The organism is Streptomyces sp. NBC_01198, from assembly GCF_036010485.1.
Lineage (GTDB): Bacteria > Actinomycetota > Actinomycetes > Streptomycetales > Streptomycetaceae > Actinacidiphila.
In genome coordinates this window covers 685,132-799,210 of record NZ_CP108568.1, presented here as the reverse complement: position 1 = coordinate 799,210, position 114,079 = coordinate 685,132, and the positions used below count along the sequence as shown (strand labels likewise).

Sequence of the window (114,079 nt, the reverse complement as noted above, 5' to 3'; positions counted from 1 at the left end):
GCCCGGTGGAGATTCCCGGCGGCCGCGGCCGCCACCGCACGCCCGGTCGAGGTCGAGCCGGTGAACGCGACGGCGTCGACCCCGCTGTGGCCGGCCAGCGCCGCACCGACCTCGCCCCGCTCGCTGGTGACGACGTTCAGGACGCCGGCCGGGAATCCGGCGTCGGCGAGCAGCGACGCGAAGACGACCGTGGAGATCGGGGAGTGCTCCGACGGCTTGACGACCATCGTGCAGCCGGCCGCCAGCGCCGGAGCGAGCTTCCACGTCAGCAGCAGCAGCGGCGAGTTCCACGGCGTGATGGCCGCGACGACGCCGACGGGCTCCCGTGTGGTGTAGACGAGGTAGTCCGGGTTCGGCGTCGGGATCGAGCGGCCCTCGATCTTGTCGGCGAGCCCCGCGTAGTAGTGGTACCAGCCGCCCATCGCCTTCATCTGGCCGACCATCTCGCGGTACAGCTTGCCGGAGTCGTTGACCTCCAGCCGTGCCAGCCGCTCGGCGTCGTCGGCGACAAGGTCGCCCAGCCGCCGCATCAGGGCGGCCCGCTGGAAGCCGGTCAGCGCGCCCCATTTGCCATCGAAGGCCGCCCTGGCCGCCGCGACGGCGGCGTCGACGTCCTCGGGGCCGCCGTCCGCCGCCGTCGCCCAGACGCGGCCGGTGTACGGATTCACCGTCGTGAAGGTCCTCCCCGACAGCGCGTCGACGGGCTTTCCGCCGATGAGCAGCCGGTGGGCCGTTATCTCCTGGTCGCCGGCGGTCGTGCCGCCGTCGTCGCGCTGTCCCGTCATGCCGTCTCTCCGTCTTCTGTGTCGATTGCGTCCAGCCACGCGAGCACGTCACGGGTGTGCTCGCCGAGCGCCGGAACGGATCCCGACGGGGTGGGCCAGTCGGCCGTCACCGCGGGCTTGAGTACCTCGACCGGCCCGGCGGGTGTCTGCGCGACCCGCCAGCGGTCCCGCGCAGCGAGCTGCGGGTGGGCCGCGAACTCCGTCACCGACCGCTGCCGGGCGTAGGCGATCCCGGCGGCTTCGAGGCGGACCACCGCCTCGTCCGGCTCCAGCTCCCGGAACACCGCGTCGACGATCCGGTCGAGGTCGCGGCGATGCTCGACGCGCAGCGCGTTGCTGGCGAACCTGCGGTCCGCCACCAGATCCGGTCGCCGCAGCACCCCGGTGCAGAAGACGGCCCACTCGCGCTCGTTCTGCAGACCGACCATGACGGCCTGCCCGTCGCTGGTGGCGACCGGTCCGTACGGTGCGATCGTGGAATGGCTCGCCCCGGCCCGCGCCGGCGCGGTCCCGCCGTACCTGCCGTAGAGGTACGGGTATCCCATCCACTCGCCCAGCGCTTCGAGCATGGACACCTCCAGCGCGGTGCCCCGGCCGGTGCGGTGACGCTGGTGCAACGCACTCAGGATCCCCGCGTAGGCGTACATCCCCGCCGCGATGTCGGCGATGGAGATTCCGGCCTTCGCGGGGGTCTCGGGCGTGCCGGTGACGGAGACGAGTCCGGTCTCCGCCTGGATCAGCAGGTCGTAGGCCTTCCGCTCCTCGTACGGGCCGCCGCTGCCGTATCCGGAGATGTCGCAGGCGACGAGGCGCGGATACCGCTCGGTCAGCTGCCGCGCGGACACGCCGAGCGAGCGGGCGGCCCGCGGTGACAGGTTCTGGATGAAGACGTCGGCCTGCGCCAGCAGTCGGCCGAGCAGCGTTCTTCCCTCCGCGGTCTTGAGGTCCGCTACGACACTCTCCTTGCCGGCGTTGAGCCACACGAAGTGGCTCGCGAGCCCGTTGACGGTCCTGTCGTACCCGCGGGCGAAGTCTCCGCCGCCGGGCCTTTCGATCTTGATGGCGCGCGCGCCCAGATCCGCGAGCTGACGACTCGCGAACGGGGCGGCGACGGCTTGTTCGAGTGCCACCACGACGAGACCGTCGAGTGGCCCACTGCTGAGGGACATGACCCCGAGTCTCGACCTGCCGTTCAGGAGAGCGCCAATACCGATCACCAGCCCCGCAATGCGGTTCACGCATATGCGCGGACCGTCCCCTGCCCGGGCGCTCCGACTGATGCGGCGCGGCCGGGCCTGCTGTTTCATGGGACGAGACGGAGGAAGGGCGACTCCCTTGACTTCCTCCCCCACCGACGAAGGTTTTCCCGCTCTCCCCGCCGAGGACGTCGCCGCACTGGTGACGGACGTGGCGGGGGAGGTGTTCCGGCCTGGTGACGACGGGTACCAGGCCGAGTGCGCCACCTTCAACCTGTCCATCACGCACCGGCCGGCAGACGTCCAGGACGCGGTCCGCTTCGCGACCGCGCACGGCCTGCCGGTCGCCGTCCTCAGCACCGGGGGATGCTGTCCGAGGTCACCGAGGAGACGTTCGAGGCGATCGTCGAACTGGCCGGACCTGAGGCGGACGTTCCGGTGGAGTTCTTCGAACTGCGCCACCTCGGCGGCGCCTTCGGGCGGCAGGTCGGTCCTGCCGGCGCGGTGGGGAACCGGGACGCCCGGTTCGCGGTCTGGATCCTGTCCATGGGACCGCCCGCCGAAGGGGACCCGGCGACCGCCTACGCGGAAGGTGCGCTGGCCAGGCTCCAGCCGTGGAGTACCGGACACACCTATCTCAACTTCACCTCGTCCGGCAGCACGCCGGTTCGGGTGGAGGAGGGCTACACCTATCAGGCGTACGAGCGGCTGCGCGCCGTGAAGTCCGTCTACGACCCGCAGAACGTGTTCCGGCTCAACGAGAACATCCCGCCGATCGGCACGGCCTGACGCGTCCTGCCGCGCCCGGCCTCACGGGGACGGCGTGCGACGGCGCCAGTGGAAGATGCCTCCGGTGGAGGTGAAGTAGAAGAGCGGCAGAAGGACGAACGCCGCCAGCGCGACACCGGGGTTGAGGGCCCAGCCGAGACCGCCGCCGAGGAGGTAGACGACGATGCCCACGGCGGAGCGGGCGAGCCCGTGGGGGACGAACCCGGGATTGACCGAGGCGTCGAGCAGGCCGCGACCGCGGGCCAGGTGGAAGTAGATCCACGCCCAGCTGCCGCACATCGCGGCGGCGACGAGCGCGTAGAGCACGACGGCGGTACGTACGTCCGAACCGTCGAACTTCTCCTGGAGCGCGTCGGCCGGCACGCCGGTCGGGAAGGGCAGCGAAGCGGTGGTGAAGAGCAGCGCGAGGTTGGCCACGTGCAGTTCCCGGTCCATCACGCGGATGCGGGTGAACGCCTGGTGGTGGTTGAGCCAGATGACGCCGATATAGGCAAAAGAGGTGAAGTAGCCCAGATAAACCGGCCATTGGTGCGGTAGCGCCGAGAGGAGATCACCGCTCCTGTGCGGGGGAGTGTGCATCTCCAGCGCGAGGATGGTGATGGCCACGGCGAAGACGCCGTCGCTGAAGGCCTCCACCCGGTTGGTGTCGGTGGCCTGGAAGGTGCCCGGAGCCGCGGACAGGTCCGGGGCTCCGGGATCGGGGGACTGCGGGGGTTCGGTGGACATGGGCCGCCCTTCAGGGTCTCTTGCCAATGGCGTGGTACGACAGGGGAGCCCCCTTCGACAGGCGGCCGGTCACCCGGCCTGCCGCGGCGGGATGTTGTGGTTCACCCGGAACCGGTTGTCCGGGTCGTAGGCCGCCTTGACCGAGCGCAGCCGCTCGTGGACACCCGGCTCGTACGCCTGGCGCGCCCCCCGCTCGGTGGCGTCTACGCCTCCAGAACGGCGTGCGCGTCGGCGCCGGAGTAGAAGAGGGCCCCCGCGTGGAGGTGCGTCACCGGGAAGAGGGACATCTCCATCGCCGTGACGACGCCGAAGTTGCTCTTGCCTCCGAGCAGGGCGCCGAACAGCGCCGATTCTGCCTCCGGGGAGACGTGGCGCGGAACGCCGTCCGCCGTCACGACGTCGATCGCGGTGACGTGGTCCGCGGCCCAGCCGATGTGGGGTTCGCATGTCCGAGTCGTCGCATGTCACTTTCTCGGCTGGTGAGGTGTCCTGGACCGGGTCCGGTCCGCCGTGGCGCGAAGGGAGATGTCCGGCGGCGGCTGCGACGGGTGTACGCGGCGGGCCGCGCCGACACCGCACCGCGTCGGGCTACCGCGGATCGACGCCGAGCGCCGCCCGGAGCTGCGACAGCAGGACGCTGCGGAAGCCCGCCTCGGAGGGGGCGCGGTGGCGCAGGACCCGGGGGATGACGAAGCCGGCCAGTGCCGCGAGCAGGAAGTCGACGATGTCCTCGGGCGGATGGACCGGCCGGAAGACACCCTGGTCGACGCCTTCGACGACCGCCTTCAGGAAAGGCGCGCCGTACCGCTTCCATTCTTCCTCGCTGTGGACACGAAGCTCCTCGTCGCGGATGCCGCTGCGCCAGAGCTCGATCAGCACCTGCCGGTCCTGCTCGGAACTGCCCAGGCTCCGGTCGATCAGCGCGACGAGGCGACGCCAGGGGTCGCTCTCGCTCTCCGCGACGGCTTCGAGCGCTGCTGACTCCTGGTCGGTGGCATACCGCATCGCCTCGATGAGCATGTCCACCCGCGAGCCGAAGCAGTTCTGCAGGGTGCTCACCGCCGTGCCACTGGCCGCCGACACGTCGGCGAAGCGGGTGTTCTCGTACCCGCGCTCCGCGAGCACCCTGATGACCGCGTCGAAGACCGTGGTCCGTCGGGCACCGCCGGCACGGCGGGCTCGCGGAACAGGCATGCTCATAACGTACGGCGATACCGATTTCCGTCTCAAACAGGACGAACCGTGTCAATGGCGGATGCTGCGGCGCAGTGTAGGCCGGTCCAGCCGGTGACCGGGTCGCCGAGGAGAGCGCAGCCCTTTACGGGCGCTTATGTACTTTGAGAGTCATAGGACAAAAACCCGGATTCGGCGGCGAGAAACGTGACTCCCGCGGCGCCGTGGGCAAAACATCACAGCGGCCGACAGATCGGCCCATCACGGTTGGTGATTTATCTCACGACTCACTCCGACCACCCTTGCAGCATCCCTTTTTTGCGGGATCTGGCGACGTTTGTCAGCGCTGACCCGCAACCCGGCTCTCCTCTATGGTTCACGCGTCGAATCCGCCTGTTTCCCGGGCGCACGGAAAAGGAGAACCATGAAATTGCTCCGCCTTCTGGCGACAAGCGCGGTCGCCCTCGGCCTGCTGGCGGTGGCGGCCCCCGCCATGGCCGACAACTCGCCGTCCATCGTGGGCGGCACGCCGGCCACCCAGGCGTACCCCTTCGCCGGCTCGCTGCAGCTCGACAACCACGGCGACCCCAACTGGGGCACCTGCGGTGTCACGCTGATCAACCCGAGCTTCGTGGAGACCAACGCGCACTGCGTGACCAACGAGCCGAGCTTCGCCCCGGCCGCCAGGACGGCGCAGCGCCTCTACGGGAACTGGCTGTCGGCCAACGCCGATCCGGCCATCGACCGCACCGACCCCGGCATCTACCACATACGGCTCGGCTCCAACGACCGGCTGAACGGCGGCATCGTCCGGCACGTGAAGGCCATCACCGTGCACCCCGGTTGGGACTGGGGGACCCCGGACGCCGCCGGCGAGGTGGCCGACATCGCGCTGCTGGAGCTCGACAAGCCGGTGACCTCGGTGAAGCCCGCGGTCATCCACCCGGTGAACTCCACGCTGATCGCCAGGGAGATCGGCTGGGGACTCACCACGGAGGTCCCGCCGTCGTCGCCCACGAACTCCGAGCAGTTCCTCCGCCAGATCGACGTTCCTGTCGTGGACAGCTCGGCGTGCGCGGACGCCGGCATCAGCGCCGGTGAGCTGTGCCTGGGCGGACAGGGCGGCGGCACCTGCAACGGCGACTCAGGCTCGCCCGCCCTCCAGTTGCAGGGCACAGGACCGGCGTGGTCGGTGATCGTCGGTTCGACCAGCCGGGCCGCGCTCGACACCTGCGGGTCGGTCGGCGAGCCCGACGTCTACACCGACCTGTCGTACTTCCAGACCTGGCTGATCGGCGTCATCTACGGCGAGTACACGGGGGCCGGCAGCCACGTGGCACCGGGGAAGGCCCTCGCGAGCGCGGAATAGAGCCGGCGAGCGGGAAGAACCCGGGGTGCGGCACCGACCACGGTGCCGCACCCCTTGTGTCACAGCGCGGCGATGACCTCGGCGGAGGTCAGCGGGAGGGAGAACATCGGGTAGTCGTACGTGATCGCGTTGTCGTGCTCCTCCTGGGAGGTGGCCGCGAGGCAGTCCCGCACGGTGATCACCCGGAAGCCGTGCTCGTAGCCGGTGCGCATGGTGGATTCCACGCAGCAGTTGGTGAGGAATCCGCCCAGGACGATCGTGTCGATCCCCTTGCTCCGCAGGATGAAGTCGAGATTCGTGCTGGCGAACGTGTCCAGGCCGCGCTTGCCCTCGATGAGGATGTCGCCCTCGGCGGGAGCCAGTTCGTCGACGATCGCGGCGCCCCAGGTGCCCTTGACGAAGGCGGAGCCGTCCACGACCCCCTTGAGGATGCCGTAGGGGTGGCGCGAGAGCTCGCCGTAGCCGGGGGCGAAGGTGATGGGCGCGTGCATCACCGTGACGCCGATCCGCCGGGCGGCCTCGGCCAGGGCGACGGTGTTGGCCAGCATCCCGGTCTTCGCCATCACGTCGGCCACTGCGTCGTGGAGCACCCCGCCGGGGCTGGTGAACTCGTTCTGATACTCGATCAGGACCAGCGCGGTCCTTGCCGGGTCGAGGCGGAGGGTCTCGGACATGGCGGCTCCTCGGGTGTGCTGGGAGACATCGGCTGCTTGTCCCAGCTTGCCCCACGAAGGCTCCGCCCGGACAGCGTGCCGGGCGTGTGCGCGGGAGGTTCCGCGGCGCCGCGCGTAGGGGGACCCCGGCCGCAGGATGCGGCCGGGGTCCTGGGGGAGCGGGGGAAAGGGGGAACGGGTCAGCGGGAGCGGGCTGCCTGCTGCTGGAGGAGGCCGAGGATCCTGGCCTGGACGTCGATGATGTCCAGGGCGCCCTGGAGGTCGGGCGCGGAGGCGCCGTTCACCGTGAGGTAGACGGTCCACAGCTTCCCGTGGCCCGCGTCGAGATAGCCGCCCAGGGCCTGGCCGGCCACCGCAAGCCGGTTGTTGACCGCGTCGAGCGCGACGTTGGTGCCGGGCTTGGCCCACACCCTGCCCCTGCCGGGACAGGTCTGCTGCCCCTCGCAGACACCGGCCAGCGAACCGTCCACGCCGAGGATCGGCAGCGCGTTCCTGAAAAGGGTCGCGTCGGGGGTGCGCTCCCAGTAGCGCAGGATCTCGTTCTCCACCCGTGGCGTGACCCGGTCGACCGGGTTGCCGCCGCGGCCGTCGAGCAGTTGCACCTGCGTGGGGTCGATACCGGCCTGCTGCAGGAAGTCGTGCAGCACGGGGAAGCCGTCCTGGCAGCTGTGGCTGCCGGCCGCCACCGCCATCAGGCAGATCGACAGGTTCGCCCCCAGGTTGTGGCTCACCTTGAGGATCAGCTTGCTGTACTGCGAGAACACCGGGGAGACGTAGGCGGCGACGCGCTGCGTACCGGCGTAGCTCCCCGGCACCAGCGAGGCCGGGTTCGGGCCGGTCGGCCGCGCCCTGACCGTGACACCGGCGCGTGCGAGCGCCTCGATCAGCGCGGTACGCCCGAAGGCTGCCGGGTCCTGCACGTCGGAGACCCGCAGTACCGGCTTCGCGTCCGCGGCGATCGTGCCCGACAGCCTGATCCGGGTGCCGTCCGGCGAGGCGTCCACCTGGATGTCGGTGGTTCCGCCCGCCGCGACCGTCCGCACGGCCGACGTCACCTGATACGGCGCCACCTGCGGGCGCCAGCTGAGCCGCGCCGCGCGGCCCGGGGCGGTCGGCGTGGTCAGCAGGTCGATGACGTTGTCGTTGATGATCAACGGCGTCGGTGTCGGGTCGAGCTCGGGGAAGGAGGTGAACAGCCGGGTGTCGACCGCCAGATTCCCCCGGACCTGGGTGATGCCCGAGCGGCGTACCTGACGGGCGATCCGGTCGAGCCCGGCGAGCGGGTCCTCCGGCGTGAGGGTCGCCCCGGGCACGTCGTCGGCGTACGTGTGGTCGATCGGCGTGTACGACACCGTGCCGTCGGGCGCGGTCCTGCCGCCCATGGTGAGGTCGCCCTGACCGACCAGCACGAGGTTGCCGTCCAGCACCGGGCCATGGCGGCGGCCGACCGCCTGGACGGGTGTGGTGAACCGGTGGTCGCTGCCGAGGGTGTGCCAGACGCCGGAGACGCTGAGGAGTTTGGCCGTCGATCCGGGGATGAAGAACTGGTCCGGGTACTGGGAGTGGACGACCCGGCCCTTGTCGTCGAGTTCCAGCAGGCCCCACTGGGCGTGCTGGTAGTCCGGGCCGGTCATCAGCGCGGTGATGTCGGGGCTGAGCCCGCTCCCGCGCGGTCCCTGCGGAGCGGCGGCCCCCATGGTCAGGGCGCCGGCGACCACCGCGGCGACCGCACCGGCGCAGGCCCTTCGCCGTCCGCCCGTGCGCGCGAACCTGCCGGCGCCGGGCTGCTGATACTGCTGCTGTTTGCGGAACACGGCCGCACTCTTACCGCGCCCGCCACCGCCGCACGCCTGCCGTCACCTGCCCGGGCGATTCCGCTGCCCGCCCGTCATGGCGCGGGCCTGCGGGGATCCTTGTCGTTGCGTAAGCCGACCCGGCGGGGTACGGTCGCTAGTGGCATAAACGTTAGCGCCATTAACATTTATGTGGCGAACGCTGAGGCGTGCCCGCCCGGCACCCCGACCGCCTGACGACGCGCCCCGCCGCACCCTGTCCACCCCGTGATCACCGGAGACACCCATGCCCGCCGACACCCCGGCACCGCCGTCCCTGCCGCTCGCCACCGGACAAGGCAGGCTCGTCCTCGCCCTGCTGTGCTTCGTGGGCTTCCTGGACTTCGTCGACGCCTCGATCGTCAACGTCGCCCTGCCGTCCATCCAGCACGCCCTCGACCTGTCGGTGCAGGACCTCCAGTGGGTCCCGAGCGGATACCTGCTGACCTACGGCGGCCTGATGCTGCTCGGCGGTCGGGCCGGCGACCTGCTCGGGCGCCGCCGCGTCCTGCTCGCCGGGACGGCGATCGTCGGCCTGTCCTCGCTCACCGGCGGCTTCGCCGGCACCTCCGGCGTGCTCATCGGCTCCCGCCTCGCCCAGGGTGCCGGAGCCGCCCTGATGCTGCCTGCCGCGCTCTCCCTGCTCACCACGACGTTCAGCAGCGGCCCCGACCGGCACAAGGCGCTCGGCGCATGGGGCGCCGCCGGGGGCCTGGCCTCCGCCGCCGGTGTCTTCCTCGGCGGGGTCCTGTCCCAGGGGCCGGGCTGGCGCTGGGTGTTCTTCGTCAACCCTCCGGCCTGCCTGATCATCCTGCTGCTCGTCCCGCGGCTGATCCCCGACGACACCCGTCGCCCCGAGCGCGGCAAGGGATTCGACCTGCCAGGGACCGCGCTGGTCACCGGGGGGATGCTTCTCCTCGTCTACGCGCTGGTCAAGGCGCCCGACCAGGGATGGGACTCCACCCGTACGGTCGGTGAACTCGCCGCCGCCGCGGCGCTGCTTGCGGCGTTCCTGGCCAACGAGGCGCGCGCCGCCAATCCGCTGGTCCCGCCGTCCCTCGTCCGTATCCGGGGCCTGGGCGCGGCCAACGCGGCGAACCTGCTGGCCAGCGCCGGATTCCTGTCGATGTTCTTCTTCGCCACGCTCTACATGCAGGAGGTCGGGCACTACTCGCAGATCGAGTCCGGATCGGCCTTCCTGCCGATCACGGTGGGGGCGGGCCTCGCGGCCGGCCTGTCGCCGAAGCTCTTCGCGAAGATCGGAACGCGGCCGGTCATCGTCGCCGGCGCGCTGGTCGCCGCGGGCGGAGTCCTCCTGCTCTCCCGGGTCCCGGTGCACGGCAGCTACCCGGCCGACCTGCTCCCCGGCTTCCTTGTCATGTCCTTCGGCCTGGGCATGGTCTTCGTCGGCGCCGCGACCGCCGCCAACGCCGGCGTGCCGCAGGACCAGGCAGGCCTGGCCGCGGCCCTGCTCAACACCTCCCAGCAGCTCGGCGGCGCGCTCGGCCTGGCGATCCTCAGTGCCGTCTCCACCGCCCGCGTCCACCACCGGCTCGACCAGGGAACGGACCAGGCGACCGCGCTGGCCGGCGGAATCCGCCGCGCCCTGCTGGTCGGCTCGCTCTTCCTCGTGGTCGGCGCCGTCGTCGCCCTGCGCGCCGCCAACACCCGCGGTGAACCCGAGGCGAGCGCGGATCCCGGCACGCCCGACCGCACGGACGGCGCCGCGGCGCCGCACGAGACGGTCGCGCAGTGAGGCGGCGCGTCCGGCCGGTGCGCCGCGGTCAGCGGACGGTGGTCAGCGGACGCCCGCCTCGGCGCGGGCGTAGAACGCGGCGAGCTCATCGGGGTTCTTGACGTAGACGTCGATCTTGTGGACGCTGCCGCCCTCGACCTGGTGGACCTCGACCATGGTCAGGGCGTACTCCTCACCGGTGCTGTGGGCCGTGAGGGTCCCGGTGAGCCTGCCGACGACGCCGGCCGGGCCCTCGAACACCTCGGCGCCGGTGACGGCGACGGCGGCGTAGCCCTTCATCGCGCCCAGCACCGACCGCACGAACACCTCGCGGCCCCGGTGCACACCGCCGTAGGGAAGCCGGCTGGGCTCGTCCACGACCACCCCGGGGGCGAGCCTGGCGAGCACGCCGGGCACGTCGCCGATGCTCAAGGCGTCGTACAGCCCCCGCACGACATCCGCGGGTCGCTCCGTCGCCGTCCCGGTCCGCTAGTTCATGGTGTGTCTCCCTCTGCCTGGTCGGTGTGAGCTCCTGGTGACCATGCAACAGCAGGCGGGGGAGCCGGGGGAGTCCTCGTCGTGAGGGGTAATGGCAGGGTCCCCCACCGGTCGGGCGGCTTGCCTACCCTTGCCTCATGGACAACCGGGACGCCGTCAGCGCCTTCCTCCGCTCCCGGCGGGAGAAGATCACCCCCGAGCAGGCGGGCCTGCCGGTCTACGGCCGGCGCCGGGTGGCCGGGCTGCGCAGGGGCGAGGTCGCGACGCTCGCCGGGGTGAGTGTCGAGTACTACACGCGCCTGGAGCGCGGCAACCTCAAAGGGGTCTCCGCCAGCGTGCTCGACGCCCTCGCCCACGCCCTGCGGCTCGACGACACCGAACGCATGTATCTCCACGACCTCGCCCGCGCCGCCGGGCCGGCGCCGGTGGCCCGGCCCCGGACACGGGCCGTCCGCCCGGCGGTGCGGCCGAGCGTGACGCGGATCGTCGAGGGAATGCCGGAGCTGCCGGCGAGCGTGATGAACAACCGCCTGGACGTGCCGGCCGCCAACCGGCTGTGCCGGGCGCTGTACAGCGAGATGTACGCCGACCCGGCCTGCCGGGAGAACGTCGCCCGTTTCGCCTTCCTGCACCCGGCCGCCCGGCGGTTCTACGTCGACTGGGAGCGGATGGCCCGTTTCGCGGTGGGCGCGCTGCGAATCGAGGCGGGCAGAAACCCCCACGACCGGGAACTGACCCAGCTGGTCGGTGAACTCTCCACTCGCAGCGACGCCTTCCGCGTGATGCGGGGATCCCAGGACGTCCACGTCTTCCGCGAGAGCACGAAGCCCCTCAACCACCCGCTCGTCGGCGACCTGGAACTAGCGGTCCGCCGCCGGCTCCTAGAGTGGCCCGGGAGACAGGGGTCCTCGAAGGGCGCGGCGACCAGAAGGGGTGACGCACGGAGGTGGTGCGGATCGAGCGGTTGGCCGGCCTGACACCGGTCCAGCGGCGCCAGGCCGCTGCTCTGGCCCTGTGGCGCTGGCGTGCGCCGGTGCAGGCGTTCGGATGGGACCCGGAGTGGGGAGTCGACCCCGACGTGCTGGCGTCGCTGTTCCGGCTGGCGGCGGAACCCGCCGGCGAGCAGGCGCATCACGCCTACGGCCGGGCACTCGCCGAGCTGTCCGCGGCGCCGCTGTTCGAGTCCGAGGTCGACCCGGACACGGTTCAGCTCGTCCAGCTGGAGCTCATCGGGGGCCTGCTGGCCTTCGGCGAGCTGCTGGACGCGCCGGCCCCGGACGCTGTCGAGCGCGTGGTCGATCTGTCCTCCGGCCTGGCGAGCCATCTCGACGCTCTCGTCGACGCCTCCTTCTACCCCCACCCCGCACAGGAGGCACACCGCAGGCACCTCGCCGACCAGCCGGACCGGACGAGCGGCGAGGGCTATTTCGCCACGCGCAATGTCGCCGTCGAGTCCGCCTGCCACGGCGGCCTGCGGACCTTCCCCGCTTCCGGCGGACTGCGCGACACGTCGACGGGCCGCCAGCTGCTGGCGCTCTGCGAGGACTTCGGCGACGAGCTCGTCACGACGATGCGGTGGCTCCGCCGCACCGGCTACTAGCGACCACCTGGGCGACAGCCGCCCTCGGCCCCCACAGGAGTGACCGGCTGCCCGGGCGCCGCCCCGTTTCGCTCTCGGTGCGCAAATCGGCACAAAGGGTTATATTACTCTCGTGGCAGACGAGAGCTATGACGTGATGGTCATCGGGACGAGCCAGGGCGGCCGTTTCCTCCCCGTCGATCTGGCGAACGCCGGCCGGAGGGTCGCGCTCGTCGAGCGCGGACCCCTGGGCGGCGTCTGCGTGAACACCGGGTGCACCCCGACCAAGACCATGGTCGCCAGCGCCCGGCTTGCCTACCAGGCAGGCCGCGGGGCGGAGTACGGCGTGCGGACCGGGCCGGTGTCGGTCGACCTCGCCGCTGTGCGGGAGCGCAAGCGGGCGATGGTCGCGGGCGCGCGGGAGAACTACGCGGGCCGCCTGGCGCAGGACGGGCTCGACCTCATCCAGGGCGAGGCCCGCTTCACCGGGCCCAGGACGGTGGAGATCGCCTTGGCGGAAGGCGGGACGCGGGAGGTCAGCGCGGAGACGATCGTTATCGACACCGGCGCCAGGCCCAGGCCGCTGACGATCACCGGGGCGGCGGACGTCCCCGTGCTGGACTCGACGTCGATCATGGAGCTGGGGGAGCTCCCCGAGCATCTGATCCTGCTCGGCGGGGGCTACATCGGGCTGGAGTTCGGGCAGATGTTCCGCCGGTTCGGCAGCGAGGTCACCATCGTCCAGACCGGCCCGCGCCTGCTGATGATGGAGGACGAGGACGTCTCCGACGAGGTCGCCGCGATCCTGCGTGACGAGGGGATCACCATCCTGACGTCGACGACCGCCGACCGGGTGGAGGGAACAGCCGGCGGCGGGGTGCGACTGGCCGTCACCACGCCGGACGGCGACCAGCAGATCGACGGCTCGCACCTGATGGCGGCCATCGGACGCCTCCCCAACACCGACACGCTCGCGCCGGAGGCGGCCGGTATCCGGCTGCGTGCCAACGGCTTCATCGAGGTCGACGAGTATCTGGAGACCTCCGCCCCCGGGATCTACGCCATGGGGGACGTCAAGGGCGGGCCCGCCTTCACCCACCTCTCCCACGACGACTACCGGATCCTGCGCGCCAACCTGCTCGGGCAACGGAAGCGGAGCACGCGGGACCGGGTCACCCCCTACACCGTCTTCATCGATCCGCAGCTCGGCCGGGTCGGCATGACCGAGCGGCAGGCCAGGGAGCAGGGCCGCGAGATCCGGGTCGCGAAGCTGCCGATGAGCGCCGTCATCCGCGCCATCGAGACCGGCGAGACGCGCGGCTTCATGAAGGCCGTCGTCGACGCGCGGACCGAGCAGATCCTCGGCGCCTCGGTGCTCGGGGCGGAGGGCGGCGAGATCATGACGATCATCCAGGTCGCCATGCTGGGCAAGCTTCCCTGCGCTGCGATGGCGGACGCCATCTTCACTCACCCCCTGCTGGCCGAGGGCCTGAACGGCCTCTTCGCGGCGTTCGACGCCTAGTCATCCACAGGGAGCAGGTCACGGCCTAGGGCCGGGGGAGGCAGCGCACCAGCAGCAGCGCGGTGTCGTCCGCCGTCTCCCGGGCGCCTTCGATGATCCCGTCGGCGAGCAGGTCCAGTGACTCCTCCTGGGCCTGCTCGAGCCGGCCGGCCAGCTGGTCGATCGACAGCCCGAGGTCGATACCGGGCCGCTCGACCAGGCCGTCGGTGTAGAGGGCAAGCAGGGTGCCGGGCCGGACCTGCAGCTCGACGCTCTCGAACTGCGCGTCCCCCGTCACCCCCAGCAGCAGCCCCGGTGGCAGGTCGAGCACCTCCGCGTGGCCGTCGGGGTGCCGCAGCACCGGTGGCGGGTGGCCCGCGGAGGCCAGGACGACGCGGTGGCCGGACGCGTCGATATGGGCGTACAGGCAGCTGCAGAACAGGTCGGTGTTCAGGTCCAGGAGCAACTGGTTGGTCCGGGAGAGGACTTCCTCGGGGCGCGTGCCGGTCGTGGCGTAGCTGTGCACGGCGGTGCGGATCTGGCCCATCAGGGCAGCGGCCTGCACGCTGTGTCCCTGCACGTCGCCGATCACGGCCGCGGCGCCGCGGTCGCCGAAGTCGATCAGGTCGTAGAAGTCGCCGCCCACCTCCAGGGCGTGGGTGGCGGGCCGGTAGCGTGCGACGACCTGAAGGCCGGGCACCCGGGGCAGGTGCCGCGGCAGCAGGCCGTCCTGCAGGCCTCGCGCCACCTGCGCGGTGGTGTCGTAGAGCCGGGCGCGATCCAGTGCCTGGGCGATCATCCCCGCCAGCGAGGTGAGTTCCGCGCGCTCGTCCGGCGGGAAGGGCCGCGGCTCGGTGTAGCCGAGCACCACGCAGCCGAAGGTGCCGCCGGAGACCGTCAGCGGCAGATAGGCGAACGCCCGCATGTGTCCGTACACCTGGTGCCGCGGAAAGGAGCGCATCAGCTCGGCGCTGTCGGAATGGAAGCCCGGGACGCCGGTCTCCATGGTCCGGGTGCCCTCGCTCGGCGTCGCCATCGGCAGGCCGTCGAAGTACGCCGGGATCTCCGCCGGGAACCCGCGCGCCCCCACCACCCGCATCCGGCCCTCCTCGGAGACCAGGACGGCCAGTCCCTCGGCGTCCAGGACCGGCTGCATCTGATCCATGATCGACTCGGTCACCTCGCTGACCCCCGTGGCCTCGGTGAGCGCGGCCGCCAGGTGCAGGAGGTGGAAGAGGGCGCCCGCACGGACGGGCGCGCTGGGCGGGAGCTCCACGGCCTCCTCCTGGCCGCCCGCGGGGGCGTCCGCCGGACGCACCCGCACGCTGACGCCGGTGGCCTCCGGGTACAGCAGGAACGACAGCGGTCCGCCGTCCGGGCGGCGGGCGGTGAACGCGGTCGGCCGGCGGCTGAAGAGCGCGGCGACGAAGGCGTTCTCGTAGGCGGGGTCGTGCAGCCAGGGCAGCGCGTCCCACGGCTCGGAGCCGAGCAGTTCGGCGTGCTCGCGGCCGAGCAGGGCCGCGGCGCGCTCGGTGAGGAAGACGATGCGTCCGTTCAGGTCGAGCGCGAAGAAGCCCTCGGTGAAGCGTTCGGCGTCGAGGGCGGGGAGGTCGGCTCCGCGCGGCGGTACCGACGCCAGGATCCGCGGTTCGTCCCGCGGATGCACCGGCCGGCCGCTGGCCGCGGCGTCCCGCAGCACCTCGGCCATCTGCCGCACGCTCTCGGCGAGCCGTGCCCGGTCGCCGGCCGACAGCCCCGGGTGACTGCCCGGCCACAGCAGATTCAGCGCGCCCCAGCAGACTCCGTCCGCCATGAGCGGGGCGGCGTAGTGGGCGACGGCGTAGGGAAAGGCGAGCGAGGCCCGGGGGAAGCGGCGGGCCAGCTCCTGCTGGTCGGCCAGGAAGACGGGCTGTCGGGTGCGCACGGCCTGCTGCACCGGCGCGGGCGCCGCCATCGCCAGCCGGGCCCATGGCCGGGCCAGCCTCATGGGCGCCCCGACCGCGGCGGTCATCTGGAGCACCTGCCGCTCCGGGACGAGCAGGTAGGTGAGCCCGACGTGCGCGCCGACCTGGGGGGTGACGCGCTCCAGCAACTGGTCAAGGTGTGCCGCGGCCTCGCGTGCCACGGCGCCGTCCTCGTTCCTCGGCACGTCCTCGACCCCCCTTATATCCGGCATTGCGGTCTTATTGTGCCGGATTCCCCGGGTCGGGGCATGTGCGGACGCCGGTCGGCCGCGGTCGACGCGGTCCAGGCCGTCGCGTGCGGCGGGGCTTTTCTGGGGGGTGCCGGGCGCGGCCCGTGACGGTGCTCGCGCCCGGCTGTGGGGGTGGGGCTCAGAAGAGCATGTCGTAGGTGTTCCAGCCGCCGCCGACCAGGCTTCGCTGCGAGGGCAGGTGCGGGTCGAGCGAGGAGCGGTAGAGCCAGAGCTTGCCCGCCGAGTCCCGGGCGACGAGGTCGTCGGCCCCGTCGAGGTTGGCGTCCTTGATCCCGGCCAGCGCGGTGAAGTCCTGCCAGCCGCCCCCGACCTGGACCCGCGGGCCGTAGGGGGAGGTGGGGCCGCTGCCGGTCCTCATGTCGTAGGCCCAGAGCCCACCGGAGGAGTCACGGCCGACCAGGCCGTCCGCGTACTGCACCAGCGGGCTGTAGATGTTCCAGCCGTGGCCGGCCTCGACGCGGGGGGCGAAGGGGTGGGTGATGTCGCCGGTCGGCTCGTAGTACCAGATCTTCCCGTCCGCGTCCCGGGCCACCAGGGCCGGCAGGCCCATGGTGTGGGACAGGCCGCCGCCGGCCAGCGCGGTGTAGGTGTTCCAGCCGCTGCCGACCCGGACGCGGGGCTTGAAGGGCTTGGCGTCGTCGTAGGTGGCCTGGTAGTACCAGAGCACGCCGGCGGTGTCGCGGGCGACCAGGTCGCCGTAGCCGCCGGCGCTGAGGCTCCCCAGCGGGGTGATCGCCGTGTAGGCGTCCCAGCCGCCTCCGACCTTCGTGCGGGGGCCGAAGGGGGCCGCCATGTCGCCGGTGCCGTTGTACTTCCACAGCACTCCGGACTCGTCCCGCCCGTACAGCGCCGGGTAGACGCCCGGGTACGTCCGGAACCTGAAGTACAGCGCCGAGGAGTTGGACGCCAGCAGCGAGTTGTCGGCGGCCGACCGCAGCTCGACCGTCCCGTGCAGGTCCAGGTCCGCTGTGATGCCGCCCCCTACGGTCTCGGCGTCGTAGCTGATCTGCGCCGCGGCCGGGACGGTGGGCATGTCGAGGATGACGGAACCCGCGTTGACGTCGTCAGGACCCGCGACCGACCACCTGCAGACGGCCAGGTCGGGCCCGCCCGTCACGAAGCACGTCGAGGACATCGACCGGGCGACCTGCTGGGGGGTCCAGGTGCCGAACTGGCCGCTGGGGAAGACCACCCGGGCCTTGACGTCGCCGGTGACACTCGCCGGCAGGGTGGCTTCGTAGTCCAGGTCCCCGGCATCCGTCTCGATGTCGGGATCGCCCCAGGCCACGGTGGGCACCCCGTCGACCTGGCTGACGGTTCCCGGCAGGCCGGTGCCGTCGGCCACCGCCGTGCCGGCACCTGCCAGCGGGATCGCGGTCACCGCGAGTGCGGCCAGCACCGCCGTCGCGGAGCGTCTCATCAGTGATGTGCGTATGCGCACGAAATTCCCCCCAGATTGTGTGTTCGCCGCGCGGCAGGCCGCCTGCTCCCACCGTCGTTCACCTGGAAGACACGTGATCGTCCCCGAAGGTTGTAGGACCCGTGACGGGCAGTCGGATTTCCGCGCACCCGGCGCGTCAGGTGTGCGGCGGCCCGTCCGCGGCCGGTCGGCGGCCCCCGTAGGAGGCGACCAACGCGTCCGCCACCAGCGCCGCGTCGGCCTCGGCCACGTCCGCCGGATACTCCGGCAGCAGGTCGTCCCAGACGACCATCCACGATCCGTACAGCTGCGCCTGACCCTCGGGGCGGGCGAAGAACCAGATGTGCAGATGCGCCCCGCCGTCGCCGATGCGGTACACGTGGGCCCGCGAGATGTGCGGCAGGGCCTGCACATGGCGGGCGAGGTGTGTGGTGAGCACCCCCAGTTCCGCCGCCAGCTCGTCGGGCAGGTCCGCCAGGTCGAAGTGGTCGCGCGGATGCAGCATCAGCACCAGCGGCACGCCGACCCCGGCGATCCGGGTGAGCCGCCAGCGGTCGTCGAGCCAGATGCCCTCGTCCCGGCTGCGGCACGACGGGCAGTCCGACGGGTCCTCGCCGTGCCGCGCCGGTTCGGGCAGCACCGGTGGCCGCAGCGGCGCGACGCGCAGCCCGTCCGGCTCGAACGGGCTGATCTCCCACCCCGTCATACGGGCCAGCGGGAGCCGCTGTTCGCCGTCCGCGGCACGTCGGGCGTGGGCGTAGAACTCGTCAGGACGCAGGGCCATGGCCGAAGACTACTGTCGTGCCGCGGCCGCTCCCGCCGCGCGGTCCCGGTCGCTCACTCGGGCCAGGACGAGTTCTCGATGACGTCCACGAAGTCGGTGTGCCGGAAGCCCGGCACGAAGTGTTCGAGGACGTCCGCGTTGACGGTGCCGAAGGTGGTGTCGGGGCGGTGGGCGAACCCGTCGGTGAAGGCCTGCAGGATCTGCCGCTTGAAGTCGGGCCGCGGGTGGGCCGCGGTCACCTCGCCGATCTCGTCGGCGGTGAGGTTGTCCAGGCGCAGGCCGAGCACGTCGGTCTCGACCCCGGCCGTCGTCGCCGCGATCTCCGGCGCCATCTGGTACGGCACCTCGGGCGTGGTGTGCAGCGCGATCGCGGTCCACACCGTACGCGCCTCGGCCTCCCCGTAGCCGTGGTCCCGGAGGAACGCGTACGCCTGCCCGGCGCCGTCCAGCTCGAAGCGCTGGTCGTTGCTTCGGTACGCGGGGACGAGACCGGTGTCGTGGAACAGCGCCGCCACGTACAGCAGCTCCGGGTCGGGTGTGAGGCCGAGCCTCCCGGCCTGCAGCGTGCCGAAGAGGAAGACCCGGCGGGAGTGGTGGTAGAGCAGCGGGGTGGACGTCTCCTTGATGAGGTCGGTCGCGTCAGCGATGACCTTCGTGTCGGGAATGACCACTCCCGCGATGGTCTCCGTCATGGTGTCGCTCCCGTCGTGGAAAGTGCTGGCGTCGCCTTCCATGATTCCGTTTCCGCCCGCCACGCGCCCCTCGGGAACGGCCGAGAAGCCCGCAGATCCAGACATCCGCGCCTGGCGGCGGAGGCCCGGGTTCGCCCAGATCAGCCGCGTGGTGATAGGAGAATGAAGCAGGGTCCAGGGGAGGGCCCGTTCGTGCGAAGGGGTGGGAGAACGCCGTGGCCAAGGATGGGTCGTCCATACCGGACGAGGAGTGGGAGCGCTTCCTGCGGGACGCCGAGGCGGGCACGCGGAGCGCGCCCGAGGAGCCCTCGGCGCGGGCCCGGATGGTCGGACGGCGGCTGCAGGAGGAGGCCGGGCCGCCGGCGGGATGGCGGGCTCAGCAACCGCCCCGGCGCAGGCCGGCCAAGGCCTGGTACGCGGTCGGACTCCTGGTCGCGGTCGTGCTGTTGGTGGTCGCGCTGGATCCGGGACGGGTCGTCGGATGGTTCGGGGACGGCCACGCGGACGGCGCGAGCGCGTCACCCGCCACCGGTTCCGCGCTCCGGCCGCCCACGGTGGACGAGCCCTTCCGGGGGTCGCCGGCGGCGCAGTGGAAGGACGGGACGGCCGGGATCAGCGTGCCCGTGGCGCGGGCGACCGGCTGGATGAACGAGGGACAGGTCACGCACGCCCTCGGCCAGAGCCTGGACTTCCTCGCCGCGGCCAGTCTGGATCCCGATGTGCTGCGCGGGGGGCAGCCGAAGAAGGCGATCGCGTTGATCAACCCGCACCAGCGCGACGTCCAGGACTACCTGTCGGCCGCCTTCCGCGATCCCAGCCAGGAGAACGACCCCCTGCTGCTGTTCAGCCGCTTCGCGCAGACGAAGGTGCGGCTGGCGGGGACCACGGTCAAGGCGCAGGGATCGATCTCGTTCCGCGAGGGCAAGCGCGGAGCGGTCGAGGTGACCAGCGATGTCACCTACGTCTACCCGCTCGTCCGTGCCGCGGGCGGCAGCGACGAGGTCGCGCGCACCATCGTGCGCCGCGAGACGGTGATGAGCTGGGACGACCCGGCGAAGGTCATCACCGAGCCGGGGACGTTCTCCCTGGTCTCCTACAAGCTGGACGCCAGCAACGGCGGCTGCAGCAACTTCACCGGCTTCTTCGTCCCCGAGTTCGCCGCCGACCACCAGAGTTCGGGGAAGGGCCCCGAGGTGGATCCGTACGACCGGAGCGTGCCGATGGACACGCGGATGAAGGAGTCCGGCGGCACGCAGTGCGGAACGGCCAGCCGGCTGTGACGGACGGGGCGCCGGTCGCCCGCGGCTGAACCGGGGCACACTCCGGAAAAAGGGTGACGTGAACTGTCACCTTTGGCGTGCACCGTGGTGGCATGGACAAGGACACCCACACCCAGCACCCCACCCCGGACAACCCACTCGGCGGCCGGATCGCCCTCGTCGCCGGGGCCACCCGCGGCGCCGGACGCGCCCTCGCCGTCGAACTGGGACGGGCCGGCGCCACCGTCTACGTCACCGGCCGCACCACCCGGGGGCGTGCCAGCGAGGTCGGCCGGACCACGGAGACCATCGAGGAGACCGCGGAGCTGGTCGCGGCGGCCGGCGGCACCGGCATCGCGGTCCCCACCGACCACCTCGACGAGGACCAGGTGCGCGGCCTCGTCGCGCGGATCGACCGCGAGCAGGGGCGGCTCGACATCCTCGTCAACGACCTGTGGGGCGGCGAGCACCTGCTCGGCTCCGTCTTCGGCAAGAAGAGCTGGGAGACGCCGCTCGCCGACGGCCTGCGCATCCTGGACCTCGGGGTGCGCTCGCACGTGATCACCGCGGCACTCGCCCTCCCCCTGCTGGTCCGCTCGCCGGCGCCGCTGCACGTCGAGGTCACCGACGGCACGGCGGTCTCCAACCGCCGCTACCGCGAGAACCTCTACTACGACCTCGCGAAGAACGCCCCGATCCGGATCGCCTTCGGTCTCGGCGAGGAACTGGCGGAGTACGGGGGCACGTCGGTCGCGGTCACGCCGGGCTTCCTGCGCTCGGAGCAGATGCTCACCCACTTCGGCGTGACCGAGGAGAACTGGCGGGACGCCGTCGCCGGCGAACCGGACTTCGCCGTCGCCGAGTCGCCGCACTACCTCGCGCGCGCGGTCGCCGCGCTCGCCGCCGACCCCGAGCGGTCGGCCCGCTGGAACGGCAGATCCACCTCCAGCGCGGAACTCGCCAGGACGTACGGCGTGCGGGATGTCGACGGCAGCCAGCCGGACGCCTGGGGGTACTTCGAGGAGGTCAGATTCGGCGGGAGGGACGGCTCGGCGGACGACTACCGCTGATCCCGCGGCTGCACGCCGTACAGCTCGGCGACGCCTCGCGCGTGCTCGCGGAAGCGGGCGCGCAGCGAGGCCGGGGCCAGGACCTCCGCGTCGGCGCCCAGGCCGACGAGCTGCGCGAAGGCGACCTCCTCGGACTCCACCGGCAGTTCGAGCGTGACGCGCCCCGCCGCGTCCGGCGCGGTCGCGGAGGCCCGCGCTTCTTCGGCGCCGGCCGGATCCGCCATGGCGGGCAACCGGCGCAGGCCGGACTGCGTCAGGCGTACGGTGACGGTCGTGCGCAGCAGCGCCCGGGCGAAGCGGGCGGCGTGGGCGCGCCAGTGCGCGGCCAGGTCGAAGGACGGGTCGCGGAGGAAGAGTTCGCCGGGGCCCGCGCCGGTGTTCGTGCCGCGCGCGAGGGCTGTGACCCGGTCGACCCGGTAGGTGCGCCAGGCGTCATCCCCGCCTGTGGGTCCCCCCGGGACGCGGCCCACGACGTACCAGACGCCCGCCTTGAGGACGAGCCCGTACGGCTCGAGCAGGCGGGTCACCGTGCCCGGGGCGCCGCCCTCCCGGGCCGGCCGGGTATAGGTGAGCTCGACGGTGCGGTCGGACCAGACGGCGCGGGCCAGTTCCGGCAGCAGCTCCGGCGCGGACGGCTCGCGGAACCAGGCTGGGGCGTCGAGGTGGAAGCGGCGTGCCGACGACTCGGCCGCCGCACGCAGCGACGGCAGCAGGGTGGCCGACAGCTTCAGCCGGGCCGTGCCCGCCGCGTCCGAGAGTCCGAGATCGCGCAGGACCGCGGGCAGGCCGGAGAGATAGAGCGTCTCGGCCTCGGTGGGGTGCAGGGTGGTGAGCCTGGTCCGATGGCCCGGCGCCAGGTGGTAGCCGCCGGCGCGGCCGCGCTCGGCCCGGATCGGGACGCCCGCCTCCTGCAGCGCCTGGGCATCGCGGATCACGGTGCGCTCGCTGACCTCCAGCTCGCGCCCGAGGGCGGCGGCGGTCAGGCCGGGACTGGACTGGACGAGCAGGGCCATACGGATCAGACGGGCGGCGCGCATGGCTCAAGGATCGCGGACCGGGCCGTGCTCGGGCACCGGGCGCGGCACCGGGCCGCCCGTCGAATGACATGATCATATGTGACCGTTATGATGGATTCTGCCCGATTGCAGCTGCTCCGGTCTGTCGTCCGAGTGACGGGATCTCTCTCATGACGTCCGACGATTCGTCCCTGCCGGCGGTCCGGCCGGCGGATGCCGCGGCCCTCGCCGCCTCGACGACGGGTACGGTCCTGCTGCCGGGCGACGCGGGATACGACGAGGAACGCGCCGTCTTCAACCTGAACCACGAGCTGGTGCCAGCTCTGATCGTGGTGGCGCGGGGCGCGGCCGACGTCCAGGCCGCCGTCGGCTTCGCGGCGCGGCAACAGCGGCCGGTCCTGGTGAAGACCACCGGCCACCAGATGGTCGGGCCGGCACGCGGCGCCGTCGTGATCGCGACCCATCTGATGAACGACATCGCCGTCGATCCGGCCGCCCGCACCGCCCGGGTCGGCGCCGGAGTGATCTGGTCCGAGGTCATCGCGGAGACGACCAAGGCGGGGCTGGCCCCGCTGAACGGCTCGAATCCCACGGTGGGAGTCTCCGGTTACACTCTCGGCGGCGGTCTCAGCCCCACCCTCGGCCGCTCTCATGGCTACGCCGCCGACCATGTGCGCTCCCTCGACGTGGTGACCGCGGACGGCGAACTGCGGCATGTCGACGCGCGGTCCGAGCCCGAACTGTTCTGGGCGCTCCGCGGCAACAAGGGCAACTTCGCCGTGGTCGTCGCGCTGGAATTCGACCTCTTCCCGGTGGCCCGGCTCTACGGCGGCGGCATCTACTTCCCCGGCGAGCGGATGGCCGACCTGCTGCGCGCCTGGGCCGCCTGGCACCCGGGCACGCCGGAGACCATGGTCTCCTCCTTCGCCGTGCTGCGGCAGCCCACGCCGGAACTGCCGGAAGAGCTGCGCGGCGCGTTCCTGGTGCACCTGCGGTTCGCCTACGACGGCGCACCCGCGGACGGCGAGCGGCTGATCGCGCCGCTGCGGGCGGTGGCCCCGGCGGTCCTGGACACCGTGCGGGACATGCCGTACGCCGAGGTGGCGTCGATCCACAGCGAGCCGACCGACCCGGTGCCCTACTACGAACGCGGCATCATGCTGCGGGAGTTGCCCGAGCAGGCGCAGGACAAGCTGGTCGAACTCGCCGGCCCCGACTCCGCGAGCGGCCTGGCCGTCGTCGAGCTGCGCGCCCTGGGCGGCGCGTGGGACCGCGAGCCCGCGGTGCCCAACGCCGTGGCCACCAGGGGCCTGCGCTACAGCCTGCTGGCCGTCGCGGCCGGCGAAGTGGCGCGCGAGCGCGAGCTCCGTAAGTCCGTCGCCGACGTCCTCGACGGCATGGAGCCCTGGCAGGGCCCCCGTCGCCTGGTGAACAACCTCGCCCCGGACGAGGCAGCCGACGCGGCGGCGATCTACGGCCCCGAGCGCTACGCGCGCCTGGCAGCCGTCAAGAAGACCTACGACCCGTCCAACATGTTCCGCCTGAACCACAACGTGCTGCCGGCCACCTGACGCCCCGAGCGCCCCCTCGCCGGACGTCGCGGTGACGAACCTTCAAGTTCGTCGTGGCCATGACGAATGATCTCCCCTTACGCTGGCCCCAGCGTCACTATGTAAGGGGAAAATCTATGCGTTCCAAAGTAAATCTCGGCCTCGCGGCGCTGTCCACGGCAGCCCTGCTCAGCATCGGACTCGCCTCGGCGAGTCCGGCCTCGGCAAGCAGCTACCCGACCCTGCAGAACCTCGACCTCGCCACCAAGATGTGTGCCACCCCGCTCGCCGACGGGAAGACGAACGGCACCATCGTGACCCAGTGGCCCTGTGCCGAGGGCGAACGCAGCCAGGAGTGGGAAGTGCACGACAACGACTACGGCGTCCTCTACACCAACGTGGCGAGCGGCAAGTGCCTGGTCCCGAGCGGCAGCAGCACCACCAAGGGCACCAACCTGGTGCTGTGGACGTGTGACCCGCACTCGGAAGCCGAAGCGTGGTCGGGAAGCAACCGCGACATCTGGAACGTGAAGTCGGAGATGGCCATCACCACCAAGGGCGGGAGCGTCGGCAAGGGGGCCTATCTCACCCAGTGGCCGGAGAACGGCTCGGTGTCCCAGAGCTGGGGCTGGGGCATCTGGAACTGACCGGAAGGAAGCGGGCCCGGGTCGGCACCGGTCCGGCAGCCGGGGGTGAGGTACGCCGGCTGCCGGTGGGGGGTCAGTCGGTGGTGGGCCAGTCGATCAGGGGGGAGTGGTAGAAGTCGATGCCGAGGGCGGTCATCCTCGGGCCCTGGGCCGCCAGGCGCAGCTTGTAGGTGTTCCAGTCGTGCGTGGACTCCGGCGACCAGCCGAGTTCCGCGATGCCCGGCAGCCGGGGGAAGGCCATGGCCTCGATGTCGTCATTCGTGACGATCGTCTCCGTCCACAGCGGCGCCTCGACGCCGATCACCGCGCTCGACGGCACCCCCGCGCCGGCCAGGTAGGTCCCCGGGTCCCAGTCGTAGGAGCGGTTCACCTCGACCGTGCCCGCCCAGTCCTGGCCGAGCTCGGTGTTCTCGTCGTACTTCATGTCCAGGTACGAGCGGTCGGCGGGCGCGAGCACGAGCCTGGTGCCGTTCTTCGCCGCCGCGGCGACCTGGGCGCGCTCCGCCGCGCCCGTGTCGTCGTAGCCCCAGTATTCGGCCACCGCGCCCTTGACCGGCGTCGCCGAGGTGATCTGGTGCCAGCCCATCACGGTCTTGCCGTACTTCTGGACGACGGCCTGCGCGCGGTTCATGAACGACACGTAGTCCGCCTGGCTGGTGGACTGCGCCTCGTCGCCGCCGATGTGGAGGTAGCGGCCCGGCGTGATCGCGGCCAGCTCACGGATCACGTCGTCGATGAAGTCGTAGGTCACGTCCTTGGGCACGCACAGCGAGCTGAACCCGACGTCGGTGCCGGTGTAGAGCGGCGGCGCGACACCGTCGCAGTTGAGCTGCGGGTACGTGGCGAGCGCCGCGTTGGTGTGCGACGGCATGTCGATCTCGGGCACGACCTCCAGATGGCGGGACCCGGCGTAGGCGACGATCTGCGCGTACTGCGCCTTGGTGTAGTAGCCGCCCCGGCCGCCGCCGACCTCGGTGGACCCGCCGTAAGGAGCGAGTCGGGGCCAGGAGTTGACGGCGATACGCCAGCCCTGGTCGTCGGACAGGTGCAGATGCAGCTCGTTGATCTTGTAGAGCGCCAGCTGGTCGATGTACTTCTCGACCTGGGGGACGGTGAAGAAGTGCCGTGACACGTCGAGCATCGCACCGCGGTAGGCGTAGCGCGGCACGTCCGTGACGGTGCCGCCGGCGACCTGCCAGGGACCGGGCTGCCTGGTGCGTTTCTCGACCGACGCGGGAAGCAGTTGGCGTAGCGTCTGGACGCCGTGGAAGAGGCCTGCCGAGGTGCCCGCGGTGAGGGTGACGCCGTCCGGGCCGGAGCCGAGGCGGTAGCCCTCGGCGCCGAGGCTGCCGACTCCGGGGCTGAGGGCCAGCCGGATGTCGTGCCTGCTCCCGGCGCTGTGTCCGCCCCGCGCGGGCCCGCTGTCCTCGACGACCGGCAGGGCGTAGCCGGTGGACGGACGCAGCAGCCCGGCCAGGTAGCCGCCGACCTGGCGTGCGTCGGCTGCGTGCCCCTCGACGCGGATGCGTGCGGACGGCGTCAGCGTGAACGGCCGGCCCGCCGGGCGCACCTGGGCGGGCGCGGGCACGATCTGGCCGAGCGGCCGCACCGCCGCACCGTGCGGCGCCGGCTTGGCCTGGGCGGAACCGGCCGTCCCGAGGGCCGAGGCGCCGGCCGCGAGCACCAGCAGCAGGGTTCCGGCCAGCCGGGGGACCGTACCGGAGAGGGCGCGGGGGCAGGGCGGGGCGAGGGGGAGGGCGCGGGGAGGGGGTATGTGCAGTCTCACAAGTGTCCCTTCGACGTGGGGAGTCGGAGCCGGTGGCTCCGAGCGGCCGGACATCGCGTCCCATGGGACCCGGACACCTCACCCGCGTCAAGGTGTAGACCAATTTTCGCCTCGCCGACGGCCGCGCCGCCCGTCGTGGGACGGAGCGACGCGGCCGGTGCCCGTCAGCGTCCGCGGTAGATGTTGATCTCGTTGTGGATGTTGCCGACGCTGAAGTTGATCAGGCCGCCGCAGGCGAGGAGGCAGAACCCGCCCGGCTGCGTCGGGGTGACCGGTGCCGCCGACACCTGCACGGTCGTCTCGGCGTGCGAGGCGCCGCAGTTGTCGTTGCCGTTGTACGCGGCGGTGATGGTGTGCGTCCCGACGGTGCTCAGGCTGGCGGTGTAGGCGGCGGCGCCCGCGGAGCTGACGGGCACGGTGGCCAGGAGATCCCCGCCGTCGAAGAACGTCATGCCCAGGCCGGGGCTGGGATCGCTCGGACAGCTCACCATCGCGGTCAGGCTGACCGGCTGTCCGATGGTGGCGGCCGACGGCGTGGCCTGGACCGTGGTCGACGAGACGTCCGCCGCCGCCGCGGGTGTGGCGAGGACGACGACGGCGGCGCAGGCCGCGGTGGCGGCCAGGATTCCGGCGGCCCGATCTTTCCAACGTGTCACTTTTCGACTCCCTGATCGATCGACGGCGAGGTGGTTGGGCCTCGGGAACGCCACATTAGGGAGTGAATATGTGCATCACACCGCATGACGACCCTGTTCGGTTGATTCAGCCGGAGAGTTCCCCCTGATGGGCGGGGGGTCGTCCCGCGGCCTTGCCCCCGGGGCGACGGGCCCTAGATCTCGGGGGGCGACACGCGCGTGTAGGTGCGGGAGTTGCTGGTGCCGCCGGAGGTGGTGACGGTGACGGCGACGGGCCCGACCGGTCCCGCCGGCGCCTGGGCCACGACGGTGGTGTCGGAGAGCACGGTGAAGGCGGCGGGTACGGCGCCGAAGGAGACGGTGCCGGTGGTGGTCAGGCCGGTGCCGGTGAGGGTGACGCCGGCTCCCGCGTCCGTGGGTCCCTGGGCGGGGGCCAGCCCGGTGAGGACCGGTGCCGCCACGTAGGTGTAGACCACCGTGTTGCTGGTTCCGCCGGTGGTGGTGACGGTGACGGGTACGGCTCCGGTGCCGGCGGGGGCGACGGCGGTGATCTGGGTCGCGGAGTTGACGGTGTAGCTGGTGGCGGCGTGGGTGCCGAAGGTGACGGCGGTGGCGCCGGTCAGGCCGGTGCCGGTCAGGACGACGGTGTTCCCGCCGGTGGCGGGTCCCTGGTTGGGCGAGACGGAGATGAGGGAGGGGGCGCTCAGGTAGAAGTAGTAGACGGGCCCCGTGGTTCCGCCGGTGGTGGTGACGGTGACGGGTACGGCTCCGGTGCCGGCGGGGGCGACGGCGGTGATCTGCGTCGCGGAGTTGACGGTGAAGCCGGTGGCCGGGTTGCTGCCGAAGGTGACCGCGGTGGCCCCGTTCAGGCCGGTGCCGGTCAGGACGACGGTGGTGCCGCCCGCGGCGGGACCCTGGCTGGGCGAGATCGAGATGAGAGAGGGCGTGGCCGCGTAGGTGTAGGTCACCGAGTTGCTCGTGCCGCCGGGCGTCCGCACGGTGACCGCGACGGCGCCGGTCCCGGGCGGCGTCACCGCGGTGATCTTCGCGGAGGTGTCCACCGAGTAGGTGAGGGCGGCGTTGGCGCCGAAGGTGACAGAGATGGCCCCGGTGAAGCTGCTGCCGTTCAGGGTGACCGTGCTGCTGCCTGCGGCGGGACCGGTGTTGGGAACGATCGAACTGAGGACGGGGGCGGCTGCCGCGACGCTGGGCCGTGGTGTCTGCGCCGCGCGATCACTGATGTCCACGGTGTCTCCGTAGGGATGGGGCCTCCACCCCTTGGAGGGCGGGGGATTGCTGATCGGGCGGGTCGGGCCCCCGGCCCGGGACGGATCTCCCGGACCGGGGGCCGGTGAGGCGGGCACGGCGCCCTGTGTGGTCGGCGTGGCCGCTGTGGGTGGGACGACGGTCACCGGCACTGGCCGGCCCCCTGAGGGACGGTCAGATGCCGGGGCCCGCGACGTAGGTGTACGCGCCCACGGCGGTCGCGCTGCCTGCGTCGTTGGTCAGGACGACGTCGACGGCGCCGGCTGCCCCGGGGGGTGTGACCGCCGACACCGCGGTGTCGGAGAGCACGGTGAAGGGCGCCGGGTTCCCGTCGAAGGTGACCTGGTTCGTGCTGGTGAGGCCGGTTCCTGCCACGGTCACCGTGGTGCCGCCGGACGTCGGACCCGCCGCCGGGGTGACTGTCGTCACCGTGGGGGCGGCGATGTACGTGTACGACAGGCCGTTGTTGGTGCCGCCAGCCGTGGTGACGCTGACTCCCACCGCGCCGGCCGCACCCGCGGGTGCGGTCACCGTGATCTGGCCGTCGGACACGACGGTCGGGACCGCGCTGTTGGCACCGAAGGCGACACTGCTCGCGGTGGACAGGCCCGTGCCGTTGATGGTCACGGTCCCGCCGCCCGCAGTCGAGCCGGAGGTCGGGCTGAGCGACTGCTTGAACGGCGCCCCGACGTAGTAGAAGGGGATGGGGTTGCTCGTCCCTCCCGGGGTGGTGACGGTGACGCCGACCGCCCCGTTGCCGGAGGGGGAGACGGCGGTGACCTGGGTGGGGGAGACGTTGGTGACGGAGGTGGCGGAGCGGGTGCCGAAGCGCACCGCGGTGGTACCGGAGAGACCGGTACCGGTGATGGTGACGAGCGTGCCACCGCCGCTGGATCCCTGGTTCGGACTGATGGGCATGACAGATACCTCCTGGCTCGCAATGCGGTACATTGCAAGCAGAGATGGGGTGTTCGAGTTCGCGGGCGCCCCGAGTGATGCGAGTCGGTTCCCGTCTCCACTGGCCAGGTGGTAAGCGGTGACCCTGCTTCGATTCCCGCACGGCGGTGTCGGCCGCCTGCGGGATCCGCAGGGCCATCAGATCGAGAACGCGGTTGACCGGCGCAAGATGACGCCGATGCGCGGTTCGTTCGCATCCGTTCGAAAGTCCGCATATCCGTCGGAACGGACACCCTGAGTAACCCATTCAGGTGGTGTGATCACAAGGTTTCCGACAGACTGCAAGCCATTCGGCCGAGCGCTGGAAAACGGACAGTGGGGCGCGCGCAGGGGGCGCACAAGGAAGCGGAATCAATTGGTCCGCACGCCTCTGTCGCCCCGTTGTGCGACGCGGCCGCGCCGGTCGAGCGCCCCCCGTGCGGATCCGACTCACCGGTGGCCCGTAGGCCGAGCGTGCTTTGCTGAGAGCGCGGGCCCGGCCGCCTCAAACGGTCCGGACGGTACGCAGCACGCTCAGTCGAGACAGAACTCGTTGCCCTCGATGTCCTGCATCGAGATGCACGACTCGTTGTCCTCGTCGGCGGTCAGCAGTTGCACGCGTACCGCGCCGAGCGGGAGCAGCCGTGCGCACTCGGCTTCGAGCGCGGCCAGCCGCTCCTCACCCACGAGCCCGGTGCCGACCCGTACGTCGAGGTGCACCCGGTTCTTGACGACCCTGCCCTCGGGAACGCGCTGGAAGTACAGTCGCGGGCCCACCCCCGAGGGATCGCTGCACGCGAACGACGAACCCCGCTCATCCGGATCCTGGGAGCTGTGGTAGTCGTCCCAGCTGGCGAATCCCTCCGGCGGAGGCGGCACGACGTACCCCAGCACCTCGCACCAGAAGCGGGCGACGCGCTCAGGCTCCGCGCAGTCGAAGGTGACCTGGAACTGCCTGATCGTTGACACGCGCGCACCATAACAGCGGGACTCCGCAGCGGCATGCGTATTTTCGTGCGGGCCCCGGCCCCGGGCTCAGGGCAGCTCGCGCAGCCATGCCGCGATGGCGGCGCCGATCCGGTCGGGGGCGTTCTCCTGGACGAAGTGGACGCCGGGGACGCTGAGTTCGGCCTGGTTGGGCCAGGTGCGGCACAGCTCGCGGGGCCCGCCGGTAAGGAACTGGCCCGGCTCGGCGCAGACGAACAGCTTCGGCACCCGGGTCTCGCCGAGCCAGTCGTGCACCACGAGCACGACGCGCCGGCGGACGTCGAGCCGCTCCAGCAGCCGGTCCAGGAAGGCGGCGTGGTCGGCCAGCCGCATGCCGCCCCCCCGGAGCCCCCTCACCCCGGGCCGCCGCTCAGCCGCGCACCAGGGCGAAGGACTCGGCGCCGTTCACCGCGGCGACCGCCCATCCGATGTTGCAGGTATACGAGTTGGGGTTGGTCGTGAGGTCGCCGACGCAGACCCGGACGTAGTTGGCGGCGGGAAAGTCGGCGTAGTACCAGGCGGTGGAGCTGACGCCGCCGGTGTGGACGTCGCCGATCCTGGTCCAGGTGCTCCCGCGGTTTGTGGTCCGCTGGAACCAGCCCTGGCAGCTGTAGCCGCGGTCGTCCACCGTCGGCACGTCGAAGATCGCCCGCGCGTAGCCACTCTTGGTCGCGGCGTCGACGCCCATGTGGATGTTGGCCTTGCAGCCGTGGAAGTTGAGGTTCGACGGGGAGATCACGCCGTAGTCGGCGATGGTGACCGCGTTCGCGTCCGCCGTCGAGGCGAGGGTGAGGCCGATCGCCGCTGCCGCCAGCGCCAGTGCGCGGACCGCTGCCCTTTTCTTCTTCATGTCCGTCCCGTCCTTTCGTGCCCCCCTCGGGGCAGGAGCCCCGAAGCTACCCAACGGGTGAGCGCGTCCAGCAGGAGGGGTCGGGAAGGTCGACTTCGCCGCCCGCAGGGCGAACGGAGCAGGTCCCTGCCCCGCGGCCCGGCGCGGCGGCCTGGCTCCCGGAGGGGTAATTGCCTTGAGGACCCCGCGGTTGACAGGAGAAGATCACCGGCATGTTCTCGCGCAGGAACCGCCGCCCGAAGTCCGCCGAACTGCTCAAGGCGGGGGATCTCGTCGACGCCGGCGACATCCCCGCCGCCCTGCGGCAGTTGCGAGCCGCAGCGGCGGAGGGTGAGCCGCTGGGCGACGTGGCGCTCGTGCTCGGACGGGCGGCCGCGGCGGTCGGCTTCGACGACCTGCGGGAGGCGGCCGCGGCACTGGCCGCCGCCCCCCAGAAGGCCCAGGCGCTCTACGGCTTCGGGTACGCGTGTGTCGAGCGCGGCCTGCCCGACCTCGCGATACCGGCCCTGCGCGAGGCGTTGCGCCAGCACCCCGGCCGGCTGCCGATCATGCGGGAGCTGGTGACGGCCTACGAGCGCGAAGGCCGGCACCGTGAGGCCGTCGAGACGCTGTCGCGGTACGAGGAGGACTTCGCGGACTGGCCGGACCGCTACCTTCTCGTCTTCAACGCCATCATGGCCGGTGACCTGACGCTGGCCGGCAGCCAGCACGCACTGCTGCCGGCCCCGGAGGACCCCCAGTGGCTGCCCACGCAGGCCCGGCAGAGCCGGATGCTGGCGCGGGCCGCCGTCGCGGCGCCGGTGAGCCCGCTGGACGCCACCGATCTGCGGGGATGGCAGTTCGTGATGGGCGGCACGGTGCTCGGCACGCTCTCCCCGTTCGGTTTCACGGAGGGGATGCACGGCCGCTACGCCTGGGTGCAGGACTCCCACAGCCGGTGCCTCCAGGGTCTGCTGCGGCTGCAGGCGCTGCTGGAGGCGGCCGGCGTACGGCCGCGCTCGGTGTCCCTGCTGCCGGACCGCGGCAGCCAGATCCTCGGCCTTGCCGCCGCGGGCGTTCTGGGCCTGCCGGCGGAGCCCTTCGAGCCCGGACGTGAGGACACCGTCGTCATCGCCTACGACCTGAACGAGCTGGCGGCCGAGGACGACGGCCCCGAACTCCTCGGGCAGCTGCTGCCGCGAACGCGGGGACAGGTGCTGCACGAGCACGCGAGCAGCTGGACCGACCTCCCGGTGATCACCGCCGACAGCGTCGCCCTGCTGCACCAGTCGGTGGTCGCCCCGTGGGAGGGCCAGTTGCGGCTGGGGGACGACGGGGAGGCGTCGCGGTCGTCGGCCGACACCCGCCCCGCCGCGGAGATCGCCGCCGAGATCGTCGGGGCCGACGCCTCGCTGGACGCCGCCGACGACGGGGACGGCGAGGCCCCGCCCGACACGGCCGAGGGCTTCACGCGGTTCGTCACCGCGGTCCGGGAGTCCTGGCTCCAGGGCGACCGCACGCGCCTGAACTCGTCCGGCCCGGTGACCAGCTCGAAATTCGCCTGACGTCAGTTTTCATGGCCGGTGCAGCCTACGGAGCGCTGCCGGTCGAGCGGTCTCTCGGCCAGCCGTCGAGGCGGGTGAACTGCCGCATGAACTGCTCGCATCGCGCGTCGAATCCGCCGACGGCGTCGGTCAGGCGGGCCAGTTCGACGAAACGGGCGGGGTCCCAGGCGACGCCGTCGAGCATCATGATCTCCAGATCGACGAACTCGCCCCCGCTCGCCGCCGCCGCGCTCAACGCCACGGCGGTCGCGAGGACCACGCCCACGCAGGTCCGGGTCGGGCTCACGATGGCTTCGACGCCCGGGCCGGTGTCGTGCTCGCCGGGCCAGTCGACCACCAGCACCGAGGCGCGGTCCCTGCCTCCCAGGAGGCCGACCTCGAAGGTGACCGACCCCGCAACCTCCCCTTCACCCGGGGGAATCCGGCCGCCGATCATGGTGCCGGCCCGGTCCTCCGCCGACAGCGGCCGGCCCGAGGCCACCCGCAGGTGGCTCTCGACCTGCCAGCCGTCGACGATCTCCAGCTCCGGCGGCTCCGCCCCGGGCCCCAGCAGCGCTCGGAGCACGTCACCGGCACCCTTGAGCACGGTGGCCAGGGAGACGGGTGAGGGGAGCTCGGCGACGACGTCTACGGACACGCGCCGACCCTACGGCCACGGCATGCGGCGGACCACTCGAAACCGGCATGCGGCCCATCCGGCGCGGAGTGCGCCGGCGGACCGGGCGGCGCGGAGCGGCGGCCGTGGCGTCACGCGCAACCTAGGCAGGGGAGTTCAGCGGGTTGGCGGCCATCGCGGTGTCGAGGCCGGATCGCACCGACCCGGCCGCTGAGCTGTCGGGCTTGCGTGCGGCCTGGTCCCGGAAGCACGCCAGGAACTCCTCGTTGAGGTCCAGCCGCGGGTAGCCCTGCAGCACTTGGGCCTTGAAGTCGCCCGGATAGCGGTCCGCGTCCAGGCCGATGACCTCGGTGGCGGTCGCGCGGGACAGCAAGTGCCCCTCGGGGTCCGCGGACACGTCCACGTCCCGCCACATATGGCGGACGATCACCTCCGACAGGCGCTCGCGGCGCTCGACCGGCCACCCCGCCCCGGCCGCGAAGACCTGGGCGACGTGGCCGCCGGCCTCCTCGAACACGAGGGTGTGGCTGTCGAAGGCGGGCACCAGGCCCATGTCGTGGAACAGCGCGGCCACGTAGAGGAGTTCCGGGTCGTAGGGGATGCCGTCCGCCCCGGCGCGCGCCGCCGCCCACAGGTAGGAACGCAGCGAGTGGTTGAGCATCGCGGGGGACTGGTAGGCGGTGACCACCTCCAGGGCCGCGGCAGACGCCGCGCTGTCGGGCACCTGGACAGTGTCGAGTGACATACGGGTCATCGGTTTCCACCTTCCGTGGGATCGTCCGGCAGGACGCGGATGATCGTCCTGCCGGGGATGCGCCGGCCGGGCGCGAAGGCCGCGGGCGCCTCGGCGAGCGGGCGCACCTCCCCGACGATCGGCGTGAGCCGGCCGTCCCGCACCCGCTGCACGAGGTCGGCGAGCCGCGCCCGGTCGGGTTCGACGACGAAGAAGACCGCCCGCCCGTCCTCGGGCTTGACCGCGGGCGGCGCGGCGATGGTGACGAGGGTGCCGCCGGCCCGCACCAGCGCCGCCGAGCGGTCGAGGATCTCGCCGCCGACCACGTCGAAGACGACGTCGACCTTCCCGGCGTCCTCCGGCCGGTCCGCCTGGAGGTCCAGGAAAACGTCCGCGCCCAGGCCGAGCGCGGTGTCCCGGTCGGCGCTCCGGCCGGCGGCGATCACCCGCGCCCCCGCCCCGTGGGCGAGCTGGACGGCGATCGACCCGACGCTGCCTGCGGCGCCGTGGATCAGGACCGTCTGCCCCGCCTGGAGCCGGCCGTGGTCGAACAGGCCCTGCCACGCGGTCAGCCCGGAGATGGGCAACGCGGCGGCCACGCTGTGGTCGACGTCGGCGGGCAGCGGGGCGAGGTTGCGGGCCTCCACCGCGGTGTACTCGGCCAGCGATCCGTCACGGGCCCAGTCGGCGAAGCCGAACACCCGCTGGCCGACGGTGAGGCCGGTGGTGCCGTAGCCCAGTTCGGCGACCACCCCCGACAGCTCGTGTCCCGGCACGCTCGGTGTACGGTCCCGGCCGCCGCGGTCGGTCCATGTCGCGGGCCAGGAGAGTTCCCCGCGGGTGAATCCCGCGGCGTGCACCCGCACGATCACGTCGTTCTCGGCGGCGTGCGGGTGGGGCAGTTCCGTCAGGGTGAGTCCGCCGACGCCTGCGTCACGGTCGCGGACGGTGATGGCTTGCATAGGGAGTCCTCTGGAGGGCCGGGAAGGGTGGGCGGGCGCGGGGCGGGCCGAACGGGTGGGACGGCCGGGCGGCGGCGGTCACGCGTACAGATGCCCGCCCGGCCCTGCGGGGCACGCGAGGGGGCCGTGATCTCGACCGTATGCTCCAGCCGGTCCATCCGCGTGGGCCATTTCCGGGCCAATGGGATGAGCCACTTCCCGCATCCACGCCGGTGGGCGGCTCAGTGCTCCTCGGCCCTGCGTAGGCCGGGCCAGTCCAGGCGGAGCTGCTGGGCGCGCGGGAGCTTCGCGACGATCAGGTCGTACGAGTCCTCGATCAGCTCGTGGACGAGGGCGTCGGGCAGCGAGCCGTCGAGGAGCACCGTGTTCCAGTGGCGCTTGTTGAGATGCCAGCCGGGGGTGATCTCCGGGTGGGTCCCGCGCCGCCGCACCGCGATCTCGGGCTCGCACTTCAGGCTCACGCTCAGGGGTTCCGCCTCCAGCGCGGTGATGGCGAAGATCTTCCCGCCGACCTTGAAGACGGAGGTCTCCGCGGTGAAGGGGAAGGTCTCGACCGCCCCGTTCAGTTCCAGGCAGAAGGTCTTGAGCGCGTCGGGTCTCACGGCGGCCAGTCTGCCGTACGGCGCCGGCGACGCACCGGACCGGGGACGGATGGCGGCAGGTGCCGCGGGCCGCGCCCTGTCCGGTCGCCGGCCGGTCGTCCGCTCCCGGTCACCGGGACCCGGGAGGTCCCGCCTGGTCGGATTCCGCGGGGCCGCGGCGGGCACGGTACATCAGGATGGCGGTGTGGACCGCCGTGACGACGAAGAGCACCGCGGAGACTCCCGCGAGCAGGCCGAGCGAGGCGCTGCCGTCCGGGCCGGAATCCGACGCCCACCAGGCCAGCAGGCCGGAGGTGATCAGGAAGAGCGGCGCGAGGACGATGGACACCGGCGGGCGCGGCTTGCGGGCCGGTCCGGCCGGCACGCGCTCGGTGGCCGGGCGGTTCTTGACGGGTGTGGTCACGGGGGCCTCCTTCGCTCCGGACGCGGTTGAACGGCGCGCCTCAGCCGGGCCGTCGGTACGGACGGTTCTGATCCCGACCGAGGCGACGTCCACGGGGCCGCGGGCAGGTCCGCCCTCGCTGTCACGGACCGATTCCGGACGGTCACGCTCGTCGCCGATGTCCCCCAGGGGGGACCCACGGTTCCTCGGGGATCGGCACCGCCTCCCCCGGCGACCCGGGGGCAACCGGCGCTGTCCCACCAGGCTACGCCCGAAGGCGCCGGGCGGCCCGCCGCGGCGCCGCCGCGACCGCGCCGACGACTGTCAGCCCGGCCCGCGGACCGTGCGGGTGCGCCAACTCGGGATCGCGCGGGCGCCGTTCGGGGTACCGGTCCGGCACAACCAATCCCCCCGGCCGGTGGTCGGACGGGGCGGGATGCACGGGGCATCCCGCCCCGTCCGCACAGGAGGAACGTTGTCTCTGCACATCGGCAGGCGCCGTCTCGGCACCGCCACCGCCACTGTTCTGGCCGTCACGCTCGGTGTCGGGTCGCTGCTCGCCCTGCCCGCGGGCGCGACGGCGGCCCCGGCGAAGACGCAGCAGTCGGGCGGCCTGCTCCCGATGGTGCCCGGCGCCAGGCTGCTGGCCGCGGGCACCGAAGGCTTCCTGACCTCCCTCCCGCACGCCGCCGACGAGGGCAAGATCCGCTGGACGCCGTACGACGGCGGAGCCGGCCGCGACGTGCTCTACGACGTCGTCGAGGGGATAGCCGAGACATCCGGGGACACGGTCGTCTCGTCGAGCGACGCGTTCGGCACCAAGGCGGAGGACATGTCCACCGGCACCTCGTTCGGCATGCAGGCGGTTCCCGACATCCTGGACAGCTTCTACGGGGGGCTCGCGGGCTCCGACCTCTTCGTCAGCGGGGAATCGAAGCTGTGGCTGGAGGCCGGGGACACCGGACCCCGGGCCGTCCAGGGCCTGCCGGAGCACGCGACCTTCGCCCGGGTGAAGCCGGGGGACGCCACCCACGGCCTGCTCGGCGTGTCCACCCCGGGCGGCGCGGAGCGCGTCGGCCTCATCGACCTGACCAGCGCCACCATCACCTTCCCCTACCCGCAGCAGGCGCGGAACCCGGTGGTCTCCGGCAACCGCCTGGCCTGGGTCGAGGACGACACCGCCACCGGCACGCTCCGCGTGGTCGTCCGCGACCGGACCACCGGCACCGACACGGTCGTCCCCGTGCCCGGACAGTCCGCGGGCGCCGATCTGAAGTTCGGCCTGCTCGGCGACTGGGTGGTCTACGGGGGAACGGCCCTGCGCATCGGGACCGGCGAGAAGGTCGCGCTGCTCGACCGCGCCGACGCCTCGTTCGCCACCCCCGACGGCACCGCGGAGGTGGTGCAGGGCGCGTCCGCCCAGGGCGACGGCTTCTACCGCGTCTCCCTCGGCACGGACGGCCGTCCCGCCGTGCAGCTCCTCGCGCACGCCGGCACCCCCACCTCCGCCCTGCACGACTTCGACGCCGACGGTCTCGCCGACCTGCTGGGCCGGGACGCCTCCGGGGTGCTGTGGCAGGACAGCGCCGATGACGGGCAGCCTCGGGTGCGGGTCGGCGGCGGCTGGCAGATCTACGACAAGATCGAGACCGTCGGCGACATCGCGGGGGTGGGCAGCCCCGGCCTCACGCCCGAGCTCGTCGCCCGGGACACGGACGGCGTCCTCTGGCTGTATTCGGGCCTGGAGGGCGGCGGCTTCGCCAAGCGCGTGCGGGTCGGTTCCGGCTGGCAGACGTACACACACCTGACAGGCGGCAGCGACCTCACCGGGGACGGCCGACCCGACGTCGTCGCCATCGACACGGCCGGCGTCCTGTGGCTCTACACCAGCACCGGCGACACCGACCGCCCCTTCGAGCCGCGTACCCGCATCGGCACCGGCTGGGGCGTCTACAACCAGCTGTCCGCTGTCGGCGACCTGGCCGGCGGACCCGCCGGCGACCTCGTCGCCCGTGACAGCGACGGCGTGCTGTGGCTCTACCTCGGCAAGGGCGACGGCACCTACGCCCCGCGCACGAGGATCGGCGGCGGCTGGCAGGTCTACTCCCAGCTGGTCGGCGCCGGCGACGTCGACCACGACGGCAGGGCCGACCTCTTCGCCGACGACGCCGCCACGAACAACGTCTACCTGTACTCCGGCACCGGCGACCCCGCACACCCCTTCGCGCCCCGGGTGATCTCCGACGCCCAGACGGGCAACGCGTACGACCGGATGAGCTGAGCCGCGAGGCCGGCCGCCGTGGCGGGTGCCACGGCGGCCGGCCCGGGGCCGCGCCTGCGCGGCGGCGCGCTCAGCGCCAGCCGAGCTCCGGCGCCACGTGGGTGAGGATGCTCTCCAGCACGTGGGCGTTGTAGTCGACGCCCAGCTGGTTGGGGACGGTCAGCAGCAGGGTGTCCGCCGCCTGGATGGCCTCGTCCTGCCGGAGCAGCTTCACCAGCGCGTCCGGCTCGGCCGCGTAGGACCGCCCGAAGATCGCCCTGGTCGACTCGTCGATCATGCCGACCTGGTCGCGCGAGTCGCGGTCGCGGCCGAAGTACGCCCGGTCCACGTCGTCGGTCAGCGCGAAGATGCTGCGGCTGACCGACACCCGCGGCTCGCGCTCATGGCCGGCCGCCCGGTAGGCCTCGCGGTACGCCTCGATCTGCTTGCGCTGCTGTACGTGCAGCGGCTCGCCCGTCTCGTCGTCCTTCAACGTCGAGCTCTGCAGGTTCATCCCCAGGCCCGCGGCCCAGACAGCGGTCGCGTTGGATCCCGAACCCCACCAGATCCGCTCGCGCAGCCCCTCGGAGTACGGCTCGATGCGCAGAAGTCCCGGCGGGTTGGCGAACATCGGCCGCGGGCTGGGCTGCGCGAAGCCCTTGCCCTCGATCACCGTGAGGAACGCCTCGGTGTGCCGGCGGGCCATGTCCGCGCCGGTCTCGCCTTCGGCGGGGGAGTACCCGAAGTGGCGCCAGCCGTCGATCACCTGTTCCGGTGACCCCCGGCTGATGCCGAGCTGCAGCCGGCCGCCGGAGATGAGGTCGGCGGCGCCGGCGTCCTCGGCCATGTACAGCGGGTTCTCGTAGCGCATGTCGATCACGCCGGTGCCGATCTCGATCGACGAGGTCCGTGCCCCGATGGCCGCGAGCAGCGGGAACGGGCTGCCCGCCTGCCGCGCGAAGTGGTGCACGCGGAAGTAGGCGCCGTCCGCGCCGAGCTCCTCGGCGGCGACCGCCAGGTCGATGGACTGGTGCAGGAAGTCGGCGGCGGACCGGGTCTCGGAGTGCGCGTCCGGCGACCAGTGCCCGAACGAGAGGAATCCAATCTTCTTCACGCGAGCTCACAGCGTCCGGCGGCCGGGTTTGATTCCCGCCGTCCCCGACCCTCTCCACCGGACGGTCGGGGCGCCGTCCGGCCGCCGGGCCTGGTCACGGGCCTGTTCCGGCGGCTCAGGCCGCCGAGGCCCACCACTTCTGGTCTTCGCCGCCCGTGCCGGACCACTGGATGACCTGCGCGCCCGCCGCCGTGCTGCCGCCGCCGGAGACAGAGAGGTACTTTCCGTTGCCGTTCGTCCACTCACCCGTGTGGGGGTGGTAGGTCCACTGCTGCTCCGGCTTGCCGTTGCAGGTCCACTGGATGACGTCCGCTCCGTCGGCCGAACTGCCCCCGCCTGACACCGACAGGCACTTGCCGCTCTTGTCGTTGACCAGCTGGCCGCCGGTCCACTTCCACTGCTGCTCCGGGCCACCGTTGCAGGTCCACTGGATGACGTCGGCGCCGTCGGCGGTGCTGCCGCCGCCGGACACCGACAGGCACAGCCCGCTGTTGCCGTTGGCGTACTGCGGGTGGTCCAGCGCGTGGTCGTAGCGGTAGGGGGTGAAGCCGTTGGAGGTGAGGTAGCTGCGGGCGTACTGCGACACGCGGGCGTCGGTGCCCGAGTGGGCCTCCTCCAGGACGATCGCGGTGGTGTGGGCGGAGCTGGTCCACGCCTCGAAGAGCACCACGTGCTCCATGGCCGAGGTATTGGTGTCGATCATGTCGCCGGGCTGCAGGACGTCGAGACTGCTCAGCCGGGTCGACACGGACGGCAGCGTGGAAGTGGTGCGGCTGGTGTCCAGGTGCCAGGCCATGGAGACGAGGCCGGAACAGTCCTGCCGGTAGGTGCCGTTGGAGTCCGTCCAGAACCTGGTCTGGCTGTACGGAACGCTCTCGTCGACCCACTGCTGGGCCCGCGCGACCATCTCGGACCGGGATATGTCACCGTTCGTGGCACTCAACGGCTGCACCTCGCGAGCGGCGGCCGCGGTGGTCAGTCCGGCCGGCGGCGCGTCGGGCTGGGGAGCGGCCGCGAGTTCCGCCGCGGTCGCCGTCGCGGGGTCGGGCACGGTCGGGGTGACACTGGTGCTGTACGGGGCGCTGCCACCGGGCGCGGCGGCAGCGGCGGGAGCGCTGGGCACGGCCGCGCCGAGCACGGCTCCCAGGAGCGCGACCACGACCACACCTGAGCGGACGGCCGGAACGCGGCCGGTTCTCCTGGGCAACTGCATCTCCTTCTGCCGACCCCGTCCCGGGCGAAGCGTCCTCCAGGAACAGGGAATACCACCAGGTGATCTGACGGTGAGAAATATATGAGCCCGATACGACTTGGGCAATGCATTCCGGGTGTGGATCGTCCGGGCGGACAAGCGGATGCATGGGCTCCGCCGCAGCTCACCCCCGATAGCCGCCCGCACATCCCGGACCCGGTGGCGGCGGAATCCCCCGCGCCTGGACGGCAGATGAACGATGACGGATTTCTTCGCGTGCAATTCCGCACGGCGGCCCGATTCCGGCCGGAAACGCCGGATCCCTCCGCCTGGCTGCTTTTCCGGCGACAGGCCGGCTGTCGCGGACTCGCGGGTCAGGCGGCGGCAGGGTGCCAGCCCAGGGCCGGGCCGAGGACGGTGGCGATGTCGGTAAGGATCTGGACGTAGTCGTCGTGGTCGAAGGTGAAGGGCAGCGCGAAGGCGACCTCGTCGATCTCCCGGAAGGCGGCGTGGGCGTGCAGCTGCTCGGCGATCAGCGCCGAGGACCCGACGAGGTCGGGCGCGAACAGCAGCCGGGCGGGGCCGTGCGGTACGGCGGTACGCGGGGTCCGCTCGCGGACGAACGCCTCGTACTTGGCGCGCTGGCGCGGCGAGGCGTTGTCGGTGGGGATGACGACCAGGCCCTGCGAGACGCGGGCCCGCTCCCCGTCGCGGTGGCGGGCGCGGAAGGCCCGGACGTGCGAGAGCTGGATCGCGGCGAAGTCCTCGGACTCCTCGGCCTTGACGACGCTGCTGGTCAGGAAGTTCATGCCGTGCTCGCCCGCCCACCGGGCGGACTGCAGGCTCGCGCCGCCGTACCACATGCGGCTGCCCAGGCCCGGGGCCTGCGGCTGGACGCGGTCGGAGAAGGCCTCGAAGCCCTCGGTGCCGCTGAAGCCGGTGGCGGCCTCGCCGCGTACGAGGTCCAGCAGCCGCTGCACCCGCCGGTGGCTGAAGTCCTCGGCTTCCGCCGTGTCGGGGTAGAGGGCGTCCTTCACCTGGTCGTAGTGCATCGGCGGGCCGACGCTGACGCCGGGATTGAGGCGGCCCCCCGACAGCAGATCGACCGTCGCCAGGTCCTCGGCCAGCCGCAGCGGATTCTCCCAGCCGAGCGGGATCACGGCCGTGCCCAGGCCGATACGGCTGGTGCGCTGGGTGGCGGCCGCCAGCACCGCGACGGGGGAGGAGATCCCGTACTGCAGGTGGCGGTGCCGTACCCAGGCGCTGTCGAAGCCGAGGCGCTCGCCGAGCTCGATGATCTGCAGTGTCGACTCGTGGCCCCGCCGCGGGTCCGCGGGGTCGAACAGGCCGATCGTCAGGAATCCCAGCGCGCGCAACGGCTCCGAGACCAGCGGCATCGCGTTTCTTCTTTCGTCCGTGGCTTGCCTTGCCGAGCACCGCGCCTGGCGGCACGATGACGCCGACGAGTATCGCCGACGCTTCCGCCCGGCCCGTGGAGGCCCCCCGGCCCCGGTGTCCACACCGCCCGGGCCAGGCGCGTGCGGTTCCGGGATCCCGGCGGGGACTTTCGCCGACATTGGACAGAAAAGGCCTCCGGAAGCTCGTGGGTCCTGCTGCCTGTCGGATCCGGAACTTCCCTGTCAGGGGACTTATTTGACGCTTCGTGGGAGTCCTGGGACTCCTGAAGCGAGCCTTGACTTTTGCTCAGATCAAGCTGAACAGTGTGGGTGCGAGTTCTCATCGGTTCGGCGGATGGCGGCGGGCGCGGTCCTTCGTGCACGGAAGGAGACAACGTTGTCAGCTCCGCGATCCGATCGGGGCTGCCTCCGCCACGGCGCCGGCCCCCGCATCGCTCCCGGCTCCCGGTGACCGTGCACCCCGCGCGGGCGGGCCGCACCGGTGCCCGCGTGCTCCCCATGAACCTGCGCCCCAGCCGCGCGTGACGTGAAGGAGACAGTTTTGCGCTCCAGAAGACCCAGAACATCAACCGGCCGCCTGCTGGCCGCCGCGGTCGCGGTGACCGTGGTCGCCGGGGTACCGGTGGCCCAGGCGAGCCCGGACCGTGGCGCGCAGTCCGCCATCTCCGCCACGCAGCCGGTCTACCTCGACACGCACTACACCTTCGCCCAGCGCGCGGCCGACCTGGTGTCGCGGATGACGTCGGACGAGAAGGTGGCGCAGCTCCAGACCAACAACGCCCCGGCCATTCCCCGGCTCGGGGTGCAGCAGTACACCTACTGGAGCGAGGGCCAGCACGGCATCAACCGGCTCGGCGCCGACACCGCCGCGGGCAGCCAGGGCGAGCTCGACGTGACGGCCACCAGCTTCCCGGTGAACTTCGCCTCCACCATGTCCTGGGACCCGCAGCTGACCTACCAGGAGACCACGGCGATCTCGGACGAGGTGCGCGGCTTCCTCGACAAGTCGCTCTGGGGGAAGGGGCAGAACAACCTCGGCCCGTCCGCGTCGGACTACGGCGACCTCACCTTCTGGGCGCCGACGGTCAACATGGACCGCGACCCGCGCTGGGGCCGGACCAACGAGTCGTTCGGCGAGGACACCTACCTGGCGTCCACCATGGCCGGCGCGTTCGTCAACGGTTACCAGGGTCAGACGGCCACCGGCCGTCCCATGACGCCGTACTTGAAGGTCGCGGCGACCGCCAAGCACTACGCGCTGAACAACGACGAGAACAGCAGGCACACCCAGAGCGCGAACACCACCGACGCGAACATCAGGGACTACTACACCAAGCAGTTCGCCTCCCTGGTGGAGGACGCCCACGTCTCCGGCGTCATGACGTCCTACAACGCGGTGAACGGCACGCCGGCTCCCGCGGACACCTACACGGTGAACGAACTGCTGCAGGCCACCTACGGCTTCGGCGGGTACACCACCTCGGACTGCGGTGCCATCGGTGACGTCTACTCCTCCGGCGGCCACAACTGGGCTCCGCCGGGGTGGACGACCAACGGCACGATCTGGACGAACACCGCCACCGGCAAGCAGGTCCCCGCGGCGGCGGGCGGGCAGGCGTTCGCGGTGCGGGCCGGCACCCAACTCAACTGCGCGGGCGGGGAGCTGACCCCGCAGAACATCGACGCGGCGGTCTCGGTGGGCCTGCTCACCCAGGGCGTCATCGACAGCGCGCTGACGAAGCTCTTCACGGTCCGTTTCCAGACCGGCGAGTTCGACCCGGCGAGCAAGGTCGCCTACACCAGGATCACCAAGGCGCAGATCGAGTCGCCCGCCCACCAGGCGCTGGCGGAGAAGGTCGCCGCACAGGACCTGGTGCTCCTGCAGAACGACGAGGTCTCCGGCACCTCGGCTCCACTGCTGCCGGCGAACCCCGCCACACTGAACAACGTCGTCATCGTCGGCAACCTGGCGAACACCACCACGCTCGGCGGCTATTCGGGCAGGCCGTCCCTCCAGGTCAACGCCGTGCAGGGGATCACCGCCGCGGTCAAGGCGGCCAACCCCTCGGCGACCGTGACCTTCGACGCGTGCGGCACCACGACGACCGCCACAACGCCCGCCGCGTGCTCGGACGCGACCCGGACCGCGGTCAGGACGGCGGACCTGGTGATCGTGGCCGTGGGCTCCGACCTCGGCGTGGCCGACGAGGGCACGGACCGGTCGGCGCTGGCCCTGCCGGGCAACTACGACTCGCTGATCAGCCAGATCGCCGACCTCGGCAACCCGCGGACGGCGCTGGTCATGCAGGCCGACGGCCCCTACGACATCCAGGCCGCGCAGAAGGCCTTCCCGGCGATCGTCTTCAGCGGCTACAACGGCGAGAGCCAGGGCACGGCGCTGGCCCAGGTGCTCTTCGGCCGGCAGAACCCCTCCGGACACCTGGACTTCACCTGGTTCGCCGGTGACTCGCAGCTCCCGTCCATCGACAACTACGGGCTCACCCCGTCCCAGACCGACGGACTCGGCCGCACGTACATGTACTCCACCGGGAAGCCGACCTACCCGTTCGGATACGGCCTGTCCTACTCGCGGTTCGGCTACTCGCACGTGCGGGTCGGACCCGGTTCCGTCGCTGCAGACGGCACGGTGGACGTCAACTTCGACGTCACCAACACCGGTACGGTCGCGGGCTCGACGGTCGCACAGCTCTACGTGGCGCCGCAGTTCACGGTGCCGGGGGCGGAGTTGCCGAAGGAGCAGTTGGCGGGCTTCAAGAAGACGTCGGTGCTCGCGCCGGGCCGCAGCCAGCACGTGCGGCTGCCGGTGAGGATCGCCGACCTCAGCCAGTGGGACGAGAGCGCCCTCAAGCAGGTCGTCCACGACGGCGCCTACCAGTTCAGGGTCGGGCCCGACTCCGCCACCGTGGCCGGCTCCGGCACGGCGCGGGTGCACGGTGCCATCACCCCGCGGGTGCGGACGGTCACCGTCCAGCCGGACCAGGTGGTCTTCACCGCGGGTGACACGCTCGACCTGACCGGTAAGGACCCGTGGATCGCGCCGGACACGGACGCCACGCTCGAACAGGAGCACGCCGCCGCCGACCACATCGTCGAAGCGGCCGACAACGACCAGTCGTTCGCCGACCTGTCCCGGGCCCACGTCACGTACCGCAGCAGCGACCAGCGGGTCGCCACGGTCAGCCGCACCGGCGTGGTCACCATGCGGGCACCCGGCGCCGCGACGATCGAGGTGACGGTGAACGGCGTGACCGGTACGGCGCCGATCGTGGTGCAGGACCCGTTCACGCTGCAGGCGGCAGGCATCGTCAAGCCGAACACCACCGTCACCGCGACGGCGACGTTCGCCAACACCGGCCGGCAGGCCGTCCGCGGCCTGTCGTTGCGCCTGACGTCGCCGGACGGCTGGACGGCGACCCCGACGTCGCCGGTGACGCTGTCCCGCGTCGCTCCCGGCCAGAAGGTGACGGCCACCTGGAGCGTCAGAGTTCCCGGCACCGCGAGTCCCGGCACCAAGGCGGAGCTGGCCGCGTCGGCGGCGTTCACCGGCGGGGCCGGCGCCTCCTCGGAAGCGGCGGTCAGCCCGCTCACCGTCACCTCGGGCGCCACCCCCGAACAGGTCACCCCGGTGGTGACCGGGATGAGCCCGCCGGCCGGTTCGCTGCACGTGGTCCTGCACAACCCGTCCGACAGCCCCACCACGGTGACGGCGGTCACCTGGAAGCTCGGCAGCAGGACGGGCACCCAGCCGGTCAGCGCGACCATCGCCCCGCAGGGCTCGGCCACGGTGGACGTGCCGGTGACGGACGTCACGTTCGCCACCATCTACCCGTTCACGGTGACCAGCGTCATCTCCGGCGACCTTTCCTCCGAGGCCTTCTCCGGGCACGTCACCTTCCTGCCGGTGGTCAACAAGAGCCTCGGCACCTCCTGGACGCTCGACCAGGTCAAGGACGGCCCCTCGGTGGACCTGGCCACCACCGCCGACGGGACGTGGGAGACCCTGGACGCCTCGCAGCCGTACGGGGGTGCGGCGGACCTGTCGGGCAAGGTGTGGCTCGACTGGGACGCCACGAACCTCTACCTCACCGCCGACCTCACCGACGACGTCTTCTCCGAGCCCGCCACCGGAGCCGACATCTGGCAGGGCGACTGCCTGCAGTTCGCGGCCACGTCGGGCGTGCCCGGCGCCTCCGCCACCGAGAGCACCGCCTCGGTCAACGGGCACTACGAGTACGGAGCCGCACTCACCTCGGCCGCCGCCCAGCTCTACCGCTGGACCGCACCGACCGAGGGCAGCGGGCAGGTCACGAACGCGACCGTCCACGTCACCAGGGACGACGCGACCCACACCACGCTGTACGAGGTCGCGCTGCCCTGGAGCGACCTGACCTCGGTCCAGCCCACGGCCGACAACGTGTTCTCCTTCGCGCTGGACGTCAACGAGAAGGACAACGGCGTACGCAAGGGCTACACCCAGTGGGGCGACGGCATCGGCTCCAGCAAGGACGTCGCCGGCTTCAACATGGCCCAGCTGATGCCCGCGAACGCGTCGTAGACCCGTCGCGGGCGGGCAGGACCCGCACGATCACGGCGTGGCAGGAGCACGCCTGAGCTCCGGCACGGCCGCCCGGCGCTCTCCGGAACCCTCTCCCGACGGTTCCGGAGAGTGCCGGGCGAGCGTGTCCCAGGCGGCCATCGCCCACATGACGACCGTCTCCAACTCGGCGCGACCGGCGCCGTCGCGGGCCTGTACGGAGAGGCCCTGGACCACGGTGGTGTAGTAGCGCGCGATGCCGTCGAGGGCGGCGGCCGGCGCGGTGAGGTCGCCGTCGGCCGCGCCGCGGACGAGGCGGTCGCGGATCGTGGTGTGCATGTCGCGCCGGATGTCCGCCAGGAACTCCCGGACGGCGTGGTTCTCCACGGCGCCGGTGGGCGCCGCCAGGATGAGCATGCAGCCGTGCGGGGTGTCGGGTCGGGTGATCTCGTCGGCGGTGGCGCGCAGCATGGCGTGGATCGCGCCGCGCGCGGTCGGCTGCTCGCGCAGCGCGCGCCTGGGCGGCTCGCCGGACGTCGTGCCGTAGAGCGCCATGACCTTGCGGAACAGCTCCTCCTTGCTGCCGAAGCAGGCGTAGATGCTAGCCGACGCGATGCCCATCGCCTGGGCCAGGTCGTTGAGCGAGGTGCCTTCGTAGCCGCGTTCCCAGAACAGGTCCAGCGCCCTGCGCAGGGCGGTGTCCGGGTCGAATGTGCGTGGCCTGCCGCGAGCAGCCATCCGGCGTTCCTCCGAACTTCTTTGACGTTCGATCAACTTTACCCGGACCTGCGCTAGTGTGGCCCGCGCCACTTGTTTGTCGTTCGATAAATAAAAGGAAATCGATCGCCATGAGCATCCCCGCCACCATGCGCGCCCTGCAACAGACGTCGCTGAACGGCCCGCAGGACCTGCGGCTGCTCACCGGCGCGCCGGTCCCGAGCCCGGGTCCGGGCGAGGTGCTGATCCGGGTCACGGCCGCCGGCGTCAACTTCGTCGACCTCTCGCAGGCCCGCGGCACCTTCGCGGGCGGCCCGCAGCCGCCTTACCTCGCCGGTATCGAAGGCGCCGGTGAAGTCGTCGCCCTGGGCGAGGGAGTGGCCGGCCCGGAGCTCGGGACCCGCGTCATCGGCGCCGGCGTCAAAGGCGGCGCCTTCGCGGAATACATGGTGCTGCCCGCGGCCGCCGCGGTTCCGGTGCCGGCCGGCTGGGCCGACGAGCAGGCTCTGGGACTGGTCGTCAACTGGCCGACCGCGCTGGCGGCCCTCAAGCCGCTGGGCGGTCTCACCGCAGGTCAGACCGTGCTGATCCACGCGGCGGCCGGCGGGACCGGCCAGGCCGCGGTGAAGATGGCCAAACACTACGGTGCCACGGTGATCGCGGCCGCGTCCCCCCACAAGCACGACGTGGTACGGGCGTTGGGCGCCGACCACGTCGTCGACTCCCGCAGCGGCGACCTCGCCGCCGAGGTCCTCCGGCTGACCGGCGGCGCCGGCGTCGACCTGGTGCTTGAGTCGGTCGGCGGCGCCACCCTCGGTGCCAGCCTGGCCGCGGCCAGGCGGGTCACCGGCCGGGTCGTGGTCTACGGCCTGGCCGGCGGTGAGGCCGCCGTCAGCAACCGGGAGCTGGTCTACACGCACCAGATCCACCTCATCGGCCTGAACATCGGCACCCTGATCCAGGCCGCACCGCGGATCTTCGGCGAGGTCATGGGCGAGCTGTTCGGGCTCATGGCGGCCGGGGTGCTCGGTCCGAGCGAGCCCACCGTGTACGAGCTGGCCAAGGGGCCAAAGGCGCTCGCGGAACTCGAAGCGCGGGCCACCGTGGGCAAGTTGGCGCTGCGACCCTGAACACGCCGTGGGCAGCCCTGGCGTCGCTGTCAGCCGGACCTCTCCTCGGGATCGCGGCGGAACAGCGCCGTCCACAGGAACGCCTCGCCGAACAGCGCCGACCCGGGCGGCTCCTGGTGCATCCGGCGCAGCCGGACCTCGGTCAGGGCGGAGAAGATCCGGCGCAGTGACTCCGGGGTGTAGGCGAGGCCGCCCTGGAGGTCGAGCGCGCGGTAGAGGTCCGCGTCCGAGAGCTCCGAGCCCATCGCGCCGGCCGCGAAGCAGGTGAGCGCGAGGTGGCCGCGGGGCGCGAGCACGCGGTCGAGGAGCGCCAGATAGCTCACCCGGCGGTGCGGGGGCAGGTGGTGGAAGCACCCCGAGTCGACGATCAGGTCGTACGGGCCGCTCAGCTCCTGGCCGACGAGGCGGAAGGCGTCGCCGCACGCGAAGCGGACGTCGGCCCCGGCCTCGCGCGCCCGGTCCTCGGCCCACCCGACGGCGGCCGGGGAGAGGTCGAGTCCGTCGACCTCGAACCCCCGGGACGCGAGGAACAACGCGTTCCGCCCCGGACCGCAACCGAGATCGAGCGCCCGGCCCGGGAGGATCAGCCCCTGGTCGAGGTAGCCGGCCAGGCTCTCGTCGGGTTTGGCCACGAAGAACGGCACCGCCCTCGCACGGTCGGCGTAGAAGCCGTCCCAGAGGGCCGCGCCGTCCGCTGTGCGCACCCGGCCGTCAGGACTGCTGAACAACCCGTCCAGGAGAGCGAAGACATCCTCGGCACTGCGTACGGTCCGGTCCACCGGGCCCTCTTTCTGCACGGTGCGAGCGTAGGGCCGGCATCGATGAATGACCAGGTCAGTGCCGGTGCGGCGATGTCGCTGGCGGGTCGCCGGCGGGAGCGGAAGGCGGCGGTGGGACATGGGTCCGCCGCCGGCGCGGGAGAGTGCCGGCGCCCCGGCCAGGGGCCGTGCAGGGGGCTTCGAGGCCGGGGCGTGGCGGAGTTCTCGTGCCCGCCGCCGGCCGGACGGGGCGGGGCGGCCCGCCGCACGCCTGTCGGGTGCTCACCGCCGCAAGTGGGCCAGGACAACGGGGTCGTAGTGGGTCTGAACAGCGGCCCACATCGCCGGTAGCGTCGTGCGCATGACGAATCGCCCGCAGCGCTCCCTGGCACTCGCCCAGCTCGCCAACTCCGTTGGTGACGGCGCCTTCTATACGACGTCCGCGCTGTACTTCACCCGGGTCGCCGGGCTGGGGCCCGCGCGGGTGGGGCTCGGGCTGACCCTCGCGTGGGCGGTCGGGTCGCTGGTCGGGGTGCCGCTCGGGCGGGTTGCCGACCGGTGCGGGCCGCGCGGCACCTCGGTGCTGCTGGCCGCGGCCACCTCGGCGGCGGTGGGCTCCTTCCTGCTGGTGCAGGGCTTCGCGGTGTTCGTCGCCGCGGCGTGCGCCTACACCGCCGCGCAATCGGGGCTGGCGGCGGCCCGGCAGGCGCTGCTGGCGCGGCTGGTGCCGGCCGGTGAGCGGACCGGACTGCTGGCGCGGCTCCAGTCGACGCTGAACGGCGGCCTCGCGGTCGGCGCGGCCCTCGGCGGGTTCGCGCTGAGCGTCGGGACCGCCGCGGCCTACCGGGGCGCGCTGGCCCTGGACGCGGCCTGCTTCCTCGGGTGCGCGCTGCTCCTGCTGCGGCTGCCGCGGGCGGCACCGCCCGCGGCAGCACCGGCCGTCGCGGTCGTGGGACAGGCCCGGCACCCGGGGATACTGCGCGACCGGCCGTACGTGCTCGTCACGCTGCTCAACGCGGTGCTGATGCTGCGGCTGCCGCTGCTGAGCCTCGTCCTGCCGCTGTGGATCACCGAGCGCACCGAGGCGCCGGCGTGGCTGGCGTCGGGTCTGTTCGTCCTCAACACCCTCGCGGTCACGCTCTTCCAGGTGCGGGCGGCACGAACCGTCAGCGGGCTCGGCAGCGCGCTGCGGGCACTGCGGCGGTCGGGGGTGGTGATGCTCGCCTGCTGCGCGGTCTTCGCCCTGTCGGCGGGACGCTCGGCGGGGCCGGCGGCGGCCGTCCTGGTGGCCGGCGCGGTGTTGCAGGTGATCGCCGAGATGCAGCAGTCGGCGGGCTCCTGGCAGCTCTCGTTCGACCTGGCCCCCGCGGACCGGGTCGGCGAATACCAGGGCTTCTTCGGCACCAGCGTGACGGTCGCCCGCACGCTGGGGCCGCTGGTACTGACCACCCTGCTGCTGGACTGGGGCACACCGGGCTGGCTGCTGCTCGGCGCGCTGATGGTGGTGGCCGCCTACGCCACCGGGCCCGCCGCCCGCTGGGCCGACGGGCGAGAGGCCCGGCACTCCCGAGGGTGGAGTGCCGGGCCGCAGCCGGCAACGGGCCTCGGCGGCGGGGAGGTCGCTCAGCTTCGGGTGCTGAAGCCGTCCAGGGTGGCGTACTGCCCGGAGAGCTTGGTCACCACGATGGTGTGCGTGCCCGACGCGAGCACGCCGGAGGTGTAGACCGCGACGTTCGCGTGGCGCGCACCGTCGCTCGGCAGCGTGCTGACGACCTGCTGCGACCCGCCATCGATGGTGACGCCGAGGTCTCCCTGGTCGGTGAACTGCTCGCCGTACACCTGGACCTGGGTCCCGGTGAAGGTGAGGGACGCCGTTGACGCGTTGGCCGTCGCGTAGTGGATGTCGTTCGAGTAGTCGCCGTAGCTGCGGCCGCTCGCGTAGGAGAAACCGCTGTAGGCGATCCGGCTGTCGGTGTCGTCGAGGCGGGTGGTGCCCGGGGCCGGGGGAGTGAGGGAGATCTGCCCGGCCGTGGTGCCGGACGGGATCGGCACGATCATGAAGCCCCGCGACAGGTGGGTCACGTTGGCGGCCTGGGTGCTCCCCACGTACACCGGGGTCGAGGAGCTGAAGCCCTCACCGGCCAGCAGGACCTGCGTCGCGTTGGACGTGGGGGACACGTAGAAGATCCGCGGACTCACCGACAGCACCGGCGAGAAGGAGCCGGAACCCGCGCCCGCGGAGCTGAACAGCGAACCGGGGACGTCGCCAGGCCTGGGGGTCGCGGAGATCGAGGTGTTGCCGCTCGCGTGCGTGTCGACCGGCTGGGCGCAGGGGTAGGACTGGACGTTCGCGGAGAAGTAGTTGCCGGTGATCCAGAAGTGACCGGTCGGACTGCAGCCGCCCTGCGAACTGCCGCCGGCGCCGAAGGCGACGTTGCCCTGCCAGTTGACCCACTCCGAACCGGCGTCGTCGTAATAGGTGAAGTTGGTCGTCGGGCCGTCGTAGGCGACATTGCCGGTGACCTGCAGGCCCTTGGCCAGTGTCTGCACCGGGTCGATCGTGGTGCCGCCCGACTGGTAGACGTACTGCGCCTGGTGGCCCTCGACGTAGATGGCGCCGCCGTCGCTGCGGACCGACAGGTAGTCATGGAGGATGTTGTTGCTGATGGTGTTCGAACTGTTGATGTTGGTGCTGTTCTGCGGGGTGCTGGCCTGGTCGACGTGGCCCTGGACGACGCCGGCGGTGATGCCGGTGTACGGCAGGTCGTAGAGGTCGTTGCGGGTGATGGTGGTGTGCTGGGAGAACAGCAGGGTGATGCCGCTGGCCGAGGAGTAGTCCGTGCCGATGTGGTGGATGACGTTGTCCGACACCGTGGTCCCGGTGAGGATCTCGTTGGTGCCGATCGTGTCGCCGCTGACGGCCGAGGGGTCGGGGGTGCAGTTCTGCTTGATTCCCGCGGCCTCGGAGGAGTCGGTCGGCAGCGGGTCATGAGTGCAGCCGAGCAGCAGCGCGGTGGACGCGGTGTCGGTGAACTCGTTGCCCTGGATCAGGGTGTTGGCCGATCCGTACATCACGCTCAGTGCGGCGCCGCCGAGTTCGGCGAAGCGGTTACCGGTGAGGGTGACGTTCCTGGCGGCACTGAACGCGACGTTCGCCAGGGGCTGGGTCAGCGAGCCCCACGGACAGGAGCCGGCGGGGGTGGAGAAGGTGCACATGCCCTGGTTGTTCGCGCCGGTGATCCGCAGATTGCTCTGCACATCGGCGAACCCGGCGCTCGTGGAGGGCGCGTTCCAGGTCGCGTACGAGAACTGCAGGCCGCTGAAGCTGACGTCGTGCAAGGGCGCCGCGAGCGTGCCGGCGCCGCGCAGCAGCGATTCGAGGCGCGGCAGCTCCACGTCGAGAGCGGACATCTGCTGGCCGGACAGCGGCTTGTAGTACAGCGTGCCGCCGGCGGCGTCGAGGAACCACTGCCCCGAGCCGACCAGAGCCCGCGCGTTCTCGATCAGCGCGGGCATCGTGCTGTTCCCCATGGACGGCAGGCCGCCGCTGCCCTGCGCGAAGGACGCCCTGGCGGTCACGTCGGTCCAGCACGGCTGGCTCATCTTCAACGCGCCGGTCGCCGCGGAGAAGCTCGCCACCCGGCATCTCGACTCGGTCCAGGGCCCGTTGCCACCGGGGTAGTCGAACTCGACGCCGGCCACCTGGCTCGCGGTCAGCGACCCGAACCACGTCATCGCCGCCTGGTCGCCGGAGACCGTGTAGCCGGTCGAGGACCCGGTCCACGAGCCCCGGAAGCCCAGGCTGGCCGGTGACGCCTGGGCGACCGGCACCTCGTGGCCGCCGACGTACAGCTGGCGGCTGTTGCTGCTCGTGGGCACCGGGGCGGACCACACACCGCTCGATCCGACCTGCGTCCATCCGGTGACCTGCGAGGCCCCCGAGACGACCGGGTGTGCCCCCGGCGCCGCCTTCCACACCACGGGATGGCCCGCGGCGCCGGAGTCGGCCGCGCCGAGGGTCCACGTGCTCGACAGGCGGTACGTCCCGTCGGCCAGCAGCACGGTGACGTCCGCCGAGCTGTTCGCCGCGCGCTGCGCCCGCACCGCGCTCTGGGCAGCCGGCAGGGCGCACGGCGACGCCGAGGAGCAGGCCGAACCCGAGCCGGACGGCGAGGCGTAGACCGTCACGGCGGTCGCGGCGGTGGCGGACTGCACCGCGGGAGCCACCGCGGCCAGACTGAGGATGGTCCCGACGGGGCCGACGCGGCGCAGCAGCCTCCGCATGACCGAGCCTTGTGGTGACACGGGTGGTCCTTCCCTGGTTCGGATGAGCGGCCCGCCGGTACCCGGGGAGCGGGGCGGGCGGTGAGCCGCGGGTGGGGGGTGGGGGGAGCTCGTGCCCGCATCGAGCGGGCGCTCCCGGTGTTTACATCCGATGTTTGCTGAATATTCGGCCCGCGCGTATCCGCTGTCAAGGGATCGCGCACAGCCGCCTGTCGGGGCGCGAGTCCGCTGCCCACGAGCGAAGTTGGCTGCCGGTGGCCCCGCCCTCGTGGCGGACGGGCTGACAAGGTCGCGGGCTGTCGGGAGTCCCTAACATCGGATATCCCGGCTGCTCGGCGACGCTTGGCGGAGCCGTACACGTGATGTCTAATAACAGGCCCTAGGCGACCGCGGCCCGTCCGTACCGCAGAACAACAGAAGCAGCGGTGGGGCAAGGGGTCACGGGCCGGGGGAGGAGTCCGCCACGGCTCGGCGCAGTTGTTCCATCTTGGGCGGGAGCAGGCGGGCGAGCTCGTGACGGTGGCGGCCGGACGCGTACGCACGGGCCAGGCCTCTTGCCTCCAGGGGCAGGCCGGGCGGGCGCATGGTCGCGCGGCCCTGGTCGTCGAGCCGGCCGCAGTGGTTGGACCGCAGGCTCACCCACAGCGCGGTGGCCGCGCCTTGCAGGGGAGCGGTCAACTCCGCACGCAGGGGCAGCCACTGCCGCAGTGCCGCCGCGGTCAGCGCGGACAGGGGCACGACGTCGGGCCCGGCAGATGTCGCGGTGGCGGTGGCGTGCTGCGGTCGCCGGTGCAGGTGCGCATGGGACAAGTCCTCGTCGAGGTGGGTGAGGTGCTGGCCGGCCAGCTCCCCGGCGCGGGCCGCGGTGTCAAGCACCATGGCGACGAGCGCGACGAATCGCGCCTGGCCGGGGTCGAGCCGCGCGGACAGGGCGTCACCGATCAGGCGCCGCAGTTCCGCGACCTCCCGGGCGTGCGGGGTCGGCCGGAGCGTGACCGGCGGGCGGGTGCCCGGCTCGCGGCCCCAGGGTGCTGCGGTCGTCTGCAGCCGGGGGCGCCCGGTCGCGGAGAGCAGCAGGTCGACGCAGTCCCTGCGGGCCTGGTTGGTCGCGCGGCTGGTGGGCGGCCTGCCGCCGCCGACCAGCCGTTCCCTGAGCAGGCCGGACTCGGCCACCTCGAAGTAGCGCCGCAGGAGCGGGGGGTCGAGCAGCGCGCCCAGGCCGGCGCGGGCCGGCTGGAAGCCGTCGGTGTCCAGGAGCCGGCACAGCTCGCCGCGGAACGCGCGGAGCTGGCGCCGCCGGGAGGTGCCCACCGGCGGCATGGCGTCGAGCAGCCGGTCGAGGGCGCGGATCGAGGCGTACATCCGGTGATTGTTCCGCATCGGGGCGGACCTGATGTGCCGTCGGGTCGCCGACCGCTTCCGCGGCGGCCCGGATCGCCGGGCGTGATGCCTGCGCGGAGGAGTGGGCGCCCAGGTGTGGGGCGCCCGGCCGCCCTAGGGGGGCGTGGACGGCCGGGCGCGGCCAGGCGGTCGCTGCCGCCAGGTCCCCGAGGGGACATCGGCACCCTTGGGGGCCATGGATTCGCGTGCCCGGGAAGGGGACGGCCACACCTCTTTGATGTCACGGGATTTCCGGCGGTCCCTGGCGGAGGCCGGCGCGTCCGGCGCGGGGGCGGTCGGCGAGCGGGTGCCCGCTGCGAACGCGGTGCAACGGTCGGCACGCGTGCCCGCCGGGGGTCATTCGACGCGGGAGAGCCTGTCGGGATCGGCCACGACGTAGACTCCGCAGACCTGATCGCTGCCCGGGGTGAGGTCGAGGACGACGAAGGCCCGCCTGCCGTGGCCGTCGGACAGCAGCGCCGACGGGTCACCGTCGACGCTGCGGTAGGCGACGTCGAGGTCCTGGCGGAAGCGATGGGCGCCGGCGACGAGGACGCGGGCGACCTTGTCCCGGCCGTGGAACGTACGCATGCCGCCTGCCGGAGGGCCCTTGCCGGCACCGTCGCCCCACAGGGTCACCTCCGGGGCCAGGATCCGCAGCAGCGCGTCGACGTCGCCGTTGCGGGCGGCGGCCAGGAAGCGTCCGGTGAGCTGCCGGCGGGCGCCCGGGTCCGGCTCGTGGCGGGGGCGCCTGGCGTGGACGTGCTCGCGGGCGCGGTGGGCGACCTGGCGGACCGCCGCCGCGGAGCGGCCGAGGATGCCGGCGACCTCGCTGTGCGTGTAGCCGAACACTTGGTGCAGGACGAACACCCCGCGTTCCGGCGGCGGGAGAGTCTCCAGGGCGACCAGCAGCGCCATCGAGACGGGCTCGGCGCGCACCACGGACTCGGCGGCGAGTGCGTTCACCGCCAGCTGATCTGGTGCCGTCTCGTGCGGGCCGTCCTGGGGTATGGCCGCCGATGAGTCTGACGGGGGGTAGGACATCTTCCCGGCCTCTCGTTGCGGATGCGTTCGCCGCTGAGAGCCTTCCGGGACCCGGAGTGTGACACCGTTCCGGGGGGGCGCGGTCCCGGCGCCCGCGCCCCCCGGCGGCGGGACGTTACGCCACCGCTTGTGGCGCGGTCACCGTGAAGGCGTCCACGTGGTCCGCGGCCCACTCGGTGAACGTGCGGGCGGGGCGGCCGGTGACCTTCTCGACGGTGTCGGCGACCGTACGGCCCACCTCAGGGGTGTGCTCGTACATCTCCAGCAGGAAGCCGATGAGGTCCTCCGGCTTGCCCGCCGCCCGCCATTCGGCGACGGCCTGCTCCTCGGTGAGCTCGACCAGGGTGATCTCCTGGTGGCGGGCGGCCGCGATCGTCGCCACCTTCCTGCCGACCGTCAGCACCTCGGGGCCGGTGATCACGTACTCCTGGCCCCCGTGGCCCTCCTCGGTGAGCGCGACGGCTGCGACGGCGCCGATGTCGCCCTCGTGGACCATGGCGCTGCGCCGGGAGACGAACGGCTCGCGGACCTCGTCGGCGGACACGATCCCTTCGGCCCACTCCAGCGCGTTGGCCATGAACTCCACCGGCATCAGCACCGTCCAGGCGATGCCGTCCTCGCCGCGCACGGCGTCCTCCAGCGGGGACGGTGCGCCGTTGTGCAGCACGGTGACCCTGCGTACGCCGGCCTCGCGGGCGAGTTTGAGGATCTGCGGGCCGGTCTCCAGCGGGGTCCAGGCCCCGGAGAAGGCGATCAGGTGGACGCCGGTGACGCCCTCCAGGGCGGGCAGCAGGCCGTCGGGTTCGGTCAGGTCGCCCTCGAACACCTCGACGCCGGCCGGGAAGGCGGCCGCCGACGCGTCGCGGGTGAGTGCGCGCACCGCGTGGCCGCGAGCGAGCAGTTCGGTGACGACCTGACGGCCGACCGTTCCGGTGGCGCCGGTGACAAGAATCTTCTGCGTGTGGTTCATGACCCGACCGTAGGGAGCCTTGCGGTCAGTTCCGGTCCGCAAGGCCCCGGCCGGGAGGCGGCGACCCGGACCGTCTCCCCGGGCCGCCGCAGGGTGCCGCGGGCTACGCCGGTACGACGTAGGGGAAGCGGTCGGCCCGCTGGCCCTTGGCGACGGCGGGGGTCAGCCCGGAGGGTACGGCGGTGTTGGTGACGAGGCAGAGCATCGCCTCGGGTGCGTTGTCGGCGTGGGTGCGGCCGTTGCGGGTGGCGAAGCCGAAACTGGCGGGGGTGCCGACCACGTAGGGCAGCACGTCGGGGAACAGCTGCCGGGAGACGGTGTGCCCGTAGCCCTCGGGGTCCGCCGAGGTGCCGGTCTTCGCCACGACGGTGGCGACCTGCTCGGCGATGAGCGCGCCGGCGGCGGCCAGGTCCTCCGAAGGGTGCCTGGTGTTGGCGGGGTTTGAGAAGTCCGTGTCGCCCGGCCAGAAGATCGGCCACATCATCGGGTGGCCCGCGCGGTTGATCTGCCGCCATCCGCCGGCGTCGGTGGCCAGCTTGGTCGCGCTCCACACGCCGATACGTGTGCCGGGCCGCAGCTGCGCGTCGGCGTGCGGGATCTCCAGCACGATGGTCTCGACGGAGGTGCCGGCGAAGGTGTTCTTCGCCGCCTGCGGGCGCCAGGCCGACAGGTCCACCGCGGTGCCCTTGCCGACGGCGCCGTTGACGATGGCGAGCAGCGACAGGTCGATGTAGAAGGGGTCGGCGATACGGCCGGCCCACACGCGGACGTCGCCGGCGGTGGCGGTCTCGCCGGTGCGGCCTTCGAGCACCAGGTCGCCCTCGGCGGTGTCCTCGCGCGCGTCGCCGCCGGTGAGGGTGTGCATCCGCAGGGTCTGCCGGCCGTCGCTGTCCGCGTCACCGAAGGTGAACCGGTAGGTCAGGGTCTCGGTCTCGGCGCCGTCGAGGTGCACCTTGAACTCGTAGCGGGCCTCGGGGTGGAAGCCCGGCTGGGCGTAGACGCCGGTGATGTCGGAGTTGACGTCCATGGCGAGGACGGTGCTGTTCTCGCCGGGGAAGACGTACAGGTCGTCCAGGTAGAGCTGGCCGTTCTGGGCCGCGAGCGGGGTGTCGAGATGATGGGACATGGCGGGTCCGTTTCGTTTTCGCGGTCTCGGGCGTGCCGGTGGCGGGTCGCCGGGTCCCGGGCGGGGGCCGCGGGCGCGCCGTCATCACCATCGTCCCCGCCGCCGCGGCGGCTCCTTGTCGGCCAATCAGGTAGACCTTGCCGGCGCCCGGCCGGCCCGTGCGGCGGAGGGCGCTTCGTGCCGGGCGGGCCTCAGCGTTCGATGTCGCGCTCGCGTACCAGCCACACGGCCAGGACCGCGGAGGCGAAGCAGACCAGCGAGCCGAGGTAGACCACTTGGTTGAACCCGACGAGGAAGCCTTCGCGGGCCGCGTTCCTGACGGACTGCCTGGCCTGCGGGGGGAAGGCGGCGAGCGCCTGGTCAAGATTCCCCGAGGACGCGGCCTCGACGAGGTCCCGTGGATGGCTGCCGCCGGCGGCGGGTGTCCCGGCCGTCAGTTCCCTGACCTTCTTCTCGCCCCGGGCCACGAAGATCGCCCCCCACACGGCGATCCCCACCGAGATGCCCACCTGGCGGAAGGTGTCGTTGACACCGGCTGCCATCCCGCTCTGCCGCTTGGGCACCACGCTCACCGCGACATCCGCGATGACCGGGTTGATCAGCCCGGTTCCCGCACCGGCGATGACGAACCCGGCCAGCAGCGTCTTCCAGTCGTCGCCGGGTTCGACCCCGCCCATGAGGTACAGGCCGAGCCCGACGGCCGTCAGGCCGACCCCGAGCAGCACCCGCGCCGGCACCCGCGACAGCAGCAGGCCGGCGATCGGCGAGGCCAGGAAGCTCACCGCGGTGATCGGCAGGTAGCGCAGGCCGGTCGCGAAGGGGGTGAGCCCGAGGTAGTCCTGCAGGTAGAGCGTCAGGTAGAGGAAGAGCGCGAAGAGCGAGCTCGACACCCCGAACGCCGCCATCTGCACGCCGGTGAAGGCGTGCCGGCGGAAGAGGCGCAGCGGGAGCATCGGCTCGGCGACCCGGGACTCGATCAGGATGAAGGCCGCCATCAGCGCCGCGGACCCCGAGATGAGCGAGAGGATCATCGTGCTGCTCCACCCCTCGTCGTTGCCCCTGACCATCGCCAGTACCAGCAGGAAGAGGGAGCCGCTGAACGCCGCGACCCCGGCCCAGTCCACCCGTGTCGCGTCGGGGTCGCGGGTCTCCCGCAGCCGGGTGAAGGTGATCAGCAGGGTGATCGCTCCGATCGGCACGTTCAGGTAGAAGATCGACTCCCATCCCAGCCCGTCGGTCAGCGCCCCGCCGATGAGCGGTCCCACCGCGACCGCCACGCCGATCGTCGCTCCGTACCACCCCATCGCCACGCCCCGCTCCCGGCCTGCCGGGAACTCCTGCGCGACCAGCGCGAGGGAGACCGCGAACATCGCCGCCCCGCCGACCCCCTGGACCGCCCGTGCCACGTTCAGGAACGTGGGGTTGGGCGCCAGCGCGCACAACAGCGAGGCCACCGAGAAGATCGTCAGCCCCCAGGCGAAGATCTTCCTGCGCCCCAGCCGGTCGGCGAGCGAGCCGGCCGTCAGCACCAGTGCGGCCAGCGTCAAGGTGTACGCGTCCAGCACCCACTGCAGGTCCGTGAAGCTGGCGTTCAGGTCCTTCCGGATCGACGGCAACGCCACATTGACCACGGTGATGTCGAGCAGCAGCATGAATGTCGCCACCGACACCGCGATCAGAGTCCACCACTTGCGCTCCACGCCCGGTCGCTCCCGTTGTCGCGTACGTCCCGTTTTGTGCGCTCACGCTATGTGGTGATCCACCGGAGGAACGGGAGGTGCAGGCGCGAACCGCGGGCGATTTGCGGGTCCGGCGGTTCGCTGCCGGTCAACGGGACCGGCACGGGGTGGGCGGTGCGGCTACCAGTCGAGGGTGACCGGCACGAAGGGAGCGTGCTCCGGAGCCGCCTTGCGCGCCTCCAGGGCGGTGATGGCCGGTGCGCCCACCGGGACGCGCAGCGGAGGGTCGGAGCGCTCGATGGTGTCGGCGACCGCGGCGGCCACTTCCTCCGGGGTGATCGCCTCGAAGATGGAGGTGCCGCGCAGCGGCCCGAACTGCTGGAACAGCTGGGTGTAAGGGTCGTTCTCGGCGAAGAAGGACTTGGCGCGCTCGGGCCCGCCGGAGGAGACGGTGCCCGGCTGCATGATGCTCACCTTGACCCCGAAGTGGCCGGCCTCGACGGCCAGCGTCTCGGCGAACGCCTCAAGCGCCCATTTGCTGGCGGCGTACGGGCCGATGATCGGCACGACCGCGCGGCCCTGGATGCTGGAGACGAAGACCAGCCAGCCGGCCCCCCGTTCGCGCATGGCGGGCAGCACCCCTTGGGCCACCCGCAGGGCGCCGAAGGTGTTGAGCTGGAAGAGGGCCTCGACCTCGGAGACCGGCACGTTCTCCAGCGACCCGCGGATCGTCGCGCCGGCGTTGCTGACGAGCGCGTCGATCTCGCCCGCCGCGCGAAGGGCCTCGTCGACGCTGTCCTGGTCGGTGACGTCCAGGCGCAGGCACTGGTCGACGGGGAGGCCGTCGAGGTCTTCGAGCCGGCGGCCGGTGGCGACGACCCGATGGCCGCGGGCGGCCAGTTCGATCGCGATGGCCCGGCCGATGCCCCGGGAGGCGCCGGTGATGAGTACGGACGTCATGTCGGTCTCCTGTCTGGTGGTGCGGCGGATCCGGCGACGCATCGATGCCGGGTCGCCGGGCTTCCGCGAGGTGCGGGGCGGCTGGGACCTGCGGGTGCGGATCCGGCCGCCAGTGGGCCGCCGCGGGACGAGTACCTCCTCGCCGACGCCGGCCGCGACCTCCTCCCCGTCCTCACCGCGCTGCGCGTGTGGGGGGAGCGGTATGCGACCCCCGCCCGCGTCGCCGGCTCCGCCGACCCGGATCCGGCCTAGCGCCGCGCCCCTCGCCCCCCATGCGCCGCCCCGGTGGCAGAGTCGCCGGGGCGGTTCGACACTGGGAGGCGGGTCCACAAGGGCGGCGCGGCCGCGTACGCGCGGGTCGCCGATACGGAAGGCGCCGACATGAGCACGTACCTGATCAACCACTTGCGTATCCCCGGTGACATCCCCAACGACGACGCGCTGGACTACCTGGAGCACGTCGAGGCGACGGTCGCGCCCTACGGCGGCAAGTGGCTGGCCAACGGCGAGGTCACCGTCACCGAGGGCTCGTGGCCCGGCACGGTGGTGCTGATGGAGTTCCCCGACCGTGCCGCGGCAGAGAACTGGTACAACTCACCCGAGTACGAGAAGCTCCGCCCGCTGCGCATCGGCAGCGCGATCTCCGACATCGTGCTGGTCGACCAGCTTCCCCCGGACTACACGGTCAAGGGGTTCGCCCAGCAGGTCAGGGCGATGAAGGCCGCAGCCGCGAAGAGCTGACGGTCGCCGCCCCGCCCAGCGCTCGACGGCGGCCGACGCGCCGCGGCCTGTGCCGTCGCGGTGCCGCCCGGTGCGTGCCATCCTCGGAATGAGGGGGGCTTGCGTCGGAGCGGGGCATCCGCGTCCGCCCGCCGGGCGACGCGCCACGCACCCGCCGCACGCGACGGGCAGGGTCCCTTGGAGGTCGACACTCGTCATGCCCATCATTTCGCGCGGATTCCACGGCCGGCGGCCCGAGGCCGGGCACAAACTCCCTCCCGGGCAGTACGAGACCCGTGACTTCCCGGTGCTGTCGGCCGGGCCGACCCCACGTGTGCCCCGCGAGGACTGGGAGTTCTCGGTCGTCACGGAGAACGGCGAGCGGCGGCAGTGGTCGTGGGCGGAACTGATGGCGCTGCCCCGGCAGACGCCCACGGTGGACCTGCACTGCGTGACCAAATGGTCGAAGTTCGGCACCTCGTGGGAGGGCGTCTCGCTGGACACGCTGCTGGCGGACGTCGAGTCGTCGGCGCATTACGCGCTGGTCCACTCCTACGGCGGCTACACCACCAATATCCCGCTCGCCGACCTGCTCGACGGCCAGGCGTGGATCGCCTTCCGTTACGGCGGCGAGGACCTGCCGCCCGAGCACGGCGGCCCGGCCCGGTTGCTCGTACCGCATCTGTACCTGTGGAAGTCCGCGAAGTGGGTGCGCGGGATCGAGCTGCGGGAGCACGACGAGCAGGGGTTCTGGGAGAGCGCGGGCTACCACGACTACGGAGACCCATGGCGCGAGCAGCGGTATCAGGGCGACTAGGGGCGCGGCTGCGCTGGCAGGCCGCCACGCTGGTGGAGCGGCGCGAGGAGACCGCGTCCGCGCAGACGCTGGTGTTCGACGTGCCCGGCTGGGCCGGGCACCTGGCCGGGCAGCACGTGGACGTACGGCTGACGGCCGAGGACGGCTACAGCACGCAGCGCAGCTACTCCCTGGCCTCCGCGCAGGACGCGGACCGGCTGGAGCTGACGGTGCAGCGCGTGCCGGACGGCGAGGTCTCGCCGTATCTGATCGAGGGCCTGGCGGTGGGGGACCGGATCGAGATCCGCGGGCCGGTGGGCGGCTGGTTCGTGTGGCGTCCCGAGCAGCGGGAACCGGTGCTGCTGGTCGCCGGCGGCTCCGGCCTGGTGCCGCTGATGGCGATGATCCGGGCTCGGGAGGCCGAGGGCAGCCGGGCGCCCTTCCGGCTGCTGTACTCGCTACGCGAGCCGGCCGACCGGCTGTACGCGCCGGACCTGGAACGCGGCTCCGCGGGGCTCGACGTCACCTACGTCTACACCCGCTCCGCCCCGCAGGGCGCCACCCGACCGCCGGGACGGCTGGCCCCGGCGGATCTGGTGCAGTGGGGGTGGCCCCCGGACTTCGAACCCACGGTGTACGTGTGCGGACCCACCGGTTTCGTGGAGGCCGCCGCGGTGCAGCTGGTCGCCCAGGGCCATGACCCCGGCCGTATCCGTACCGAACGCTTCGGCCCCAGCGGAGGATGAGATGGACGCGATCGTGCCCGCCGACCCGTACGCCGACAGCTACCTGGACGGCAACGCCCTGGCAGGTCCGCTCTCGGAGCTGTTCGCGGTGGACGTCACCGCGGCGGTCAGCCGCTGCGCGCACTGCGGGTCCACCGGACCGGTGGCCCTCCTGCGGGTCTACCCGCGTGGCCCCGGCCTCACCGCGCGATGCCCCGACTGCTCCGGGGTGGTCCTGCGGCTGGTGCGCGGCCCCGACACCGCGTGGCTGGACATGCGGGGCGCGGTCCGGCTCGCCGTGCCGCTGGCCGACTGACGGCCGACCGGCCCGGCGGAATTCGTACGGACCTCCGTATCCCAGACGTGTCAGCAGCGCCGCTGCCGCAGTTATGCGGATCGCGGGGAAAACGGGGCTGGTGGGGCGGGAATTCCGGGAGAGGGAAAGGGTTGCGGCCTCGCCGCAAAGGTATCGCAAAGTTTTGCGCGACCGTGTCATGAGGTCTATCGGGATGCGGTGGGATGCAGTTCCGCAGGCGTTCGCACCTGGCGTTCATGCAGGTGAGCAGCAATTTCGTGAGGGGACGCCGTCGGCGGCCGATTGACTTTTCGGCCATCTGCGGACCCTCTCCGAAGGTGGGGGGAATATCGCCATGACGCATGAGAATCAGCAGCCGGACCCGCCGGACCATCCGCCGGGACAGCGGCCGGAAGCTGCGGAGAATACCAAACGGGGCAATATTGTCGCGACGCTCGGAACGATCAAAGATCTGCTGAACAATGTGGTGGGCATTGTGACGGTGATCGTCTCGGTGCTGGCCATTTTCGGTGGCGGCGCCGCGGTCGGGCACAGCACCGCCTCCTCGGATCCGGCGCCGGCCAGGACCGTGACCGTGACGGTGACCCCGTCCACCACCCCGAGCCCGACACTGACCACCGGCGACCCGAGCCCGTCCGAACCGCCGACCACCACACCGCCCGCGGCGGCCGGCGGGACCGAGCTCGGCTCCTACACCGTCGACCTCGGCTTCGGGCACTCGATCCCGCTCGGCGCGCACAAGCCGCGCCAGGCCGACTTCAGCACCAGCGGGCTCGGCGACCTGGGCACCGCCAACCCGGCCGACCACCTGGTCTTCGTGCCGATCAACAACAACAAGATGCTCAGTCTCGACGACGGCGCGACCCCGGACTACGACTCCTGCGCCGCCGACACCGTCTTCGCCACCCAGGCCGACAGCAAGCCCGGCACCGCCTTCTGCCTCATCGAGAGCGGCATGATGGCAGGCGTCAAGATCACCTCCGCGCATCCCGCCTACGTGGTGCTGAGCGTGACCGTCTGGTCGTACAGCGGCTGACCCGCGTCACCGCGGGTCAGCCCGTGCCCCGCCTCGGAGCCCACCGCACCGGGGCGGGGCACACCGCTGCCGGGCGCGGGCGGCCGCAAGATCGGGGTGCGCGCAGGTGGGATGCATGATCGGGTGTGGGGGCGGGCACCCGAACCCGGGTCGGACAGCTGTCCACGGGCGCGGCGGCGTGGCAGCGATCCGCACGCCGGAGCCCACCCCCGCGGAAGGACGCCCCCTCGTGGATCTGATTCACCGGACACGGCAGCATGCCCCTGCGGGGCGGCAGGACCCGTCCTCCCGGTGGCGCGCGCTGGCGGTCTGCCTGACCGCGAGCTTCATGACGCTGCTGGACGTCAGCATCGTGAACGTGGCGCTGCCGTCGATCCGGACCGGGATCGGTGCCTCGCAGAGCGGCCTGCAGTGGGTACTCTCCGGATACGCCCTGGCCTTCGGCCTGGTGCTGGTGCCGGCCGGGCGGCTCGGGGACCTGCGCGGCCGCCGCAGCGTCTTCATGGTGGGGCTGGTGGTGTTCACCGTCGCCAGCGCGCTGGCCGGCGCGGCCCAGAACGAGGGGTGGCTGGTGGCCGCCCGGCTGGTCCAGGGCGTGGCGGGCGGCATCCTCGTGCCGCAGGTGTCCGGCTTCATCCAGCAGATGTTCCGCGGGGCCGAGCGCGGGCGGGCGTTCGGCCTGCTCGGCGCCACCATCGGGGTGTCCACCGCGGTGGGGCCGCTGCTCGGCGGCCTGCTGATCCAGCTGTTCGGCTCGCACGAGGGCTGGCGCTGGGTCTTCTACGTCAATCTGCCGATCGGCCTGGTGCTGCTCCCGCTGGCGCACCGGGTGCTCCCCGCCCCGGAGCCGAAGGACCGCACCCAGGGCGCCCGCACCCACCTCGATCCGGTCGGCGTGCTGCTGCTGGGCGTCGCGACCGTGGTGCTGCTGCTGCCGTTCGTCCAGGAAAGGGAGTGGCCCGGCCTGCAGAAGTGGCTGCTGCTGCCGCTGGCCCTGCTGCTCCTGGGCGGTTTCGTGGCCTGGGAACGGGGCTACGGGCGCCGGCACGATCCGCTGGTGGACCTGGCGCTGTTCCGCCGGCGCTCCTACGGGCTCGGCACCCTGCTGTCCCTGCTGTATTTCGCCGGATTCACCTCCATCTTCTTCGTCATGACGCTGTTCCTGCAGAACGGGATGCACTACTCCGCGCTGGAGGCGGGCGCGTCCATCACGCCGTTCGCCCTGGGCTCGGGCGTCGCCGCCGCGATCGGCGGGCGCGTCGTGACCCGGATCGGGCGCCCGCTGGTCGCGGTGGGGCTGGTCATGGTGGTCGTCGGCCTGCTCGGCACCGTGCTGGCCGTCCATTTGGACAGCGGGCGCTCGGTGGGCCTGGTCACCGCGCTGCCGCTGCTCTTCGCCGGTGTCGGCAGCGGCCTGGTGATCTCGCCGAACCAGACGCTGACCCTCAGCGAGGTGCCGGTGGAGCGGGCCGGCAGCGCCGGCGGCGTCCTCCAGACCGCCCAGCGGATCGGTTCGGCCGCGGGTATCGCGGCCGTCGGGTCGGTCTTCTTCTCCAAGGCCGGCGGATCCCGCCCCGACTGGTCGGCCGGGCTGCAGGCGGGACTGATCACCTCGGCGGGCCTTGCCGCGCTCGCCCTGGTGGTCGCGCTGGTCGACGTCACCACCGGCCCGCGCAACGCGCCGCGGGCCGCCGACGGCGGGAAGGCGTGAGCCGGCTGCCGGGCCCCGGCCGTCCGGCCGGGGCCGTCAGTAGGAGGAAAGGCCCGGCACGGACTCGCCGTTGAGCTGCCACAGCGCGGCGGTGTACCAGAGCAGCGCGATGCCGACGACCAGCAGTGCCCCCACGATCGGCAGCAGCCAGCCGGGCAGCCGGCGCGAGTGCACCACCAGCACCTTGGCCGCGAAGGCGCCGTAGAACGCGCAGCCGGTCACCGAGTGGATCGCCACCCGCGGGCTGGTGGTCTCGATGCCGTAGGTGACCAGGCAGTGGGAGGCGATCGGCACCGAGAGCAGGAAGGCGACGTATCCCAGGGCGCGGTGCCCGAGCCTTACCGGGCGCGGGGCCGCGCGCAGCCGGGGCAGCCGGCCGTACATCCACAGGGCGAGGCCGAGCTGGACCAGGGCCAGCGACAGCAGGACGGTGCCGAGGCGTGCCTTGAGGTCCATCGCGGCGACGCCGTGGTCGCCGAACAGGCCGTGGTCGGGCTCGGGGCTGTGGTGGTCGCCGATGACGTAGATGCCGACACCGACGGCGATCGGTACCAGGATGCCGAGCGCGACCGCCACCGCACGTACAGCGGGGCGGCGGGGCGGTCGCGCGGCGGTACGGGCTCTGGTCAGCTCGTGACCTGCTTGCCCTTGGCGTTCAGCACGTACCACAGGGCGCCGAACTGGTTGAGGCCCTGGCCGTTGGTCTGGCCGGGCTTGGTGTCGCCGATGTAGTAGTACAGCGGGTGGCCGTTGTAGCTGACCTGCTTGGCGCCGCCGGAGCGCTGCGCGGTGCCCAGCAGGGTCTTGTCGGCGCCCTGGCCGGGCTTGGCGCTGCCGGCGGTCAGCAGCGGCGGCCAGGCCGCCGCGCAGCTGCCGGTGCAGGTCGACTTGTTCTTCTTGTCGGCCAGGAAGAGGTAGAGCGTGCGTCCCTTGGCGTCGACCAGGATGGTGCCGAGCTTGCCGGAGGACTTCGTGGCCACGGTGGCCTGGGCGGGCGTGGAGTTGGCGACGGCCGCAGCGGTGGCGGCGTCGCCGCCGCCGGAGGAGCCGGCGGCCGGGCTGCTCGCGGAGGGGCTGTTGCTCGAACAGCCGGTCAGCAGCGAGGCGAGCAGGGTGGCGGCGACGCACGTGGTCGCGGCAAGGATACGTTTCATCACATCTCCGAGGAATGGACGCAGCAGGGGTCCAAGCGTCCCTCCGCGCTGCCGCCACGCCCTGGTACGCCACACACCTGAGCCGCTGTGACCAGGCAGGATCAGCCAAGCGGGCCAATGGACCGGGCGGCCGGCGCCGTCAAGCCGCGCTGGTCCTGCTCGGCGCCGGCGCCGTCAAGCCGCGCTCGTCCTGCTCGGCGTCGCCATCGCCGCGGTCCTCCTCCGCACGCCCCGCGCGGACACTTCCGCGTGCTCCTGACGTGACGGCTGGGGTGAAGTTACGCTGCCGGGACCGTCGTTGAGTGGAGGCTCCGTCAATGGGACGCAACCGTCGCAGGGACCCGGACGCACAATCGACCAGGCGTCAGCCGCACCGCAGGGCCGTGGGGGCGGTGTCGGTGCTCGCCGTCACCGCGGTGGTCGGCGCCCTCACCGCGGCCGCGCCCGCGCACCACGATCCGGGGTCGCCGCCGGCCAAGGCGCCGGTGGCCGTCGGCTACGGCGGAGCCGTCTCCAGCGTGGACGCCGACGCCTCGGCGGCCGGTGTCGAGGTGCTGCGGCACGGCGGGAACGCGGTGGACGCCGCGGTGGCCACCGCCGCCGCGCTCGGCGTCACCGAGCCGTACTCCTCGGGCATCGGCGGTGGCGGCTACTTCGTGTACTACAACGCCCGCCAGCACAAGGTCTTCACCATCGACGGCCGGGAGACCGCGCCGCACAGCGCCACCGACCAGCTCTTCGTCGAGAACGGCCAGCCGTTGGCCTTCGCCGACGCCGTCACCAGCGGCCGCAGCGTCGGCGTGCCCGGCACCGCCGCGACATGGCAGACGGCGCTGGACTCCTGGGGCTCACGGTCGCTGGGCGAGGTCCTGCGGCCCGCCGAGGAGATCGCCCGCGACGGCTTCACGGTGGACGCGACCTTCAACTCCCAGACCGCGGCCAACCAGGACCGCTTCAAGGACTTCCCGGCGACCGCCGCGCTCTTCCTGCCCGGCGGGCAGCCGCCCGCGGTCGGCTCCACCCTGCGCAACCCGCAGCTCGCCCGCACCTACCAGGAGCTGGGCGCCAAGGGGATCGGCGCGATCTACCACGGTGACATCGGCGCGGACATCGTCCGGACCGTGCGCAGGCCCCCGGTGGACCCCGCAGCCACCCGCGTGGTGCGCACCGGCGACCTGACCACCGCGGACCTGGCGGCGTACACCGCGAAGAAGCAGGCACCCACCCACACCGCCTACCGCGGCCTTGACGTGTACGGGCCCGCGCCGTCCTCGTCCGGCGGGACCACGGTGGCCGAGGCGCTGAACATCCTGCAGCACACCGATCTCAGGAACGCCTCGCAGGTGCAGTATCTGCACCACTACATCGAGGCGAGCCGGATCGCCTTCGCCGACCGGGGCCGCTGGGTCGGCGACCCCGCCTTCGAGCAGGTGCCGACCGCCGGGCTGACCTCGCAGCGGTTCGCCGCCTCCCGGGCCTGCCTGATCAAGGACGACGCGGTGCTGACCAGCCCGCTCGCCCCGGGCGACCCCGCGCACCCCGCCGCCTGCGGCGACACGGGGACGGCCGCGCCGACCACGTACGAAGGTGAGAACACCACGCACCTGACGGTGGCCGACAAGTGGGGCAACGTCGTCGCCTACACCCTGACCATCGAGCAGACCGGCGGCAGCGCCATCACCGTGCCGGGCCGCGGCTTCCTGCTGAACAACGAGCTGACCGACTTCTCCTTCGTCCCCGCCAACCCGGCCGCGCCCGACCCGAACCTGCCGGGGCCCGGCAAGCGGCCGCGCTCGTCGATCTCGCCGACCATCGTGCTGAAGGACGGCCGCCTCGACTTCGCGATCGGCTCGCCCGGCGGCGCGACCATCATCACCACCGTGCTCCAGGTCCTCACCGAACACGTCGACCGGGGCCTGTCGCTGCTCGACGCGATCGCCGCGCCCCGCGCCAGCCAGCGCAACGCGGCGAGCACCGAGCTCGAACCCGCCCTGTGGGACAGCCCGCTGCGGACCGACCTGGAGGGCATCGGCCACCACTTCGTCCAGAACCCGGAGATCGGTGCGGCCACCGGTGTCCAACGCCTCGGCGACGGCCGCTGGTTGGCCGCGGCGGAGCCGGTGCGCCGCGGCGGCGGCTCGGCGATGGTGGTGGTACCCGCGCGGTAGGCCGCGGTGGCCGGCGGCCGGGTCAGTCCTCGATTCCGGAACGTTCGATGCCCGCCACGATGTGCCGCTGGAGCAGCAGGAAGACCAGCAGCAGCGGCAGCATCGACACGGCCGCCGCCACGAACAGCTCGTGGATGTTGACCACTTGGGCGGTGGTGAAGGTGGACAGCGCGACCTGGACCGTCCAGGCGGACTGGTCCTGCCCGATGACCAGCGGCCACAGGAAGGCGTTCCAGGCGCCGATGAAGACGATCACGGAGACCGCGGCGAAGACCGGGCGCGAGTTGGGCACCACGATCCGCCAGTACGTGCGCCAGTAGCCCAGCCCGTCGACCTTCGCCGCGTCCTCCAACTCGGCCGGGAAGCCCAGGAAATACTGCCGGAAGATGAAGCACGCGAAGGCCGAGAAGATGGTCGGGATGATCAGCCCCCGCAGGGTGGAGATCCAGCCGAGCGAGGAGACCAGCACGAAGCTCGGCACGAAGGTGACCGCCGCGGGCACCATCAGCGTGCCGAGGATCGCGTAGAAGACCTGGTCGGACCAGCGGTACGGGATGCGGGCCAGCCCGTAGCCGGCCAGCGAGGCCAGCACCACCGTGCCGACCGTCGTGGCCACCGCGATCATCGCCGAGTTGAGCAGCGAGCGGGCCATCGGTACCGCCGGGTCGTCGAACAGCTCGGTGACGTTGGACCACTGGAGGTGGGACGGGAAGAAGGTCCAGTCCGGCGAGGTGATGTCCGCCTCGGTGGACAGGCCGTTGCGCACCAGCAGGTAGAAGGGGATCAGGAACAGCAGGGCGAGCACGACGAGCAGCACCAGACGCACCGCGCGCCCGAACGCCAGCAGGGCCTTGTCCATGTCAGTCCTCCCTCCGAGCCAGCCCGAACCACCGCGCCTGCCCGACCGTGACCACCGCGATGATCAGCGCGAGGAGGACGGCCCCGGCGCTGCCCTCGCCCAGGTTCTGCCCGCGCCCCAGCGCGGTGTTGTACAGGTAGACCAACGGCGGCCGCGCGTAGGGCGGGTAGCCGCGCGAGTCGCTGAGCAGGTTGTAGAACTCGTCGAAGGCCTGGAAGGCGTTGATGACCAGCAGCAGCGCCACCGCCACCGAGGTGGCCCGCAGTTGCGGGAAGGTGATGTGGCGGAAGACCTGCCAGCCGGGCCGCGCGCCGTCCACCGCCGCGGCCTCGTACAGCTGCGGCGGGATGCGCTGCAGCCCGGCCAGGAAGAGGATCATGTAGAAGCCGGCCTGCAGCCACAGCCGTACGGTCACGATCACCAGCCAATACCACGGCGGGTGGGTGGTGGACAGCCATGCCGTCTGGTCCGCGCCGAACCAGCCGAGCACGGTGTTCGCCAGGCCGAAGCGCACCCCGTTGAAGATCGACAGCTTCCAGATCAGCGCGGCCACCACGTAGGAGCAGGCGGCCGGCAGGAAGAACACCGAGCGGAAGAACGCCTGGGCGTACCGCAGCCGGTTGACCATCAGCGCCAGGCCCAGCGAGAGCGCGAACGTGGCGGGCACGATGAACAGCGCGAAGACCCCGAAGGTCTCCAGGCTGTCGGTGAACGCCCGGTCCCCGAGCATCGACGCGTAGTTGTCCAGGCCCACGAAGTGGTGCGGGGACACCGTGTTGTGCGCGTCGAAGAAGCTCAGGTACACGCTCCACAGCAGCGGTACGTAGGTGAACATGGCGAGCCCGGCGGCGAAGGGGCCGACGAAGACCCAGAACCACAGCGTGCGGTGTCTCACGAGGCCTTCTGTACCCGCTGCAGCTCGGCACCGGTCTTGCGGACCACCGCTTTGAGCTCCGTGTCGGGGTTCGCGCCGTCCTTGATGATGCGGCTGAGCGCGTCCTGATACGCGGTCTGGCTGGCCGGTGTCCACAGCAGCGGCTGGGCGTAGCCGTGGTCGGTGGCGAAGGAGACGGCGTCGGCCGCCGCGCCCTCGCGCAGCTTGGCCGCCTTCTTCGCCAGGGATATGCGAGCCGGGATGTGGAAGCCGTAGGAGAGCGCGAAGTCCTCCTGGTAGTCGGTCTTGTCGACCCACAGCCACTTGATGTACGCCTTGGCCTCGGCCTGGTGCTTGCTGCGGGAGTTGACGGCCGCGCCGTAGGCGCCGACCGGGACGGTGGGCTTGCCCGCCGGCCCGTCCGCGGGGAAGGGCAGCACCCCGAAGTCGTCGCCCAGCGCCTTCTTTACCGCCGGCAGCGCCCACAGCCCGGACCACTGGAGCGCGGTGAGCCCCTGGACGAACGCCGACGGGTCGGACCAGTCGGTGGGCGCGCCGAGCAGCAGCGACTTGTCGGCGTAGAGCTGGTGGAACTTGCCGAGCGTACGGGCGGCGGCCGGATCGTCGAAGCCGACCTGGCCCTTCTCGGTGACCAGGCTCAACCCGGCGGCGTACAACGGCGTTCCGCCGAGGACGCCCGCCCCGCCGTCGTTGCCCAGGAACAACCCCTTGACCTTCTTGGTGGTCAACGCCGCGGCCGCGTCGATCAGTTCGTCCAGCGTCGTCGGCGGCTGGATGTTCGCGGCGCTGAGCAGGCTCTTGCGGTAGTAGAGCAGCTGCATGTCGATGACCTGGGGTATGCCCCAGATCTTCCCGTCGTAGGTCTTCGGCTGCAGCACGGCCGGGTTGAAGTCGTCCTGCACGGCGGACAGCAGGTCGGTGACGTCGACGACCTGGCCGCCCTGGATCTGGTCCAGCGTCGGGCTGCCCTCGAAGACGTCGGGCCCCGAGGAGGTCAGCAGCGCGGCGGCGGTCTGCTGGTCGTAGTCGCCGGGCCGCCACTGCACCTTGACGTCCGCCGCGCTGTAGGCGGCGGCGTAGCGGCGCACCGCCTGCTCGGTGCCGGCCTCGCCGTACTGGTGGTACCACTGCTGGAGGGTGACCCTGCCCGCCCCGCCGTCCTTGCCGCCCCCGTCGTCGTCCCGCCCGTTGTTCGACCCGCACGCGGCGGCCAGCGCGCCGGTGAGGGCCAGGCTGCCCCCGGTGCCGAGCAGTTGTCTGCGACTGAGCGTCATGGTTTCTCCCCCGAAGTCGGAGCGGTTCCCGGCGATCTTCCCGGCGTTCAACGACCACAACCATGCAGGCGGATTACGACAGAGTTGTTACGCGAACGTGGCGGCACTCTGGGTGGCGGAACGGGTCCGCTCAGTACCCGGCGGGCCCGACCCCGTCGGGGCCGAGCACGTACAGCGCGGGGACGTTGATCACGACCGCCTCCTGGGTGCTGCGGGCGATGACGACCACGGCCTCGGTGTGCGGATCCGGGTTCTCCTCGCGGTGCGGCACGAAGGGTGGGACGAAGACGTAGTCACCGGGGGAGGTGCGCAGCCGCAGCTCCTTCGGGGTGTCGCCAGAGCCGTCGAGGAAGACGAACTCGGGGTGCCCGCTCACCACGTAGATGGCGGTCTCGGACTCGCCGTGGTGGTGCTCGGCGGAGGAGGTGGCGGCCGGCACGTGGGTCTGGCCCATCCACAGCTTCTCCGAGCCGGCCGTCCGGCCGCTGACGGCGGCGAACCTGCGCATGCCGCCGGTCTGCGCCGTGTCGCCGTCCAGGTCGCCGGCCCGGATGTGGTGCAGGCGGGACCGCGGCGAGGCCGCGGGAGAGGCCGGGGCGTTGTGCAGGTGCGGGTGGAAGCCCTCGCCGGGTGTCGTCAGCGGCTCACTCATGGCCGGACGCTAGGCGCGGGCCGAAATCCATGTCAAGAGGGCCGTGCGGCCCCGCCGCGGGCCGGTGCCCGGCGTCCGAGGACGATCCGGGCGCCGGGCACCGCGGCGGGGCCGACAGCCGCGGGCAGGCCGTCCTGCCCGCGGTCAGCCGACGATGGCGACCGGGCCGTCCCAGGCGTCGCGGTCCACCGTGATGGTGTAACCCTTGCGGCTTTCCTTGCTGTTGACGGTGTACTGGTGGCCGCGGCTGTGGTCGGTGTACAGCTTGGGGTCCCACGGCCAGTCCGTCGTGCTGGCCTTGCCGTCGAGCAGCGAATACCAGAGGTTGCCCGGCAGGTCGGTCTTGTTCGCCGCCGTGGCGATCGCCTTGGCACTGGAGGCGGCGAAACCGTAGTAGCCGGCCCGGTAGGTCTTGGCGCGCAGCGTCTTGGTGAACGAGCGCACATACGCCAGCACCGCGTTGTTGCACGAGGTGTTCGTGACGGAGTACGACTCCATGTCCAGGTAGATCGGCGAGCCGGCCTTCATCCCGAGAGCCGCGGCCTTGGCGACCGCGTCCTTGCCGTCGGTGGCGCCGAGCGAGGTGGCCGTGGCGGCGGTGAACTTCTCCGGGCTGGAACCGGTCTGGCAGGGCGGCTGGGCCCCGACGTAGATCGGGATGAGCTTCCAGCCCTGCGCGTTGACCGTCTTCACCCACGAAGCGGTCAGGTTCTTCTGCGCGCAGCCGCGGTTCTTACCCCCGACGTAGACCGCGGCGCCGCCGTAGTAGCCGTCGGCCCGCCACGCCTTCATGGCGGTCGACGAAGGCGCCGTGCAGGCGTCGAACGCCCGGCCCGTGAAGGTCTTCTGCGCGGGCCAGGTGGTCGCGGCCATGGACGACTGCGCCATGACGACACCCCCTGCCACCACTGCGGCCCCCGCCGTGGACCACGCGATGTACCTGCCCTTCTTGGACAAGCGGTGCTTGGACAATCCCCACCCTCATTCCTTCGGCGGCCTCGCCGCCGACGTTCTTGACGCCCGGCCACACCGGGCGCCCCGATCGTAGAGCGCGCCGGCCACTTCGCCGTCATCGGGGACGAAGCAGGCCTGCGCTGCTTACTGTTGAAGCCATGACGATGGGGGACGAACTGCTGCTGCTCGCGATCGAGCCGCGCGGGCGGCGGATACGGGGCGGGGGCCGGCTCCGGTTCGCCCTGCGGGCTGCGGAGTTGGCGGAACTGGCGATGGCGGGGAGGATCGCGCTGGGTGAGCGGCGGATCGACGTGCTGGATCCGTCGCACGTGGCGGACGGGCGGCTGAACAACGTGCTGCACGCTCTGGGCGCGGAGACGCCCGCGCCCACGGTGACGGAGTGGCTGCGAGGGACTCGGTCCTCCCTGGTCACCGAATACGTCTCCCGGCTGCAGGACCAGAAGGCGGTACGGGTCCGCCGCTGGCGCGACCGGGGCGGCCGCACCCGGAACGACATCCGCTCGCTCGACGTGCCGCGCCGCCGAGCGCTCGTGGCGCGGCTCGACGCCGTGATACGACCCGGCGCCGGCGCGGCGCCGGCGGCCGGGCGCGACCTCGTCCTCGCCGCCCTCGTGCAGGCGGCAGGCCTGGCCGGTGCCGTCTACCCCGGGCCGCGCGGCTTTCCCGCCCGCCGTCGCCTGGCCGGGTTCGTCGCCGCCGACGGTGTCGCCGCCGGCGGGGTCGCCGCCGCGACCGCGCAGGCGGCCGTGGCGGCCGACCAGGACCTCGCAGAACGGCTCGCGATCGGCGCCGACCTGCTCAGCCGCGGCCTCCACGGCCAGCTCAGCAAGCTCTACGCCGACATCACCACCGGCGGGCACGGCCTCGGCCACGACCTCGACCCGGGCAGCTGGTCCGGCGGGCACCACACATCCGGCACCGGCGGCCACCACGCGGGGGGCCACGGTGGCGGCCACCACGGCGGCGGCCACGACGGCTGGTGACCGTACGTGCCCGCGCGCCGCGGCGTCCCGTGCCGGGCGCCGTCGGCCGCGGCGGGAACGTACCGGCCCGTGCTGCCGGGCTCAGGTGGTGGCCAGCAGCAGATCCTCGCCGCTCGACGGGCGCAGGCCGTCCGTGCGGTCGGCGAAGTAGCGCTCGGCGAGCAGGGACCCCGGCACGTGGCGGACCTCCGCGAAGCCGGCCTCGCGGGCCAGCTCCAGCATCCTCTGCGGGGCGTAGAGGCTGAGGAAGGGTGTTCCGGAGGCCCGGGCGTTCTTCTCGCTGGCCCGCAGCCCCGGCTGGTCGGCGGGGTCGACGAGTTCGGTGGGCAGGATGAACGTCATGGCGAGCGTCGAGCCGGCGGCGAACCCGGCGATCTCCCGCAGGGTGGCCACCGTGGCGTCCTCGGTGAGGTACATGCTCACGCCGGTGGACACGATGACCGCGGGCCGGCCGGGATCGAAGCCGGCGGCGGCCAGCTGCTCCCGCCACTGCGCGTTCGCCTCGAAGTCGACGGGCACCAGGTGCAGCCATTCCGGGACGCCGTAACCGAGTTCGACCAGGCGGCGACGTTTCCAGGCCTGCGGGCCCGGCTGGTCCACCTCGAACATCCGGAGCCGGGAGGCGATGTCCGGCCTGCGCTGGGCGAAGGTGTCCAGACCGGCTCCCAGGACGACGTACTGCTTGACGCCACGGTCGGCCTGCACGGCGACCAGGTCCTCGATGAAACGGGCGCGGGCCACCATGGCGCCGCGGAATCCGCTGGTCAGGTGCGGGTCCATGTCCGGGCGTTCGCGCCACTCGTCACCCGGTGCGACCAGCCGCAGGCCGACCTCGTCCTCGATGACGTGCGGAGGCGGGTCGACCTGGACGTGCATCGCCCGCCACAGCGCGGTCCGTACGGCGCTGCTCTCCGGTGCCTCGATCTGCTGGTCCGCCATGGCGGTTCCCCCTTCGCTCGCGGTCAGTTCCTCGCGGGAGCCTGCCACGCTCCACAGGCGCCCGTCGGGGTCGCGTACGGTCATCTCCCGGGTCCCGTAGTGCGTGTCAGCGAGGCTAGCAAGGTGGCTCGGCAGCCTGGACGGGCCCGGTCGACGTCCTACGTGTGAACCCGCCGTCAGCGTGAAGGTGACGGCGGACGGGCGGACGGGCGGTGGGTGAGCCAGGACTGCCCGATTGCGGCCTTGTGGGCCGTCCCGGCCCGTTCGCATACTGGCCGCATCGTGACCGCGCGGCTCTCGCGCCGCCCCCGGGCGCAGCCGGCACGGCGACGTCCCGTCCCCCAGGAGGCTCCCGTTGAGCATCGGACACCGCTTCGCCGCCCGGACCGCCGCCCGCCGCCTCGGCCTGGCCGTGGTCGCCCTCGCCGCCTTCGCGGCCCCCACGGCCGTCGCGAGCCCGCCGGCAGCGGCAGCCGCCGCGGCCGGCCCGCTGCGGCCGCTGGTCTCGGCCGGGGACACGATCTACGCCAACAACGGCACGTCCTGCCGTGCCGAGGTCAACGCCCGCAACGCGAGCACCTACTCCATCATCCTGCCCGGTCACTGCACCCAGGGGACCACCGCCTGGTACACGAACGCCTCGCACACCACCTCCATCGGCCCCACCGTCGCCACGTCCTTCCCGGGCAACGACTACGGCCTGATCCGCTACGACAACCCGGCGGTGCCGCATCCCGGGGGCGGCTACACGTCCGGCAACCCCTACGTCGGCGAGCGGGTCTGCCGCAAGTCCGCAGTCAGCGGCCTGCACTGCGGGGCGGTCACCGCCCTGAACGCCACCGTCAACTACGGCGGCGGCCAGGTCGTGAGCGGCCTGATCGCCACCAGCGTCTGCTCCGAGCCGGGCGACACCGGCGGCCTGCTCTACGCGGGCACCACGGCGCTTGGCATGTTCTCCGGCGGTTCGGGCAACTGCACGTCCGGCGGGACCAGTTACTACCAGCCGATCGCCGAGGCCCTGGCTGCCTACGGTCTGTCGCTGTACTGACCGCACCGGCGCCGGATCACAGCCAGCCGCTGCGGGCCGCGATGACGCCTGCCTGGAAGCGGTTGGCCGCGCCCAGCAGGTCGAGCAGGCGGCTCATCCGCCGCCGCATGGTGCGTATCGACAGGCCCAACTGACGGGCTATCGCCTCGTCCTTGAGCCCGCTGACCAGCAGGATCAGCAGCTGGCGGTCCTCCTCGTCGAGCGGGTCCGCGGCGGGGGCGTCCAGCGGGGTGGCCTGCCGCCAGCACATCTCCCAGTAGTCGATGAGCGCGTCGAGCAGGGTGGAGGGGCGGATGACCGCGGCCCGCACGTCGGTGAGGTCGAGGGAGAGCGGCATCAGGGCCAGCCGGCGGTCGGCGATGGCGATTTTGACCCGCAGCCCCGGCAGTACCCGTGCCTGCTCGCCGTGGCCGATGAGTTCGCGGATGTCGCCGAGGACGCCCGGCCACTGCAACGCCTCCGGGGCGTAGATCGAGCGGTACTCCACGCCCCGCGCGAGTGCGGCGGTCTCCACCGGGTTGGAGGTGGTCAGCGCGTAGGGCGGCCGGTCGAGGGCGATCACCTCCTTGCGGGCCTCCTGCTGCAGACGGACGAACCAACGGCCGAGCGCCTCGCTGCCGGTGGTGATCTCGACGTCGTCGGTGGCCCCCTCCTGGGCCGCGTTGAAGAGCAGGGACAGTTCGGTCGCCGCGCTCCTGACTCGGTCGAGCTCGACCGTCCTGGCCCTGATCAGCGCCTCCATCGCCGCCCGCGGCTCGATCGCGGCATAGCGGCGGCGGGATCCGGCGAGCCGGCCGACCAGCCCGTGGTCGCGCAGCCGGTCCAGCGCGCGCCCGATCCGCTCGGCGGAATGGCCCAGTTCGGCAGCGAGTTCGACCGGGCGCGCGGTGTGCCGGGCGAGGACCGCGCGGTAGACGCACTCGTCGAACGGATCGATACCCGCGGCCGTCAGTTCGGTGATCACCGACCGAATTCTGGCCCACGCGTGCCACTGGCATCAATGGGCCACGGTGAAACGTTGCCCCGGTCCGTTCGCGCCGCGTAGGACTGCTGCCCATGGCACTCACTCGTCGAACATCGCTCAACGCCGGCTTGGCGGCCGTCGTCGTCGGAGGGCTCCTGGCCTGGACTCCGGCCGCCGAGGGCTCGGTTCCTGCGGGACCCCGGCAGCGGGTGATCGTGGAGCTCTCCGGGGCCGCCGCGGTCGGCGCGGCACCCGGAGGCCGGGTACGGGCGGCCGACGCCCCGGCGGTCGCCGCGGAGCGCAGGTCGGTGGCGTCGCGGCAGCAGGACTTCCTCGGTGCGGCCGAGCAGGCCGGCGTGCACCCCGGTTCCGTGCACGCCTTCAACCTCCTCGTCAACGCGGTGGCGATGACGGTGCCGGCCGGCGAAGTGGGCCGGCTGTCCGCGCTGCCGGGGGTCTCCGCGGTGGTGCCGGACGCCCCGGTGAAGGCGCAGACCGATGTCAGCGTTCCGCTCATCGGCGCGCCCGACGTGTGGAAGGGCAAGGACGCGGCGGGGAAGGCCGCCGGGGGAGCGGGCGTGACGGTCGCCGTCATCGACTCCGGCGTCGACTACACCCATCCGGACCTCGGCGGTGGATTCGGCCCCGGGCACAAGGTCGTGGCGGGCTACGACTTCGTCAACGGCGACGACGACCCGATGGACGACAACGGCCACGGCACCCACGTCGCGGGCATCATCGCGGGCAAGGCGGCGGAGAAGGGCGGGATCACCGGCGTCGCCCCGGACGCGACCATCGTCGCCTACAAGGTCATGGCCGCCGACGGCACGGGCTGGGAATCCGACATCATCGCGGGTGTCGAGGCGGCCGCCGACCCGGCGAATCCGCACCGCGCCGACGTCATCAACATGAGCCTGGGCGGCGTCGGCGACGGCACCGACCCGCTGGGCCTGGCCGCGACCGCCGCCACCCGGGCGGGTGTTGTGGTGGTGGCCGCGGCAGGCAACGCCGGTCCCGGCCCGAACACCGTCATCACCCCGGCGGACGCCGACGGGGTCATCGCGGTCGGCGCCTCGACGACCAACGTCGTGCTGCCCACAGCCTATCTGGCCGGTCCCCGCCCCGAACTGCTGCAGACCACCCGGCTGCCGCTGTCCGCCAACCCGCCGCTGGGACCCGTCACGCGTCCGCTGGTGGACCTCGGGGACGGCACGGACTGGTCCGAGGCGGGCGACCTGCGTGGCAAGATCGCGCTGGTCCGGGCGGCCCCCACGGTCGACCTCGCCCGGGAGGCGGAGCAGCGGGGCGTCTTCGCCCTGCTCGTCGGCCCGGCGGCCGGCGCCGGCGGCGGCCCGCAGTTCTCCGCTGCCGGAAACGCAGCCGGAAGCCCTGCCGCAACCGCAGCCGGAAGCGCCGCCGAAAGCACCGCCGGGACCGGGGTCGCGCCGGTGGCCGCGGACGCCCCCGGGATCGACGCCTCCGGCGACTCGCAGCGCATGGACAGAATCGTCCTCATGAGCGTGGACGACGGCCAGTACGCGCAGTTGAGCGCCCGGCTGAAGAGCGGCCCTGCCTCCGTCACCGTCCGGGGCACCGACGCCACCGACCAGATCGCGTCCTTCTCCTCCCGCGGCCCCTCGCCGCGGCTCGAACTCAAGCCCGACCTGGTGGCGCCCGGCGTGGAGATCCGCTCCACCGTGCCGAAGAGCCTCTGGGCGCCCGGCCAGTACCGGATGTCCGGTACGTCGATGGCCGCGCCGCACGTCGCGGGCGCCGCGGTGCTGCTGCGCCAGCTCCACCCCGGGGAGTCGCCCGACGAGGTGAAGGCCGCGCTGGTCGGTACCGCGAAGCCGCTGGCCGGCAGCACGCCGACTACGCAGGGCGCCGGCCGGCTCGACGTGTCCGCGGCCGCCGACACCGTACTCACCGCGGCGCCCGCGTCCGTCTCGTTCGGTCTCGCGGACCTCTCCCGGCAGACCGTCGGCGGCAGCAGGACCGTGACGCTGCACAACTCCGGGACGCGGCGGCTGTCCGCGGCCCTGACCGCCGACGGCTCCGCCACGGTCAGCCCCCGGCACCTGGCCATCGCCGCCGGCGGAACCGCCACCGCCACCGTGACGCTGAAGGCGCCGCGGCCGGCCGGCGCCGTCGAGGTCACCGGGCGTGTCACCGTCACCCCCGACCGCGGCCCGGCCCTCACCGTCCCCTGCCTGCTGGTCGCGCGACCGCTGCTCGTGCAGGCCACCCCGGATCCCGGCGACGGCCACACCACGGTCTTCGTCGGCAGCCCGGTGCCGCTCGGCGGGCGGCCCACCATCACCGTCACCCCGCCGCACGGCAAGGCCACCACCGTCACGGCGGTGAGCGACAGCGCCACCTCCTACGAGGCCGCGGTGACCGTCAAGGACGCCGGGGCGTACCAGGTCTCGGTCAGCGGCGTCGCGACCACCCGGCAGCGCCTCGTCGGCTCCGCCGGCTTCGAGGTCACCCCGGCGGACAGCCGCGGCGACCGGTGGCAGCCGGTCGGCCCCAACTCCGACGCCGGCGAGATCACCATCGCCCCCAGCGACCCCAGGCAGGCCGTCCTCACCCAGACCGGCAAGGTCGGGCCGTGGCTGACCACCGACAGCGGCGCCACCTGGACCCAGCTCAACCGCCTCCCGGTCGCCGGCGGCGGCGGCAGCGTCGTCATCGACGCCAAGCAGCCGGACCGCTGGTGGTACGCCGTCAGCGGCGACCAGTTGAGGGCGGGCACGATCCTGCGCACCCAGGACCGCGGCCGCACCTGGAAGACCCTCGACGTCCCGAACAGCCGCATCACCGCGCTGGTCGCCGACGAGCGGACGCGCTCCCTGACCGCCGTCACCGACGACGGGCTGCTCGTCAGCACGAACGCGGGCGACACCTGGACGGCGTACCCCACCGGCGTCCCCGGTGACATCAGGTGGGCGGCGGTCGGCGGCGACGACCTGTACCTGGCGACCCAGGACGGCGTCTGGATCCGGCCCGGCGTCGTCTCCGGCACCCCGGGAACCCCCCGGCAGATCTACAGCGCCCCCGGCGACATCAGGGGCGTGGTCGCGGACGGATCCCTCGTCGCCGCCTACGACCTGGAGACCGGCGTGGTCGGCTCGCACGACCACGGGGGCACCTGGTCCACCCTGCTCGCACAGCCCTGGATCGGCGACGGCCTCAGGATCTCCGGCGGCGACGTCTTCCTCGCGGCGGCCGGCACCAGCTGGCTCGGCCGCGACGAGGGCCGCAACTGGTCGCAGCTCCCCGACCCGGCGGCCAGCGCGATACCGCTGGACTACGACCGCTGGGCGGACGGCACGTTCACGATCGCCGAGCAGACCGCCGGCGTCTACCGGGGCACCACGCCCGGCGCGGGCTACCGGCGCATCGGAGTCCAGGGCGGAACGGTCTACGACCTCGCCGTCACCGGGAACACCCTGCTGGCGGGCACGCCCTACGGCGTCCAGCGCGCCCGGCTGCCGCTCGACTCCCCGGAGTGGGGCCCCTCGGGCAACGAGGGCCGGTTCGGCGAGACCGTCAGCCTGCTGGCCGTCTCGCCACGCAACCCCAAGGTGGTGTGGAAGGTCCGCCAGGGCTCGGGCGACGGCACGTTCTACATCTACCGCAGCGACGACGGCGGTACGACCTGGCAGCAGAAGTCGTCCTTCCAGGAGAACCCGACGTCGCTGACCGTCGACCCCGCCGACCCGGACCGGGTGCTCGTCGGCTACACCACCCTCGACGACGCGGGCCTCTACGCGACCACCGACAACGGCGCCACCTGGAAGGCACTCCACCACGACACCTTCTTCAGCGCCGTGGCCGGCGACCCGCACGACCCGCTGCGCCTGTGGCTGGGCGGCACCGACGGCCTCTACCGGTCCGACGACGGCGGAGCGACGGTCACCGAGGTCGCGGACGGCGCGGTCTCGGCGCTCACCCTGGACGGCAGCCGGCTGCTCGTCGGCGGTGACGGCGTCCGGGTGAGCACCGACGGCGGCCGGTCGTTCAGGACCGCGGACACCGGCGGCCTCCCGACCCAGGTCTCGGACATCATCCGGGTCGGCGGCACCCTCTACGCGGCGACCACGTCGTCCGAGGTGAACGGCCTGCTCAGGGGCGGCCGTGGCGTGCTCCGCAGTACCGACAACGGCCTGACCTGGGCCAACATCTCGAACGGGCTGCAGAATCTGAACGCGGGCGCGCTCGCCGCAAGCCCGGACGGCGGCTACCTCTACGTCGGCACCGTCGCCGGCGGCGTGCACCGCCTGAAACTGCGGCACTGACGCCCAGCCGGCAGCGGCGGGAGGGGACGGCTCGCCGCGAGCCGTCCCCTCCCGCCCCTGCCGTGTTGTGGCGTCCGACCGATCCGCCCGGACACAGCGGAGGTTCGCCGACGCGGTGTCAGAGGACGTCGTACGTCAGGTGGGTCGCCGTCGAGGTCACGGCGACCGTCCGCTGCACCAGGGTGCGCGGGGCTCGGCCGGTGAAGAGAGGTGTGCCGGCGCCGAGCACCACGGGGGCCAGATGCAGGGTCAGCGCGTCGACCAGCCCCGCGTCGAGCGCCGAGCCGACGGTCGCGCGGCCGCCCATCAGGACGACGTCCAGGTCCCTGCCGCTGTCCGCCGACGCCGCCTCGGCGCGCTCGCGCGCGGCGGCGACCGCGTCGGGCAGGCCGGTGGTGACGAACGTCCAGTCGAGGTCGGTGAGCCGCACCGCCCGCGGCGCCGAACTCGTCACGACGACGAACGCGGGCCTGCCGACCTCCGTGGCGCCGTAGCCGGTCTCGTCGTCCCAGCCGTTCGGCCCGTCGACCAGGTCGAAGAGCCGGCGCCCGAGGACGACGGCGCCCGAGCGGGCGGTCGCCTCGCGCAGCACCCGGCGGTCGTCGGGGTCGTCGGAGAACGCCCAGGCGTGCAGGGCCCTGCCGCCGGTGCCCAGACCGCTCCGCGGGCCCGGGTCCGGCCCGGTGACGAAGCCGTCGAGGGACATCGTGATGTCAGCGATGATTCTGGTCATGACGGGTGGACCCGATCCGCCGCCCGAACTCATCGGTCCCGCACGGAAGGGGTCCGGGTCAGGGGCGGTCGGGGTGGGAGACCGTGTCGAGGAAGAAGTCGTCGATGCCCTGGACCGCGCGGTTGAAGTCGTCGAGATTGACGGGCTTGGTGACGTAGGCGTTGGCGTGCTCGCGGTACGCGCCGGTGATGTCGTCGGGCGCCGCGGAGGTGGTGAGCACCACGACCGGGACGGTGACCAGGAGCGGGTCGCTCTTGAGGACGGCCAGCAGCTCGCGGCCGTTCATCCGCGGCATGTTCAGGTCCAGGACGAGCAGGTCGGGGCGCGGGCTGGCCGCGTCGCGCAGGTGCGCGAGCGCGGTGATGCCGTCGGTGGCGCGGTGCACGGCGCGGGCCATGCCGCGTTCGAGCAGCGCCTCCTCGATCAGCAGCGCGTCGGCGTCGTCGTCCTCGACCAGCAGGACGGTGTAGGAGCGTGCGGGCACGGTCGCTTCCATGGGGCCTCCTCGCGGTGGGTGGTGCTCGGGGGTACGGGAGAAAACAAGGCCGGGCCAGCGCTTGCGGGCGCCCTGCCGGGTGATGTTCCAGGCGGCGCCCAGCTGGGCGTAGTTGGCGCCGGCGGCGGCGGCGTCCCGGGCGGCCTGGAGCACCTGGGACTGGAGCGCGTCGTTCAGCAGGGCCAGGGCGGCCAGCCGTTCCAGGGTCCTCGCCAGTCCGGGAGGGGGTCCGTCCGTGCCGGCCGGGGCGGACGCAGGAGTGGCGGCCAGTTCGCGGACCAGGTCGTCCAGGGCGTCGTGTGCCCGTCGCAGCGACTCCTCCCGCGTTCGGGAGGGTTCATCGGTGGCCATGGGGCTCACTGTACGCACCCGGCCACCCGCGGGCGACAACCAGGGTTGTCGCGCGGGGTAGGCTTTCGCCGCCGTGCACCAGTGCGGTGCGTATCGTGCGGTGTTCGTCCACGGGAGCTCGCGGCTTCCGGCGACTTGGAGGCAGTGGTGTCCAGCCGGCCGCAGTTGCAGGCCCCCGTCCCCGGCATAGCCGAGGGCGGCCATCCGGCTGCCCCCGGGGAGCGGACACCCCCCGGCGGGCCGGCTCCGGCCCGGGGCCCGGCTGCCGGGAGCCCGGCACGGCACACCGTTCCGTCCGGGCCGGCCGGCACCGGCCGGTGGACCACGTCACGCTGGCTGACCGTCGGCGTCTGCGGCGCGCTCGTGGTCCTGGTGGTGCTCTCGGCCCTGGTCGTGGGGTTCTTCCGCCACTCCGGCGCCGTCACCGACCAGCTGGTCGACCGCGGCAGCCCGGCATTGACCGAGGCCGTACGCCTGGAGGCGGCGCTGGTCGACCAGGAGACCGGCACGCGCGGCTACGCCCTCTCCGGGCAGACCCAGTTCCTCCAGCCCTACACCGAGGGCCTGGCCCGCGAGAAGGACGCGGAGGCGCAACTGCGCGTCCTGGCCGCCGGTGACCGGTCCGCGTCGGCCGACCTGGACCTGGTCCTGGCCCGCGCCACCCGCTGGCGGACCGACGTGGCGGCCCCCATCGCCGGCAGCCCGCCGGGCCGGCCCGTGGCCCCCTCGCTCTCCCGACCCGACGAGGGCAAGGCGGAGTTCGACTCCGTCCGCGCCGCCCTGCGGGCCCAGCAGCAGCACCTGGAGCAGCGCAGCGACGACGCGCGTGCCGACCTGAAGCACACCCGCCAGGTCCGCAACGCCATCTTCTCGGCGATCGCCCTGGCCGTCCTCGCCCTCGCGGTGCTGGTCTTCTTCGCCCTGCGCCGCGGTGTCAACGCGCCGCTGGACCGGCTGGCGCGGCAGGCGCGGGCGGTGGCCGGCGGCGACTTCGAGCAGCCCATCGACAGCGGCGGCCCCGCCGACATGCGCGCGCTGGCCCGCGACGTGGAGGCCATGCGCGGCCGGCTGGTACGGGAGCTGGCCACCAGCAAGGCCGCCCGCGAGGCGATCGACGCCCACGCCGCCGACCTGGCCCGATCCAACGCCGAACTGGAGCAGTTCGCCTACGTCGCCTCGCACGACCTGCAGGAGCCGCTGCGCAAGGTCGCGAGCTTCTGCCAGCTGCTCCAGCGCCGCTACGCCGACCGGCTCGACGAGCGGGCCGGGCAGTACATCGACTACGCCGTCGACGGCGCGGTCCGCATGCAGACCCTGATCAACGACCTGCTCGCCTTCTCCCGCGTCGGCCGGCTCCACAACGACCACGCCCTGGTCGAACTCGACCGCCTGTGGGACTCCACGACAGCCGCGTTGAGCGTCGCCGTCACCGAGACGGACGCGGTCCTGTCCCACGACCCGCTCCCCGCCGTGGTCGGCGACAGGACCCAACTCGGCATGCTGCTGCAGAACCTGATCAGCAACGCCCTCAAGTTCCGCTCGGGCGACCGGGCTCCGCGCATCCATCTGTCCTGCGAGCGGGACGGCGGCCTGTGGCGCTTCGCGTGCACCGACAACGGCATCGGCATCGAGCCCGAGTTCGCCGAGCGGGTCTTCGTGATCTTCCAGCGGCTGCACAACCGCGACACGTATCCGGGCAACGGCATCGGGCTGGCGATGTGCAAGAAGGTCGTCGAATTCCACGGCGGCGCCATCGCCGTCGACCCGGACCACACCGGCGGCACCCGGATCGTCTTCACCCTCTCCGCCGAACTGCCCCCGGCCGCCGAACTGCCCCCGGCCGCCGAACTGCCCCCGGCCGCCGAGCCGCCCGCCGGCCCCGGAGCCGGCGGCCGGCAGGACGGGGCGGACCCGCTCGCGGCCGGCGAGGAGGGGTCAGGACCGGCGCGCTGATCGCGGGTCCAGGTTTCAGGCCGTGGCGGGTGCGGGCCGCGCGGCGACGGCGTCATCCTGAGGCGTGGGGACGGCCAGCGCGATCACGGCGCCGAGCATCGCCGCGCCCGCGCACACCCCGAACAGCACCTGGTAGGCGGTCAGCGACGGCAGGGCGGTCCCGGCCAGGACGATGACCTGGGAGGCGAACAACGTGCCGCCGACCGCGCTGGCCAGCGAGTTGCCGACCGACCGGAACAGCGCGTTGAGCCCGTTGGCGGCGGCCAGCGACGAGCGCGGAGCCCCGAGCCCGATCAGCGCCGGCACGGCGGCGTAGGCGACACCGGTGCCCGCGCCGGCGACACCGGCGGATCATCGCCACCTCGGAGACCCTGAGCTTTCCCTCGTCCTGGCAACTGCCCGAGCAGGAGCAGCGGTTCGCCCAGCTGCTGCGCGGCCGCGGCGGATCCGGGGGTCCCGCGGACCTCACCACGCGGCTGCTCGCGGTCCGCGCGGTCGCGGCCTTCCGCGTCTGGCTGGACGAGATGATCAAAGCGGGCGCCGGAGCCGGATCCGACGCCCGTGCCCGCCGCCTGCTCGACCAGGTCTTCGACGCCGCCCCGTGGCTGGTGTCCGCGCCGCCCGCCGAGCAGGCCGCGCCTACGTTCTAGGCGGTGCGTGCCGGAGGCCGCCGGCCGGACGGGAGGTGTCAGGCGCCGCGGGCCGGGCGGGAGGTGCCGGACAGGGCCCGGCGGGGTGCCTTCGCGCCGCAGAGGCGCAGGGTGCTCTCCAGGCAGAGCTCCTCGGCCTGCCCGGTGGTCACGCGCCCGGCGGTGACCTCCGCCACGGCGGTGTGCATCAGCCCGAGGACGGCGGCGGCGAGCCAGGCCGCCGAGAGCGCCGGGTCGAAGTCGCCTGTCTGCTGGCCTCGCCTGATGAGCCGTTCGAGCCGCGGGGGCACGATGTCGTGCGGGTCGCTCGCGGGCCGGGGGAGCCGGGCCGCGGTGGCGTTCAGCAGCACGGGGTAGCGGCCGAGGAACCGCCAGCCGGCGTCGAGGAAGCCGGCCAGCGCCTCGGCGGGTGGCGCGCTGTCGAGGCCCGCCGCGTCGAGCAGCGCGCAGTATTCGGCGGCCGCGACCTCGACGAGGGCGGCGACCAGGGCGTCGCGCGAGGGGAAGTGCGCGTAGACGGTCTGGCGGGTGACCCCGGCCGTGGCGGCGATGTCCTCCATGCTCGCGTCGTACCGCTCGCCGAGCACGATCCGGGCCGCGTTGAGGATCGCGTCGATGCTGCGCCGTGCGTCGGACCGGCGGCGGCGCGGCGGCGTGGCGGGATTGTGCGGGTCGACCATCCCACGACCGTATGCGCTCCACCTTAACCTTGACAAACTGCAAGAGTTATCTAAGTCTTACGGGATGTCAAAGAACGGCTTGAGCGACGACCATCCGGCCGTCGAGGCACGGGAATTGGTCAAGATCTACCGAGACAGCCGGGCGCTGGACGGGATCGACCTCACGATCCCGCGCGGCCAGGTGTTCGGCTTCCTCGGCCCCAACGGCGCGGGCAAGACCACCACGATCCGCGTCCTGGCCACGCTGACCCGGCCGGACGCCGGCACCGCCCGCGTCCTCGGCCACGACGTGCTGACCGAGGCGGACGCGATCCGCGCCCGGGTCGCGGTGACCGGCCAGTTCGCCTCGCTCGACGAGGATCTGACCGGACAGGAGAACCTGCTGGTCCTCGGCCGGCTGCACGGCCTGCCCCGGGCCGCGGCCCGGCAGCGCGCCGACGACCTGCTCGCCGCGTTCGACCTGACCGGCTCGGCCGGCCGGCCGGCCGGTGGGCGGCTACTCCGGCGGCATGCGCCGCAGGCTCGACATCGGCGCCAGCCTGATCGTGACCCCCGACCTGCTCTTCCTCGACGAGCCGACCACCGGTCTCGACCCCGGCAGCCGCAACCGCGGGCGGTGCCGTCCTCTGGTCCCTCGCCGCGACCGCCGTCCTCACCGCCGTCTGCGGCCCGATCACGCTCCGGCTCTACAGCAGGCAGGGCTGACCAAGCGTACGCGGGGTCAGGACCCGCCGTCCGTGCGGAGATCGGCGGGGTGCGACGCGGCCCCGGCTGCGCCGGGCGCCTGCTGCCGGCCGGCGGTCGCGCTCGGGGCCGCCGGGCCGTCCGAGGTGGCCAGCCGGTCGGCGAGCGCGACGAGTACGGCCAGCGTGGTCGCGCCCGCGGCCATGAGCAGGAGGGCGCGCCCGCCCAGCCCGGCGGCCGCGCCCGCCACCGCGGTGCCGACCGAGGCAAGCGCGACCTTCAGACCCGCGCTGGTGACGAAGATCTGCGCCCGCGCACCGGGCGGCGCGTAGGCCGACCTCGACGCCAGAGTCGAGGTGAAGGACAGCGAGTTGGCCACCCCGACCAGCGCGAACCCGGCCAGCGCGAGGCTGTAGCCGGGCGCGCACGCGGCCAGGACGGTGGTGCCGGCCAGCACGGCGAACAGCCGCCGCGCCCAGATCTCCGGCTCGCCGCGGAGCGGGACGACCGTCACCAGAAGGGAGCCCGCGAGGTTGCCGAGACCGAGCGCCGTCGTCAGCACCGCCCCGGCGGCCGCGTGATGGCTGAGATGCGGCCCGTAGGTGGTGGCGATGACGGGGAGCGCGCCGAGTTCCAGCGCCGAGATCAGGGTGAGGAGGGTGACCCGGCGCAGCGCAGGGTGGCTGACGAGCAGGGTGAGGCCTTCCCGGACGCCGGGCACCGCAGCGGGGCCGCGGGCGCCGGCGCGGTCGGGCGGCAGGGCGAGGGTGAAACCGGCCGCGGCGGCGGCCGCGAGGCACAGCGCCAGCAGCGCGGCCCGCGGGCCGGTGAGCACCGCCGCGCCGGCCACCACGGCCGGGCCGAGGGTGCCGCCGAGCCCGTACGTCATGGCGTCCCAGCCCTGCGCGCGGCGCTGGGGGCGTTCGCCGCGGCCGGCGAGCGCGGCCAGCCGGCTGCTCAGCCCACCGGTGAGCAGCGGGCCGCAGCATCCGGCGACAGCGGTCGTGCACAGCGCCACACCGAGCGGGACCCGGCCCACCGCGACCGCCGTGCACGCCAGCGCGACGGCGTAGAGGACGAACGCCGCAGCGAGCAGCCGCCGGCCGTCCCGCGCGCGGTCCAGGCGGTGCGCCAGCCACGGGCCGAACAGGTGCGGTGCGCTCAGCGCCGCCGCCAGCAGGCCGCCGGCGGCGGCCCCGCCGCCCGGGTGCCCGCGGGCGTTCAGCGCGAGCAGCACCACGCCGACCGTCGCCCCGCTGTCGGCGCCACGGACGAGCAGCGCGGCCAGGAAGTAACGGACCAGCCCTCGACCGCCGCGCTGGCGTGCCTGCTGTCCCGGCGCCACCGCGCCCTCCGATCCCACCGTGCGACCCGCCTCCCCGCCCACCCGCATGACTGCCGACGCACCTGCCCGCCGGGCGCCCGTGTACTCCCGGCGGGCGCGGAACCCGCGGCGTCACGGGCGCGGTTCGCCGTACGGCAGCGGCAGCGCGCTCCCGCGCCCTCGGGCGGGTGTGGGAGCGTGAGGCCATGACCACGAGCTTCGGCGCCATCGTCCTGGGGACTCCCGATCCGGCGGCCCTCGCGGACTTCTACCGCGAGCTGCTCGGCTGGGAGGAGGTGACGCGGGAGCCGGAGTGGGTCAGGCTGCGCTCGCCGGAGAGCGAGCGGCCGGGCCTGAGTTTCCAGCTCGAACCCGACCACGAACCACCGGTGTGGCCGCAACGTCCGGGCAGCCAGCAGATGCAGGCGCACCTCGACCTCATGGTCGACGACCTGGACGCCGAGGTGGCGCGGGCCGTGGCGCTGGGCGCGAGCGTCGAGGCGTACCAGCCGCAGGACGACGTACGCGTCCTGCGGGATCCGCACGGGCACCCGTTCTGCCTCTTCCTGCCATGAGACAAGCCCCCCGCGCCGGGCTTCCGGCCGGTCGGGCGGCGTCACCACGGGCCCGCCGCACGCCGGATGGTGTGCGTACGCCGGCGGCCCCGTCGCCGGGTCGGCCGCCGGCCGATGGCCGGTCGGGGGGTCGCCGGCGGCGGGGCCGCCGTGGATCGGTGCGGGGTGTCAGTCCTCCGAGTCCTTCTTGCGGTACGCCACCACCAGTCCCAGGATGACGAGAATCGCGACCACCACCAGGATCACGGACAACGGATCGCTGCCGCCTCCGCCGCTGCCACTGTTGTGGTAGTGGTGATGGCTGCTGCTGAGATATATCGGAGCCCCGTGTGTCATGACCCCGATCTTATGAGGGGCCGTCTGACGAGCGGGTCACAGCCCCGTCACCGCCGCTCCACGGGAGACGCGGACGCCAACGCGCGCGGCAGGGTGCGGCGCTGTGGCGCTCCTGGGTCCGGGCCGGACAATGGGCCCCATGACTCTTCCTGACGGTCGATCACCTCTGCCAGCCGGCGCCCTGGACGCGGCGGAGACGGTGCTGCCCCTGGACGGCGGCGGCATCCACGTGTGCCAGGACGGCCCGCGCGACGCCCCCGCCCTGCTGCTCATCCACGGCTCGGCCGCGTCCACCCGCTCGTGGGACGCGATCGTGCCGGCGCTGGCCGCGTCCCACCGGGTGATCCGGATCGACCTGCTCGGCCACGGGCGGTCGGCGAAACCGGTCGACGGCGACTACGGCATCTCCGAGCAGGCGCGCCGGGCCGCCCGCGTACTCGACCTGCTCGGCGCCGAACGGGCCGTCGTCGCCGGCCACTCCAGCGGCGGCCTGACCGCGGTCGCCCTCGCCGAGCAGCACCCCGAGCTGGTAACCGCCCTCGCGCTCATCAACACCGGCCCGCACCTGGACGCCTTCACCGCCAAGCAGGCGGGCACGATCGGCCCGGCCCAGTGGCCGCCGACCGACGAGCAGATCCGGCGTTTCGCGAGCGGTGCCTTCCGCGAGGGCTACGCGATCCCGCAGGAACTCGTCGACGAACTGCGTGGCATGGCCTTCCACGCCTTCACCTCGGCGATGCAGGCCTCCCTCGGCTACTTGGGGCAGCAGCCCGTACCCGACCGGCTGGCGAACCTCGGCAAGCCCCTCCAGGTGATCTACGGCCAGCTGGACGGCAGATGGCGTCCGTCGTCCTTCGCCGACTACGGCGCCGTGCCGGGTGCCCGGCTCGATCCGCTGCCCGGCGTCGGCCACACCCCCATCCTGGAGGCCCCGGCCCCCACCGCCGCGCTGCTGCTGTCCTTCACCGCGACCCACCGGGCCTGACCGGGCGTTCACCCCGGGGCGGCGTGGAACGTGCCGGGCGGCCGGGTGTCGGGCACGGCCCAAGGCCGTCGCCCGGTCGGCCGCCTCCGGCGGACGTGGGGGGAGGCGCCGGGTCAGTCCGGGGGTGGCAGTGTCTGTTCGGCCCAGACCGTCTTGCCCTCGGCCATCCGGCGGGTGCCCCAGCGGCGGGACGACCGGGCGATGAGCGCCAGGCCGCGGCCGGACTCGTCGTCCGGGCCCGCGGCGCGCGGGCGGGGTTGGCCGGCGCCGGCGTCGGAGACCTCGCAGACCAGCACCGCGTGCCGGATCAGCCGCAGGTGGATGGGGGCGGCGCCGTGCAGCACGGCGTTGGTGACCAGCTCGCCGACGATCAGTCCGGTGGCCTCCACCAGGTCCCCCAGGCCCCAGGCCTCCATCTGTCCCACCGCCAGGGAACGGGCCGCGGCGACGACGGCCGGCTCGGCCGCCAGGTCCCAGCCGGCGACCTGGTCGGGCGCCAGGAAACGGGGGCGGGCCATCAGCAGGGTGGCGTCGTCGGACAGCGTCCCGCCGGCCGGGACGGTGTCGCTCACCGCCGTGGACAACTCCTCCAGGGAGCTGTCCGGCGGCGTCAGGGCGGCGGCGATCCGGTCGATGCCGAAGTCGATGTCGTGGTCGCGGGTCTCGACCAGCCCGTCGGTGTAGAGGACGACCGTGCTCCCCTCGGGCAACTGGATCCGCGAGGTCTCGAAGACCGGCAGCCCGATGCCCAGGGGCGCGCCGGCCGGGGTGTCGGGGAAGGTCACCCCCGCCGCGGGGTCGATGATCAGCGGCGGCGGGTGTCCCGCCCTGGCCACGTCGAGACACCGGAGAATGGGGTCGTAGACCGCGTAGACGCAGGTGCCCCCCAGCCCGACGCCCGCGGTGGCCGCCTCCGGGTCCTCCTCGTTGAGCTGCACCACCGTGCGGTCCAGGTGCGCGAGCAGTTCGTCGGGCTCCAGGTCCATGTCGGCGAGGGTCCGCACGGCGGTACGCAGCCGGCCCATGGTCGCCGCCGCGTTGATGCCGTGCCCGACCACGTCGCCGACCACCAGGGCGGTCCTGGCACCGCTCAGCGGGATCACGTCGTACCAGTCGCCGCCCACCCCGTGCGCCACGTCGGCGGGCATGTAGCGCGAGACGACGTCCAGGGTGCAGCCGCCCTCCAGGTGCTGCGGGAGCAGGTTGCGCTGCAGGGCCAGGGCCGCGGCCCGCTCGCCGGCGTACCGGCGGGCGTTGTCCAGGCTCAGCGCGGCCCGGGTGACGAGCTCCTCCGCCAGCAGCAGATCGTCCTCCTCGAACGGCGCCGGGGTGTCGTTGCGGACGAAGGCCGCCACGCCGAGCGTCTCCCCGCGTGCACGGATCGGCGTGACCATCAGGCTGTGCATGCCGGTGTCGCGGGCGACCTGCGCCCGTGCCCGGTCCATGTCGAGCCAGTTGCCCGGCGAGATGTCCAGGACCGGCTGCAGGACGGACCTGCCGGTGGCCAGCGCCTCGACGAAGGGGGAGGACGGCGGTACGTACACCGCCTCCCCCCGGTGCCACAACGACTCCGCGGTCTGGTGGATCGAGGCGACACCGCCGCGCCGGAAGACGGGGGTGAGTCCGGAGGAGGATTCGAGCCTGGCCAGCGGCTCGTCGCCGATCGGGACGCTCTCCGACAGGTCGACGGTGACGAAGTCGGCCAGCAGCGGGACGGCGTAGTCCGCCAGTTCCTGGGCGGTCCTGAGCACGTCCAGCGTGGTGCCGATGTGGGTGCTGGCCTCGCTGAGCAGGTCAAGGCGCGCACGCGCGCGGCGGTTGGCGGTGATGTCGGCCCTGGCGCCGACGACGGCGATGGGGGCGCCGTCGGTGCCCTCGACGCGGTAGAAGGAGATGGAGTAGGTGTGCTTGTGGTGAGGGCTGTCGCCCGCGGTCCGCCGGGAGTATTCGTAGCCGATGGAAGGGACGCCGCTCTCCAGCACCTCGCGCATCACCGTCTCGAACGGCGGCGTGTCCACGATCCCCGGCAGCACCTCGTCGATCCGGTGTCCGGGCCACCGCTCGGCCGGGATCCCGTTCTCCGCCGCCAGCGCCTCGTTCACCCAGATGTAGCGCAGTTGCGGGTCCCAGACGGCCACCGCGATCGGCGAACGGACCATCAGCGACTCCATCACCGCCGCGTTCCACCGCGAGCGCGCGGCCTGGTGCTGCTCGTCGGCCACCGCCAGCCAGGACGTGCGGCCGTCGGCCTCCGCCCCGGCCAGCGGACAGACCCGCAGGTCGACACGGAGCGCCCGCCCGTCACGGTGCCGGACCCGCACCTGCCCGGACCAGGCGCCCCGGGCGCGGGAGCGCTCCGCCGCGGGCAGCGCCTCGGGCGCGTTCCGCTCGGGGTCCGCCAGCAGGACGGCGGCGGGCCGTCCCACCACCTGCGCGGCGCGATAGCCGAGCAGCCGCTCGGCCCCGGGAGTCCAGCCCGTCACCGTACCCCCGGCGTCGATCACCGCCAGCGCGGTGCCGGCCGGTCCGCTCGGCCCGGTCCCCACGCCGAACAGCACATCTCCGGGGTCGTTCATCGCAGGCATCCCATGATCGACGGGCAGTACGGTCGGGCGGACGGCCGCGCGGACGCCGCTCGCCGCAGCGCGCCGACCACGGCCACCGGTGGTACGCGCCGTCCCGCCGTCGCCGCGGCGGACTCCCGGGCCGCCCCGACCGGTCCGGCGACACAGAGCAACCTCTCACGGGGGACCGGCATCCACCCGGCGACACAGCGGGACCACGGCGAGGTCGCACCGCGGCGTTGGGAGATCGTCTTGTTGCGCCGCCCGTTGCCCGGCTGGTAGGACTGTGCTTCGCCGTACCGTCACATGTTCGATAGCGCGGGGGTTCATGTGGTCGCCACGGCCTGTCCGTCTTCGGCGCGGCGTCGCGCGGGTGCCCCCCGTCGCCGGCTTCCGGCAGTCGCCAGGCGCTCCACCCAGCACGGACTGGTCCTGGTCGCCGTCGCCGCTACGGTCCTGCTGTGCGCGACGGCGCTGTGCGCGCTGGCCGCGCTGGCGGGCGGTGCCGTCCGGTCCGAGACCGTCCGCAGGCTGTCGGCCGACGCCGACGCGCAGGTGCTGGTCAACGCCGGTTACCGGGCCGGCGGGATGGCGGCCGCCGATCGGGGCGTCCGCGCCGCAGGAGCCAAGGCCTTCGCCGGAGTGCCGCAGCACACCTATGTGGGACTGCTGGGGACCTCGGCGGTCTCGGTGACCCGTGTCGACGGGAACGCGGGCGCGCCGCGCGGGCCCGGCGGCAGCGGCCTGCACCCGGTCGCGGTGCAGGACGGCGGCAGGTTCGGGCGGCTGGTCTCCGGCCACTGGCCCGCGGGGACGGCGGACGCCCCGGCCGGCGCCTTCACCGCACTGCCCACCGTCCGCGTCGGCACCGGATCCGCCGCCCCGGTGGACGCCGCGGTGCCCCGGCAACTGGCCCAGCGCCTCGGCGTCAGGGCCGGTTCCACGCTCCGGGTGGAGGACGGCTTCAGCCGTACGACGACCGTGCGGATCACCGGCGTCTTCCGCGCTGCCGGGCCTGTCGGCTTCTGGCCCGCCATGGCCGGGGACCTGACGGACGGCGAGAGCGCGAGCCAGCAGCTGCTGGTGGTCTCACCTGCGGCCCTGAACGGCAGCGCCGTGCTGAACGGGCAGCTCACGGCTCACTGGAGCGTGCTGCCCGACTTCCCCCGCCTCACGGTGGGCGGCCTGGCAGGCCTGCGCGACCGGGTACGGAACTTCACCGGCAGCCAGAGCGCGGTGTCGGTCTTCCATGGCACCCAGCCGTCGTTGGACGACGTGGCCGTCTCCTCCGGGCTGCCCGGCGCCGTCGACGCCCTGGCGGTGCCGACGGTGGCGGCCCGGTCCGCGCTGTACCTGCCGAGCGTGATGCTGGCCGCCCTCGCGCTCGCCGCCCTGGTGCTGGCCGCCCGTCAGATGACGGCGCGGCGGCGGGACGACTTCGCCCTCCAGCAGGCCAGAGGCTCTGGCACCCTGCGCCTGCTGCGCGGGGCGGCCGCCGAATGGGCCCTCACCGGCATCCCGGCCGCCGTCGCCGCACCGTATCTGGCAAGGCTGCTGCAACCGGACGGTCCGGGGCCCGACGCCTGGGCGGCAGTGGGTCTGACCCTGCTGGTGCACGCCGTGGCGGTGCTGCTGCCGGTGCTGCCGGCGACGCGGGTACGAGGGGCCCGCGGCGCCCGGGCCGCGGCCGCCCAGCGGCTGGGCGCCGACCTGGCGCTGCTGGGCGTCGCGGTGGCGGGGTTCCTGGAGCTGCGGCGGCACCACTCGCTGATCGCCGGCGGGCTCGCGGGCGGCGGCCTCGGCGGGGCGGTGTCCGTCGACCCGGTGCTGGTCCTCGTCCCCGCGCTGGCGGGCGGGGCGGCCGCGCTCCTGCTGCTGCGGCTGCTGCCGCTGACCTCCCGGCTGCTCGACGTGGTCGGCCGCCGCAGCAAAGGGCTGGTCCCGGCGCTCGCCGGCTGGCAGTTGAGCCGGCGGGCCTCGCGCAACGCCGGCCCGGTGGTGCTGATGTGCCTGGCGATGTCCGTGAGCGCCTTCGCCACCACCGCGCTGGCCTGCCTGGGCGGACTCGCCGCCGAGCAGGCCGCGTTCACCGTCGGCGCCGACGTCAGGATCGCCCCGGGCAAGCAGGACGGCTACCCGGCCGCGGTGCTGAGCGCCGCCTATCGCGCGCTGCCCGCGGTGACGGCCGCCGCGCCGGTGACCCAGACCACCGCCAACCTGCCCGGCGGGGTCACCGAGGAGCTGGTCGGCACCATCGGTGGCCCCGCCCCCCGGCTGTCCCGGCCCGCCGTCTTCGGGGTCACCTTCCCCGGGCGTCCGACCGCGCTGCTGCTGGACGAGCGGGTGCGCAGCGACGGCAGCCACGCCGCGCCGCGGCTGCAGCTGACCGTGCAGGACGCCGCCGGCCTGGACAGCACCGTGACCGCCGTCCTGCCGCCCGCCGACGGCGCCCGGCACACCGTCGTCGTCCCCTTGGGCGTCCCGCTGAGCGGCGGCCACCCGCGCGCGTACCCGTTGACGCTGACCGCCCTCAACGTCCTGCCGCAACCTGGCGTGTACCCCGCCCTCCTGGACCTGGAACTGCTCCGGGCCGGCGCACGCGGCGCCACCGACAGCTGGGTCGCCCCGCTGCCCGCCGGGCAGGTCTGGGCCGACGGCACCGACCACGCGGCGGACGCCACCGCCGGGGCGTGCACGGGGAAGGTGTCGTACACCTACAACTTCGGCAGCCCTGGCGTGTGCGCGATACGGCACGGCGGCGCCGACGTGCTGCGGGCCACCATCAGCACCGGCCTGCGGACCCCGCCGACCATCGACGGCACCCCCGTCGACCTGGACACCGGCGACACCAAGCCCGGCGGCCAGGTGCGCTTCCTGGCCGTCCCCGCGGCCGAGCCGCTCCCGCTGCCGGTACGCGCCGACGCCCAGGTGCTGCGCGACGCCCACCTGGCCGTGGGCAGCACCACCACGCTGGACCTGGGCCCCGGCGACCCGGTGCCCGCCAGGATCGTCGGCCGGATCGGCTCGCTCCAAGGGCTCGGGCACGGGCAGGGGCACCTGGTCGCCGACCAACGCCAACTCGCCGGCGCCCTGACGCTGGCCGGCACCCTCCCGCCGGATCCGGCGTTCTGGTGGATCAGCAGCGCCGACAGCGCGCGCACCGCGGCCGCCGCCGAGGCGCAGCCGGCCCTGGGCCGGGTGACCACGACGGCGGCCACCGCGGGGGCACTCCGGTCCGACCCCTTCCGCAGCGGGCTGCGGAAGGCGCTGGCACTGGTCCGCTCGCTGGCCCCCTGCTTCGCGGTCATCGCCTTCACCGTCCACGCGGTGATCTCCACCCGGCAGCGCCGCAAGGAGTTCGCCCTGCTGCGGGCGATCGGCGTCCGCTCCAGGAGGCTGTCCGCGCTGCTGGGCGCCGAGCAACTGAGCCTGGCGCTCTTCGCGGTGATCCCGGGAGCGCTGATGGGCCTGGCCCTGGCGTGGGCGGTGCTGCCGCTGGTCACCGTGGACGACACCGGGAAGGCGCCCTATCCGCCACTGCACCTGGTCGTGCCCTGGCGCACGGTGGCGGTGACCGCGCTGGCGACCGCACTTGCCATCAGCGCGGTCGTGCTGGCCCTGGCCCGGCTGCTGGCCCGGGTGGACCTCGTCCGCGTACTGCGAGCAGGGGAAGACCGTTGACGCGCACAGCCGAACACCACCGGAACGAGCGGACGGTGGCCCGACCCGTCAGGACGGGCGCGGCGATGACGCTGCGGCTGATACGCCGGGAGACCCGGGGCGACCTGCCGCTGCTCGGCTGCCTGGCGGCGCTGGTGCTTGTCCTGGCCGGACTGTGCGCGTGGGCCCCCGCGGCCGCCGGCCGCCAGGAGGACCGGGCGCTGCGGCAGCGGGTCGCCGCCGCCCAGCAGCAGGCACCGCCGGCCACCCTGAGCACCGTGCCGGAGGTCTTCGACACCGCCTCGCCCACCGTGGACATGGCCACCCTGCTCAGCGACGGCCGCGCCCTCGACCGCCGGCTCGGCGGATCCGCGGCGCGGCACCTCACCTTCGCCGGCAGCGGCAGCTACGACTTCAACCAGGCGGCCGTCACCTCGCCGCCGCCGCCGGAACGGGCGATCACCAGCCCGGAGCTGGCGATCAGCTATCTGCCGGCTGCGCGGAGCCACCTGCGCTACGTCAGCGGCCGCGCGCCGGCCGACCGTACGCCGTTCGGCACGCCACCGCAGCTCGCGCTCTCCGAGGCCACCGCGCGGGCGCTGGAGGTCAGGACCGGCAGCCGGATCACCCTCGAATACGACCCGCCGCCCGCCGATCAGCAGCCGCCCGCCCGGGTCGAGCTGCTGGTGAGCGGGGTCTTCCGCGCACAGGCCGGCACCGACGACTTCTGGAGCGGCCGGCCGACGCTGTCCCAGCCGGCGCGCCACCCGGAGGAGCACAGCGCGGGCACCGTGCTTGCCGCCCGCGGCCTGGTCGGCACCGACGCCGCCGACGTGCTCGCCCGCGCCGGGGTGCCAGGGCCGCTGGTGACCTGGCAGCTGCGGGCCGACCTGCGCGGGGCGGCACTCGACGAGGCCCACGCGCTGACCGCGTCCCTGTCCCACTTCGGCGCCGACCTGAACGCCGGACTGTGCCTGGGAGTCGACCCGAACACCGGCCAGATCGGCTGCCGCCTCGGCGACCAGGCCACCGGCCCCCTCGTGGTGACCGACAACCTGACGCCGCTCCTCGACACCTTCACCGCCCAGGACCGGCAGGCGCGGGCGCTCGCCGCCTTCGCGGTCGACTCGCTGGCGGCCGTGGCGCTGGCCACCACCGCCGTCGCCGTGCGGCTGCTGCTGCGCCGCAGAAGGGCGCACCTGCGGCTGCAGCGCGCCCGGGGCGCGTCCACGGCGCGGCTGGTCCTGCTGCGCAGCGCCCTGGCATGGCCGGTGGCGCTGGTCGCCGCGCTGCTCGGCTGGGCGGCCGGCCGGCACCTCGCGCCCGCCGGCACCTCCGGCTCCCCGCAACCGCTGGTCGCCGCCGCCGTGGCCGCGACGGCGGCGCTGACGGTGTCGCTGATGACCTGGCGCACGGTGCGGGAGCCGGCCAGGCCCGGCCGGCTGCGGCGCTCCCGCAGGAAGGTCGTGGCCGGCCGCCGGGTCGTCATGGAGGCGACGGTGCTGCTGGTGGCGGCCGCGGGCGTGGTGGCGCTGCGCTCGCAGGGCCCCGACTGGGTCCTGGGCGCGGTGCCGGTGGCGGTGGCGCTGGCCGTCGTGCTGATCCTGCTGCGGATCTACCCGCTCGTGCTGCGCCTCCTGCTGCGGCGGACCCGCCGCGGCAGGGGAGCGGTGGGCTTCATCGGCGCGGCCCGCGCCGCACACGACGCCCCGGCGACCGGCCTGGCCCTCTTCGTCCTGGTGCTGACGCTGGGCACCGCCGTCTTCGGCGGCCTCGTGCAGCAGACGATCGGCGACGGCCTGGCCGCCGGCGCTGCCTGGAGCACCGGCGCCGACGCGAGCGCGACCACCGACGACACCACGGCCCCCGCACCCGGCAGCCTGACCGGCACGCCCGGGATACGGATGGCCCTCCAGCACCTGCACACCCTCGAACTGGTGGGTCGGTCCGACGGCACGGTGATCTCCCCGGTCGCCGTGATCACCGTGGATCCCCGGCAACTCGCGGCCCTCGCCCCGGCATCGCCCCTGGCCCGCACCCTGCTGTCCGCACTGGCCGCCGCACCGCCCGCCCGGACCGGCGGCGACATCCGGCTCGCGTCGGTCGTGTCGCCCGACCTGCGGGCCCGCGAGCGCACCGGCGCCTTCACCTCCACCATCACTCAGGACCCCGGACATCCAGCCGTGCACCTGACGCTGAATCCGGTCGGCACCCTCACCGCCGCCGAGCTGCACGACCCGCTGCTCGGGCCGGTCACGGCGAGGATCGCGGCCGGGACGCCGATCCTGATCACCGGCGCCGCCGCCGAGCAGCTGATGCCGCAGCAGGCCGAGGGCACCTCCGTCCTGCTGCTCCAGGGCGACGGCCCCGCGACCCCCGGAGCCGCGGCGCTCCGGTCGGCGGCGGCTGGGGCGCTGGGGCCGCTGGCGCGGATCCGGGTCCGCGCCGAGACGCTGACCACCCTGCGCGAGGACGGTCTGACCCGGGGCGTCGGCACCGTCTACGCCGCCGCCTCGGTGCCGGCCGCCCTGGCGGGCCTGCTCGCGGTGGCCCTGGAGCTGATCCTCACCTCGCACGAGCGCAGCCGTACGACGTCGTTCCTGCGCACCCTCGGGCTGGGCGGGAGGGAGGCCGGGACGATGCACTTCCTGCAACTGCTGCCGCTGGCCGCGGCCTCGGCGGTGGGCGGCACCCTGCTCGGGCTGCTCGAACCGCGGCTGATGGCCGACACGCTGAACCTGCGCCAGTTCACCGGCGGCCCCGGCCAGCCGGCGCTGCGTACCGACTACGCCCTCACGCTCGCCCTCGTGGCCGGCGTGATCGTGCTGGTGGTCGCCGCCGCGGCGACGGAGACCGCCCTGGCCCGCCGGCGAAGCCTGGGCGCCGTCCTCCGGCTCGGCTGACCGGCCCGCGACGGCTACGCGCCGCCGTCCGCCGGGTCGCTCGGGGTGCCGCCCTCCGCGTCGGACTTCGCCTGCCGCGCGGCCGCGTCCGGCCACACCCCGATGTGGTCGCTCTCCAGGGCCAGCCGCACCCGCCTGCGCAGGTGCAGGTGCTCGGTGAACTCGCGCGGCAACTGGAGCCGCCCGTTGCGGTCCAGGACCGCGTACTCCTCGGCCGTCAGCGCCTCGACGCCGTCCTCGCCGGTCTCGACCCGGCGCAGCACCTCGGTCGAGGTGCGGCCGTTGCGGATCCGTACGGTGCGCTGGACCTGCTCGGAGACCAGCGCGTCATGGGTGACCACGACCACGGTGACGCCCAGATCCTCGTTGGCCTGGCGGAGGGCGGCGAAGATCTCGTCGCTGGTGGCGGAGTCGAGCTCCCCGGTGGGCTCGTCGGCGAACAGCACCCTGGGCTCGTTGGCGTTCGCCACCGCGATGGCGACCCGCTGCTGCTCGCCGCCGGACAGCTCGTCCGGGGTGCGGTCCGCGCAGTGGCCGACGCCCAGCAGGCCGAGCAGGTCCTCGGCGCGGGCCCGGCGCTGCGAGCGCCTGATCCGGGTGTACGTCATCGGCAGCATCACGTTCTCGGCCGCCGTGAGGTAAGGCAGCAGGTTGCGGGCGGTCTGCTGCCAGACGAAACCCACGGTCGAGCGCCGGTAGCTCAGCCGGTCGCGGCGCTTCATCGCCAGCAGGTCGTGCCCGGCGACCTCGGCGGACCCCGCGGTCGGCACGTCCTGCCCGGAGAGTATGCCGAGCAGGGTTGACTTGCCGGAGCCGGAGGCGCCGATCACCGCGATCATCTCGCCCTGGGAGACGGCCAGATCGAGACCCTGGAGGGCCTGCACCTCGACGCCCTCGGTCTGGTAGATCCGCACCAGGTTCTCGCAGACGACCAGGCCCTCGTCGCGTTGCGGCGCGCCGGTCGCCGCGGCACGCCGGCGCAGCTCCTCAAGGCCCGGTGCCCCCGCTGTCTCTCGGTGAACGGCCACGAGGTCCCCTGTCGGTGTTGACGTCGGCGTATGACTCGGTCGGACAGCCGCCAGGGTAGTGCGGGGGGCCGCCCTCGTCGCCCCCGCCCCGGCGGCCGGCCGACAGCGCCCGCCCGTGACCCGCCCGCGTCAGCCCTCGCCGACGGAAATCCACAGCTGGACGTCGGTCGTGAACAGCCGGCCCGGACGCTGGGACGCCGTGTCCGGCACGGCCGCGCGCACCACGGGGTGGTCGCCCTTGTCCACGGTCACCGTCGTACCCGCGAACCTCGGCCCGCTGTCCTTGACGACCGAGTGGAGCTTGGTCACCATGCCGTCCGCGGTCGCCTGGTCCTTGGCCACCACGCACAGCACCTCGGTGTTCTTGCCCGAGTCGTCCGCCTGCTGCCCGAGGGCGGAGAGCAGGACCGGCTTGGCGGGCGTCAGGGGGTTGAAGTCGGCGCGGTAGACGTCGCCGAGGCAGCTCGTGACGCGCTGGTACTCCTTGTTGTCCGCCAGCGAGTCGCCGCGGCCGGGGTCGACCGCGGAGAACTGCGTGTCACCCACGGCGTAGCTGATCTCGTCCTTGGAGATCACGAACCTCGGCCCGGAACTGCCCTCCGCGGGCTTCCAGACCTGCTTGCCGTCCTGGTCGAGGGAGGTGTAGCCGGCCTTTTTCAAAGACGCGGTGATGGCCGCCGCGTCGAACGAGCCGTCCCAGCGCCCGGCCACGCCGCTGTCGATCGCGGTGTCGATCTGGTCCGGCTTCAGGTGCTCCGCCCACGGCCCGGTGCTGTAGCCGTTCAGCACGGTGCTTGCCGACTGCCCGATGGTGGTGAAGCGCTTCGGGTCGGTCGCGTTCAGCTTCCGCGCCCGGGCGCTGTCGACGTACGTCACCTGCTTTCCGGCGTTGACGTCGGCCGGCAGGTGCCGCAGTGCCTTCAGCGGCTTCGACCCGCTGCCGGAGCCGGACGAGCATCCGGTCACGCCGGCGAGGAGCGCGGCGGCCGCGACGGCGGCCACGGCGAGGACACGGGCGGGGCCGCCGGTCGAGCGGGGTGCTATGCGCATGACAGCGGATTCTATGACGCGCCGGACCCTGACCACACGTCATATACCGGCGTGATCACCCGCCGCCCGGCGGGTCATGCGGTCTCGGCGAAGACCTCCAGGGCGACCTGGTAGGTCTCGAAGGCCCTGGCGACCCCCGCGTAGGCGGCGAGGTGGATGAAGAGGTCGACGATCTCGTCCTTGGCGACACCGCTGTTGAGCGCGATACGCAGTTGACCGCGCAGCGGCTCGAGAGCGCCCAGGGTCGCGGCGACCGCCACGGAGACCAGGGAGCGGTCGTGGGTGGACAGCGCGGTGCGGGTCCAGGAGTCGCCGAAGGAGTGGATCGTCGCCACCTTGCGGAAGTCGGCTCCCGAGGCGGGCTCGCCCGGACTCATGGGCAGGTCCAGCCGCTGCCCCAGCAACTCTCCCGCGGTGTCGAGCGCGGCCGCGTAGGCGTCGTCGGTGCTCATGGCTGGCTCCTCGTCGTGATCGGATTCCCCGGCCCGCCGGCCGGACGCACTGATCGTTACCGCGCCGGCCTCCCTGCCAACCCGCGGGAGTTCAGCCGAGGAGGGCCTGGGCGAGGGCGGCGCCGAGGTAGGCCGTGCCGAGGCCGGCGACGATGCTGACGCCGGAGTTGGCGAGCGCGAAGTAGCGTGAGCCGGTCTCCGCCAGGCGCAGGCTCTCGAAGGAGAAGGTCGAGTAGGTGCTCAGGGTCGCGCACAGGCCGGGTCCGATGAGGTGCTGCAGCGCCTGGGGGACGGCGGTGGCGGTGGCCGCGCCGGTGAGGAAGCCCAGGCCGGCGCAGGCGGCGATGTTGACGGTGAACGTGCCCCAGGGGAAGACGGTGTCGTGGCGGGCCTGGACGGCCCTGTCGGTGAGGTAGCGCAGCGGGGCGCCGACGATCGCGCCGACGATGACCATCAGCCAGTTCACCCCCGGCCCCCTTCGCCGTCGCCGCGGGGCAGGGTGATCAGCCGGGTGAGGGTCGCGGTGGTCCAGATCGCCAGCATGGCGGCGCCGAGGGTGCCCGCGACGTAGAGCAGGGCGGTGCCGGCGTGCTGGCCGTCCAGCAGCCTCCTGGTGTCGAGGGTGGCGGTGGAGAAGGTGGTGAAGCCGCCGAGGACACCGGTGCCGAGGAAGGGCCGGGTCAGCGGGTGGGCGGTGAAGCGCTCGGTGATCAGGACCATGAGGACGCCCATCGCGGCGCAGCCGGTGACGTTGATCCAGAACGTGGTCCAGGGGAAGGCGCCCGGGCCGGTGGGCCAGACGAGCGTGGCGCCGTAGCGCGCGGCGGCCCCGATGACGCCGCCTGCGGCGATGGCGGCGAGGATCTCGCCCTGCTCGCGGCGCCGGCTGCGGACCGCACCGGGCGGCCACGGGTCGACGGCGGTGTCGGGGTCGGCGGGTTCCGCCTGCCACCCGGTCGGCCGGGGGTCGGTCGCGTCGTCGTCGAAGGCCATGCGTCAGGCTCCTACCTGATCGTCCGGAACCGCGCGCAGGCGCGCGGACCGGGCCCGGCCGGCGGCGCGGAAAGGTGACAGCCGGTGGCCGGGTGCGCTCAGGAGTCGTGGATGGTGGTGAGGTCGGCGAGGCCGGAGATGGCCAGCACCGGCCGCAGCAGCGGGTTGGCGATCAGCTCGATCCGCTCGGCGTGCGGGAAGAGCACGCTCAGGCCCGCGCTGTCGAGGTACTCGACGCCCGTGAAGTCCAGCACCAGCGGGCCCGGCGTGCTGTCCAGGGCGGCCGCAAGGACCTCGGTGTTGCTCATGTCGATCTCGCCGGTCGCGGTGAGCAGAGCGGTGCCGTCGGGCCGCCGGCCGGGGGTGAGGGTCAGGGGGGTGGTCATCAGAGGATCCTCGTGTGCAGGTCGACGGTGGTGCCCGACGGGCCAGGGGTGACGGTGACGTGGTGCATCAGGGCCTGCATGAGGCTCAGGCCCCGCCCGCGGTGGGCGTTCAGCTCGGGCTCCGGCGCCTTCCAGCGGCCGGTGTCGGCGATGGTCAGGTGCAGGTTGTCGACGAAGGCCTCCGCCCGGAAGTGGACCGGGTTGCCCGGGGCGTCGCGGTGACCGTGCTCGATGGCGTTGGCGCACGCCTCACCGGCGGCGACCAGTACGTTCTGCACCGTGCGCGGCGGCAGGTCGCACTGCGCCAGCCATTCGCGCAACGCCCGGCGGACCGGGGCGAGTTGCGCGGACTCGGCCGGGAAGGACATCTCCAGCGGTGCCGGATGGCGGTACAGCAGCAGTGCCACGTCGTCGTCGTAGCCCTCGGCGGGGGCCAGCTGGGCCATCACCTCGGTGGCGAGGTCGTCGATGGCGGTGTTCTGCCCGTCCTGCAGTGCCTTGCCGGCCTGGTCTATGCCTGCGCTGAGCGGCCGGCGGCGGCGTTCGACCAGCCCGTCGGTGTAGAGCAGCAGCGTGGAGCGGGCCCGGATCGTACAGCTGCCCTCCGGGCGGTCGGTGCCGGGGCGGACCGCCAGCGGCAGCGAGCGGCCGTCCTCCAGCAGGCGGGTGGTGCCGTCGGGATGCACGAGGATGCCTGGCGGATGGCCGGCGCTGGAGTAGGTCAGCTCCCCGGTCGCGGAGTCCAGGACACCGCAGAAGAGGGTGGTGCAGACCGCGCCGGGGACGCCGGCGGCGAAGCGGTCCAGGGCCATCAGCGTCTGGGCCGGGCGGGCGTCCTGCAGCAGCAGGGCGCGGCAGGCGCTGCGCAACTGCCCCATCACGGTGGCCGCCTGCAGGCCGCGGCCCACGCAGTCGCCGACGACGATGCCGATCCGCCCGTCGGGGAGCGGGACGGTGTCGTACCAGTCGCCGCCGACCTCCAGCGGCTGGGTGGCCGGCTCGTAGCGGACCGCGAAGCCGTCGGGCAGGTGGGAGGGGCCGAGGATGGCGCGCTGCAGCGCGATGGCGGTCTCGCGCTGCTGGTCGATCTGGTGGGCGCGGGCCAGGCCCTGCGCGAGGTGGCCGGCCAGCAGTGACAGCAGCAGCTGGTCCTCCCCGGTGAAGGGCCGCTGCTCGCCCAGGTCCACCCACAGCACCAGCGGGCCCTCGGGATGCTCGAGCAGGATGCCGGCCCCCGGGGGTTCCGCGACGGGGCTGAGCACCGGCTGCTGGCGCAGCCCGGCCAGCGCCTGGCGCCGCTGCACCGGCAGGTCCCGCCAGGCGAGATCGGCGTCGGTGGAGGTCAGCGCGGGTTCGTCGGCGCGGTCGAAGACCGCGGCCGTCACCCGCCGGGCGCGCCACAGCTTCTTCAGCTCGCCCAGCGCGCCGCCCAACGCCTCGGACAGGCTGCTGGACCGGGACAGGCACGTCCCGAGCGCCGCCAGGGCGCTCTCCCGCTGGATGGCGTAGTGCTCCGCGGTCACGTCCCTGAAGGTGCCGACGATGACCGTACGGCCGCTGTCGGGGTCCTGGACCTGGTTGAACGTGGCGCCGATCCAGATCCGGTGCCCCTCGCGGTGGGTGACCGGGATCGTGTAGCGGCCCTTCCTGTTGCCCACCAGCTGGCCGAAGGCGGCCTGCACCTCCTGGTGGGCGTCGGGGTCGGACTCGGCGTCCGGCCACCACGGCTGCAGCGGCGCGTACGGCAGGCCCTCCGGGCCGTAGCCGAGGATGTCGGTGAACGCCGCGTTGATCTCGACGACGGTGCCGTCCTCGTCGCAGACGAAGAAGGCCTCCTGGAGCGAGTCGACCAGCGCGGTGCGCCAGCGCGCGTGGTGGCCGCGCAGCCGGGCCAGCTGGATGTTCGCCCGGGCCCGCGCGAGGAGTTCGGCGGCGGCGAAGGGCTTGACGAGGTAGTCGTCCGCGCCGGCCTGCAGGCCCTCGATGGAGGCCTCCTGCCCGGCCCGCGCGGACAGCAGCAGCACCGGCACCGAGGCGGTCCGCGGGTCGGCCCGCAGCGCTCCGACCAGGGCCAGGCCGTCCAGCCTCGGCATCATCACATCGCTGACCACCAGGTCGGGAGCCTCGATGCGGGTCGACTCCAGGGCCTGCTGCCCGTCGTGGACGGTGCTGACCCGGTAGCCGGCGCCGCGCAGCAGGCGGCCGAGGTATTCGCGCATGTCGGCGTTGTCGTCGGCGATCAGCACCCTGGCAGGGCTGTCAGGCCCCGGCGCCGGCTCGGTGATCTCGTCGGGCGCCGCGGCGCCCTGGTCGCCGGGCAGCCAGCGCAGCGCCTCCTGCACGAACGGGTCCGCGGTGATCGAGGCCGCGTCGGTGCTGCTCTGCTGGAGGACGGTGTCGGCGGGCAGATGCGCCGATCCGAAGGGGAGACAGATGGTGAAGCGGGTGCCACGGCCCTCGGTGGACGCGGCGGTTATGGTGCCGCCGTGCAGGCCGACCAGCTCCTTGACCAGGGCCAGGCCGATGCCGCTGCCCTCGTTGGAGCGGGAGCGGACCTTCTCGATGCGGTGGAACCGCTCGAACAGCCGGGCCATCTCGTCGGGCGCGACGCCTATCCCGGTGTCGGCGACGGACACCTCCGCGGTGCCGTCCGCCACCCGCACGCCCACGCTGATGGAGCCCTCGAAGGTGAACTTCAGCGCGTTGCTGAGCAGGTTGAGGATCACCTTCTCCCACATGCTCCGGTCGACGTAGACCGGTTCGGGCAGCGGGTCGCAGCGCACGTGGAAGTCCAGGCCCGCCTTGTCGATGGCGGAGCGGAAGACGCTGGCCAGCTCGCCGGTGACGGCGGCCAGGTCGACCGGCTCGTAGCTGGCCTGCATCCGGCCGGCTTCCAGGCGGGAGAAGTCCAGCAGCGTGTTGACCAGCTTGCCGAGCCGCAGCCCGTTGCGGTGGATGACCTCCAGGTCCTCCCGCACCCCCTCGTCGGCCTCGCTGAGGCGGATGCGCAGTTCCTGCACCGGGCCGGTGATCAGCGTGAGCGGGGTGCGCAGCTCGTGGCTGATGTTGGAGAAGAACGTCGTCTTCGCCCGGTCGAGCTCCGCCAGTTCCTCCGCCCGGCGCTGCTGCGCCTGGTAACTGCGGGCGCTGGCCACCCCGGTGGCGACATGGCCGGCGACCAGGTCCACGAAGCCGCGGTAGCCCTCGTCCAGCGACCGGTAGCGGTTCAGGCCCGCCACCATGAAGCCGTACGGTGCCCCGCCCTGCTGCAGCAGCGGCACCACCAGGGCCTGGTCCGGGGGCTCCTGCCACCCGCCGGTGGGCAGGTCCCCGTACGTGCCGCCGTCCAGCGGCACCACCACCGAGCGGCCGTCCGCGGCGGCCTCCGTCGGCCACGGGCCCACGGCGCCGGCCGGGAGCGTCGGGGCGGCTGCGGGGTGGCCGGCCGCGATCCCGGTGGCCGCGGTGAGGTGGGCGCTGCCGTCGTCGTTGAAGAGGTACGTCAGCGTGAAGGGCAGGTCGCGCGGGTTGCGCTCCAGCTGCCGGCTGCTGAAGTCGAGCATCTCCTGCTCGGTGCGCACCACGCTCGGGTCGGAGCCGAGATCGCGCAGGGTCGCCATCCGGCGCTCGCCGATGACCCGGTCGGTCTCCTCGCTGACCACGCACAGGAAGCCCACGACGAGGCCCGCGTCGTCCCGCAGCGGGCTGTAGGAGAAGGTGTGGTAGCTCTCCTCGGTGTAGCCGGAGCGCTCAAGGAACAGCAGCAGCGCCTCGTCCCAGGTGGACTCGCCGGTGGTCAGGACGGTGTCGATGCGCGGACCGATGTCGTCCCAGATCTCCGCCCACACCTCGCTGGCCGGCCGGCCCAGCGCCCACGGGTACTTCCGGCCGAGGGTGTCGCGGCGGTAGGCGGCGTTGCAGAAGAACGTCAGCTCCTCGCCCCACGCCATCCACATCGAGAACCGCGACGACAGCAGGATGCTCACCGTCGTCTGCAGGCTCTGCGGCCAGCCGGCCGGATCCCCCAGCGGCGTGGCCGCCCAGTCCACCAGGGCCAGGTCACTGCCGACCTCCGGATCGGCGGTGAACACGGCGGCGCCCGCGGCAGACGGCACTTCGGGCTCGGCGTCCTCGGAACGTGTCACAGCTCACCCTTTCGTTCACCCCGGGCACCCGGTGTCCACTTCGTCTCTGCCCCGGAGCAGCGCGTGTCACGGACCGTACATCCTGGCACGCCGGGAACGCTCCCGGCCGCCGGTGAGAGTGCGTGCACGCGATCCGTAGAATAGGACAGCCGTGCCTTGAGCCGGCGCACGAGCCGGCAGCGGGGGAGACAGCATGACGGTGACCCAGGACGCCTTCCACCCGCACGCGAGACCCTCGTCCGCCGACGAGCAGCGCCGCCTCGCCGCGGTGCGCCGCTACCGGATACTCGACAGCGCGCCGGACGGCGCCTTCGACAAGATCGCCTCGCTGGCCGCCCGCATCTTCGAGGCGCCGATGGCGACCGTGGCGATCGTGGACAGCGACCGGGTGTGGTTCAAGGCCGCCCACGGGCTGAAGGGCGTCAGCCAGACACCCCGCGCGCCGGGCCTGTGCGCCACCGCCATCCTGCACGACGGGACCTACGTCGTCAGCGACACCCTCGGCGACCCGGCCGTCGCCGCGCACCCCCTGGTCGGCAGCGAGCCGGCGGTACGGTTCTACGCGGGCGCCGCGATCACCACCGCGGACGGCCACCGGCTGGGCACCGTCAACGTCCTGGACACCTGCCCGCGACAGCCCACCAGGAACCAGCTCGACGCGCTGCCGGAGCTGGCCGCGCTCGTCATGGACGAGCTGGAACTGCGGCTCGCCGCGCTGCGCACCGTGACCGCGGAACGCGAGCGGCGCACCGACGCCGAGCGGCTGGCCCGCACCCTCCAGCGCACCCTGCTGCCGCCGGCGCTGCCCCCGGTGCCCGGCCTGGACGCGGCCGCCGCCTACCACACCGCGTCGATGGACGAGGTCGGCGGCGACTTCTACGATCTCTTCCCGCTGGACGACGGCCGCTGGGCGTTCTTCCTCGGCGACGTGTGCGGCAAGGGCGCCGACGCGGCCGCGCTGACCTCGCTGACCCGCTACACGCTGCGGGCGGCCGCCATCTACGACCCCGACCCGTGCACCGCCCTGGCCAATCTCGACGCGGTGCTCAAGGGGGAGTTCCAGGGCGACTCGCCCCGGTTCTGCACCGCGGTCTTCGGGGTGCTCGACGCCGCGCCCGACGGGTCCTTCGCGGTCACGCTGGCCGGCGGCGGCCACCCGCCGGCCCTTGCGCTGCGCGCGGACGGCACCGTGGAGGCCATCTCCACCAGCGGCGGCCAGCTGATCGGGCTGCTGCCCGACCCGCACTTCGTGCAGGCCACCACCCGGCTCGCCCCCGGTGACGCGCTGCTGCTGTACACCGACGGGCTCACCGAGGCCCGTAACGCGGACGGCACCATGCTCGGCGAGGAGGGGCTGGCCCGCCAGCTGCCCGCCCATGCCGCCCGGGGGGCGGCCGGCCTGCTCGCCATGCTGCACGACCTCTTCACCGATCTGGGCAGCGGAGTCAGCGACGACACCGCGCTGCTCGTCCTTTCCGTTCCGACGGGCAGCGCCCCCTCACCCGTACAGGAGAACAGGTGACCGACCGTACTCTGACCGCGACGCGACGATCCCACCCCACCGGCGCCAGCGTGGTGGCCGTGACCGGTGAGCTCGACCACCACACCGCCCACGACCTCACCCGGGCCATCGAGGAGACGCCCTTCACCCCGGACGCCCCGGTGGTGATCGACCTGACCGGCCTGTCCTACTGCGACTCGACCGGCATCACCGTCCTGGTCGCGGCCTACAACCGCGCCAAGCAGGCCGGCGCCACGCTGGTGCTCGCCGGGCTGAACGCCGACCTGATGCGGGTCTTCGGCATCGTGGGCCTCGACCAGCTCTTCACCTTCCAGCCGACGGTGGAAGACGCCATCAGTGCCCTGCACCCGTAGCGGAGGCCGCCGCCGTGCGGCCCCCGCTACGGGGTCAGTCCAGGGCGGCCGCCTTGCGCAGCAGCACCGCCCGTTCGCGGTCGTTGCCGCACAGCCGTGCGGCCAGTTCCAGCTCCGCCCGCGCCTCGGCGGTGCGGCCGAGCCTGCGCAGCAGCTCGCCGCGCACGGTCGGCAGCAGATGGGACCCGGACAGGCGGTCGGTGGCGACCAGCTCGTCCACCAGGGACAGCGCCTGTGCCGGGCCATGGGCCATGGCGACCGCGACGGCCCGGTTGAGCTCGACCACGGGGGAGGGCGCCACTCGGCCCAACGCCTCGTAGAGCAGGACGACGCGCTCCCAGTCGGTCTCCCGCACCGATGGTGCCGACGCGTGGCACGCGGCGATCGCCGCCTGCAACCCGTAGGGGCCAAGACCCCGTCCCAGCGTCGCCGCCCGGCCGATCGCCGCCAGGCCGCGCCGGATCGCGGAGCGGTCCCACAGCCTGCGGTCCTGGTCCTCGAGCAGCACCGCCTCACCGTCCGGCCCGGTGCGGGCCGGAAAGCGCGCGGAGGTGAGCTCGAACAGCGCCAGCAGCGCGTGCACCTCCGGCTCCGCAGGCAGCAGCGCCACCAGCATCCGGGCCAGCCGGATCGCCTCGTACGCAAGGTCGGAGCGCAGCAGGCGGTCGCCGGCCGTCGCGGTGGAGCCCTCGGTGAAGATCACGTAGAGCACGCTCAGCACGCCGCCGAGCCGCTCCCGCCGCTCCTCGGCGGGCGGCAGTTCGAACGGGACCCCCGCCGCGGCGATCGTCTTCTTCGCCCGGGTGATCCGCGCCTGGACCGTTGACACCGGCACCAGGAACGCCCGGGCGATCTCCTCGCTGGCCAGACCGCCCACCGCGCGCAGCGTCAGCGCCACCCGGGCCTCCGGCGAGAGCACCGGGTGGCAGGCGACGAACATCAGCGCGAGGACGTCGTCGTCCACCCGGTCGGGGTCCCACGGCAGGTCCTCCGACCGGTCCTGCGGGACCGCGGCGCCCGAGGTGGCCTCGCCCTCGGTGAGCGGGCCGGCGAGCACCGCGTAGCGCTCGGCGAGCGCGGTGCGGCGGCGGAAGGTGTCGATCGCGCGCCGCCGGGCGGTCGCCAGCAGCCAGCCCACCGGGCTGTCCGGGACGCCGTGCTCCGACCAGTGCGGCAGCGCCTCCGCCACCGCCTCCTGGGCGACGTCCTCGGCGAGCTGGAAGTCCCGGGTGTAGCGGGCGAGCGCGGCCACGATCCTGGCGGACTCGATCCGCCAGACGGCCTCGACGGCCCGCCGCGCCTTCTCCGCGGACGGCGGCCCGCCGGTCGCCCCGGGCATCAGAGCTGGCCGGTGCGCTCGCGCCAGGCCCGCTCCTTGATGATCCACTCGTTGTCCTGCGGGAACTCCTCGATACCGGGCACCCGGCGGACCTCGCACTTGCTGCCGGGGATCGCCGGGAGCCGCTTCGCCCACTCGACCGCCTCCTCCTTCGAGGCCACGTCGATCAGGTAGAAGCCGCCGAACAGCTCCTTGGTCTCGCCGTAGGGACCGTCGGTGACCACCGGCGTCTCGCCGCCGAAGTCGACCACGACGCCCTGACCGGGGTCGTCCAGCCCCTCGGCGGCGACCAGTACACCGGCCTTGATCAGCTCCTCGTTGAAGCGGCCGATCGTCTCCAGCATCTCCTCGAAGGGCGTGTCCATCATCGTGGCCATGGACTCGTCCGTTCCGCGCATGATCAGCATGTACTTCGCCATCGTCGGGCTCCTTGCCACCGGGGGTCGCCGTTCGACCCTCTCACTCCAAGGTCGAACGGCCCGGCCGCGGATCGACACCGCTCCCTCGCGACCTTTTCGGAACACGATGCCAAGGGCCGCGGGGGAAACCACGACGGCGCCCCGGGCGGGGCTCACTTCTTGGTGCGCGCCGCCTTCTTCGCCAGGGTGCTGGCCGCCGCCGACTTGTCCGCCTTCGACGCCTTGGGGTCGGCGAGCTTCTTACCCGCGGCGGAGACGGCCTTCGCGGTGGTCTTGCCCTTGCTCTTCGGCGTCTGGGAGAGGGCGCTGGCCGCGGCGCTCTTCTCGCTCTTGGTCGCCTTCGAGGCCTTGACGGTCTTGCCGGCGGCGGACGCGGCCTTGCTGCCGGTCGTGCCCTTGCTCTTCGGCGCCTGCGACAGAGCGCTGGCCGCGGCGGTCTTCCCGGTCTTGGTCTTGGACGCCTTGACGGTCTTGCCCGCGGCGGACGCGGCCTTCGTACCCGTCTGGGCCTTGCTCTTCGCCTTCACCATCGTGAACATCACCTTTCCCACCGGGCTGACCATCAGCCGGGTATCTCCTCCGCCTACCCGAACGACCGTCAGGAACGCAGCCGGGCAACGGTATCGGGCCGCCTGTCGGCGGACACGCCCGCGGGCCGGTGACGGCCCGCGGGCGGATCGCTCAGATCTGGCCGCGCCAGGCCCCGGACTCGGTGCCGCGGGACTCGATGTACTGCTTGAACCGCTTCAGGTCGCCCTTGGCCTGGCGGCGGACGAACCCGAGCTTGTCGCCGACGGTGTCGGCGATCCCCTGCGGGTCGTGCTCCAGTTGGAGCATGACCTTGGTGTGGGTGTCGTCGAGCCGATGGAACGTGACCACCCCGGCCTGGTGCGCCTCGCCGCGGACCGTGGTCCAGGCGACCCGCTCGTCCGGGATCTGCTCGGTGATCTCCGCGTCGAACTCGCGGGTGGCCCCGCCGACCGACGTCACCCAGTGGGTGAGCGTCGGCGTGCGCTGCTCGATGCGCTCGACACCCTCCATGAACTGCGGGAACTCCTCGAACTGGGTCCACTGGTTGTACGCGGTGGACACCGGGACCTGGACCTCGACTGATTCCTCGATGGCGGACATCGCCGGATTCCTCCCTGTCGCTTTCAGGTTCCGTACCTGAGTCCGCGTGCCCTCCTCGGGTGGAACAACACAACTCATCCGCCGGCAGGGGGATTTCACGTCGGGATCGAGCCATTCCGCTTCCGGGGCCGGGAAGCCGGGCGGGCAGACGTCGCGGGAGAGGTGACCTCCCGTCACCCGGGGGTAGGCGCCAGGACATGACGCAGCCCCCGAGCACCCCCGCCCCGCAGCCCGTGCCGGTCGCCGGCGAGCCCAACCCCGGGACCCGGCGCTGGGGGCAGCGCCTCTACCTCATCGGCGCCGTCGTCTACGTCGCCGGCATCACCGTCGCGCTGCTCGCCGGGCATCCTGCCGGCCGCAGCGTGGCCTGGGCCGTCGCCTGGGCGGCGATCCTCCTCTGCTCCGGCGGCGCCGCGCTCCTGCTGCTCCGGCGCCACAAAGCCACCGCGGCCGCGGAGGCCGCCGGCCGGGCCGGGCGGACGGACTGACGCAGGCCCGCTACCCGTCGCGGCGCAGGGAGGCGAGCAGGACGCGGCGGGCGTCGACGACGGCCGTGAGATCCGTCAGCCGCTCGAAGGACAGCTCGCCGCTCGGCCCGCGGCCGGAGGCCAGCAGGTGCAGCGGGCCGGAATCCACCCGCAGCAGCCAGGTCTCGTCGGAGAGGCGCACCAGGGTCCCCGGGGTGGCGCCGCCCTCGATGTCGACCGTGACGTCCCGCGCCGCCGCCAGCAGGCCGGCGGGAGCGTCAGGGGCGAAGTCCTGGCCTGGCAGCTCCCGCCATGTCGTCACCCGGACGTGCGGCTGTTCGGTGTCCCAGGGCCCGTAGATGAGAGTCAGCGCCTGCAGGGCGCCGTCGACGGTGTGGCTCTCGCCCAGCGTGCAGGGCGAGAGCCAGGGAGTCCGCAGGCGGTACATCGGGTCCTGGCTCGTCGCGAACGACTGCTTCAGCCGTGCGTACGCCGCTTCCTGGAGGATCCGGGCCTGGGCGCTGGAGCCGCTGCGATACATGGCAGCAGTCTGGCACCCGGAGCCGGGGGCCGGCGGCGGAACGGGACCTGACGAGCCGGCCGCGGGGGTCTGCCGGGGCTGCCGGACCTGCCCGGCCGGGCAGCTCCGGTGTCAGGCGGCGAAGTGGCGGGACCGGTCGGCGGCGGGCTCGGCCTCCGTCGCGGGACTCGGGTCGTCCAGCAGGCGCCGCATCCGGCGCAGCCGCATGACGCCCAGCCGGCCCACGAAGTAGACGTAGACGAGGAAGCCGACGTTGAGGGCGCCGTAGGCGATCGCGCGCCACAGGCCGGACATCGAGGCCGCCATCGCGGTGACCGACCCGAACAGGATCACCAGGAAGACCAGGGCCGCCGTGCGGTGCCGGGTGCTGTGCAGCCGGCGGTCGACCAGCTCGCCCATCGCCTGCCGCTCCTGCGGATCCGAGGGTGCCTCGCCCTTGCGGAGCAT

The 114,079-nt window shown here is 72.9% G+C and carries 101 protein-coding genes and 2 pseudogenes (2 of these 103 running past the window's edge); 36 read left to right on the top strand and 67 right to left on the bottom strand.

Features of this window, described 5'->3' with window-relative positions; all coding sequences use genetic code 11:
* Window positions 1-785 carry the 5' portion of an aldehyde dehydrogenase gene (locus tag OG702_RS03585; protein ID WP_327287408.1) on the bottom strand. It extends 730 nt beyond the left edge of the window, so 785 of the gene's 1,515 nt are visible here — the first part of the coding sequence; it begins with the start codon at window positions 783-785; the stop codon falls past the left edge of the window.
* The gene (locus tag OG702_RS03580) at window positions 782-1,954 is read right to left on the bottom strand and encodes a CaiB/BaiF CoA transferase family protein (protein ID WP_327287407.1); all 1,173 of its coding nucleotides are present in this window, start codon (window positions 1,952-1,954) and stop codon (window positions 782-784) included. Before OG702_RS03580 ends, OG702_RS03585 begins: the two co-directional genes overlap by 4 nt.
* Window positions 1,955-2,347: 393 nt before the next feature.
* On the opposite strand from OG702_RS03580, the gene OG702_RS03575 reads away from it, so the two are divergent.
* Window positions 2,348-2,770 carry a BBE domain-containing protein gene (locus OG702_RS03575; RefSeq protein ID WP_327287406.1) on the top strand — a complete coding sequence of 141 codons (423 nt, stop codon included), beginning with the start codon at window positions 2,348-2,350 and terminating at the stop codon, window positions 2,768-2,770.
* A 21-nt stretch (window positions 2,771-2,791) separates the two neighbouring features.
* Here OG702_RS03575 and OG702_RS03570 read toward each other — a convergent pair whose 3' ends face one another.
* The 4 genes and pseudogenes from OG702_RS03570 to OG702_RS03555 all read right to left on the bottom strand — a co-directional run bounded on the left by OG702_RS03570 (window position 2,792) and on the right by OG702_RS03555 (window position 4,690).
* On the bottom strand, window positions 2,792-3,496 hold the full coding sequence (locus OG702_RS03570) for a TMEM175 family protein (RefSeq protein WP_327287405.1): 705 nt from the start codon (window positions 3,494-3,496) through the stop codon (window positions 2,792-2,794).
* A gap of 69 nt (window positions 3,497-3,565) precedes the next feature.
* A pseudogene (locus tag OG702_RS03565) lies at window positions 3,566-3,664 on the bottom strand (BBE domain-containing protein); the annotation flags it as partial.
* A gap of 35 nt (window positions 3,665-3,699) precedes the next feature.
* Window positions 3,700-3,891 carry a hypothetical protein gene (locus tag OG702_RS03560; protein WP_327293484.1) on the bottom strand — a complete coding sequence of 64 codons (192 nt, stop codon included), beginning with the start codon at window positions 3,889-3,891 and terminating at the stop codon, window positions 3,700-3,702.
* 193 nt (window positions 3,892-4,084) lie between these two features.
* Entirely contained in the window at window positions 4,085-4,690 is a 606-nt protein-coding gene (locus OG702_RS03555; RefSeq protein ID WP_327287404.1) for a TetR/AcrR family transcriptional regulator, read from the bottom strand.
* A gap of 403 nt (window positions 4,691-5,093) precedes the next feature.
* Between OG702_RS03555 and OG702_RS03550 the strand changes: the two genes are divergently transcribed.
* Window positions 5,094-6,038 carry a S1 family peptidase gene (locus tag OG702_RS03550; protein WP_327287403.1) on the top strand — a complete coding sequence of 315 codons (945 nt, stop codon included), beginning with the start codon at window positions 5,094-5,096 and terminating at the stop codon, window positions 6,036-6,038.
* Between the two features lie 59 nt (window positions 6,039-6,097).
* Here the strand turns inward: OG702_RS03550 and OG702_RS03545 are convergent, their stop codons facing one another.
* The gene (locus OG702_RS03545) at window positions 6,098-6,712 is read right to left on the bottom strand and encodes an isochorismatase family cysteine hydrolase (RefSeq protein ID WP_327287402.1); all 615 of its coding nucleotides are present in this window, start codon (window positions 6,710-6,712) and stop codon (window positions 6,098-6,100) included.
* 179 nt (window positions 6,713-6,891) lie between these two features.
* Complete coding sequence (gene dacB / locus OG702_RS03540; protein WP_327287401.1) at window positions 6,892-8,526, bottom strand: D-alanyl-D-alanine carboxypeptidase/D-alanyl-D-alanine endopeptidase; 1,635 nt, start codon at window positions 8,524-8,526, stop codon at window positions 6,892-6,894.
* 265 nt (window positions 8,527-8,791) lie between these two features.
* On the opposite strand from dacB, the gene OG702_RS03535 reads away from it, so the two are divergent.
* Entirely contained in the window at window positions 8,792-10,300 is a 1,509-nt protein-coding gene (locus tag OG702_RS03535) for an MFS transporter (RefSeq protein ID WP_327287400.1), read from the top strand.
* A 42-nt stretch (window positions 10,301-10,342) separates the two neighbouring features.
* Here OG702_RS03535 and OG702_RS03530 read toward each other — a convergent pair whose 3' ends face one another.
* A complete protein-coding gene (locus OG702_RS03530) occupies window positions 10,343-10,732 on the bottom strand; it encodes a nuclear transport factor 2 family protein (RefSeq protein WP_327287399.1) in 390 nt (129 codons plus the stop codon).
* Window positions 10,733-10,914: 182 nt separating this feature from the next.
* Here OG702_RS03530 and OG702_RS03525 point away from each other — a divergent pair, with 182 nt between their 5' ends.
* The 3 genes from OG702_RS03525 (at window position 10,915) to OG702_RS03515 (ending at window position 13,878) form a co-directional block, all read left to right on the top strand.
* Window positions 10,915-11,754: a helix-turn-helix domain-containing protein gene (locus OG702_RS03525; protein ID WP_327287398.1), complete on the top strand. Its 840-nt coding sequence runs from the start codon at window positions 10,915-10,917 to the stop codon at window positions 11,752-11,754.
* Window positions 11,724-12,377: a hypothetical protein gene (locus OG702_RS03520; protein WP_327287397.1), complete on the top strand. Its 654-nt coding sequence runs from the start codon at window positions 11,724-11,726 to the stop codon at window positions 12,375-12,377. The genes OG702_RS03525 and OG702_RS03520 overlap by 31 nt, the downstream gene beginning before the upstream one ends.
* A gap of 112 nt (window positions 12,378-12,489) precedes the next feature.
* Window positions 12,490-13,878: a mercuric reductase gene (locus OG702_RS03515; RefSeq protein ID WP_327287396.1), complete on the top strand. Its 1,389-nt coding sequence runs from the start codon at window positions 12,490-12,492 to the stop codon at window positions 13,876-13,878.
* Between the two features lie 25 nt (window positions 13,879-13,903).
* Here OG702_RS03515 and OG702_RS03510 read toward each other — a convergent pair whose 3' ends face one another.
* The 4 genes from OG702_RS03510 to OG702_RS03495 form a co-directional block, all read right to left on the bottom strand.
* Window positions 13,904-16,033, bottom strand: a complete 2,130-nt coding sequence (locus OG702_RS03510; protein ID WP_327287395.1) for a SpoIIE family protein phosphatase — start codon at window positions 16,031-16,033, stop codon at window positions 13,904-13,906.
* A 157-nt stretch (window positions 16,034-16,190) separates the two neighbouring features.
* Window positions 16,191-17,492 (bottom strand): hypothetical protein, encoded by a 1,302-nt coding sequence (locus OG702_RS03505; RefSeq protein WP_327287394.1) that lies wholly within the window; start codon window positions 17,490-17,492, stop codon window positions 16,191-16,193.
* A 157-nt stretch (window positions 17,493-17,649) separates the two neighbouring features.
* The gene (locus OG702_RS03500) at window positions 17,650-18,276 is read right to left on the bottom strand and encodes a hypothetical protein (protein WP_327287393.1); all 627 of its coding nucleotides are present in this window, start codon (window positions 18,274-18,276) and stop codon (window positions 17,650-17,652) included.
* 53 nt (window positions 18,277-18,329) lie between these two features.
* Window positions 18,330-18,968 (bottom strand): HD domain-containing protein, encoded by a 639-nt coding sequence (locus tag OG702_RS03495; RefSeq protein ID WP_327287392.1) that lies wholly within the window; start codon window positions 18,966-18,968, stop codon window positions 18,330-18,332.
* Window positions 18,969-19,183: 215 nt separating this feature from the next.
* Between OG702_RS03495 and OG702_RS03490 the strand changes: the two genes are divergently transcribed.
* On the top strand, window positions 19,184-20,248 hold the full coding sequence (locus OG702_RS03490) for a hypothetical protein (protein WP_327287391.1): 1,065 nt from the start codon (window positions 19,184-19,186) through the stop codon (window positions 20,246-20,248).
* 92 nt (window positions 20,249-20,340) lie between these two features.
* Window positions 20,341-21,297: an SDR family oxidoreductase gene (locus OG702_RS03485; protein WP_327287390.1), complete on the top strand. Its 957-nt coding sequence runs from the start codon at window positions 20,341-20,343 to the stop codon at window positions 21,295-21,297.
* Here OG702_RS03485 and OG702_RS03480 read toward each other — a convergent pair.
* Window positions 21,288-22,334, bottom strand: coding sequence for a helix-turn-helix transcriptional regulator (locus OG702_RS03480; protein ID WP_327287389.1), 1,047 nt, complete (start codon window positions 22,332-22,334; stop codon window positions 21,288-21,290). The two genes, OG702_RS03485 and OG702_RS03480, sit on opposite strands and share 10 nt — an antisense overlap.
* Before the next feature lie 149 nt (window positions 22,335-22,483).
* Between OG702_RS03480 and OG702_RS03475 the strand changes: the two genes are divergently transcribed.
* Together OG702_RS03475 and OG702_RS03470 are read left to right on the top strand one after the other, a co-directional pair.
* Window positions 22,484-23,884 (top strand): FAD-binding oxidoreductase, encoded by a 1,401-nt coding sequence (locus OG702_RS03475; protein ID WP_327287388.1) that lies wholly within the window; start codon window positions 22,484-22,486, stop codon window positions 23,882-23,884.
* 116 nt (window positions 23,885-24,000) lie between these two features.
* The gene (locus OG702_RS03470) at window positions 24,001-24,510 is read left to right on the top strand and encodes an RICIN domain-containing protein (protein ID WP_327287387.1); all 510 of its coding nucleotides are present in this window, start codon (window positions 24,001-24,003) and stop codon (window positions 24,508-24,510) included.
* Window positions 24,511-24,583: 73 nt separating this feature from the next.
* Here the strand turns inward: OG702_RS03470 and OG702_RS03465 are convergent, their stop codons facing one another.
* The 7 genes from OG702_RS03465 to OG702_RS03435 all read right to left on the bottom strand — a co-directional run bounded on the left by OG702_RS03465 (window position 24,584) and on the right by OG702_RS03435 (window position 30,970).
* Window positions 24,584-26,296: a beta-N-acetylhexosaminidase gene (locus tag OG702_RS03465; protein ID WP_442814289.1), complete on the bottom strand. Its 1,713-nt coding sequence runs from the start codon at window positions 26,294-26,296 to the stop codon at window positions 24,584-24,586.
* 164 nt (window positions 26,297-26,460) lie between these two features.
* Window positions 26,461-26,952: an Ig-like domain-containing protein gene (locus OG702_RS03460; protein ID WP_327287386.1), complete on the bottom strand. Its 492-nt coding sequence runs from the start codon at window positions 26,950-26,952 to the stop codon at window positions 26,461-26,463.
* 173 nt (window positions 26,953-27,125) lie between these two features.
* Complete coding sequence (locus OG702_RS03455) at window positions 27,126-28,178, bottom strand: IPT/TIG domain-containing protein (protein ID WP_327287385.1); 1,053 nt, start codon at window positions 28,176-28,178, stop codon at window positions 27,126-27,128.
* A gap of 193 nt (window positions 28,179-28,371) precedes the next feature.
* A complete protein-coding gene (locus tag OG702_RS03450; RefSeq protein ID WP_327287384.1) occupies window positions 28,372-29,115 on the bottom strand; it encodes an IPT/TIG domain-containing protein in 744 nt (247 codons plus the stop codon).
* 552 nt (window positions 29,116-29,667) lie between these two features.
* Window positions 29,668-30,102 carry a VOC family protein gene (locus OG702_RS03445; protein ID WP_327287383.1) on the bottom strand — a complete coding sequence of 145 codons (435 nt, stop codon included), beginning with the start codon at window positions 30,100-30,102 and terminating at the stop codon, window positions 29,668-29,670.
* A 66-nt stretch (window positions 30,103-30,168) separates the two neighbouring features.
* On the bottom strand, window positions 30,169-30,453 hold the full coding sequence (locus OG702_RS03440; protein ID WP_327287382.1) for a hypothetical protein: 285 nt from the start codon (window positions 30,451-30,453) through the stop codon (window positions 30,169-30,171).
* Window positions 30,454-30,490: 37 nt separating this feature from the next.
* Window positions 30,491-30,970: a hypothetical protein gene (locus OG702_RS03435; protein WP_327287381.1), complete on the bottom strand. Its 480-nt coding sequence runs from the start codon at window positions 30,968-30,970 to the stop codon at window positions 30,491-30,493.
* Window positions 30,971-31,182: 212 nt separating this feature from the next.
* On the opposite strand from OG702_RS03435, the gene OG702_RS03430 reads away from it, so the two are divergent.
* Entirely contained in the window at window positions 31,183-32,514 is a 1,332-nt protein-coding gene (locus OG702_RS03430) for a tetratricopeptide repeat protein (RefSeq protein WP_327287380.1), read from the top strand.
* Window positions 32,515-32,539: 25 nt separating this feature from the next.
* On the opposite strand, the gene OG702_RS03425 is transcribed toward OG702_RS03430, so the two are convergent.
* From OG702_RS03425 to OG702_RS03405, 5 genes are all read right to left on the bottom strand, one after another.
* Window positions 32,540-33,151, bottom strand: coding sequence for a hypothetical protein (locus OG702_RS03425; RefSeq protein ID WP_327287379.1), 612 nt, complete (start codon window positions 33,149-33,151; stop codon window positions 32,540-32,542).
* A gap of 121 nt (window positions 33,152-33,272) precedes the next feature.
* Window positions 33,273-33,884 carry an HD domain-containing protein gene (locus OG702_RS03420; RefSeq protein WP_327287378.1) on the bottom strand — a complete coding sequence of 204 codons (612 nt, stop codon included), beginning with the start codon at window positions 33,882-33,884 and terminating at the stop codon, window positions 33,273-33,275.
* On the bottom strand, window positions 33,881-34,825 hold the full coding sequence (locus OG702_RS03415) for an NADP-dependent oxidoreductase (RefSeq protein ID WP_327287377.1): 945 nt from the start codon (window positions 34,823-34,825) through the stop codon (window positions 33,881-33,883). The genes OG702_RS03420 and OG702_RS03415 overlap by 4 nt, the downstream gene beginning before the upstream one ends.
* Window positions 34,826-35,046: 221 nt before the next feature.
* Entirely contained in the window at window positions 35,047-35,427 is a 381-nt protein-coding gene (locus tag OG702_RS03410) for an MmcQ/YjbR family DNA-binding protein (protein WP_327287376.1), read from the bottom strand.
* Window positions 35,428-35,536: 109 nt separating this feature from the next.
* Window positions 35,537-35,830, bottom strand: coding sequence for a hypothetical protein (locus tag OG702_RS03405; protein WP_327287375.1), 294 nt, complete (start codon window positions 35,828-35,830; stop codon window positions 35,537-35,539).
* A gap of 454 nt (window positions 35,831-36,284) precedes the next feature.
* Between OG702_RS03405 and OG702_RS03400 the strand changes: the two genes are divergently transcribed.
* On the top strand, window positions 36,285-38,090 hold the full coding sequence (locus OG702_RS03400; protein WP_327287374.1) for an FG-GAP repeat domain-containing protein: 1,806 nt from the start codon (window positions 36,285-36,287) through the stop codon (window positions 38,088-38,090).
* 70 nt (window positions 38,091-38,160) lie between these two features.
* Here the strand turns inward: OG702_RS03400 and OG702_RS03395 are convergent, their stop codons facing one another.
* The 3 genes from OG702_RS03395 to OG702_RS03385 form a co-directional block, all read right to left on the bottom strand.
* Window positions 38,161-39,183, bottom strand: coding sequence for an LLM class flavin-dependent oxidoreductase (locus OG702_RS03395; RefSeq protein ID WP_327287373.1), 1,023 nt, complete (start codon window positions 39,181-39,183; stop codon window positions 38,161-38,163).
* Between the two features lie 115 nt (window positions 39,184-39,298).
* A complete protein-coding gene (locus OG702_RS03390) occupies window positions 39,299-40,390 on the bottom strand; it encodes an RICIN domain-containing protein (RefSeq protein ID WP_327287372.1) in 1,092 nt (363 codons plus the stop codon).
* Between the two features lie 359 nt (window positions 40,391-40,749).
* Complete coding sequence (locus OG702_RS03385; protein ID WP_327287371.1) at window positions 40,750-41,772, bottom strand: LLM class flavin-dependent oxidoreductase; 1,023 nt, start codon at window positions 41,770-41,772, stop codon at window positions 40,750-40,752.
* Window positions 41,773-42,334: 562 nt separating this feature from the next.
* Here OG702_RS03385 and OG702_RS03380 point away from each other — a divergent pair.
* Window positions 42,335-46,369: a glycoside hydrolase family 3 C-terminal domain-containing protein gene (locus OG702_RS03380; protein WP_327287370.1), complete on the top strand. Its 4,035-nt coding sequence runs from the start codon at window positions 42,335-42,337 to the stop codon at window positions 46,367-46,369.
* A gap of 30 nt (window positions 46,370-46,399) precedes the next feature.
* On the opposite strand, the gene OG702_RS03375 is transcribed toward OG702_RS03380, so the two are convergent.
* Window positions 46,400-47,086, bottom strand: coding sequence for a TetR/AcrR family transcriptional regulator (locus OG702_RS03375; RefSeq protein WP_327287369.1), 687 nt, complete (start codon window positions 47,084-47,086; stop codon window positions 46,400-46,402).
* A 110-nt stretch (window positions 47,087-47,196) separates the two neighbouring features.
* On the opposite strand from OG702_RS03375, the gene OG702_RS03370 reads away from it, so the two are divergent.
* A complete protein-coding gene (locus OG702_RS03370; RefSeq protein ID WP_327287368.1) occupies window positions 47,197-48,195 on the top strand; it encodes a zinc-binding dehydrogenase in 999 nt (332 codons plus the stop codon).
* Window positions 48,196-48,224: 29 nt separating this feature from the next.
* On the opposite strand, the gene OG702_RS03365 is transcribed toward OG702_RS03370, so the two are convergent.
* A complete protein-coding gene (locus OG702_RS03365; protein ID WP_327293069.1) occupies window positions 48,225-48,974 on the bottom strand; it encodes a class I SAM-dependent methyltransferase in 750 nt (249 codons plus the stop codon).
* Window positions 48,975-49,314: 340 nt separating this feature from the next.
* Between OG702_RS03365 and OG702_RS03360 the strand changes: the two genes are divergently transcribed.
* Entirely contained in the window at window positions 49,315-50,676 is a 1,362-nt protein-coding gene (locus tag OG702_RS03360) for an MFS transporter (RefSeq protein WP_327287367.1), read from the top strand.
* On the opposite strand, the gene OG702_RS03355 is transcribed toward OG702_RS03360, so the two are convergent.
* The 7 genes from OG702_RS03355 to OG702_RS03325 form a co-directional block, all read right to left on the bottom strand.
* Window positions 50,577-53,258, bottom strand: a complete 2,682-nt coding sequence (locus OG702_RS03355; RefSeq protein ID WP_327287366.1) for a hypothetical protein — start codon at window positions 53,256-53,258, stop codon at window positions 50,577-50,579. The genes OG702_RS03360 and OG702_RS03355 overlap by 100 nt on opposite strands.
* A gap of 417 nt (window positions 53,259-53,675) precedes the next feature.
* The gene (locus tag OG702_RS03350) at window positions 53,676-54,617 is read right to left on the bottom strand and encodes a hypothetical protein (protein ID WP_327287365.1); all 942 of its coding nucleotides are present in this window, start codon (window positions 54,615-54,617) and stop codon (window positions 53,676-53,678) included.
* Between the two features lie 357 nt (window positions 54,618-54,974).
* Window positions 54,975-55,583 (bottom strand): sigma factor-like helix-turn-helix DNA-binding protein, encoded by a 609-nt coding sequence (locus OG702_RS03345; protein WP_327287364.1) that lies wholly within the window; start codon window positions 55,581-55,583, stop codon window positions 54,975-54,977.
* A gap of 193 nt (window positions 55,584-55,776) precedes the next feature.
* Window positions 55,777-56,631, bottom strand: a complete 855-nt coding sequence (locus tag OG702_RS03340; RefSeq protein ID WP_327287363.1) for an SDR family oxidoreductase — start codon at window positions 56,629-56,631, stop codon at window positions 55,777-55,779.
* Window positions 56,632-56,734: 103 nt separating this feature from the next.
* Window positions 56,735-57,757, bottom strand: coding sequence for a DUF4331 family protein (locus OG702_RS03335; protein WP_327287362.1), 1,023 nt, complete (start codon window positions 57,755-57,757; stop codon window positions 56,735-56,737).
* A 191-nt stretch (window positions 57,758-57,948) separates the two neighbouring features.
* A complete protein-coding gene (locus OG702_RS03330) occupies window positions 57,949-59,457 on the bottom strand; it encodes an MFS transporter (RefSeq protein ID WP_327287361.1) in 1,509 nt (502 codons plus the stop codon).
* 159 nt (window positions 59,458-59,616) lie between these two features.
* Complete coding sequence (locus OG702_RS03325) at window positions 59,617-60,396, bottom strand: SDR family oxidoreductase (RefSeq protein ID WP_327287360.1); 780 nt, start codon at window positions 60,394-60,396, stop codon at window positions 59,617-59,619.
* Between OG702_RS03325 and OG702_RS03320 the strand changes: the two genes are divergently transcribed.
* From OG702_RS03320 to OG702_RS03290, 7 genes are all read left to right on the top strand, one after another.
* The gene (locus tag OG702_RS03320) at window positions 60,319-60,648 is read left to right on the top strand and encodes a winged helix-turn-helix transcriptional regulator (protein ID WP_327287359.1); all 330 of its coding nucleotides are present in this window, start codon (window positions 60,319-60,321) and stop codon (window positions 60,646-60,648) included. The genes OG702_RS03325 and OG702_RS03320 overlap by 78 nt on opposite strands.
* A gap of 129 nt (window positions 60,649-60,777) precedes the next feature.
* A complete protein-coding gene (locus tag OG702_RS03315) occupies window positions 60,778-61,137 on the top strand; it encodes a DUF1330 domain-containing protein (protein WP_327287358.1) in 360 nt (119 codons plus the stop codon).
* Between the two features lie 196 nt (window positions 61,138-61,333).
* Window positions 61,334-61,933, top strand: coding sequence for a sulfite oxidase-like oxidoreductase (locus OG702_RS03310; protein WP_327287357.1), 600 nt, complete (start codon window positions 61,334-61,336; stop codon window positions 61,931-61,933).
* Complete coding sequence (locus OG702_RS03305; RefSeq protein WP_327287356.1) at window positions 61,903-62,658, top strand: ferredoxin reductase; 756 nt, start codon at window positions 61,903-61,905, stop codon at window positions 62,656-62,658. The genes OG702_RS03310 and OG702_RS03305 overlap by 31 nt, the downstream gene beginning before the upstream one ends.
* 1 nt (window position 62,659) lies before the next feature.
* Window positions 62,660-62,953, top strand: a complete 294-nt coding sequence (locus OG702_RS03300) for a DUF6510 family protein (RefSeq protein ID WP_327287355.1) — start codon at window positions 62,660-62,662, stop codon at window positions 62,951-62,953.
* A 463-nt stretch (window positions 62,954-63,416) separates the two neighbouring features.
* On the top strand, window positions 63,417-63,989 hold the full coding sequence (locus tag OG702_RS03295) for a hypothetical protein (protein ID WP_327287354.1): 573 nt from the start codon (window positions 63,417-63,419) through the stop codon (window positions 63,987-63,989).
* A 328-nt stretch (window positions 63,990-64,317) separates the two neighbouring features.
* The gene (locus tag OG702_RS03290; protein WP_442814686.1) at window positions 64,318-65,700 is read left to right on the top strand and encodes an MFS transporter; all 1,383 of its coding nucleotides are present in this window, start codon (window positions 64,318-64,320) and stop codon (window positions 65,698-65,700) included.
* 36 nt (window positions 65,701-65,736) lie between these two features.
* Here OG702_RS03290 and OG702_RS03285 read toward each other — a convergent pair whose 3' ends face one another.
* Together OG702_RS03285 and OG702_RS03280 are read right to left on the bottom strand one after the other, a co-directional pair.
* Window positions 65,737-66,276, bottom strand: a complete 540-nt coding sequence (locus tag OG702_RS03285; protein ID WP_327287352.1) for a DUF6529 family protein — start codon at window positions 66,274-66,276, stop codon at window positions 65,737-65,739.
* A gap of 50 nt (window positions 66,277-66,326) precedes the next feature.
* Complete coding sequence (locus tag OG702_RS03280; protein ID WP_327287351.1) at window positions 66,327-66,854, bottom strand: COG4315 family predicted lipoprotein; 528 nt, start codon at window positions 66,852-66,854, stop codon at window positions 66,327-66,329.
* Between the two features lie 317 nt (window positions 66,855-67,171).
* On the opposite strand from OG702_RS03280, the gene ggt reads away from it, so the two are divergent.
* A complete protein-coding gene (ggt, locus tag OG702_RS03275; protein ID WP_327287350.1) occupies window positions 67,172-69,022 on the top strand; it encodes a gamma-glutamyltransferase in 1,851 nt (616 codons plus the stop codon).
* A gap of 22 nt (window positions 69,023-69,044) precedes the next feature.
* On the opposite strand, the gene OG702_RS03270 is transcribed toward ggt, so the two are convergent.
* The 5 genes from OG702_RS03270 to OG702_RS03250 all read right to left on the bottom strand — a co-directional run bounded on the left by OG702_RS03270 (window position 69,045) and on the right by OG702_RS03250 (window position 73,674).
* Window positions 69,045-69,881: a carbohydrate ABC transporter permease gene (locus OG702_RS03270; RefSeq protein WP_327287349.1), complete on the bottom strand. Its 837-nt coding sequence runs from the start codon at window positions 69,879-69,881 to the stop codon at window positions 69,045-69,047.
* 1 nt (window position 69,882) lies between these two features.
* A complete protein-coding gene (locus OG702_RS03265) occupies window positions 69,883-70,716 on the bottom strand; it encodes a carbohydrate ABC transporter permease (protein WP_327293068.1) in 834 nt (277 codons plus the stop codon).
* Between the two features lie 56 nt (window positions 70,717-70,772).
* A complete protein-coding gene (locus OG702_RS03260; RefSeq protein ID WP_327287348.1) occupies window positions 70,773-72,050 on the bottom strand; it encodes an ABC transporter substrate-binding protein in 1,278 nt (425 codons plus the stop codon).
* 130 nt (window positions 72,051-72,180) lie between these two features.
* Complete coding sequence (locus OG702_RS03255; protein ID WP_327287347.1) at window positions 72,181-72,702, bottom strand: cupin domain-containing protein; 522 nt, start codon at window positions 72,700-72,702, stop codon at window positions 72,181-72,183.
* A gap of 144 nt (window positions 72,703-72,846) precedes the next feature.
* Window positions 72,847-73,674, bottom strand: a complete 828-nt coding sequence (locus OG702_RS03250) for a glycoside hydrolase domain-containing protein (RefSeq protein WP_327287346.1) — start codon at window positions 73,672-73,674, stop codon at window positions 72,847-72,849.
* Between the two features lie 140 nt (window positions 73,675-73,814).
* On the opposite strand from OG702_RS03250, the gene OG702_RS03245 reads away from it, so the two are divergent.
* On the top strand, window positions 73,815-74,660 hold the full coding sequence (locus tag OG702_RS03245; RefSeq protein WP_327287345.1) for a GOLPH3/VPS74 family protein: 846 nt from the start codon (window positions 73,815-73,817) through the stop codon (window positions 74,658-74,660).
* An 81-nt stretch (window positions 74,661-74,741) separates the two neighbouring features.
* Here the strand turns inward: OG702_RS03245 and OG702_RS03240 are convergent, their stop codons facing one another.
* Entirely contained in the window at window positions 74,742-75,599 is an 858-nt protein-coding gene (locus tag OG702_RS03240; protein WP_327293067.1) for a class I SAM-dependent methyltransferase, read from the bottom strand.
* Window positions 75,600-75,954: 355 nt separating this feature from the next.
* Here OG702_RS03240 and OG702_RS03235 point away from each other — a divergent pair, with 355 nt between their 5' ends.
* On the top strand, window positions 75,955-76,647 hold the full coding sequence (locus tag OG702_RS03235) for a S1 family peptidase (RefSeq protein WP_327287344.1): 693 nt from the start codon (window positions 75,955-75,957) through the stop codon (window positions 76,645-76,647).
* A gap of 16 nt (window positions 76,648-76,663) precedes the next feature.
* On the opposite strand, the gene OG702_RS03230 is transcribed toward OG702_RS03235, so the two are convergent.
* Window positions 76,664-77,611, bottom strand: a complete 948-nt coding sequence (locus OG702_RS03230) for a helix-turn-helix transcriptional regulator (protein ID WP_327287343.1) — start codon at window positions 77,609-77,611, stop codon at window positions 76,664-76,666.
* Between the two features lie 92 nt (window positions 77,612-77,703).
* On the opposite strand from OG702_RS03230, the gene OG702_RS03225 reads away from it, so the two are divergent.
* Window positions 77,704-81,912: a S8 family serine peptidase gene (locus tag OG702_RS03225; protein WP_327287342.1), complete on the top strand. Its 4,209-nt coding sequence runs from the start codon at window positions 77,704-77,706 to the stop codon at window positions 81,910-81,912.
* A 118-nt stretch (window positions 81,913-82,030) separates the two neighbouring features.
* On the opposite strand, the gene OG702_RS03220 is transcribed toward OG702_RS03225, so the two are convergent.
* A complete protein-coding gene (locus OG702_RS03220) occupies window positions 82,031-82,645 on the bottom strand; it encodes a dihydrofolate reductase family protein (protein WP_327287341.1) in 615 nt (204 codons plus the stop codon).
* Window positions 82,646-82,703: 58 nt separating this feature from the next.
* On the bottom strand, window positions 82,704-83,492 hold the full coding sequence (locus tag OG702_RS03215) for a response regulator (protein WP_327287340.1): 789 nt from the start codon (window positions 83,490-83,492) through the stop codon (window positions 82,704-82,706).
* Window positions 83,493-83,639: 147 nt separating this feature from the next.
* Between OG702_RS03215 and OG702_RS03210 the strand changes: the two genes are divergently transcribed.
* The gene (locus tag OG702_RS03210) at window positions 83,640-85,445 is read left to right on the top strand and encodes an ATP-binding protein (RefSeq protein WP_327287339.1); all 1,806 of its coding nucleotides are present in this window, start codon (window positions 83,640-83,642) and stop codon (window positions 85,443-85,445) included.
* Window positions 85,446-85,460: 15 nt separating this feature from the next.
* On the opposite strand, the gene OG702_RS03205 is transcribed toward OG702_RS03210, so the two are convergent.
* Entirely contained in the window at window positions 85,461-85,751 is a 291-nt protein-coding gene (locus OG702_RS03205) for a hypothetical protein (protein WP_327287338.1), read from the bottom strand.
* 218 nt (window positions 85,752-85,969) lie between these two features.
* Between OG702_RS03205 and OG702_RS03200 the strand changes: the two genes are divergently transcribed.
* Complete coding sequence (locus OG702_RS03200; RefSeq protein WP_327287337.1) at window positions 85,970-86,095, top strand: hypothetical protein; 126 nt, start codon at window positions 85,970-85,972, stop codon at window positions 86,093-86,095.
* Between the two features lie 38 nt (window positions 86,096-86,133).
* Here the strand turns inward: OG702_RS03200 and OG702_RS03195 are convergent, their stop codons facing one another.
* On the bottom strand, window positions 86,134-86,775 hold the full coding sequence (locus OG702_RS03195; protein WP_327287336.1) for a TetR/AcrR family transcriptional regulator: 642 nt from the start codon (window positions 86,773-86,775) through the stop codon (window positions 86,134-86,136).
* 64 nt (window positions 86,776-86,839) lie between these two features.
* On the opposite strand from OG702_RS03195, the pseudogene OG702_RS03190 reads away from it, so the two are divergent.
* Window positions 86,840-87,386: pseudogene (locus tag OG702_RS03190) on the top strand (ABC transporter ATP-binding protein); the annotation flags it as partial.
* Window positions 87,387-87,496: 110 nt separating this feature from the next.
* On the opposite strand, the gene OG702_RS03185 reads toward OG702_RS03190, so the two are convergent.
* Window positions 87,497-88,822 (bottom strand): MFS transporter, encoded by a 1,326-nt coding sequence (locus OG702_RS03185; protein ID WP_327287335.1) that lies wholly within the window; start codon window positions 88,820-88,822, stop codon window positions 87,497-87,499.
* Window positions 88,823-88,989: 167 nt separating this feature from the next.
* Between OG702_RS03185 and OG702_RS03180 the strand changes: the two genes are divergently transcribed.
* The gene (locus tag OG702_RS03180; RefSeq protein ID WP_327287334.1) at window positions 88,990-89,358 is read left to right on the top strand and encodes a VOC family protein; all 369 of its coding nucleotides are present in this window, start codon (window positions 88,990-88,992) and stop codon (window positions 89,356-89,358) included.
* 168 nt (window positions 89,359-89,526) lie between these two features.
* Here the strand turns inward: OG702_RS03180 and OG702_RS03175 are convergent, their stop codons facing one another.
* Window positions 89,527-89,694, bottom strand: coding sequence for a hypothetical protein (locus tag OG702_RS03175; protein ID WP_327287333.1), 168 nt, complete (start codon window positions 89,692-89,694; stop codon window positions 89,527-89,529).
* Between the two features lie 139 nt (window positions 89,695-89,833).
* Here OG702_RS03175 and OG702_RS03170 point away from each other — a divergent pair, with 139 nt between their 5' ends.
* Entirely contained in the window at window positions 89,834-90,679 is an 846-nt protein-coding gene (locus tag OG702_RS03170) for an alpha/beta fold hydrolase (protein WP_327287332.1), read from the top strand.
* A 113-nt stretch (window positions 90,680-90,792) separates the two neighbouring features.
* Here the strand turns inward: OG702_RS03170 and OG702_RS03165 are convergent, their stop codons facing one another.
* Window positions 90,793-93,255 carry a SpoIIE family protein phosphatase gene (locus OG702_RS03165; RefSeq protein WP_327287331.1) on the bottom strand — a complete coding sequence of 821 codons (2,463 nt, stop codon included), beginning with the start codon at window positions 93,253-93,255 and terminating at the stop codon, window positions 90,793-90,795.
* 294 nt (window positions 93,256-93,549) lie between these two features.
* Here OG702_RS03165 and OG702_RS03160 point away from each other — a divergent pair, with 294 nt between their 5' ends.
* Together OG702_RS03160 and OG702_RS03155 are read left to right on the top strand one after the other, a co-directional pair.
* Window positions 93,550-96,924 (top strand): ABC transporter permease, encoded by a 3,375-nt coding sequence (locus tag OG702_RS03160; RefSeq protein WP_327287330.1) that lies wholly within the window; start codon window positions 93,550-93,552, stop codon window positions 96,922-96,924.
* A 35-nt stretch (window positions 96,925-96,959) separates the two neighbouring features.
* Window positions 96,960-99,806, top strand: a complete 2,847-nt coding sequence (locus OG702_RS03155) for a hypothetical protein (RefSeq protein ID WP_327287329.1) — start codon at window positions 96,960-96,962, stop codon at window positions 99,804-99,806.
* 14 nt (window positions 99,807-99,820) lie between these two features.
* On the opposite strand, the gene OG702_RS03150 is transcribed toward OG702_RS03155, so the two are convergent.
* The 7 genes from OG702_RS03150 to OG702_RS03120 all read right to left on the bottom strand — a co-directional run bounded on the left by OG702_RS03150 (window position 99,821) and on the right by OG702_RS03120 (window position 107,860).
* Window positions 99,821-100,834, bottom strand: a complete 1,014-nt coding sequence (locus tag OG702_RS03150) for an ABC transporter ATP-binding protein (RefSeq protein WP_442814287.1) — start codon at window positions 100,832-100,834, stop codon at window positions 99,821-99,823.
* A 129-nt stretch (window positions 100,835-100,963) separates the two neighbouring features.
* On the bottom strand, window positions 100,964-101,884 hold the full coding sequence (locus OG702_RS03145; RefSeq protein ID WP_327287328.1) for a hypothetical protein: 921 nt from the start codon (window positions 101,882-101,884) through the stop codon (window positions 100,964-100,966).
* A 74-nt stretch (window positions 101,885-101,958) separates the two neighbouring features.
* Window positions 101,959-102,336 carry a carboxymuconolactone decarboxylase family protein gene (locus OG702_RS03140; protein ID WP_327287327.1) on the bottom strand — a complete coding sequence of 126 codons (378 nt, stop codon included), beginning with the start codon at window positions 102,334-102,336 and terminating at the stop codon, window positions 101,959-101,961.
* 91 nt (window positions 102,337-102,427) lie between these two features.
* The gene (locus OG702_RS03135) at window positions 102,428-102,802 is read right to left on the bottom strand and encodes a fluoride efflux transporter FluC (RefSeq protein WP_327287326.1); all 375 of its coding nucleotides are present in this window, start codon (window positions 102,800-102,802) and stop codon (window positions 102,428-102,430) included.
* Entirely contained in the window at window positions 102,799-103,329 is a 531-nt protein-coding gene (locus tag OG702_RS03130) for a fluoride efflux transporter FluC (RefSeq protein WP_327287325.1), read from the bottom strand. The genes OG702_RS03135 and OG702_RS03130 overlap by 4 nt, the downstream gene beginning before the upstream one ends.
* A gap of 98 nt (window positions 103,330-103,427) precedes the next feature.
* The gene (locus OG702_RS03125) at window positions 103,428-103,715 is read right to left on the bottom strand and encodes an STAS domain-containing protein (protein ID WP_327287324.1); all 288 of its coding nucleotides are present in this window, start codon (window positions 103,713-103,715) and stop codon (window positions 103,428-103,430) included.
* Entirely contained in the window at window positions 103,715-107,860 is a 4,146-nt protein-coding gene (locus OG702_RS03120; RefSeq protein ID WP_327287323.1) for a SpoIIE family protein phosphatase, read from the bottom strand. Before OG702_RS03120 ends, OG702_RS03125 begins: the two co-directional genes overlap by 1 nt.
* A gap of 193 nt (window positions 107,861-108,053) precedes the next feature.
* On the opposite strand from OG702_RS03120, the gene OG702_RS03115 reads away from it, so the two are divergent.
* Both OG702_RS03115 and OG702_RS03110 read left to right on the top strand, forming a co-directional pair.
* Window positions 108,054-109,382: a PP2C family protein-serine/threonine phosphatase gene (locus OG702_RS03115; RefSeq protein ID WP_327287322.1), complete on the top strand. Its 1,329-nt coding sequence runs from the start codon at window positions 108,054-108,056 to the stop codon at window positions 109,380-109,382.
* Window positions 109,379-109,735, top strand: coding sequence for an STAS domain-containing protein (locus OG702_RS03110; protein ID WP_327287321.1), 357 nt, complete (start codon window positions 109,379-109,381; stop codon window positions 109,733-109,735). Before OG702_RS03115 ends, OG702_RS03110 begins: the two co-directional genes overlap by 4 nt.
* 34 nt (window positions 109,736-109,769) lie before the next feature.
* Here the strand turns inward: OG702_RS03110 and OG702_RS03105 are convergent, their stop codons facing one another.
* The 4 genes from OG702_RS03105 to OG702_RS03090 form a co-directional block, all read right to left on the bottom strand.
* Entirely contained in the window at window positions 109,770-111,074 is a 1,305-nt protein-coding gene (locus tag OG702_RS03105; RefSeq protein WP_327287320.1) for an RNA polymerase sigma factor, read from the bottom strand.
* Window positions 111,074-111,493: a YciI family protein gene (locus OG702_RS03100; protein WP_327287319.1), complete on the bottom strand. Its 420-nt coding sequence runs from the start codon at window positions 111,491-111,493 to the stop codon at window positions 111,074-111,076. The genes OG702_RS03105 and OG702_RS03100 overlap by 1 nt, the downstream gene beginning before the upstream one ends.
* Before the next feature lie 152 nt (window positions 111,494-111,645).
* Entirely contained in the window at window positions 111,646-112,056 is a 411-nt protein-coding gene (locus OG702_RS03095; protein WP_327287318.1) for a hypothetical protein, read from the bottom strand.
* Window positions 112,057-112,174: 118 nt separating this feature from the next.
* Complete coding sequence (locus OG702_RS03090) at window positions 112,175-112,624, bottom strand: SRPBCC family protein (protein ID WP_327287317.1); 450 nt, start codon at window positions 112,622-112,624, stop codon at window positions 112,175-112,177.
* 197 nt (window positions 112,625-112,821) lie between these two features.
* On the opposite strand from OG702_RS03090, the gene OG702_RS03085 reads away from it, so the two are divergent.
* The gene (locus tag OG702_RS03085) at window positions 112,822-113,112 is read left to right on the top strand and encodes a hypothetical protein (RefSeq protein ID WP_327287316.1); all 291 of its coding nucleotides are present in this window, start codon (window positions 112,822-112,824) and stop codon (window positions 113,110-113,112) included.
* Between the two features lie 10 nt (window positions 113,113-113,122).
* Here the strand turns inward: OG702_RS03085 and OG702_RS03080 are convergent, their stop codons facing one another.
* Entirely contained in the window at window positions 113,123-113,632 is a 510-nt protein-coding gene (locus OG702_RS03080; protein WP_327287315.1) for a hypothetical protein, read from the bottom strand.
* A gap of 111 nt (window positions 113,633-113,743) precedes the next feature.
* Window positions 113,744-114,079, bottom strand: the 3' portion of a protein-coding gene (locus tag OG702_RS03075) for a hypothetical protein (protein ID WP_327287314.1). Its footprint extends 228 nt past the window's final position; 336 of the gene's 564 nt are visible here — the last part of the coding sequence; its start codon lies beyond the right edge, outside the window; the stop codon is at window positions 113,744-113,746.

Coding starts and splice junctions, on each gene's coding strand:
- OG702_RS03085 (WP_327287316.1), top strand. CDS start 112,822: ATGACGCAGCCCCCGAGCACCCCCGCCCCGCAGCCCGTGCCGGTCGCC.
- OG702_RS03525 (WP_327287398.1), top strand. CDS start 10,915: ATGGACAACCGGGACGCCGTCAGCGCCTTCCTCCGCTCCCGGCGGGAG.
- OG702_RS03495 (WP_327287392.1), bottom strand. CDS start 18,968: ATGACGGAGACCATCGCGGGAGTGGTCATTCCCGACACGAAGGTCATC.
- OG702_RS03325 (WP_327287360.1), bottom strand. CDS start 60,396: ATGACGTCCGTACTCATCACCGGCGCCTCCCGGGGCATCGGCCGGGCC.
- OG702_RS03300 (WP_327287355.1), top strand. CDS start 62,660: ATGGACGCGATCGTGCCCGCCGACCCGTACGCCGACAGCTACCTGGAC.
- OG702_RS03375 (WP_327287369.1), bottom strand. CDS start 47,086: ATGGCTGCTCGCGGCAGGCCACGCACATTCGACCCGGACACCGCCCTG.
- OG702_RS03175 (WP_327287333.1), bottom strand. CDS start 89,694: ATGACACACGGGGCTCCGATATATCTCAGCAGCAGCCATCACCACTAC.
- OG702_RS03420 (WP_327287378.1), bottom strand. CDS start 33,884: ATGACCCGTATGTCACTCGACACTGTCCAGGTGCCCGACAGCGCGGCG.
- OG702_RS03435 (WP_327287381.1), bottom strand. CDS start 30,970: ATGAAGAAGAAAAGGGCAGCGGTCCGCGCACTGGCGCTGGCGGCAGCG.
- OG702_RS03260 (WP_327287348.1), bottom strand. CDS start 72,050: ATGACGCTCAGTCGCAGACAACTGCTCGGCACCGGGGGCAGCCTGGCC.
- OG702_RS03450 (WP_327287384.1), bottom strand. CDS start 29,115: ATGCCCATCAGTCCGAACCAGGGATCCAGCGGCGGTGGCACGCTCGTC.
- OG702_RS03305 (WP_327287356.1), top strand. CDS start 61,903: ATGGCGCGAGCAGCGGTATCAGGGCGACTAGGGGCGCGGCTGCGCTGG.
- OG702_RS03125 (WP_327287324.1), bottom strand. CDS start 103,715: ATGACCACCCCCCTGACCCTCACCCCCGGCCGGCGGCCCGACGGCACC.
- OG702_RS03140 (WP_327287327.1), bottom strand. CDS start 102,336: ATGAGCACCGACGACGCCTACGCGGCCGCGCTCGACACCGCGGGAGAG.
- OG702_RS03160 (WP_327287330.1), top strand. CDS start 93,550: ATGTTCGATAGCGCGGGGGTTCATGTGGTCGCCACGGCCTGTCCGTCT.
- ggt (WP_327287350.1), top strand. CDS start 67,172: ATGGGACGCAACCGTCGCAGGGACCCGGACGCACAATCGACCAGGCGT.
- OG702_RS03310 (WP_327287357.1), top strand. CDS start 61,334: ATGCCCATCATTTCGCGCGGATTCCACGGCCGGCGGCCCGAGGCCGGG.
- OG702_RS03315 (WP_327287358.1), top strand. CDS start 60,778: ATGAGCACGTACCTGATCAACCACTTGCGTATCCCCGGTGACATCCCC.
- OG702_RS03265 (WP_327293068.1), bottom strand. CDS start 70,716: ATGTTCACCTACGTACCGCTGCTGTGGAGCGTGTACCTGAGCTTCTTC.
- OG702_RS03485 (WP_327287390.1), top strand. CDS start 20,341: ATGGACAAGGACACCCACACCCAGCACCCCACCCCGGACAACCCACTC.
- OG702_RS03340 (WP_327287363.1), bottom strand. CDS start 56,631: ATGAACCACACGCAGAAGATTCTTGTCACCGGCGCCACCGGAACGGTC.
- OG702_RS03195 (WP_327287336.1), bottom strand. CDS start 86,775: ATGGTCGACCCGCACAATCCCGCCACGCCGCCGCGCCGCCGCCGGTCC.
- OG702_RS03245 (WP_327287345.1), top strand. CDS start 73,815: ATGACGATGGGGGACGAACTGCTGCTGCTCGCGATCGAGCCGCGCGGG.
- OG702_RS03535 (WP_327287400.1), top strand. CDS start 8,792: ATGCCCGCCGACACCCCGGCACCGCCGTCCCTGCCGCTCGCCACCGGA.
- OG702_RS03170 (WP_327287332.1), top strand. CDS start 89,834: ATGACTCTTCCTGACGGTCGATCACCTCTGCCAGCCGGCGCCCTGGAC.
- OG702_RS03090 (WP_327287317.1), bottom strand. CDS start 112,624: ATGTCCGCCATCGAGGAATCAGTCGAGGTCCAGGTCCCGGTGTCCACC.
- OG702_RS03115 (WP_327287322.1), top strand. CDS start 108,054: ATGACGGTGACCCAGGACGCCTTCCACCCGCACGCGAGACCCTCGTCC.
- OG702_RS03080 (WP_327287315.1), bottom strand. CDS start 113,632: ATGTATCGCAGCGGCTCCAGCGCCCAGGCCCGGATCCTCCAGGAAGCG.
- OG702_RS03270 (WP_327287349.1), bottom strand. CDS start 69,881: ATGGACAAGGCCCTGCTGGCGTTCGGGCGCGCGGTGCGTCTGGTGCTG.
- OG702_RS03555 (WP_327287404.1), bottom strand. CDS start 4,690: ATGCCTGTTCCGCGAGCCCGCCGTGCCGGCGGTGCCCGACGGACCACG.
- OG702_RS03475 (WP_327287388.1), top strand. CDS start 22,484: ATGACGTCCGACGATTCGTCCCTGCCGGCGGTCCGGCCGGCGGATGCC.
- OG702_RS03255 (WP_327287347.1), bottom strand. CDS start 72,702: ATGAGTGAGCCGCTGACGACACCCGGCGAGGGCTTCCACCCGCACCTG.
- OG702_RS03215 (WP_327287340.1), bottom strand. CDS start 83,492: ATGGCCACCGATGAACCCTCCCGAACGCGGGAGGAGTCGCTGCGACGG.
- OG702_RS03385 (WP_327287371.1), bottom strand. CDS start 41,772: ATGCCGCTGGTCTCGGAGCCGTTGCGCGCGCTGGGATTCCTGACGATC.
- OG702_RS03280 (WP_327287351.1), bottom strand. CDS start 66,854: ATGAAACGTATCCTTGCCGCGACCACGTGCGTCGCCGCCACCCTGCTC.
- OG702_RS03440 (WP_327287382.1), bottom strand. CDS start 30,453: ATGCGGCTGGCCGACCACGCCGCCTTCCTGGACCGGCTGCTGGAGCGG.
- OG702_RS03095 (WP_327287318.1), bottom strand. CDS start 112,056: ATGGTCAGCCCGGTGGGAAAGGTGATGTTCACGATGGTGAAGGCGAAG.
- OG702_RS03545 (WP_327287402.1), bottom strand. CDS start 6,712: ATGTCCGAGACCCTCCGCCTCGACCCGGCAAGGACCGCGCTGGTCCTG.
- OG702_RS03510 (WP_327287395.1), bottom strand. CDS start 16,033: ATGCCGGATATAAGGGGGGTCGAGGACGTGCCGAGGAACGAGGACGGC.
- OG702_RS03575 (WP_327287406.1), top strand. CDS start 2,348: ATGCTGTCCGAGGTCACCGAGGAGACGTTCGAGGCGATCGTCGAACTG.
- OG702_RS03570 (WP_327287405.1), bottom strand. CDS start 3,496: ATGTCCACCGAACCCCCGCAGTCCCCCGATCCCGGAGCCCCGGACCTG.
- OG702_RS03415 (WP_327287377.1), bottom strand. CDS start 34,825: ATGCAAGCCATCACCGTCCGCGACCGTGACGCAGGCGTCGGCGGACTC.
- OG702_RS03105 (WP_327287320.1), bottom strand. CDS start 111,074: ATGCCCGGGGCGACCGGCGGGCCGCCGTCCGCGGAGAAGGCGCGGCGG.
- OG702_RS03225 (WP_327287342.1), top strand. CDS start 77,704: ATGGCACTCACTCGTCGAACATCGCTCAACGCCGGCTTGGCGGCCGTC.
- OG702_RS03100 (WP_327287319.1), bottom strand. CDS start 111,493: ATGGCGAAGTACATGCTGATCATGCGCGGAACGGACGAGTCCATGGCC.
- OG702_RS03350 (WP_327287365.1), bottom strand. CDS start 54,617: ATGCGGAACAATCACCGGATGTACGCCTCGATCCGCGCCCTCGACCGG.
- OG702_RS03220 (WP_327287341.1), bottom strand. CDS start 82,645: ATGACCAGAATCATCGCTGACATCACGATGTCCCTCGACGGCTTCGTC.
- OG702_RS03130 (WP_327287325.1), bottom strand. CDS start 103,329: ATGGCCTTCGACGACGACGCGACCGACCCCCGGCCGACCGGGTGGCAG.
- OG702_RS03370 (WP_327287368.1), top strand. CDS start 47,197: ATGAGCATCCCCGCCACCATGCGCGCCCTGCAACAGACGTCGCTGAAC.
- OG702_RS03430 (WP_327287380.1), top strand. CDS start 31,183: ATGTTCTCGCGCAGGAACCGCCGCCCGAAGTCCGCCGAACTGCTCAAG.
- OG702_RS03480 (WP_327287389.1), bottom strand. CDS start 22,334: ATGCGCGCCGCCCGTCTGATCCGTATGGCCCTGCTCGTCCAGTCCAGT.
- OG702_RS03180 (WP_327287334.1), top strand. CDS start 88,990: ATGACCACGAGCTTCGGCGCCATCGTCCTGGGGACTCCCGATCCGGCG.
- OG702_RS03240 (WP_327293067.1), bottom strand. CDS start 75,599: ATGGCGGACCAGCAGATCGAGGCACCGGAGAGCAGCGCCGTACGGACC.
- OG702_RS03500 (WP_327287393.1), bottom strand. CDS start 18,276: ATGGCCCTGCGTCCTGACGAGTTCTACGCCCACGCCCGACGTGCCGCG.
- OG702_RS03335 (WP_327287362.1), bottom strand. CDS start 57,757: ATGTCCCATCATCTCGACACCCCGCTCGCGGCCCAGAACGGCCAGCTC.
- OG702_RS03470 (WP_327287387.1), top strand. CDS start 24,001: ATGCGTTCCAAAGTAAATCTCGGCCTCGCGGCGCTGTCCACGGCAGCC.
- OG702_RS03320 (WP_327287359.1), top strand. CDS start 60,319: ATGGCCGCGGGCGGCCAGTTCGATCGCGATGGCCCGGCCGATGCCCCG.
- OG702_RS03145 (WP_327287328.1), bottom strand. CDS start 101,884: ATGCGCATAGCACCCCGCTCGACCGGCGGCCCCGCCCGTGTCCTCGCC.
- OG702_RS03580 (WP_327287407.1), bottom strand. CDS start 1,954: ATGTCCCTCAGCAGTGGGCCACTCGACGGTCTCGTCGTGGTGGCACTC.
- OG702_RS03290 (WP_442814686.1), top strand. CDS start 64,318: ATGACGCTGCTGGACGTCAGCATCGTGAACGTGGCGCTGCCGTCGATC.
- OG702_RS03360 (WP_327287367.1), top strand. CDS start 49,315: ATGACGAATCGCCCGCAGCGCTCCCTGGCACTCGCCCAGCTCGCCAAC.
- OG702_RS03200 (WP_327287337.1), top strand. CDS start 85,970: ATGATCAAAGCGGGCGCCGGAGCCGGATCCGACGCCCGTGCCCGCCGC.
- OG702_RS03505 (WP_327287394.1), bottom strand. CDS start 17,492: ATGAGACGCTCCGCGACGGCGGTGCTGGCCGCACTCGCGGTGACCGCG.
- OG702_RS03165 (WP_327287331.1), bottom strand. CDS start 93,255: ATGAACGACCCCGGAGATGTGCTGTTCGGCGTGGGGACCGGGCCGAGC.
- OG702_RS03550 (WP_327287403.1), top strand. CDS start 5,094: ATGAAATTGCTCCGCCTTCTGGCGACAAGCGCGGTCGCCCTCGGCCTG.